Annotated in this window: 108 protein-coding genes (2 of these 108 running past the window's edge); 59 read left to right on the top strand and 49 right to left on the bottom strand. The window is 68.0% G+C overall.

The window, feature by feature from the left end:
- The 4 genes in view from cobT to A3ES_RS0107895 are tightly spaced (at most 26 nt apart) and all read left to right on the top strand, a layout consistent with a single transcriptional unit that may run on beyond the window.
- A protein-coding gene (gene cobT / locus A3ES_RS0107910) for a nicotinate-nucleotide--dimethylbenzimidazole phosphoribosyltransferase (RefSeq protein WP_020386254.1) crosses the window boundary here: on the top strand, positions 1 to 465 show its final stretch. The gene continues 576 nt to the left of window position 1, outside the view; only the last 465 of its 1,041 coding nucleotides appear in the window; its start codon lies beyond the left edge, outside the window; it ends in the stop codon at positions 463 to 465.
- Complete coding sequence (gene cobA, locus A3ES_RS0107905) at positions 462 to 1,793, top strand: uroporphyrinogen-III C-methyltransferase (RefSeq protein WP_020386253.1); 1,332 nt, start codon at positions 462 to 464, stop codon at positions 1,791 to 1,793. Before cobT ends, cobA begins: the two co-directional genes overlap by 4 nt.
- Complete coding sequence (locus A3ES_RS0107900; RefSeq protein ID WP_026162656.1) at positions 1,790 to 2,593, top strand: TrmH family RNA methyltransferase; 804 nt, start codon at positions 1,790 to 1,792, stop codon at positions 2,591 to 2,593. The genes cobA and A3ES_RS0107900 overlap by 4 nt, the downstream gene beginning before the upstream one ends.
- Before the next feature lie 26 nt (positions 2,594 to 2,619).
- Positions 2,620 to 3,141: a GNAT family N-acetyltransferase gene (locus tag A3ES_RS0107895; RefSeq protein WP_020386251.1), complete on the top strand. Its 522-nt coding sequence runs from the start codon at positions 2,620 to 2,622 to the stop codon at positions 3,139 to 3,141.
- Between the two features lie 75 nt (positions 3,142 to 3,216).
- On the opposite strand, the gene A3ES_RS0107890 is transcribed toward A3ES_RS0107895, so the two are convergent.
- From A3ES_RS0107890 to A3ES_RS46560, 4 genes are read right to left on the bottom strand one after another with little or no spacing between them, the layout of a single operon-like run.
- Positions 3,217 to 4,263, bottom strand: a complete 1,047-nt coding sequence (locus A3ES_RS0107890; protein WP_020386250.1) for an ABC transporter ATP-binding protein — start codon at positions 4,261 to 4,263, stop codon at positions 3,217 to 3,219.
- Entirely contained in the window at positions 4,260 to 5,855 is a 1,596-nt protein-coding gene (locus tag A3ES_RS0107885) for an ABC transporter permease (RefSeq protein ID WP_020386249.1), read from the bottom strand. Before A3ES_RS0107885 ends, A3ES_RS0107890 begins: the two co-directional genes overlap by 4 nt.
- Entirely contained in the window at positions 5,839 to 6,864 is a 1,026-nt protein-coding gene (locus A3ES_RS0107880) for an iron ABC transporter substrate-binding protein (RefSeq protein WP_020386248.1), read from the bottom strand. The genes A3ES_RS0107885 and A3ES_RS0107880 overlap by 17 nt, the downstream gene beginning before the upstream one ends.
- The gene (locus A3ES_RS46560) at positions 6,843 to 9,488 is read right to left on the bottom strand and encodes an AMP-binding protein (RefSeq protein WP_020386247.1); all 2,646 of its coding nucleotides are present in this window, start codon (positions 9,486 to 9,488) and stop codon (positions 6,843 to 6,845) included. Before A3ES_RS46560 ends, A3ES_RS0107880 begins: the two co-directional genes overlap by 22 nt.
- A 569-nt stretch (positions 9,489 to 10,057) precedes the next feature.
- Between A3ES_RS46560 and A3ES_RS0107870 the strand changes: the two genes are divergently transcribed.
- From A3ES_RS0107870 to A3ES_RS46555, 4 genes are read left to right on the top strand one after another with little or no spacing between them, the layout of a single operon-like run.
- A complete protein-coding gene (locus A3ES_RS0107870) occupies positions 10,058 to 10,612 on the top strand; it encodes a maleylpyruvate isomerase N-terminal domain-containing protein (RefSeq protein WP_020386246.1) in 555 nt (184 codons plus the stop codon).
- Complete coding sequence (locus A3ES_RS0107865) at positions 10,609 to 11,532, top strand: S66 peptidase family protein (protein WP_063745924.1); 924 nt, start codon at positions 10,609 to 10,611, stop codon at positions 11,530 to 11,532. The genes A3ES_RS0107870 and A3ES_RS0107865 overlap by 4 nt, the downstream gene beginning before the upstream one ends.
- The gene (locus tag A3ES_RS57010) at positions 11,532 to 11,861 is read left to right on the top strand and encodes an LD-carboxypeptidase (RefSeq protein ID WP_083933261.1); all 330 of its coding nucleotides are present in this window, start codon (positions 11,532 to 11,534) and stop codon (positions 11,859 to 11,861) included. Before A3ES_RS0107865 ends, A3ES_RS57010 begins: the two co-directional genes overlap by 1 nt.
- Positions 11,821 to 12,288, top strand: coding sequence for a S66 peptidase family protein (locus A3ES_RS46555; RefSeq protein WP_020386244.1), 468 nt, complete (start codon positions 11,821 to 11,823; stop codon positions 12,286 to 12,288). The genes A3ES_RS57010 and A3ES_RS46555 overlap by 41 nt, the downstream gene beginning before the upstream one ends.
- Before the next feature lie 15 nt (positions 12,289 to 12,303).
- On the opposite strand, the gene A3ES_RS0107855 is transcribed toward A3ES_RS46555, so the two are convergent.
- Positions 12,304 to 13,353, bottom strand: a complete 1,050-nt coding sequence (locus A3ES_RS0107855; RefSeq protein ID WP_026162655.1) for a LacI family DNA-binding transcriptional regulator — start codon at positions 13,351 to 13,353, stop codon at positions 12,304 to 12,306.
- Between the two features lie 69 nt (positions 13,354 to 13,422).
- Between A3ES_RS0107855 and A3ES_RS0107850 the strand changes: the two genes are divergently transcribed.
- Positions 13,423 to 13,980: an AAA family ATPase gene (locus tag A3ES_RS0107850; protein ID WP_157630383.1), complete on the top strand. Its 558-nt coding sequence runs from the start codon at positions 13,423 to 13,425 to the stop codon at positions 13,978 to 13,980.
- A gap of 113 nt (positions 13,981 to 14,093) precedes the next feature.
- Here the strand turns inward: A3ES_RS0107850 and A3ES_RS57005 are convergent, their stop codons facing one another.
- The 3 genes from A3ES_RS57005 to A3ES_RS0107835 all read right to left on the bottom strand — a co-directional run bounded on the left by A3ES_RS57005 (position 14,094) and on the right by A3ES_RS0107835 (position 15,928).
- A complete protein-coding gene (locus A3ES_RS57005) occupies positions 14,094 to 14,219 on the bottom strand; it encodes a hypothetical protein (protein ID WP_420323130.1) in 126 nt (41 codons plus the stop codon).
- Between the two features lie 199 nt (positions 14,220 to 14,418).
- Positions 14,419 to 15,024: a peptide deformylase gene (gene def, locus A3ES_RS0107840; protein ID WP_020386241.1), complete on the bottom strand. Its 606-nt coding sequence runs from the start codon at positions 15,022 to 15,024 to the stop codon at positions 14,419 to 14,421.
- 88 nt (positions 15,025 to 15,112) lie between these two features.
- Entirely contained in the window at positions 15,113 to 15,928 is an 816-nt protein-coding gene (locus tag A3ES_RS0107835; RefSeq protein WP_020386240.1) for an LLM class F420-dependent oxidoreductase, read from the bottom strand.
- A gap of 94 nt (positions 15,929 to 16,022) precedes the next feature.
- On the opposite strand from A3ES_RS0107835, the gene A3ES_RS0107830 reads away from it, so the two are divergent.
- Entirely contained in the window at positions 16,023 to 16,526 is a 504-nt protein-coding gene (locus A3ES_RS0107830; protein WP_020386239.1) for a DinB family protein, read from the top strand.
- A gap of 29 nt (positions 16,527 to 16,555) precedes the next feature.
- Positions 16,556 to 17,542, top strand: coding sequence for an SMP-30/gluconolactonase/LRE family protein (locus A3ES_RS0107825; protein ID WP_083933257.1), 987 nt, complete (start codon positions 16,556 to 16,558; stop codon positions 17,540 to 17,542).
- 1 nt (position 17,543) lies between these two features.
- On the opposite strand, the gene A3ES_RS0107820 is transcribed toward A3ES_RS0107825, so the two are convergent.
- Entirely contained in the window at positions 17,544 to 18,323 is a 780-nt protein-coding gene (locus tag A3ES_RS0107820) for a dioxygenase family protein (RefSeq protein WP_026162652.1), read from the bottom strand.
- A gap of 404 nt (positions 18,324 to 18,727) precedes the next feature.
- Positions 18,728 to 20,452, bottom strand: coding sequence for a BCCT family transporter (locus tag A3ES_RS46550; RefSeq protein ID WP_020386236.1), 1,725 nt, complete (start codon positions 20,450 to 20,452; stop codon positions 18,728 to 18,730).
- 272 nt (positions 20,453 to 20,724) lie between these two features.
- Here A3ES_RS46550 and A3ES_RS46545 point away from each other — a divergent pair, with 272 nt between their 5' ends.
- Positions 20,725 to 21,471: an LLM class flavin-dependent oxidoreductase gene (locus A3ES_RS46545; RefSeq protein ID WP_202806460.1), complete on the top strand. Its 747-nt coding sequence runs from the start codon at positions 20,725 to 20,727 to the stop codon at positions 21,469 to 21,471.
- Here the strand turns inward: A3ES_RS46545 and A3ES_RS0107805 are convergent.
- Both A3ES_RS0107805 and A3ES_RS0107800 read right to left on the bottom strand, forming a co-directional pair.
- Positions 21,452 to 21,946, bottom strand: a complete 495-nt coding sequence (locus A3ES_RS0107805) for a DUF6328 family protein (protein WP_020386233.1) — start codon at positions 21,944 to 21,946, stop codon at positions 21,452 to 21,454. The two genes, A3ES_RS46545 and A3ES_RS0107805, sit on opposite strands and share 20 nt — an antisense overlap.
- A 113-nt stretch (positions 21,947 to 22,059) precedes the next feature.
- Positions 22,060 to 22,263 carry a cold-shock protein gene (locus tag A3ES_RS0107800; protein WP_012921273.1) on the bottom strand — a complete coding sequence of 68 codons (204 nt, stop codon included), beginning with the start codon at positions 22,261 to 22,263 and terminating at the stop codon, positions 22,060 to 22,062.
- 447 nt (positions 22,264 to 22,710) lie between these two features.
- Between A3ES_RS0107800 and A3ES_RS0107795 the strand changes: the two genes are divergently transcribed.
- Complete coding sequence (locus A3ES_RS0107795) at positions 22,711 to 22,986, top strand: protealysin inhibitor emfourin (RefSeq protein ID WP_157630382.1); 276 nt, start codon at positions 22,711 to 22,713, stop codon at positions 22,984 to 22,986.
- A gap of 22 nt (positions 22,987 to 23,008) precedes the next feature.
- Here the strand turns inward: A3ES_RS0107795 and A3ES_RS0107790 are convergent, their stop codons facing one another.
- Positions 23,009 to 24,619: a beta-N-acetylhexosaminidase gene (locus A3ES_RS0107790; RefSeq protein ID WP_020386231.1), complete on the bottom strand. Its 1,611-nt coding sequence runs from the start codon at positions 24,617 to 24,619 to the stop codon at positions 23,009 to 23,011.
- A 236-nt stretch (positions 24,620 to 24,855) separates the two neighbouring features.
- On the opposite strand from A3ES_RS0107790, the gene A3ES_RS0107785 reads away from it, so the two are divergent.
- Positions 24,856 to 25,257, top strand: a complete 402-nt coding sequence (locus A3ES_RS0107785) for a VOC family protein (protein ID WP_020386230.1) — start codon at positions 24,856 to 24,858, stop codon at positions 25,255 to 25,257.
- Here the strand turns inward: A3ES_RS0107785 and A3ES_RS0107780 are convergent, their stop codons facing one another.
- The gene (locus A3ES_RS0107780; RefSeq protein WP_040454196.1) at positions 25,258 to 26,049 is read right to left on the bottom strand and encodes a phytanoyl-CoA dioxygenase family protein; all 792 of its coding nucleotides are present in this window, start codon (positions 26,047 to 26,049) and stop codon (positions 25,258 to 25,260) included.
- 70 nt (positions 26,050 to 26,119) lie between these two features.
- On the opposite strand from A3ES_RS0107780, the gene A3ES_RS0107775 reads away from it, so the two are divergent.
- From A3ES_RS0107775 to A3ES_RS0107750, 6 genes are all read left to right on the top strand, one after another.
- Positions 26,120 to 26,971, top strand: coding sequence for an AraC family transcriptional regulator (locus tag A3ES_RS0107775; RefSeq protein WP_020386228.1), 852 nt, complete (start codon positions 26,120 to 26,122; stop codon positions 26,969 to 26,971).
- Positions 26,972 to 27,013: 42 nt separating this feature from the next.
- A complete protein-coding gene (locus A3ES_RS0107770; RefSeq protein ID WP_020386227.1) occupies positions 27,014 to 27,637 on the top strand; it encodes a DJ-1/PfpI family protein in 624 nt (207 codons plus the stop codon).
- A gap of 14 nt (positions 27,638 to 27,651) precedes the next feature.
- The gene (locus tag A3ES_RS0107765) at positions 27,652 to 28,128 is read left to right on the top strand and encodes a MarR family winged helix-turn-helix transcriptional regulator (RefSeq protein ID WP_020386226.1); all 477 of its coding nucleotides are present in this window, start codon (positions 27,652 to 27,654) and stop codon (positions 28,126 to 28,128) included.
- A gap of 197 nt (positions 28,129 to 28,325) precedes the next feature.
- The gene (locus tag A3ES_RS55430) at positions 28,326 to 28,613 is read left to right on the top strand and encodes a hypothetical protein (RefSeq protein WP_026162650.1); all 288 of its coding nucleotides are present in this window, start codon (positions 28,326 to 28,328) and stop codon (positions 28,611 to 28,613) included.
- Between the two features lie 34 nt (positions 28,614 to 28,647).
- Positions 28,648 to 28,827: a hypothetical protein gene (locus A3ES_RS55425; protein ID WP_026162649.1), complete on the top strand. Its 180-nt coding sequence runs from the start codon at positions 28,648 to 28,650 to the stop codon at positions 28,825 to 28,827.
- Positions 28,828 to 28,887: 60 nt separating this feature from the next.
- A complete protein-coding gene (locus A3ES_RS0107750; RefSeq protein WP_020386225.1) occupies positions 28,888 to 29,694 on the top strand; it encodes an alpha/beta fold hydrolase in 807 nt (268 codons plus the stop codon).
- Here A3ES_RS0107750 and hrpA read toward each other — a convergent pair.
- From hrpA to A3ES_RS0107725, 5 genes are read right to left on the bottom strand one after another with little or no spacing between them, the layout of a single operon-like run.
- Positions 29,691 to 33,791 (bottom strand): ATP-dependent RNA helicase HrpA, encoded by a 4,101-nt coding sequence (hrpA, locus tag A3ES_RS0107745; protein WP_237744881.1) that lies wholly within the window; start codon positions 33,789 to 33,791, stop codon positions 29,691 to 29,693. The genes A3ES_RS0107750 and hrpA overlap by 4 nt on opposite strands.
- A 52-nt stretch (positions 33,792 to 33,843) precedes the next feature.
- A complete protein-coding gene (locus tag A3ES_RS0107740) occupies positions 33,844 to 34,248 on the bottom strand; it encodes a universal stress protein (RefSeq protein WP_337587764.1) in 405 nt (134 codons plus the stop codon).
- Positions 34,249 to 34,267: 19 nt separating this feature from the next.
- Positions 34,268 to 35,839, bottom strand: coding sequence for a tripartite tricarboxylate transporter permease (locus A3ES_RS0107735; protein WP_020386222.1), 1,572 nt, complete (start codon positions 35,837 to 35,839; stop codon positions 34,268 to 34,270).
- Positions 35,836 to 36,333 carry a tripartite tricarboxylate transporter TctB family protein gene (locus A3ES_RS0107730; RefSeq protein WP_020386221.1) on the bottom strand — a complete coding sequence of 166 codons (498 nt, stop codon included), beginning with the start codon at positions 36,331 to 36,333 and terminating at the stop codon, positions 35,836 to 35,838. Before A3ES_RS0107730 ends, A3ES_RS0107735 begins: the two co-directional genes overlap by 4 nt.
- On the bottom strand, positions 36,330 to 37,325 hold the full coding sequence (locus A3ES_RS0107725; protein ID WP_020386220.1) for a Bug family tripartite tricarboxylate transporter substrate binding protein: 996 nt from the start codon (positions 37,323 to 37,325) through the stop codon (positions 36,330 to 36,332). Before A3ES_RS0107725 ends, A3ES_RS0107730 begins: the two co-directional genes overlap by 4 nt.
- Before the next feature lie 127 nt (positions 37,326 to 37,452).
- Between A3ES_RS0107725 and A3ES_RS0107720 the strand changes: the two genes are divergently transcribed.
- The 3 genes from A3ES_RS0107720 to A3ES_RS0107710 are packed head-to-tail and all read left to right on the top strand — an operon-like array spanning position 37,453 to position 40,455.
- On the top strand, positions 37,453 to 38,232 hold the full coding sequence (locus A3ES_RS0107720; protein WP_020386219.1) for an IclR family transcriptional regulator: 780 nt from the start codon (positions 37,453 to 37,455) through the stop codon (positions 38,230 to 38,232).
- Entirely contained in the window at positions 38,222 to 39,616 is a 1,395-nt protein-coding gene (locus tag A3ES_RS0107715) for a CaiB/BaiF CoA transferase family protein (RefSeq protein ID WP_020386218.1), read from the top strand. Before A3ES_RS0107720 ends, A3ES_RS0107715 begins: the two co-directional genes overlap by 11 nt.
- A complete protein-coding gene (locus tag A3ES_RS0107710; protein ID WP_020386217.1) occupies positions 39,613 to 40,455 on the top strand; it encodes a citryl-CoA lyase in 843 nt (280 codons plus the stop codon). The genes A3ES_RS0107715 and A3ES_RS0107710 overlap by 4 nt, the downstream gene beginning before the upstream one ends.
- A gap of 314 nt (positions 40,456 to 40,769) precedes the next feature.
- On the opposite strand, the gene A3ES_RS0107705 is transcribed toward A3ES_RS0107710, so the two are convergent.
- The 3 genes from A3ES_RS0107705 to A3ES_RS0107695 all read right to left on the bottom strand — a co-directional run bounded on the left by A3ES_RS0107705 (position 40,770) and on the right by A3ES_RS0107695 (position 44,184).
- Complete coding sequence (locus tag A3ES_RS0107705) at positions 40,770 to 42,389, bottom strand: AMP-binding protein (protein ID WP_020386216.1); 1,620 nt, start codon at positions 42,387 to 42,389, stop codon at positions 40,770 to 40,772.
- Between the two features lie 61 nt (positions 42,390 to 42,450).
- On the bottom strand, positions 42,451 to 43,335 hold the full coding sequence (locus A3ES_RS0107700) for an SDR family NAD(P)-dependent oxidoreductase (protein ID WP_020386215.1): 885 nt from the start codon (positions 43,333 to 43,335) through the stop codon (positions 42,451 to 42,453).
- A 9-nt stretch (positions 43,336 to 43,344) separates the two neighbouring features.
- Entirely contained in the window at positions 43,345 to 44,184 is an 840-nt protein-coding gene (locus A3ES_RS0107695) for an alpha/beta fold hydrolase (RefSeq protein WP_020386214.1), read from the bottom strand.
- 121 nt (positions 44,185 to 44,305) lie between these two features.
- On the opposite strand from A3ES_RS0107695, the gene A3ES_RS0107690 reads away from it, so the two are divergent.
- The gene (locus A3ES_RS0107690; protein WP_026162647.1) at positions 44,306 to 45,433 is read left to right on the top strand and encodes a M24 family metallopeptidase; all 1,128 of its coding nucleotides are present in this window, start codon (positions 44,306 to 44,308) and stop codon (positions 45,431 to 45,433) included.
- Positions 45,434 to 45,452: 19 nt separating this feature from the next.
- Here A3ES_RS0107690 and A3ES_RS0107685 read toward each other — a convergent pair whose 3' ends face one another.
- Positions 45,453 to 46,427 carry a GlxA family transcriptional regulator gene (locus A3ES_RS0107685; protein ID WP_020386212.1) on the bottom strand — a complete coding sequence of 325 codons (975 nt, stop codon included), beginning with the start codon at positions 46,425 to 46,427 and terminating at the stop codon, positions 45,453 to 45,455.
- A 70-nt stretch (positions 46,428 to 46,497) separates the two neighbouring features.
- Between A3ES_RS0107685 and A3ES_RS0107680 the strand changes: the two genes are divergently transcribed.
- From A3ES_RS0107680 to A3ES_RS0107670, 3 genes are all read left to right on the top strand, one after another.
- On the top strand, positions 46,498 to 47,769 hold the full coding sequence (locus A3ES_RS0107680) for an MFS transporter (protein ID WP_237744880.1): 1,272 nt from the start codon (positions 46,498 to 46,500) through the stop codon (positions 47,767 to 47,769).
- A gap of 51 nt (positions 47,770 to 47,820) precedes the next feature.
- The gene (soxR, locus tag A3ES_RS0107675; RefSeq protein WP_020386210.1) at positions 47,821 to 48,300 is read left to right on the top strand and encodes a redox-sensitive transcriptional activator SoxR; all 480 of its coding nucleotides are present in this window, start codon (positions 47,821 to 47,823) and stop codon (positions 48,298 to 48,300) included.
- A 783-nt stretch (positions 48,301 to 49,083) separates the two neighbouring features.
- Entirely contained in the window at positions 49,084 to 51,198 is a 2,115-nt protein-coding gene (locus A3ES_RS0107670) for a RecQ family ATP-dependent DNA helicase (RefSeq protein ID WP_020386209.1), read from the top strand.
- 7 nt (positions 51,199 to 51,205) lie between these two features.
- Here the strand turns inward: A3ES_RS0107670 and A3ES_RS0107665 are convergent, their stop codons facing one another.
- From A3ES_RS0107665 to A3ES_RS0107635, 7 genes are all read right to left on the bottom strand, one after another.
- Complete coding sequence (locus A3ES_RS0107665; protein ID WP_020386208.1) at positions 51,206 to 52,009, bottom strand: ArsR/SmtB family transcription factor; 804 nt, start codon at positions 52,007 to 52,009, stop codon at positions 51,206 to 51,208.
- 123 nt (positions 52,010 to 52,132) lie between these two features.
- On the bottom strand, positions 52,133 to 52,807 hold the full coding sequence (locus A3ES_RS0107660) for a response regulator (RefSeq protein ID WP_040454194.1): 675 nt from the start codon (positions 52,805 to 52,807) through the stop codon (positions 52,133 to 52,135).
- Complete coding sequence (locus tag A3ES_RS51075) at positions 52,800 to 53,999, bottom strand: sensor histidine kinase (protein WP_157630380.1); 1,200 nt, start codon at positions 53,997 to 53,999, stop codon at positions 52,800 to 52,802. The genes A3ES_RS0107660 and A3ES_RS51075 overlap by 8 nt, the downstream gene beginning before the upstream one ends.
- Positions 53,951 to 54,523 carry a hypothetical protein gene (locus A3ES_RS0107650; RefSeq protein WP_020386205.1) on the bottom strand — a complete coding sequence of 191 codons (573 nt, stop codon included), beginning with the start codon at positions 54,521 to 54,523 and terminating at the stop codon, positions 53,951 to 53,953. Before A3ES_RS0107650 ends, A3ES_RS51075 begins: the two co-directional genes overlap by 49 nt.
- Before the next feature lie 3 nt (positions 54,524 to 54,526).
- Entirely contained in the window at positions 54,527 to 55,648 is a 1,122-nt protein-coding gene (locus A3ES_RS46535) for a hypothetical protein (protein ID WP_020386204.1), read from the bottom strand.
- Positions 55,649 to 55,659: 11 nt separating this feature from the next.
- Positions 55,660 to 56,100: a FixH family protein gene (locus A3ES_RS51070; protein WP_020386203.1), complete on the bottom strand. Its 441-nt coding sequence runs from the start codon at positions 56,098 to 56,100 to the stop codon at positions 55,660 to 55,662.
- On the bottom strand, positions 56,097 to 57,533 hold the full coding sequence (locus A3ES_RS0107635) for a hypothetical protein (RefSeq protein WP_020386202.1): 1,437 nt from the start codon (positions 57,531 to 57,533) through the stop codon (positions 56,097 to 56,099). The genes A3ES_RS51070 and A3ES_RS0107635 overlap by 4 nt, the downstream gene beginning before the upstream one ends.
- A gap of 127 nt (positions 57,534 to 57,660) precedes the next feature.
- On the opposite strand from A3ES_RS0107635, the gene A3ES_RS0107630 reads away from it, so the two are divergent.
- From A3ES_RS0107630 to A3ES_RS0107620, 3 genes are read left to right on the top strand one after another with little or no spacing between them, the layout of a single operon-like run.
- Positions 57,661 to 58,464, top strand: a complete 804-nt coding sequence (locus A3ES_RS0107630; RefSeq protein WP_020386201.1) for a GNAT family N-acetyltransferase — start codon at positions 57,661 to 57,663, stop codon at positions 58,462 to 58,464.
- A 12-nt stretch (positions 58,465 to 58,476) separates the two neighbouring features.
- Positions 58,477 to 59,229, top strand: coding sequence for an SDR family oxidoreductase (locus A3ES_RS0107625; protein ID WP_020386200.1), 753 nt, complete (start codon positions 58,477 to 58,479; stop codon positions 59,227 to 59,229).
- 11 nt (positions 59,230 to 59,240) lie between these two features.
- Positions 59,241 to 59,945: a MerR family transcriptional regulator gene (locus A3ES_RS0107620; protein WP_020386199.1), complete on the top strand. Its 705-nt coding sequence runs from the start codon at positions 59,241 to 59,243 to the stop codon at positions 59,943 to 59,945.
- Here A3ES_RS0107620 and A3ES_RS0107615 read toward each other — a convergent pair.
- Positions 59,928 to 61,505 (bottom strand): adenylate/guanylate cyclase domain-containing protein, encoded by a 1,578-nt coding sequence (locus A3ES_RS0107615; RefSeq protein WP_237744879.1) that lies wholly within the window; start codon positions 61,503 to 61,505, stop codon positions 59,928 to 59,930. The two genes, A3ES_RS0107620 and A3ES_RS0107615, sit on opposite strands and share 18 nt — an antisense overlap.
- A 121-nt stretch (positions 61,506 to 61,626) precedes the next feature.
- On the opposite strand from A3ES_RS0107615, the gene A3ES_RS46525 reads away from it, so the two are divergent.
- Both A3ES_RS46525 and A3ES_RS46520 read left to right on the top strand, forming a co-directional pair.
- Positions 61,627 to 63,402 (top strand): M1 family metallopeptidase, encoded by a 1,776-nt coding sequence (locus A3ES_RS46525; protein ID WP_020386197.1) that lies wholly within the window; start codon positions 61,627 to 61,629, stop codon positions 63,400 to 63,402.
- A 254-nt stretch (positions 63,403 to 63,656) separates the two neighbouring features.
- Positions 63,657 to 63,869, top strand: a complete 213-nt coding sequence (locus A3ES_RS46520) for a TrmH family RNA methyltransferase (protein WP_272944599.1) — start codon at positions 63,657 to 63,659, stop codon at positions 63,867 to 63,869.
- Positions 63,870 to 63,984: 115 nt separating this feature from the next.
- Here A3ES_RS46520 and A3ES_RS0107600 read toward each other — a convergent pair whose 3' ends face one another.
- The gene (locus tag A3ES_RS0107600) at positions 63,985 to 64,866 is read right to left on the bottom strand and encodes a GNAT family N-acetyltransferase (protein ID WP_020386195.1); all 882 of its coding nucleotides are present in this window, start codon (positions 64,864 to 64,866) and stop codon (positions 63,985 to 63,987) included.
- 126 nt (positions 64,867 to 64,992) lie between these two features.
- Here A3ES_RS0107600 and A3ES_RS0107595 point away from each other — a divergent pair, with 126 nt between their 5' ends.
- Positions 64,993 to 65,664 carry a GntR family transcriptional regulator gene (locus tag A3ES_RS0107595; RefSeq protein WP_020386194.1) on the top strand — a complete coding sequence of 224 codons (672 nt, stop codon included), beginning with the start codon at positions 64,993 to 64,995 and terminating at the stop codon, positions 65,662 to 65,664.
- A 25-nt stretch (positions 65,665 to 65,689) separates the two neighbouring features.
- Here A3ES_RS0107595 and A3ES_RS0107590 read toward each other — a convergent pair whose 3' ends face one another.
- The 10 genes from A3ES_RS0107590 to A3ES_RS0107545 form a co-directional block, all read right to left on the bottom strand.
- Entirely contained in the window at positions 65,690 to 67,465 is a 1,776-nt protein-coding gene (locus A3ES_RS0107590) for a gamma-glutamyltransferase family protein (RefSeq protein WP_020386193.1), read from the bottom strand.
- On the bottom strand, positions 67,462 to 68,481 hold the full coding sequence (locus tag A3ES_RS46515) for an ABC transporter ATP-binding protein (protein ID WP_020386192.1): 1,020 nt from the start codon (positions 68,479 to 68,481) through the stop codon (positions 67,462 to 67,464). Before A3ES_RS46515 ends, A3ES_RS0107590 begins: the two co-directional genes overlap by 4 nt.
- Complete coding sequence (locus tag A3ES_RS0107580; RefSeq protein WP_020386191.1) at positions 68,478 to 69,437, bottom strand: ABC transporter ATP-binding protein; 960 nt, start codon at positions 69,435 to 69,437, stop codon at positions 68,478 to 68,480. The genes A3ES_RS46515 and A3ES_RS0107580 overlap by 4 nt, the downstream gene beginning before the upstream one ends.
- The gene (locus A3ES_RS0107575) at positions 69,434 to 70,318 is read right to left on the bottom strand and encodes an ABC transporter permease (RefSeq protein WP_020386190.1); all 885 of its coding nucleotides are present in this window, start codon (positions 70,316 to 70,318) and stop codon (positions 69,434 to 69,436) included. The genes A3ES_RS0107580 and A3ES_RS0107575 overlap by 4 nt, the downstream gene beginning before the upstream one ends.
- The gene (locus A3ES_RS0107570) at positions 70,318 to 71,271 is read right to left on the bottom strand and encodes an ABC transporter permease (RefSeq protein ID WP_020386189.1); all 954 of its coding nucleotides are present in this window, start codon (positions 71,269 to 71,271) and stop codon (positions 70,318 to 70,320) included. Before A3ES_RS0107570 ends, A3ES_RS0107575 begins: the two co-directional genes overlap by 1 nt.
- Before the next feature lie 19 nt (positions 71,272 to 71,290).
- Positions 71,291 to 73,021, bottom strand: a complete 1,731-nt coding sequence (locus tag A3ES_RS0107565; RefSeq protein ID WP_157630378.1) for an ABC transporter substrate-binding protein — start codon at positions 73,019 to 73,021, stop codon at positions 71,291 to 71,293.
- A 98-nt stretch (positions 73,022 to 73,119) separates the two neighbouring features.
- On the bottom strand, positions 73,120 to 73,623 hold the full coding sequence (locus A3ES_RS0107560) for a GNAT family N-acetyltransferase (RefSeq protein WP_026162643.1): 504 nt from the start codon (positions 73,621 to 73,623) through the stop codon (positions 73,120 to 73,122).
- A 145-nt stretch (positions 73,624 to 73,768) separates the two neighbouring features.
- Entirely contained in the window at positions 73,769 to 74,983 is a 1,215-nt protein-coding gene (locus A3ES_RS0107555; protein WP_020386185.1) for an SWIM zinc finger family protein, read from the bottom strand.
- Positions 74,980 to 77,892 (bottom strand): DEAD/DEAH box helicase, encoded by a 2,913-nt coding sequence (locus A3ES_RS46510; RefSeq protein ID WP_051084648.1) that lies wholly within the window; start codon positions 77,890 to 77,892, stop codon positions 74,980 to 74,982. The genes A3ES_RS0107555 and A3ES_RS46510 overlap by 4 nt, the downstream gene beginning before the upstream one ends.
- Positions 77,893 to 78,086: 194 nt before the next feature.
- On the bottom strand, positions 78,087 to 79,970 hold the full coding sequence (locus A3ES_RS0107545; RefSeq protein WP_020386182.1) for an ABC transporter ATP-binding protein: 1,884 nt from the start codon (positions 79,968 to 79,970) through the stop codon (positions 78,087 to 78,089).
- Positions 79,971 to 80,148: 178 nt separating this feature from the next.
- On the opposite strand from A3ES_RS0107545, the gene A3ES_RS0107540 reads away from it, so the two are divergent.
- From A3ES_RS0107540 to A3ES_RS0107525, 4 genes are read left to right on the top strand one after another with little or no spacing between them, the layout of a single operon-like run.
- On the top strand, positions 80,149 to 80,904 hold the full coding sequence (locus A3ES_RS0107540; protein WP_020386181.1) for a TetR/AcrR family transcriptional regulator: 756 nt from the start codon (positions 80,149 to 80,151) through the stop codon (positions 80,902 to 80,904).
- Between the two features lie 42 nt (positions 80,905 to 80,946).
- Entirely contained in the window at positions 80,947 to 81,549 is a 603-nt protein-coding gene (locus A3ES_RS0107535) for a TetR/AcrR family transcriptional regulator (protein ID WP_237744878.1), read from the top strand.
- The gene (locus tag A3ES_RS0107530) at positions 81,549 to 83,282 is read left to right on the top strand and encodes an ABC transporter ATP-binding protein (protein WP_020386179.1); all 1,734 of its coding nucleotides are present in this window, start codon (positions 81,549 to 81,551) and stop codon (positions 83,280 to 83,282) included. The genes A3ES_RS0107535 and A3ES_RS0107530 overlap by 1 nt, the downstream gene beginning before the upstream one ends.
- Positions 83,279 to 85,324 (top strand): ABC transporter ATP-binding protein, encoded by a 2,046-nt coding sequence (locus tag A3ES_RS0107525; RefSeq protein WP_020386178.1) that lies wholly within the window; start codon positions 83,279 to 83,281, stop codon positions 85,322 to 85,324. The genes A3ES_RS0107530 and A3ES_RS0107525 overlap by 4 nt, the downstream gene beginning before the upstream one ends.
- A gap of 70 nt (positions 85,325 to 85,394) precedes the next feature.
- Here the strand turns inward: A3ES_RS0107525 and A3ES_RS0107520 are convergent, their stop codons facing one another.
- Together A3ES_RS0107520 and A3ES_RS0107515 are read right to left on the bottom strand one after the other, a co-directional pair.
- Positions 85,395 to 86,594, bottom strand: a complete 1,200-nt coding sequence (locus A3ES_RS0107520) for a M20 metallopeptidase family protein (protein ID WP_020386177.1) — start codon at positions 86,592 to 86,594, stop codon at positions 85,395 to 85,397.
- On the bottom strand, positions 86,591 to 87,517 hold the full coding sequence (locus tag A3ES_RS0107515) for a 5'-3' exonuclease (RefSeq protein ID WP_020386176.1): 927 nt from the start codon (positions 87,515 to 87,517) through the stop codon (positions 86,591 to 86,593). The genes A3ES_RS0107520 and A3ES_RS0107515 overlap by 4 nt, the downstream gene beginning before the upstream one ends.
- A gap of 489 nt (positions 87,518 to 88,006) precedes the next feature.
- On the opposite strand from A3ES_RS0107515, the gene A3ES_RS0107510 reads away from it, so the two are divergent.
- On the top strand, positions 88,007 to 88,447 hold the full coding sequence (locus A3ES_RS0107510) for an Lrp/AsnC family transcriptional regulator (RefSeq protein ID WP_020386175.1): 441 nt from the start codon (positions 88,007 to 88,009) through the stop codon (positions 88,445 to 88,447).
- A 158-nt stretch (positions 88,448 to 88,605) separates the two neighbouring features.
- Here the strand turns inward: A3ES_RS0107510 and A3ES_RS0107505 are convergent, their stop codons facing one another.
- Entirely contained in the window at positions 88,606 to 89,235 is a 630-nt protein-coding gene (locus tag A3ES_RS0107505) for a class I SAM-dependent DNA methyltransferase (RefSeq protein WP_020386174.1), read from the bottom strand.
- Between the two features lie 10 nt (positions 89,236 to 89,245).
- The gene (locus A3ES_RS0107500; RefSeq protein ID WP_026162641.1) at positions 89,246 to 89,596 is read right to left on the bottom strand and encodes a DUF4288 domain-containing protein; all 351 of its coding nucleotides are present in this window, start codon (positions 89,594 to 89,596) and stop codon (positions 89,246 to 89,248) included.
- Between the two features lie 134 nt (positions 89,597 to 89,730).
- Between A3ES_RS0107500 and A3ES_RS0107495 the strand changes: the two genes are divergently transcribed.
- The gene (locus A3ES_RS0107495; RefSeq protein ID WP_020386172.1) at positions 89,731 to 90,756 is read left to right on the top strand and encodes a zinc-dependent alcohol dehydrogenase family protein; all 1,026 of its coding nucleotides are present in this window, start codon (positions 89,731 to 89,733) and stop codon (positions 90,754 to 90,756) included.
- A gap of 66 nt (positions 90,757 to 90,822) precedes the next feature.
- Here A3ES_RS0107495 and A3ES_RS0107490 read toward each other — a convergent pair whose 3' ends face one another.
- Positions 90,823 to 92,283, bottom strand: a complete 1,461-nt coding sequence (locus tag A3ES_RS0107490; protein ID WP_020386171.1) for a KamA family radical SAM protein — start codon at positions 92,281 to 92,283, stop codon at positions 90,823 to 90,825.
- Positions 92,284 to 92,427: 144 nt separating this feature from the next.
- On the opposite strand from A3ES_RS0107490, the gene kdd reads away from it, so the two are divergent.
- The 7 genes from kdd (at position 92,428) to A3ES_RS0107455 (ending at position 100,552) form a co-directional block, all read left to right on the top strand.
- A complete protein-coding gene (kdd, locus tag A3ES_RS0107485) occupies positions 92,428 to 93,546 on the top strand; it encodes an L-erythro-3,5-diaminohexanoate dehydrogenase (protein ID WP_020386170.1) in 1,119 nt (372 codons plus the stop codon).
- A 4-nt stretch (positions 93,547 to 93,550) separates the two neighbouring features.
- On the top strand, positions 93,551 to 95,152 hold the full coding sequence (locus A3ES_RS0107480; RefSeq protein WP_020386169.1) for an amidohydrolase: 1,602 nt from the start codon (positions 93,551 to 93,553) through the stop codon (positions 95,150 to 95,152).
- Complete coding sequence (gene kamD, locus A3ES_RS0107475) at positions 95,149 to 96,717, top strand: lysine 5,6-aminomutase subunit alpha (protein WP_020386168.1); 1,569 nt, start codon at positions 95,149 to 95,151, stop codon at positions 96,715 to 96,717. Before A3ES_RS0107480 ends, kamD begins: the two co-directional genes overlap by 4 nt.
- Complete coding sequence (gene kamE, locus A3ES_RS0107470) at positions 96,714 to 97,472, top strand: lysine 5,6-aminomutase subunit beta (protein WP_020386167.1); 759 nt, start codon at positions 96,714 to 96,716, stop codon at positions 97,470 to 97,472. Before kamD ends, kamE begins: the two co-directional genes overlap by 4 nt.
- Entirely contained in the window at positions 97,469 to 97,870 is a 402-nt protein-coding gene (kal, locus tag A3ES_RS0107465; RefSeq protein ID WP_237744875.1) for a 3-aminobutyryl-CoA ammonia lyase, read from the top strand. Before kamE ends, kal begins: the two co-directional genes overlap by 4 nt.
- 563 nt (positions 97,871 to 98,433) lie before the next feature.
- Positions 98,434 to 99,993 carry an apolipoprotein N-acyltransferase gene (lnt, locus tag A3ES_RS0107460; RefSeq protein ID WP_020386165.1) on the top strand — a complete coding sequence of 520 codons (1,560 nt, stop codon included), beginning with the start codon at positions 98,434 to 98,436 and terminating at the stop codon, positions 99,991 to 99,993.
- Positions 99,994 to 100,024: 31 nt separating this feature from the next.
- Positions 100,025 to 100,552: an FxsA family protein gene (locus A3ES_RS0107455; protein ID WP_020386164.1), complete on the top strand. Its 528-nt coding sequence runs from the start codon at positions 100,025 to 100,027 to the stop codon at positions 100,550 to 100,552.
- Here A3ES_RS0107455 and A3ES_RS0107450 read toward each other — a convergent pair.
- A complete protein-coding gene (locus A3ES_RS0107450) occupies positions 100,549 to 101,811 on the bottom strand; it encodes an MFS transporter (RefSeq protein WP_020386163.1) in 1,263 nt (420 codons plus the stop codon). The two genes, A3ES_RS0107455 and A3ES_RS0107450, sit on opposite strands and share 4 nt — an antisense overlap.
- Before the next feature lie 183 nt (positions 101,812 to 101,994).
- Here A3ES_RS0107450 and A3ES_RS0107445 point away from each other — a divergent pair, with 183 nt between their 5' ends.
- On the top strand, positions 101,995 to 103,257 hold the full coding sequence (locus A3ES_RS0107445) for a cytochrome P450 family protein (protein WP_020386162.1): 1,263 nt from the start codon (positions 101,995 to 101,997) through the stop codon (positions 103,255 to 103,257).
- An 82-nt stretch (positions 103,258 to 103,339) separates the two neighbouring features.
- Here the strand turns inward: A3ES_RS0107445 and A3ES_RS0107440 are convergent, their stop codons facing one another.
- Positions 103,340 to 103,723 carry an RNA polymerase-binding protein RbpA gene (locus A3ES_RS0107440; RefSeq protein WP_026162638.1) on the bottom strand — a complete coding sequence of 128 codons (384 nt, stop codon included), beginning with the start codon at positions 103,721 to 103,723 and terminating at the stop codon, positions 103,340 to 103,342.
- Between the two features lie 283 nt (positions 103,724 to 104,006).
- Between A3ES_RS0107440 and A3ES_RS0107435 the strand changes: the two genes are divergently transcribed.
- From A3ES_RS0107435 to A3ES_RS0107385, 12 genes are all read left to right on the top strand, one after another.
- A complete protein-coding gene (locus tag A3ES_RS0107435) occupies positions 104,007 to 104,384 on the top strand; it encodes a YciI family protein (RefSeq protein ID WP_202806452.1) in 378 nt (125 codons plus the stop codon).
- On the top strand, positions 104,381 to 105,637 hold the full coding sequence (locus tag A3ES_RS0107430) for an RNA polymerase sigma factor (protein WP_020386159.1): 1,257 nt from the start codon (positions 104,381 to 104,383) through the stop codon (positions 105,635 to 105,637). Before A3ES_RS0107435 ends, A3ES_RS0107430 begins: the two co-directional genes overlap by 4 nt.
- Before the next feature lie 74 nt (positions 105,638 to 105,711).
- Positions 105,712 to 107,043 carry an efflux RND transporter periplasmic adaptor subunit gene (locus A3ES_RS0107425; protein ID WP_020386158.1) on the top strand — a complete coding sequence of 444 codons (1,332 nt, stop codon included), beginning with the start codon at positions 105,712 to 105,714 and terminating at the stop codon, positions 107,041 to 107,043.
- Complete coding sequence (locus A3ES_RS0107420) at positions 107,033 to 107,725, top strand: ABC transporter ATP-binding protein (protein ID WP_020386157.1); 693 nt, start codon at positions 107,033 to 107,035, stop codon at positions 107,723 to 107,725. Before A3ES_RS0107425 ends, A3ES_RS0107420 begins: the two co-directional genes overlap by 11 nt.
- Positions 107,725 to 108,954 carry an ABC transporter permease gene (locus tag A3ES_RS0107415; protein ID WP_020386156.1) on the top strand — a complete coding sequence of 410 codons (1,230 nt, stop codon included), beginning with the start codon at positions 107,725 to 107,727 and terminating at the stop codon, positions 108,952 to 108,954. The genes A3ES_RS0107420 and A3ES_RS0107415 overlap by 1 nt, the downstream gene beginning before the upstream one ends.
- An 11-nt stretch (positions 108,955 to 108,965) precedes the next feature.
- Complete coding sequence (locus A3ES_RS46505) at positions 108,966 to 109,508, top strand: hypothetical protein (protein ID WP_020386155.1); 543 nt, start codon at positions 108,966 to 108,968, stop codon at positions 109,506 to 109,508.
- A gap of 37 nt (positions 109,509 to 109,545) precedes the next feature.
- On the top strand, positions 109,546 to 109,674 hold the full coding sequence (locus A3ES_RS56680) for a MerR family transcriptional regulator (protein WP_020386154.1): 129 nt from the start codon (positions 109,546 to 109,548) through the stop codon (positions 109,672 to 109,674).
- Positions 109,675 to 110,048: 374 nt separating this feature from the next.
- Entirely contained in the window at positions 110,049 to 111,374 is a 1,326-nt protein-coding gene (locus A3ES_RS0107400; RefSeq protein ID WP_040454191.1) for a sugar ABC transporter substrate-binding protein, read from the top strand.
- Positions 111,371 to 112,318, top strand: coding sequence for a carbohydrate ABC transporter permease (locus tag A3ES_RS0107395; RefSeq protein WP_020386152.1), 948 nt, complete (start codon positions 111,371 to 111,373; stop codon positions 112,316 to 112,318). Before A3ES_RS0107400 ends, A3ES_RS0107395 begins: the two co-directional genes overlap by 4 nt.
- Positions 112,315 to 113,181 (top strand): carbohydrate ABC transporter permease, encoded by an 867-nt coding sequence (locus A3ES_RS0107390; protein ID WP_020386151.1) that lies wholly within the window; start codon positions 112,315 to 112,317, stop codon positions 113,179 to 113,181. Before A3ES_RS0107395 ends, A3ES_RS0107390 begins: the two co-directional genes overlap by 4 nt.
- A 4-nt stretch (positions 113,182 to 113,185) precedes the next feature.
- Complete coding sequence (locus A3ES_RS55420) at positions 113,186 to 113,323, top strand: alpha-L-fucosidase (protein ID WP_202806451.1); 138 nt, start codon at positions 113,186 to 113,188, stop codon at positions 113,321 to 113,323.
- Positions 113,320 to 114,311: the 5' portion of a polysaccharide lyase 6 family protein gene (locus tag A3ES_RS0107385; RefSeq protein WP_026162634.1), read on the top strand. It continues 445 nt past the right edge of the window; only the first 992 of its 1,437 coding nucleotides appear in the window; its start codon is at positions 113,320 to 113,322; its stop codon lies off the right edge, out of view. The genes A3ES_RS55420 and A3ES_RS0107385 overlap by 4 nt, the downstream gene beginning before the upstream one ends.

The following is a 114,311-nucleotide window of genomic DNA, read 5'->3' as shown; positions in this document are numbered from 1 at the left end:
GCCGAAGAGGTGACGGGTCGGGGGACAGGGATCGACGATGCCACCCTTGCGCACAAGACCGACGTCATCCGGGCGGCGCTGGCGCTCCACGACGTACCGGCTTCTGAGCCGCTGGCGGCACTGGCGGCGTACGGCGGGCTGGAGCACGCGGCGCTGGCCGGATACATCCTCGGAGCGGCCGCCAACAAGGTGCCCGTGATCCTCGACGGCGTGATCGCGGGTGCCGCGGCGCTCGTCGCGCAGGCACTCCACCCGGCGGTGATCGACTACTGCGTCGCCGGGCATCGCTCGGCCGAGGCTGGTCACGCGGTCGCGCTCAAGACGCTCGGCCTGCAGCCGTTGGTGGATCTGGACCTGCGGCTGGGGGAGGGGACAGGCGCAGTACTGGCCTATCCGATCCTCACCTGCGCCGTCCGGGCACTCGCCGAGATGGCGACCTTCGAGTCTGCGGGGATCGAGGCGTGACCGCGCCGTACCTGTCGGGCCTGGTGCTCACCGGCCGCCGTGTCGTGGTCGTGGGCGGCGGGGGAGTCGCGCAACGCCGGTTGCCGCGGTTGCTCGAGACGGGTGCCCAGATCGACGTCATCTCGCCGGCGATCACACCGACGATCGAGGGACTGCTGACCAACCCCGACCTGCGCTGGGTCGAGCGCGGGTACGCCGCCGGTGACCTCGACGGCGCCTGGTACGTCGTGGTCGCGACGGATGATGCCGCGGTCAACGATCAGGTCTCGGCCGAGGCGGAGGAGCGGCGGATCTTCTGCGTGCGCTCCGACGATCGCTCCCGGGCGACGGCCTGGACGCCGGCCTCGGGGCAACACGACCAGGTGACCATCGGCGTACTGGGTGGCGGCGATCATCGGCGGTCGGCCGCCGTGCGGGACGCGATCCTGGAGGAGTTGCGCGAGGGCGCGCTCGGGGCGCGGGACTCGCTGGCCAAGCAGCCTGGCGTGTACCTCGTCGGTGGGGGTCCAGGAGACCCTGATCTGATCACCGTGCGCGGGCGGCGGTTGCTGGCCGAGGCGGACGTCGTGGTCGCGGACAGGCTCGCGCCGCAGCCGTTGCTGGAGGAGCTGCATCCTGATGTGGAGCTGATCGACGCGGCGAAGTTGCCCCGCGGGCGGTCGGCGCAGCAGGAGGAGATCAACCGGATCCTGGTGGACCGGGCGTTGCAGGGCAAGGTCGTGGTCCGGCTCAAGGGCGGCGATCCGTACGTCTTCGGGCGCGGCTTCGAGGAGGCCATCGCGTGCGCGGAGGCGGGGGTCACATGGACCGTCGTACCGGGGATCACCAGCTCGATCGCGGTGCCTGCGGTGGCGGGGATTCCGGTGACGCATCGCGGGGTGACGCATGAGTTCACTGTCGTGTCGGGGCACATCCCGCCGGGGCATCCGGATTCGCTGATCAATTGGGAGGCGCTCGCGCAACTGCGCGGCACGCTGGTGTTGCTGATGGCGGTGGAGAACCTGCCGGTGATCGCTTCGACGCTGATCTCCCATGGCCGTGACGCGTCGACTCCGGCGGCCGCGATTGCCGATGGCACGCTTCCGGGCCAGCACCAGATCACGTCTGACCTGGGCGGCATCGCCGAGGCGATGTCGGCGGCCGGCGTCGGCGCGCCCGCGATCGTTGTCATCGGCAACGTTGTGGACGTGGCCGCCGGCCTGCCTGGCGGGGCGCCTTCCGGTGCGGCTTCCGGCGCGGGCTCCGCGTCGGGCTCCGGCGAGAGGCCTGCCGTGGCCTCTGACCAGGTCGCGGGTGCAGGCGTCGCCGATGCGGCTGAGGGGTCATGAGTCCGCTTGTTCCTGTGGACGATGCCGCGGATGAGCGGCTGGCGGACTACGTCCAGCTGAGGGAGGTGAATCTGCGCCGGCTGCTCGAGGAGGAGCACGGGCTTTTCATTGCCGAGGGCGACAAAGTGATCCGCCGCGCGTCCGACGCGGGGTACGAGCCACGCTCGTTCCTGCTGGCTCCGCGCTGGCTCGAGTCGCTGGCCGACGTACTGGAGAGGTGGCCGGCGGCACCTGTTTACCTGGTGACCGAGGATGTGGCTGAGCAGGTCACTGGATTCCACGTCCACCGGGGCGCGCTGGCGTCGTACCGGCGCCGGCCCTCGGTCGGGCTGGACGGATTGCTCGGCGGGCGACGGATCGCGATCTTCGACGACATCGTCGACCACACGAACGTCGGGGCAGGCTTCCGTGCCGCGGCGGCGATGGGCGTGGACGCAGTACTGGTGACGCCGACGTGTGCGGACCCGCTGTACCGGCGATCGATCAAGGTCTCGATGGGCACGGTCTTCCAGGTGCCGTGGACCCGCTTGTCTTCCTGGCCGGACTCGCTGGACCTGCTGAAGGAGCACGGCTTCGTCACCGCCGCGCTGGCACTGTCCGACGACTCGATCTCCCTGGACGACCTGACCGCACGGCGAGACGACAAACTGGCCTTGATCTTCGGCACCGAAGGGCACGGCCTAAAACCCCACGTACTCGAAAAGGCAGACCTGACGGTCCGAATCCCCATGTCCGGCGGAGTCGACTCCCTCAACGTCGCCTCCTCAGCCGCCGTAGCCTTCTACGCCACCCGCCCCTAACCGCTGGAGACCCGTCGGAGGTTGCCTTGCGTACAACAGAGCGACTGCTGCTGCGACCGTTCCAGGACGAGGATCTGCCGGCGTGGGCTGAGCTGAACACTGATCCCGAGGTGATGCGCTACCTCGGCGGCAAGCCGCTGAGCCGGGCCGAGTCGGATGCGATCGCGGCGGGGGTGAACGCGCAGTACGTTGCTGAAGGCACCGGCTTTCTGGCCATTGAGCGGCGGTCCGACGGCGCGTTCCTCGGTGCGGGCGGGTTGACCCACGAGTCCTGGCACCCGGATGACTTCGAGATCGGCTGGCGCTTGGCCCGCGCCCACTGGGGCCACGGCTACGCCACCGAAGCAGCCGCCTCCTGGCTGGCCTACGCCTTCACCGATCTCGACCTACCCCGCGTCCTGGCATCCACCGACGCCCCGAACACCAACAGCATCGCCGTGATGAAGCGCATCGGCATGACCTTCGACCACGAGGCCGTGCTGGAAGCCGACGGTGAACCCTTCGACGCCGTCATCTACTCCATCACCCGCGACAACTGGCACGCCTGACAACGCGTACGCCGGCCCCTCCGGCGCCCCACTCCAAACGGGTCTCGCCGTCGGCCGCTGCCCGGGATGCCTGGTTCAGCCCGACCCAGCTGGTTTCGGGTATGCGCGGACTGCGCCTGGGACCACGACGCCGACCAGGTCGCCGTTCTCAGGTGCGTCGTGACCCGGGACCCGCGCCACCAGGCGCGTCGTGGTGTCGGTGAGGTCGAGTCGGACCATGGCGTCCGGGCCGTGGTACGCGACGGAGACTACCCGTGCCGTCAGACCCGACGGAGCACCCAGCACGAGCTGCTCTGGCCGGATCATGGCGAGCACGTCGCCGGTGGCCGGTTCGGTGAGGTCGAGTTTGCCCAGTACACAGTCGACGACGCGGCCGTCGGCCAGGCCGGGTAGCAGCATCGTGTCGCCGAGGAATGCGCCTACCTCGGGTGTTGCGGGGGCGTCGTACACCTCAGCAGGGGTGCCGATCTGAGCGAACCGGCCGTCGAACATCACCGCCACCTGGTCGGCGAACGAGAGTGCCTCGGCCTGGTCGTGAGTGACCAGGACGGTCGTAGCGCCGCGTTCTCTGAGCGCGGTCAAGGTGGCCTCGCGGGTGGCGGCGCGCAACGCGGTGTCCAGGGACGAGAACGGCTCGTCGAGCAGTACGACGGCAGGCTCGCGGGCCAGCGCCCGGGCCAGCGCGACCCGCTGTTGCTGACCGCCGGACAACTGGTCTGGCCGGCGCCGGGCCAGGTCGGGGGACAGTCCGACGAGTTCGAGCAGCGGGCCGACCTGGGCCGCTCGGCGGCGTTCGGCCCGGGGGAGTCCGAAGAGGATGTTGCCGGTGACATCGAGATGCGGGAACAGCGCGCCGTCCTGGCGGACGTAGCCGATCCCGCGGCGTTCGGGCGCGACCATCCCCTTCTCGTCGGTGAGGACCTTCGCACCGATCTCGATCTGGCCGTGCGCCGGCCGGACGAAGCCGGCCAGTGCCCGCAGGAGCGTGGTCTTGCCGCTGCCGGACGGACCGAGTACGGCCGTGGTGCCGCCTGGACGCACCTGCAGACTGACCTGGTCGAGCACTGCTGGACCGCCGTATCCAACGGTCAGACCAGTGATCGTGATGCCGGCGCTCGTCATCGCTGGTCCAGGATCTGCCGGCGCAGCAGCACGGTGAGTGGGGCCGACAGGGCGATCATCGCCGCGGCGTACGGCGCGCTCGCCACGTAGTCCAGCTCGTCGCTCGCCGACCAGAACGCGGTCGCCAGCGTCTCGGTGCCGGTCGGGGCGAGCAGCAGGGTCGCGGTCAGCTCGGTCGCCGTCGCGAGGAAGACCAGCACGAATCCGGTCAGCGCGGAGGGGAGTACGAGCGGGAGCACCACGCGGGCAAAGGTACCCGGCCCGGATACCCCGAGCGACCGCGATGCCTCGACCAGCTCGGTCGGTGCCGCGGCCAGACCGGACCGCCAGGCCACCATCGCCCGGGGCAGGAAGAGGACTGTGTACGCCGCCACCGCCAGCGCTGCGGTCTGGTACACCGGCCGGGCCCACTGCACGGCCAGAGTCACCAGCGCCAGTCCGATCACCACGCCAGGCAGGGCGCTCGCGACGTAGGTCATTCGCTCCAAACCGGCGGCCAGCCGGGACGGGTACCTGTGCAGTAGCCAGGCTCCGGGCAGTGCGGCGACGGTCGCGGCCAATCCCGCGAGTACTGCCAGGCCAATCGTCGAGCCAGTTGCTGAGAGCAACGGTACGGCGTCTACCGCGCCGGCGCTGATCGCCCGCAACAGCCAGCGCAGCACGATTCCCGCGGGTACCACGACCGACAGTCCGACCAGGATGGCCAGCGCGCCGATGGCCGGCACCGTCCACACACCGAGGCGGTGGGCGACTGGCTGCTGCCGGGTTCCGGGGCCGAGTCTGGAGATGCGGGCCCGGCCGCGCAGGAGTACCTCGACGGCCAGCAGGCCGAGGCATAGCACCACGAGCGTCGCGGCCAGCAGGCTGCCGGCGCTGTTGCTGAACCCGACCGCGAACTGCTGCAGGATCGCCGTCGTGAACGTCGGGAATCGCATCATCTGCAGCACACCGAACTCGGCGAGGAGGTGCAGCGCCACCAGCAACGCACCGCCGGCGACGGCAGGGCGCAGCTGCGGCGCGACCACCCGGAGTACCGCGCCGAGGCCGGACGCACCGAGTGAGCGGGCGGCGTCGAGGTGACCCTGGTCGAGCGCTCGCAGCAGGGCGGCCGCCGGGAGGAAGACAAACGGGTAGTAGGCCAAAGCAGTAACGAACACCGCACCACCGAGCCCCTGCACCGACGGCAGTACCGAGGTCCAGGCATAGCTGCTCACGAACGCGGGAATGGCGAGCGGGGTCAGCAGCAGAGTGCGCCAGACACCGGCGGCGGCCAGCGTCGTCCGCTCCACAAGCCAGGCCGCGGCACACCCGAGTACCACGGTGATGGGGACAGTGAGCACCACCAGTACCAAGGTGTTGCGGAGTAGTTCGGCAGTCCTCGGCCGCAACAGCAGCCTGGACGCCTCAGCGGCACCGGCCGCAGTCGCCTGACCGAAAACGACCAGCACCGGGGCCAGCATCAGTACTGCGACCAGCAACGCGGCCACCACGACGAGCCACGGAGTCGGCGTGGACCGGCGGGCCCGGACCGATGGCGCCCCCGGGCCGTCGTACGGGAGGACGGCGCCGGAGGGGTCAGAGAATGCCGGCATCAGTCATCAGCGTGCTGACCTTGTCGGAGTTCAGCGCGAACGGGTCGACCGGCGGCGCCTGCAAGGTGCTCAACGGCGGCAGCGCCGGCGCGGAGGCGACTCCGGTGCCGACGGCGTACTCCATGGACTTGGAGTCGACGAGCACCTTCTGGCCGGCAGGGCTGGTGACGAAGGCGAGGAACTTGCGCGCCTCCTCAGGCTTCTTCGACCCGGCCAGCACCGCGCCACCCGACAGCGACACGAACGCGCCCGGGTCCTGGTTGCGGAAGTAGTGCAGCGCGGTGTTGCCACTACCTTCCTTGGTGCCGGCCTGGTCGCGGTACCAGTAGTAGTGGTAGATCACGCCGCACGGGATCTCGCCGGCATTCACCGATTTCATCGTGGCGATGTTGTTCTGCAGCGCCCGGGCGTTGGTCTTCAGGCCTTTCAGCCACTCGGTCGTCTTCTGCTCACCCTGGCCGGCGAGCATTCCGGCGACGATGGCCTGGAAGTCCGCACCGCCGGGCGCACAACCCCAGCGGTCCTTCCAGTCCGGTCCGGCGAGTTCCATCATGGACTTCGGCAGCTCTGCCTTGGGGAGCTTGGCCGGGTTGTAGACCAGCACGGTGGACCGGGCGGCGATCGAGGTCCAGGTCTTCGACGACGGGGTCAGGTTGGCCGGCACCTGGCGCCGGGTCGCCTCCTCGAGCGGTGCGAGCAGCTTGCCCCGCTCGACCAAGGTCATCGCGGGACTGTTCTCGGTGAGGAACACGTCCGCGGGCGACGAGGCTCCCTCCGCCACGATCTGGTGACCCATCGAGGAGTCGGAGCCCTTGCGGATCTGCACCTTGATACCGGTCGCCACGGTGAACGCCTCAGCCCAGGCCTTGGTGACGTTCTCGTGCTGCGAGGAGTAGACCTGGAGCGAGCCGGGGTCGGCCTTGTACTCGTCCTTGTCCTTCGACCCGCACCCCACCAGGCTCATCGTGCCGATGGCTCCCAGGCCGGTCAGGAACGTGCGTCGACGCATCGTCGATCCTCTCTCACAGAATTCAGTGCCGTCACGAGACGACGGATCAGGGTCTCACCAGTCGGATCCGGCAACGGCAGCCGGCGCAGCGCGTAGGTGCTGGCCGCGCAGAACGCGAGGCCGGCGACGATTGCGACTAGGAACTGGACGATCGGGAGATCGAAGAACGCGAACACCTGGAACTGCACCAGGTACACGTGCAACGAGGCAGCGGCCAGTACTCCGAGCGGCCGTACGAGCAAGCCAGGAACCGGCACCGTGGGCAGCAACGTCAACAGCACCAGTCCGACCAGGATGGTCAAGTTGCGTTCCCACTCGGGGAAGAATCCGATGGTCGCGGCGGCCGCGACGATGGCCGTGACGACACGGCGTCGCCGGGTGTCCGCGACCGCCATCGCGATCCCGGCGACGAACAGCCAGGCCACCGTACCCGGCAGACCCCGCACCGGTCCTTCGACCAGTGCGAGCACCAGATAACGCGGTACCAGCAGAACGGCCAGCGCGGCCATCGCGGTACGCCACGGGTCTGCGGCGTACGCCGACCGCACCCGCGGCAAGGCGAGCACCGTGGTCGTTGCCACCGACAACATCAGCAGCGCTTCCACGAACCAGAAGATGTTGATGTCCCGCGGCCGTACGAGCCAATGCACCAGGGCCAGATTCGACCAGTGGATCGATCGGGAACCGAACACCATCACGGCGGCCACGATCATCGCCGGGACGGCGATGCCGATCGCGGCTCGCGTGGTCCGCCGGGCCCGATCGGACGTCTTCTGGGCGGTGAGGACATACCTGGCGAACAGGAATCCGGCGACCGCGAGCAGGATGTGCGCACCACCCGCCAGCCGGAACAGTCCGACATGGCTGCCGCAGATCGTGACAACTGCCACCCCACGCAGGACCACGGTGGTCTCGACTCGCTGCGTCACGGTACGGCGTACCGGCCGGCTCTGCTGACGCCGGTCGGCCAGTGCGGCGAGATCGCGGACCGGCCGATGGTGCCAGTCGGGCGGCAGGTCGCCGATCAGCCGGGTCAACCCGAGAGATGCCATGACGTGGTTGAACGAGTCGCCGCCGAGCTCCGCAAACGATCGGTCGGGGTCGATCGCGCCGCCGCCGACCAGCGGTGCGAGGACGCCGGTGACCGCCGCGAGCGAGTCGTCCGCGGTCTCCGCGGGCGTGGCCTCCGTCGTGTGCAACGTGGGCATGCTATCCGTCGTGTGCAATGCGGCGCAGGCGCGGCGATCCGGTTTGCCGTTGGGCAGGATCGGGAGGTCGGCGACCTCGTGGATCGAGACCACGGACGCACCGAGACCGGCGGCCGACGCCGCTTGATCGCGGATGGTCGCCGGCTCTTGTCCGCACGGCCGATAGGTGACCTGAAGCTGCCCGTCGGTACCGGTGACACAGCACGGGACGCCGCTGGCGCGGAGCACACGCTCGACCTGGCCGAGGTCGATCCGGATGCCCATGATCTTCACGTGGTCGGAGCGCCGGCCGACGATCCGGACCAGACCGTCGGCGCTGATCCTGGCCAGATCCCCGGTGCGCAATTCGGTCTGCACCCGGCCGAGCGCGAGGTCGTCGGGGTGTTCGGCGTACCCGAGCATCACGCCGGGACCGGTGAACACGAGTTCGCCGACCGGGCCGTCCGCTGCATTGACTGGTTGCTCGATGCCCGCTGGGTCGAGCCGGAACGCCGAGCCAGCGATCGGCCAGCCCACGGCGTCCGGGTACTGACCGGCCAGCTCCGGTGGCAGTACCGCCATCCGGGCGGTCGCCTCGGTCTGCCCATACATGACCGCCAGTCCCCAGCCGCCCACCCTGCCGCGCGCGTCCAGTTCCCGGACCCGTGCGGCGGGTAGCGCGCCACCGGCCTGGGCGAGCAGCCGCAGCGAGGGCAAGTCGTCCAGGAGTCCCTGTACGTCGAGCAGGTCGACCACATGTGGTGTTGCAGGCAGCAAAGTGACCCGGTTCCCGCGCAACTCATCGGCGAAGGCGGGGTCGGTCACCGACCCATGCCACAGCACCGCAGTCGCGCCGGCCCTGAGTTGGGCGTGTAGGACCGACAAGCCGAAGCAGTAGTGCAGCGGCAGCGAAGTGATTGCCCGGTCGTCTGGGCTGATCGACAACGCCGCTCCGATCGCGTCCGCGTTGCTGACGAGATTCGTGCCGCTGAGTCGCACCAGCTTCGGCGAGCCGGTGCTCCCGGAGGTGCTCAACAGGACTGCGAGATCCGGGTGAAGTTCGTGCCGCGGATCGGTGTCGCGATCCAGCGAGCCTCCGGTCGCACCAGCGAAGGAGCCGTCGTCGCGGAGCCACACATCCGGCGGGTAGGCGGTGGTGATGGACGCATGCTCGGGCGGAGTAATCAGAGCGACATGCCCAGCCTTGAGAACGGCCAGGTAGCCAACCACCCGCTCGCGCTTCGCGGTCAGCGAAACGTGCACCAGCCGCCGCCCAGTGTGAACGGCCGGCAGGCTGGCCGCGAGCGCGTCGACCTGCTCGGTCAGCGCTCCATAGCTCAGCGGCCCTGCCGCATCGACGAGGACGGCACGGTGGATATCGGCAGTGCCGGACAACAGGTCAGCGCCGGCCGTCACCCGGGCTTGGGGCAGGAACACACAGGTGAGGCTAACCTAAGACTTCCCGACTGCTCAATAACTCACGCTGGTGACGGTTTTCACCGCCGCTCACCCAGGAGACCCGGCCGCTAACACCCCGTACGACGTCCGCCCCCGCGCCGCTTGCGTCGGCTGCTCCCAACCCCCAGCTACGCGCTCCTCCGCCGCCCCACAGCATTTCGGCGGTTGCCCCGGACCGCCACCACTATCGAACCTCGCGAGCAAGCGCTTCCCCTCGGCGTGTCGAGGAGTTGGAGCCGGGTTCAGTAGTGGTGGCGGTCCGCGCGACCGGTCGTCCCTGCGCGATCGGGCCCCGCATGTTCAGTTCCTGCACCTGAACGGGGTTACCCGTGCCCTGGAGGGGTTCGCCCCTCGGCGTGGGGTTAGCCCCTTGCTCTACCAGGGGGTGAAGCCCCACAAGAGGAGCGGAGCACACCGATTGGCTGCTGGAACCCGGGTGGCGCCGTGACAGGTTCAGCGCCGGTACGACGTGGCGGTGCGGCCGGCTCGGCGGGTGATCGGCTGTCAACTGCTCTGGAACTCGACCGCTAGCGGTAGCCTCCGGGATCGTGGACCTTCTCGCGGCGGCCGGTGCTCAACTCGTCCGGATGGTGGGCTCGGCGTCTTCGAGTTCGTGGGACAACCTGACACCCAGCGACATCACGGTCCGCGAGGTCGTCGACCATGTGGTCGCGGGCAACAAGTTCGCAGTACGGCTGCTGTCGGGTGCCTCAGCGGCAGCGGCTACAGCTCACCTGGATACGGACCAACTCGGTGACGATCCACTTGCAGCACTCACGAACTCCTGCGCGGCTCAGCGGGCAGCATTCGCCAGCGCGGAGCCGACCCTGGCACTTCATCACCCCAGCGGCGATATCTCGGTCGACACCTTCCTGCGTTTCCGCCTCGGTGAGCTGGTCGTCCACGCCTGGGACATCGCGATCGGTGCCGGTCTGGACTCAACCCTCGACGCCCGGGTGGCCAACGGCTTGTGGGCGTTGGTCGAGCCCCACCTCGAAGAAATGCGCGCCATGGGCACCTACGGCACCGGAGCGAGCGACACCCTCCCACCCGACGCGTCACCCCAGACCCACCTCCTCGACGCCTTCGGCCGCCGCCCATGACGAGGCAAGACACCGCGCTACTACCGCCCCGGCTCAAGCCCGGAAACCGCGTACGCCTGGTATCGCCCGCCAGCTTCCCGACTCCCGAAGGGATCGAAGCAGCGGTGGCGACGTTGACGAGCTGGGGTCTTCGGGTAGAGGTCGGCGAGCACGCCTTGGACCAGTTCGGGCTCATGGCTGGAACCGACGCTGATCGGCTCGCGGACCTGAATGACGCCTTGCGAGATCCCGGGGTCCGCGCGATCATCACGACCCGCGGTGGTGCCGGCGCGTACCGGATCATCGACGATCTCGACTTCGAGGCGGCACGACGCGATCCCAAGCCGGTCGTCGGCTTCAGCGACATCACCAATCTGCATCTGGCCCTGTGGGACCACAGCCGGGTCGTCGGCCTGCACGGCATGGTGTTCGGCGTCAGCGCGGAAGCGGCCCGCCAAGCGTTGATGACCACGGAACCGATCATCTTGCATCGCGATCCGGGCGCCAGCTCCTCGGACGTGTCGGTGGACGGCGTGGCTTCCGGCTTCCTGATCGGCGGCAACCTCGGCACGATCGCGGGCATGGTCGGCGCCGGGATGCCAAGCCTGGATGGCGGCATCCTGTTATTCGAAGCTCTGGTCGGCAGCTTGGACTCACTCGACCAAGTGCTCTTCCAGCTGGTCGCTTCGGGCGCCCTCGACGGCGTCCGCGGTATTGCCATCGGCCACCTCACCCCCAACGGCGACGCGGTGGGGGACACTCTGACCTCTGAGTGGACGGCTGCCAAGTTGCTGCAAGACAGGCTCGGCCAACTCGGCGTACCGATCCTGGGCGGTCTGCCACTGGGCCACGATCCTGACCCGTTGGCCGTTCCACTCGGTACGACGGCAGCGATCGATACCGCCGCAGGAACTCTCACGGTCGCTCCGGGGGTGTGTTGATGCTCCGCGCACCAAAGCTCGAGCCCGGCGACGTCGTGCGGTCGATCTCATCGACGGCTGACGAGAATGAGCTGAACGACGCCTTCCGAGATCCAGCGGTCAGAGCCATCGTCGTCAGCGCCAGTGGCAACGGTGCTCACCGCATCGCGCACCGGCTCGACTTCGAAGCCGTCAGGCGCGACCCCAAACCGGTGATCGGGCGGGCGCAGGCGACGTACCCTGCATCTGGCGTTGTGGAGAGAGTGCGGACTCGCCGGCATCCACGGCTCATCCAGGCAACATGCCCTGATGACCACCGACCCGATCACCCTGCACAGCAACCCGGATGACCTTTCCGCACAGGCGGTTGTCCACGGTCAAGCCAGCGGCGTCCTGATCGGCGGCACCCTCAGCGCACTCACGCGCTCCATCGGCGTCGGCCTGCCGAGCCTCGACGGCGCCATCTTGTTCATCGAAGACACCCGTACCGTCGGCCTCGGCGTGGTCGACCGCTCCCTGACCCACCTCCTCCGATCGGGCGTACTGCGCGGCCTCCGCGGCGTCGCGCTCGGTCAGTTCACCGGCTTCGCCGGCTACACCGACCGTGGGTGGACACTCGTGGAGGTCCTGAAGGACCGCCTCGGCAAGTTCGACGTCCCAGTCCTCGGTGGGCTCCCGGTCGGACATGGCCCGGAGGCACTGGCCGTACCGATTGGACCTGAGGCAGTTCTCGATACCGAGGCGGGCACTCTCACCGTCCGACCAGCAGTTAGCTGACTCCGCGCCAGCGTCTCAGCTCGGAGGCGAAACGGGTGGGGTGCTGGCTCGGATGACGGGGTAGGCGGGGACGGTACGGCGGGTTAGGTCTGTGTCTGTAGTGGTGGCGCGGTAGATGGCTTCTTGGGCGACGGCGTTCAGGGCCACGTGAACCGTGGTCAGCTTCGGTACTACGTCGCGCAGCGTGCTGATGTCGTCGAAGCCGGCTACTCCGATGTCCTCGGGGATTCGGAGGCCGCGTTCTCTCAACGCGGCCAGGGCTCCGAGGGCCATGTCATCGGTGACAGCGAACACCAGCTGAAGATCGCGTACTTCGGCGTCGGTCAGGCCGAGCACGAATTCCCGCGCACCCGCCCAGCTGAAGTCCGGATGGTGCACCCGAGTCGCCGCGTCAGCCACACCCGACTCGACCAGCCCAGCGACGAAACCTTCGACGCGTTGACTCATGGACAACAGGGGAGTGCCGCTCCCGAGCACCAGGCAACGCTGATAGCCAAGACCCGCCAGCTCCAACGCCAACTGCCGGGACCCTTCTTGGTTGTCGAAATCCACCGTCTCGAAAGGCAGGTCCGACCGACTGATGAGCACCACCCGCCCGCCAGTCTCCTCATACCGCTGCAGCTCGTCGACGAGCTGCTGCGACGACGGCGGATCGACGTACCCGGTGCCGGCCAGGATGATCGCTCGGGGCTGCTGACCGCGGAGCTCGCGGATCAGGTCGAGTTCGCGGTCGGCCTGTCGTTCGGTGACCGCGATCGAGACGTGCAGCTCGATCGCCTCGGCCTGCTTCATGATCTCGGCGGCCATCGCGGAGAAGTACGGGTCGGAGATCAGGCTGATCACCAGCGCGATCGTGCGTGAGGTCCCGCGGGCCATCGCTTGGGCGGGCAGGTTCGGGGTGTACCCGAGCTCGCGCGCCGCGAGCAGAACCCGCTCGCGATAGCTCTCGGCGACCTTGCGTGAACTCCCGTTCAGCACTCGCGAGGCAGTCGGCTGGGAGACTCCCGCAGCACGCGCGACATCGTCGAGCGTGACGGGCCGCCTAGGCCCCGAGTCACCCGGCATCCCTTTCACTGCCGCAGTTTATCGGCGATCGCCGGAAATCCGCTGGACTCGCGTGATGGGATGGCAGGCATGCGGAAAGTCGTGCTGATCACCGGAATGCAGGCGGCAGGCAAGTCCACCATCGCGCCGCTGCTCGCCAGCCGCCTCGGTCCACCGGCGGCGACGGTCGACGGAGACGTCTACTTCCGCGCGGTTGTGGCCGGCGCGGTCGGCATGACGCCGGAGCCAGAGCCCGAAGCGGTGCGTCAGCTCCAGCTCCGGTACGACGCCAGTGCACTGGTCGCCCGTCACTACCTCGAAGCCGGATTCGACTTCGTCTGCTCCGACATCATGATGGGCGACGACGTCACTCGCTGGCTCGACTCGTTCGACGGCATCGCCGAGCCGCACCTCGTCGTACTGGTCCCGTCGGTCGCCTCGATCGTCGAACGCGAACAAGGCCGGGGCTCCAACTCGTACCGCGATTGGCAAGGCCCGGGCATGACGCTGGCCGAGGCCGTGGAGGCTCTCCAGGAAGGCCTGCAGGACACCCCGAAGCGCGGCCTGTGGCTCGACACGACCGGCCAGACCGCCGAGGAATCGGTCGAAGCCATCCTCCAGGACGACCTCAAATCATCAGCCTGGTAGGGAAAGCGGCGTCATGATCCGCGTGGCCACCGACAGCGCGACATCGTCCCGCCCATGCGGCGCGACAACCTGTGCACCCACTGGCCGGCCGTCCACCAACCCGACCGGCACGCTCACCGCAGGATGCCCGGTGACGTTGAATCCCCAGCAAAGGTCACCCACGATGATGTTCTCCTCGTGCTGGTCATACCCGTTCCCTTGAAGCCAACGACGCCACAGAACGACGCCGGAATCCGCAGCGACCCAGCGCTGTCCCCACCAGTAGCGATCGGTACTACGCCCGCCGCGACGGGTCGACGCGTGCCCGGGCGCCGTCGGCATCCAGCGAATCGATGAAGTGCAGCACCGGATCCCAGCGAGCGGCCGCAGCGAGAGCTTCCTCGACGACCTCGAGCGCAGTACGGCGACCCGCTCGGAGGTCGGCGGTGAGCTGAGCGATCAGGTGTTCAGGTGTTCGTCGGAGTGCTCTTCCTGGTTGAGCATCGGCGACACGGGCCAGTCGGCCGGGTAGTCGGGAGCGAACTCCTCCGCCTCGGCGAACAGGCGCTTCTTGTACTTGCGGGAGAGCCGGTCGCCGAAGACCACGCCCTGGGTGTGGTCGGTCTCGTGCTGCAGGCAGCGGGCGAGCAGACCGTCGCCCTCGTAGCTGACCGGCTCGCCGTTCTCGTCGACGCCGGTGACGCGGGCCCAGTCGGGGCGCGCGCACTTGGTGAAGGCGCCGGGCAGCGAAAGACAGCCCTCGTCGCCCTCGTCGAGCTGACGGTCCTTGCCCTCGGGCAGCTCGAGCACCGGGTTGCAGACGACGCCGTGCTGGAAAACGCCCTTCTTGTCCGGGCAGTTGAAGACGAACAGCTGCAGGTCGACGCCGACCTGGTTCGCGGCCAGCCCGACACCTTCGGCGGCGTTCATCGTCGCGACCATGTCCGCGACGAGCTTGTGCAGTTCGTCGCCGAACTCGGTGACCGGCTGGTTCAGATGGTGCATGACGTCCTCACCCCACCGGGTGATGGGCAGCACCGAACCGTCAGTAGGCAGCGTAGACATGCCCGAAATCCTAGCGAATCCAGGCATCACGCCAACGCGCGCGTCCCGGAGTTCCAGCCCCAGCCGGTACTCCGGTACGCAGTGCGGGTCAGCCCTGGTTGACGTCGTCGCGCCACGCGACCCAGTCGCGCAGCAGACCGAGGTCGTAGTCCGGGCCGGAGGTGTGGACGGTGAAGAGCCGCGTGCCGACGTCGAGCATCGCCTTGCCGAGCTGGTCCGGGCGCTTGTCGCCGACGGCTGTCGAGCGCTCGATCTCGCCCGGGTCGCGGCCGATCGTCGCGCAGTGCGCGTCGAGGACGGCGTGCTTGTGCGCGATCGTCTCGGCGTCGCCGAAGCCGTGCCAGATGGTCGCGTGCTGGGCGACCAGCTTCAGCGTCTTCTTCTCGCCGCCGCCACCGATCAGGACCGGGATGTCGCGGGTCGGCTTCGGGTTCAGCTTGGCCCAGCGCTGCTCGATCCGCGGCAGCGCCTCGCCGAGCGCGTCGAGCCGGCCGCCCGCAGTACCGAACTGATAGCCGTACTCGTCGTAGTCGCGCTCGAACCAGCCCGAGCCGATGCCGAAGATGAGCCGGCCGCCGCTGATGTGGTCGACCGTGCGGGCCATATCGGCGAGCAGGTTGGCGTTGCGGTAGGAGTTGCAGGTGACCAGGCAGCCGATCTCGATCCGCTCGGTCGCCTCGGCCCAGGCCGCGAGCATCGTCCAGGCCTCGAAGTGCAGGCCGTCGGGCTCACCGGACAGGGGGTAGAAATGGTCCCAGTTGAACGCCACGTCGACGCCGATCTCCTCGGCGGCGGCGACGGTCCGCCGGATGTCGGCGTACTCCGCGTGCTGGGGCTGAACCTGGACGCCGATCCGGACCGGATACTTGCCGTACGGACGTGCGGGGGACTCAGTCGATGTCATGGCCGCCAGCCTACGCGGTATCGGAGGAGCCTCCGGATGGGCCCGGGATCCGAACAGAAGCCCACTGTCGGTGCGGCGCGGTAGGTTCCCGGACATGGACCTCAACGGCAGACCTGACCCGCCGACCGAAGCCGGCGAGAAGGAGACCCTGGTCGGTTTCCTGGACTTCCAGCGCGCCACGCTCCGCTGGAAGTGCGAGGGCCTGACCCCCGAGCAGCTCGGTACCGCGGTCGTCGCGCCCTCCTCGATGACGCTGCACGGCCTGATCCGGCACCTCACCGAGAACGAGCTGGGCTGGTTCGTCGGCACCTTCACCGACGAGCCCGTCGTCTACGCCTACACCTCACCCGAGCACCCCGAGGGCGACTGGACCGGCCTCGACCCTCGGCACTTCTACGCCGACCTCAACCGGTACGACGAAGCCGTCGAGCGAGCCCGGGCCACCATCGCGGACCTCGACCCCGGCCACGTCGGCGAGGACGAGGGCCGCCGCTTCACCCTGCGCTGGGTGCTGGCCCACATGATCGAGGAATACGCCCGCCACAACGGCCACGCCGACTTCCTCCGCGAACGCCTGGACGGCTCCACGGGCGAGTAGCTATCGGTGATTGCCGATATCGTCTGGGCATGAGTCCGAGATCGAGCATTGCCCCCGTTCGGTGGACCCCGCCGCCCGCTCCGCCGGCCAGGGAGCCGCGGTCGATCGAAGTACAGACCGTCGCGGTGCCCGGGCACGGTCCCGAAGACGCCTTGATCGACGAGGACGGCAGCGTGCTGACCGGTCTGGTGGACGGGCGGATCCTGCGCGTCAGTGCCGACGGTACGGCGATCGGCGTCCTCGCCGATACCGGTGGCCGGCCGCTCGGCCTCGAGTGGCTGCCAGACGGCAAGGTGCTGGTTTGCGATGCCCATCGCGGCTTGCTCACGCTCGACAAGGACGGCCGGATCACGACCCTGCTGGGGGAGATCGACGGCCGCCCGATGAGGTTCTGCAACAACGCGGACATCCTGGCCGACGGCACGATCTACTTCACCGACTCGTCCACCCGCTTCGGCGTCGAGGAGTGGATGGCCGACCTGCTCGAGCACTCCAGCACCGGCAGCCTGTACCGGCTCACGCCCGACGGCGAGCTCACCCGGCTGACGGCCAATCGCCCGTTCCCGAACGGGGTGGCGCTCAGCGGTGACCAGAAGACGCTGTTCTTCGCGGAGACCGCGAGCTACAGCCTCTTCAAGCTCGACCTCACCGATGCCGACGCCGAACCGGAACTGGTCGCGATGATCCCGGGCCTGCCCGACAACATCGCGCGCGGCTCGGACGGGTTGATCTGGGTCGCGATCGGCTCACCACGCAACGCCCTGCTGGATCTCCTGCTGCCAAAGCAGCCAGTACTGCGGAAGGTCGTCTGGGCGCTACCGGACGCCGTCAAGCCCAAGCCGGCCGACATCATCGAGATCCAGGCGTACGACGATGGCGGCAACCTCGTGCACGATCTGCGTGGGAAGAACCCGGACTTCCGGATGCCCACTGGCGTGCGCGAGCGTGACGGGAAGGTCTGGCTGAGCAGCATCGGGACAAGCCACTTGGCTAGCTTCCCCACGCCGGCCAGCTAGTTCAGCCGATCTGCCAGGAACGCTTGGACAGTCCGTACCAGAACCCGTCGACCACGGCTTCCGCAGTACCGAGTGAGTCCTCTGATGCGCCGAGGGAAACGAACAGCGGCGCGAAGTGCTCGGTCCGCGGATGCGCGATGCTCGCGGCCGGCGCCTTGTGCAGGAAGTCGATCAGTGAGTCGACGTCCTGCTTCCTCAGCGCGCGCTGGGCCCAGTCGTCGAACTCGACCGACCAGCCCGGCGCCGCGGCGTCGGCGGGACCGCCGAGGTTGACCGCACGCAGGTTGTGGGTGGTGAAGCCGCTGCCGATGATCAGGACGCCCTGGTCGCGCAACGGCGCCAGCTTCCGGCCGATCCCGAAGAGTTCCTTCGGATCGAGCGTCGGCATCGACACCTGCAGCACGGGGATGTCCGCGTCGGGGTACATCTCCTTCAGCGGGACATAGGCGCCGTGATCCAGCCCACGGTCCGGGTCGTCGTACACGGGCGTCGCGGGGGAGTGCAGGAGCTTGCGGACCTGGTCGGCGAGTTCCGGCGCGCCCGGCGCGGCGTACTGGACCTGGTAGTAGCGCTCCGGGAAACCCCAGAAGTCGTAAAGCAACGGCACGGTCCGGGTCGCGGCGAGCGTGAGCGGCGCGGCCTCCCAGTGCGCGGACACGATCAGAATCGCGGTCGGCTTGGTAAGCCGAGCAGAAACCGCAGCAAGCTCCGCAGTCCACAGCCGATCATCCGCAAGCGGCGGAGCACCGTGACTGAGATACAAGACGGGCATGTCACTCATCGAAGGTCCTTTCGGGTGGTTACCTCCTTCAACGTAGTTGAATCCTCAACATATTCCCAGGCACTGCGACCCGCCCCACGCCTCCTCCGTCAGCGCTCCACCCTCCCAAGCCCCACCTTGAGCACCGGCCAGGCGTCCCAACCCGCCAAGCCTGCCCAGCCGATGCCCAAAGTCGAGCCCCCACTCACCCAACTCGCCACCTTGAGCACCGGCCAGGCGTCCCAACCCGCCAAGCCTGCCCAGCCGGTGCCCAAGGTCGAACCAGCACTCACCAGGTCGAGAGCCGCGGGGTCGGCCTCGCTCTGCGTGCCTCAGCCACGGACCAACCAAGTCGCGACGGAGGAGCGACGTACCGGGGTGGGTGGGTCGAGCGCCGACGGAGGAGGGGCAGGGCGGCCGTCGTTCTAGCTCTTCTTCGGTGGTGGCTCGTCGCCGTTGCCTGTGACGACGAGGGAGAAGTCGTCGCCGTGGGTGGTGACGCCTTCGATCACGGCTGCCTCTACCGCCTCGGTGCCGATCGCCTTGCGCAGCATCAGGGGGTCGGTACGGAGGTCCTTGGCCAAGGCCACGGCCAGCCCGACCATCACCACTGCGAAGGGGAGTGCCGCCACGATCGTCAGGTTCTGCAGTCCTTGCAATGCTTTCGAACCACCGCCGCCGACCAGCAGCATCACCGCCGCGACCGCGCCGGTCAGCACGCCCCAGAAGATGACCACCGGCTTGCGGGGATTGATCGCGCCGCGCTGGGACAGCGTGCCCATCACGATCGACGCCGCGTCCGCGCCGGAGACGAAGAAGATCGCGACCAGCACAACCACCAGGACCGTGGTCACCGCCGCCAGCGGGTAGTGATCCAGCAACCCGAACAGTTGCCCCTCGGGAGTCGACTGCCCCGCGATATCGACGCCATCTCGCTGGGTGTCGATCGCGGCACCGCCGAAGATGCAGAACCACACCAGACTGACCATCGACGGAACCAGCAGGACGCCGGTGACGAACTGCCGGATCGTCCGGCCGCGGCTGATCCGGGCGATGAACATTCCGACGAACGGCGTCCAGGAGATCCACCAGGCCCAGTAGAAGACGGTCCAGCCCGCCAGCCAGGTGGCCATCGCGTCGCCACCGCTGGCTTCGGTCCTGGCTGCCATCTCGGCCAGGTCGCGCAGGTAGTCACCGATCGCGGTCGGTACCAGGTTGAGGATCAGCACGGTCGGGCCGACGACGAAAACGAAGCCGGCCAGCACGATGGCCAGCACCATGTTGATGTTCGACAGCCATTGGATGCCCTTGGCAACACCCGACACCGCCGACGCGACGAAGGCGGCGGTCAGGACGGCGATCACGCCGACCAGTACCGCGTTGCCGGTCTGGTCGAGCCAGCCGAGGATGCGGACTCCCGACCCGATCTGCAGCGCGCCGAGCCCGAGGGACGCGGCCGAACCGAAGAGCGTCGCGAAGATCGCCAGGCTGTCGATCGTCTTGCCGATCGGTCCCTCGGTGCGCTTGCCGATCAGCGGCGCGAAGGCCGAGCTGATCAGCTGCGAGCGGCCGCGCCGAAAGGTGCCATAGGCAATCGCCAGGCCGACGACGGCGTAGATCGCCCAAGGATGCAAGGTCCAGTGGAACAAGGTGGTCGCCATCGCCGTCTGCAGCGCGGCGTCCGTGCCGGGTTCGACCGTGCCCGGCGGCGGTTTCATGAAGTGCGACAGTGGCTCGCTCACGCCGTAGAACATCAGCCCGATGCCCATCCCCGCGCTGAACATCATCGCGACCCAGGAGACGGTCCTGAACTCGGGCTCCTCGTCGTCCGCGCCGAGCGGGATCCGGCCGTACCGTCCGGCCGCGAGCCACAACACGTAGACGACGAAGCCGGAGGCGAGCAGCACGAACAGCCAACCGGTGTTGGTCTCCACCCAGGTCAGCGCGGACGTCGACGCCGTACCGAGACTGCTCGCACTCGCGAAACCCCAGGCCACGAAGGCCAAGGCGATGACGGCGGTGACGCCGAACACGACTCGGTCGAGTCCGGAGCCGGTACTTCGGCTGCCGGGTGGTGGTGGCGCCGCGAGAGCAGGGTGCTCGCTTGCGTGGTCGGGATTGGCTTGCTGGCTGTCGAAATCGATCGCCACAGCTGATACACGCCTCGCTTCGGCGCGCCTCCATTTCTGATTTGTTGGGGGACTGCCTGACGACCGTGCCGAAGATCGTGGCAAAATGCAACTATCGTGGTCCCGGCCACACTGGCGAGTCCCTCCGGACGTCCGCCGCCGGAGCACGGGTTACTGTGCGGATCATGCGATTCGGAATCACCATCCTGCCGGAGTACCGCTGGCCCGAGGCGGAGCCGAAGTGGCGGCGCGCGGAGGAACTCGGCTTCGATCACGCCTGAACCTATGACCACCTGACCTGGAGCGGTCTGCAGGACTCACCCTGGTACGGCACGACGCCGACGCTGACCGCAGCGGCAGTCGCAACCGAGACGATCAAGCTCGGCACCTTCGTCACCTCGCCGAACTTCCGGCATCCGCTGACGCTGACCCGCGAGGTGCTTGCCCTCGACGACATCTCGAACGGCCGCTTCCTCTGCGGCATCGGCTCGGGCGGCGGGATCGACTCGACCATTCTCGGCGGCGAGGAGCTGACGCCCCGGCAGAAGGTCGACCGGCTGGCGGAGTTCGTCGAACTGCTCGACAAGCTGCTGACCACAGACCGGGTCGACTTCAAGGGCGAGTACTTCGAAACGCGCAACGGCCGGACCTTGCCTGGTTGCGTGCAGCAACCGCGGGTCCCGTTCATCATGGCCGCGAACGGCCCACGCTCATTGCGCTTGGCGACGCGGTACGGCGCCGGCTGGGTGACCACGGGCCTCAAGTCGGACGACTTCGAGACCTGGTTCGGCTCGGTCCGCGACCTCAGCCACCGGCTGGACGATGTCCTGGAGAGCCGGCCCTTCGACCGGTACCTCGCTCTGGACTCCGCGCGCTACTCGCTGAGCAGTGTCGGCGCCTTCGAGGACGTCGTCGGCCGCGCCGCCGACCTCGGCTTCACCGACGTCATCACCCACTGGCCTCGCGCCGAGGGCGTCTATGCCGGCTCCGAAGACGTCCTCGAGCAGATCGCCGCCGAGGTCATTCCTCGCCTTCGCTAGTACGGCGTACGTAGGCCGGCAGGATGTACCAGAAGGCGACGAACCAGGCGACGACGACCGCCACGGTCACGATCGCGATCGTCCTTGACAGCACCACGTCGATCGCGAGCAGGACGCCGCCGGCGATGGCCACCAGGAGGAACGCCAGACCGCCGGTGGCCAGGTGGTGGGCGATCGGGATCATCCGGTCCCGGAGCCGGCGCTGGAACACGATCCGGTGGAAGGACACCGGCGCCAGGAACAAGCCCATCGCCAGAGCTGAGGCGATCAGGGTCCCGGCGAAGACGTCGTGGGTGAACCTGTCCGCATCCTGGAAGCGGGTGGTGAAGGCGATGCTGAGCAGGAAGGCGAACAGGATCTGTGTGCCGGTCTGAGCCAGCCGCAGCTCCTGCAGCAGTTCGTTCCAGTGCCGGTCGAGGCGCTCGCCCTCTTCTTCGCCGTTGCGGGTGTAACCGGTCGGCTGCTGGTCCGTCATGACCGTCCAGGTACCCCGGTGATAACGCCCGGAAGCGGAGAACTGAAGAGGGCCGCACACCGATGGTGTGCGGCCCTCTCGTTATTCAGTTCTTAGAAGGACTGATCCGAGGATCAGATCGGGCGGATGTTCTCCGCCTGCAGGCCCTTCTGGCCCTGGGTGATCTCGAACTCGACGCGCTGGTTCTCGTCCAGCGAGCGGAAGCCCGAGGTCTGGATGGCCGAGTAGTGCGCGAACACGTCCGCGCCACCGTCATCCGGGGTGATGAAGCCGAAGCCCTTGTCAGCGTTGAACCACTTGACAGTACCGACAGCCATTGTTGTCTATCTCCTTGATGGCTTGTAACAAGACGCGATCCACACCTCATGAACCGCGTGTCGCCGAAAGGCCCCAGACGACGAAACCGGCCGTACAGCACAGCAAAAGTCAGTGGGAGTCCAAAACTGCAACGCGATAACTGTAGCCGATCCAGGGCCCCGTGTGGGGGGTGACCGGGAACACGTGTCGCGGAAAGTTGCCGGTCGCCACGCAGCGTGAATCGGGGGCGGGAACGGCTGGGACCCGTCGGGACAGGGTGAGAAGACAACGAAACCCCCGCCGACCTGCTGATTCGTGCCCGGGCGCGGCCGATCAGCGGGCCCGGCGGGAGACAAGGTTGGACAAGAGTTTCTGTACGCCCGGTGATCGCTGCTCGCGGGTGCTGAAATCTTCCGGCGTGTCGTGCGGCTCTGGACATCGGAGCCTGTGCAGGAAAAGGTGTGCTGGTGATCCTCAAAGTCGTACGCAGCGGTGGTTTCGCCGGCCTGACGGCGAGCGGCGAGCTGGATACCTCGGCCGAGCCGGACAGCGAGCGCCTGGAGCAGGTCGCTCGCGGCCTTGACCGGGCATGGCCGAGCTCTGGCCGCCCACAGCCCGACCGGTACGTCTACCGCCTGCAGGTGAGCGACACAGCGGACGCCGAGCCGGCAGAGCTGACCCTGGCCGAGCAGGACCTGGACGTAGACACCGCCTGGCTCCTGGACCGAGTACTGCAGTCCTAAAGCCAGGCGGTGCAGGTACTGCTTAGCGCCAGTTGATCTCAGGCGCGCGGAAGAAGTTGACGCTCAGTACGTCCCACCGCGACCCCTGGGCGCCCAGACGGTCCTTGTACGCCGTCCAGTCGAGCGCTGAGGCCTGGGACCAGCCCAGCTCGGCGACACCCGCCAGGCGCGGGAACGCCATGTACTCGAGCTTGTCCAGGTCGTCCAGCGTCTCGGTCCAGATCGGCGCCTCGACACCGGCGATTGCGCTTTCGGGCAGGTTCGGGATCAGCGTGGACGGGTTCCAGCTGTAGGACTTCTCCACGTTGACCAGCCCGGCCCAGTCGAGCCCGTACGGCGTACTGGCGTCGTACTTCATGTCCAGGTAGGCCCGGTTGGCCGGCGAGAGCACGACCTTGGCGCCCTGAGCCGCGGCCTTGCGTGCCAGCTCCTGCGAGCGCGCGTCGTCAGTACCCCAGTACTGCGCGATGCTGCCGGCCGGCAGAGGTGTCTCGGCGATCTCCTGCCAACCCATCACCCGCTTCTTCTGCTTGGTGACGAGAGCCGCCGCCTTCGGTACGAACGTCAGGTAGTCCGAGTGCTGCGTGGAGTGCGCCTCGTCGCCGCCGAGGTGGAGCACGTCACCAGGCGCCTGCTCGGCCACCTCACGGAACACGTCGTCCAGGAACTCGTATGTGATGTCCTTCGCCACGCAGAGCGAGCTGAAGCCGACGTTGGTGCCGGTGTAGAGCGGCGGAGCCACCCCGTTGCAGTTCAGCTCGGCATACGACGCCAGGGCCGCGTTGGTGTGGCCGGGAGTGTCGATCTCGGGGATGACCGTCAGGTAGTGGTCAGCGGCGTACCGGATGATCTCGGCGAAGTCCGCCTTGCTGTACGAGCCGCCGGGCGTGCCGCCGACCTCCAGGCTGCCCCCGTACGTCGTGAGCCGGGGCCAGGAGTCCACCTGGATCCGCCAGCCCTGGTCGTCCGCCAGGTGCAGATGGAGCTTGTTGATCTTGTAGAGCGAGATGAGGTCGATGTAGCGCTTCACCTCGGCCACGGAGAAGAAATGCCGAGACACGTCGAGCATGGCGCCGCGGTACCCGAACCGCGGTGAGTCGGCGACCGCAGTACCGGCCAATCGCCACGGGCCTGCCTGGCGGGTCTTGGCGTCGGCCTTGGCGGGCAGTAGCTGCCGCAGCGTGGTCACTCCGCGGTACAGGCCTTCAGGGGTCGCAGCAGTGACGCCGACGCCCTTGCGGTCGACGCGTAGCTGGTACCCCTCGGCTCCCAGCGAGGCCGGGCCGTTGGTGGACAGCTTGATGTCGGCCACACCCGGCGCCAGCAGTACTACGGGCAGCGGGTAGCCCGTTGAGCGGCGTAGCTGGGAGCTGAGCTGCTCAGCGATCCTCAGCGCCGCGCGGCGCTCCTTGGAGTTGGAGGAGACGCCGACGACGCTCCAGGGCTTCAGCGAGTAGTCCTCGCCGGCCAGTGCCTGCTGCGAGGCCGGCTTCGGGATCAGGGCGGGCGCCGGGGCATCCGCTGGTTGAGCGGCGGCGGGCGTGGTCAGGGCGATCAGGGGAGTCGCTAGCAGGGCGGCTGTGAGGAGGCCGGCCAGCGAGACCCGACGGCGGGGGCGGGCAAGTCGTGTCATGACCGGAAGTGTTCGTCTGCTCACTGCCTGAGTCAAGATCTTTCGGCAAACTCCCTGCGTTACTTGCCCGTACTTCGTTCCGCCCCGGCTCAGGCGTGGATTTCTGTGACTGCTCAACAAGGCGTGTCGAAAGATGCGAACTGTCGGTCGGACCTGCCATTGTTTGCGGCCGGGCCTTTCTGACCAGGACGGGCCTGGCCGCGGTACGGAACATGTGACAGGAAGCTGGAGGACAGATGACGCAGGTGGCAGAGCAGCCGGGCACCAGTGCCGGGCGGCTCGGCTCGGTGGTGCTGGACTGCCCGGACCCACTCGAGCTCGCCCGGTTCTACTCGACGCTGTTCGGCCTGGAGGTCGACGAGCATGGTGACGACGACTGGCGGAGCCTGACCGGCCCCGGTTCGACGCTCGGCTTCCGGCGTTCGGAGGACTACGTACCGGCCACCTGGCCGGGGACGGACGCGCAACAACTTCACCTGGACCTGATCGTCGAGGACCTGGCCAGCGGCCATGCCACGGTCGTAGCCCTCGGCGCCGAACCCCTCGACCCGGTCGACGCACCACCGGCCGAGAACGCCCGCGGCTGGCGCGTCTACGCCGACCCGGCCGGCCACCCCTTCAGGATCTGCCTGGAGTAGCTAGATCCACTCGGACCGACCCGTGAACGGGTAGTCGCGGCCTTCGACGTACCGGGGGCGCGGCTGGTAGCTGTTCACCCCCGGGGAACCCTGCAGATGGAACGCACTGGGGTAGGGGACCTCGGGGTCGGTGATCCGGGTAGAGGTCGGGATGTAGCGGATGGTGAGTCCGCAGCGGCGGTCCGGCGAGGTGTTGGCCGTGCTGCCGTGGACGATGTTGGGATGGTGCACCTCGACGTCGCCGGGCGCGAGCACGATCTCGATGGCCTGCGACTCGTCGACCTCGACCGCGATCTCCTTGCCCAGCACGCTTTCCACCGTCTCGTTGGCGCGCATCTCGGCGACCGGGCCGAGATGGCTGCCGGGGATCACCCGGACGCAGCCGTTGGCCGGCGTCGAGTGGTCGACCGCCAGCCACAACGTCACCACGCTCATCGGGTCGAGCGGCCAGAACGCCGCGTCCTGGTGCCAGAGCACCGGCTGTCCGGAGTACGGCGGCTTGGAGATGTAGTGCGAGGCGAACAGCGCGAGGTCGGGCCCGACGAAAAGCGACGCGATCTCGAGCAACCGCGGGTCGCTCACCAGTCGCACCCAGAACGGGTCGTCGCGCAGGAACACATGGCCGAGCTGCTCTGGCCGGACGTCTGGGTGCTTGGCCTGCAACCAGTTGACGTGGTTGTTCACTTCCTTGATCAACTGCTGATCGATCACGTTGCGGAAGATGACGTAGCCGTCACGCTGGTACTGCGCCATCGCGTCGGTGCTGACCTGGTTGTCTGCCACAGAAGTCATGGTTGAAGCCTGACTGCGACGGGTGCCGGTGGACTAGCAATCCACAGACGCAAACTTGTAGCTTGTTGATGTGAATCAGATACTGCGGTTCGAGTGGTCCGCGCTGGGCCGGCCCTACCACGCGGCGCGGATCCGGTTCGCCCCGCGAGCCCGCGATTCCGAGTTGCACACCCACGCCGACTTCCATGAGTTCATGGGCGTGATCGCGGGGAAGGGTGAACATCTACTGGAGACCGGGACGCTGCCGCTGGGCGCGGGCGATGTCGTGCTGGTCCGGCCGCGCGACCGGCATGCGATCCGGGGAGCGGCGCCGGACGGGCTGGAGTTCATCAATGTCGCCTTCCCGAGTTCCGCCTGGCAGGGTTTTCTCAACCTGACCAGGACGAACCCGACCGGCAGCTGGGATGCGGCGAAGCATCCCGTCGCCTTCCAGACCCGCGACGCCGCGGCGGTGGCCGAGGTCTTCGAGAGCGCTCTCCAGCGGTTCTCCGACGAGCCGGAACACTTCGACCTGATGCGGTTCTGGATCGATCTGCTGCCGCAGGTCTCGCCCGAGGAACTCCCTGCGCGCGCATCCGGCAGTCAGGCTCCCGACTGGCTGGNGCGAGCCTGTACTGCGATGCGAGCCGAGGAGAACCTGCGTGGGGGAGTGCCCCGGCTGCTCGACCTCGCCGGAGTGAGCCCTGCGCACCTGTCCCGCACCCTGCGAGCGGCGTACGGGATGACGCCGACCGACTTCGTCGCCGACCTGCGCCTCGAACAGGCCGCATCGTTGCTAGCGGCAACTTCCGCCCCGATCGCCGAGATCGCCGCCCGCTGCGGCTTCTCCAGCCAGTCCTACTTCACCCGCTGCTTCACCACCGCCCATGCCGTCTCCCCGCGAACCTTCCGCCACCAGTCCCAGCGCGCCTTCGTCCCCTGAGGAGCTGTTGACAAGGCCTTGTCAATATGACAAGATCTTGTCATGAACACGAACGAGAACGCCACCGTCCACCTCGCCGTCTACGACACCCTGGCCGACTGGGAGGTCGGGTTCGTCACCGCGCACGTCAACAACGGGGCCTGGCATAAGACGCCTGGTCGGTTCAAGACGCAGACGGTCAGCGCGGGGCTCGGGCCGGTCACGACGATGGGCGGTCTGCGAGTGCTGCCGGATTCGCTGCTGGCGGATCTCAAGCCGGCCGACAGCGCGATGCTGATCCTGCCCGGCAACGACAACTTCGCGACCGAGGGCTACCAGCCGTACGTCGAGAAGGCTCGCGAGTTCCTCGACGCCGGCGTACCGGTGGCGGCGATCTGCGGGGCGACCGGGGCGCTGGCGATGGCAGGGCTGCTGGACGATCGGGAGCACACGAGCAACGCGGCCGCGTTCCTGGACAGCCTTGGCTATGCGGGCAGTCAGCTCTATCGCGAGGAGGACGTGGTGGAGGATCGCGATCTCATCACCGCGGGCGCCGCCTCGCCGATCGAGTTCGCTCGCGCGATCTTCGCCCGGCTGGGGATCTACGAGCCGTCGGTGCTCGACTCCTTGTACAAGCTGTACGGCCACAAGGACGCGGCCGGTTTCTACGAGCTGATGTCGGCCTGACAGGATTCGTCACCGTGACCCGCGATCAGGAACTGCTCGGTGCCGCCGCGCTGATGTCGTTCAAACTCAACGGGCAGTTCCTCGAACTGGCCGAGCACCTCGCTCGGCCGGTCGGGGTGACCGCGGCGTGGTGGCAGGTGCTCGGCGCCATCCTGCACACGCCGCTCGCGGTCTCCGCGATCGCCCGCGAGATGGGCATCACCCGCCAGGCCGTCCAGCGCACCGCCGACGTACTCGAAGGCAAAGGCCTGATCGAGTACCACGACAACCCCGCTCACCGCCGCGCCAAACTCGTAGCCATCACCCCCGAGGGCCTCGACGCGGTCTCCGCGATCACCCCCCACCACGCCCACCACGCAACCCAACTGGCAGACCTCCTGGGCCAGGACGCCTTCGCCGAAGCGGTCTCCGCGCTAACCAAACTCTCCAAGGCCCTGGATGCCCTGGACCTAGCCCCCTGCGCAGACACCCCGCACCCCATCGCCGGCTAGCTCGCACCTCCGGTGCCGCTTAGCCCCCGCTCTCAGCCGATCGGCGCTGCCCCCGCGGGGCTCGCGACCGGCACGAGACCGAATAGTGAGCGGTATCCCCGGACCGCCACCACTCACCAACCAGCCGTTGCGTCCGGGAAGGACGCCCATGCACGCCTACGCACGCCTGGCCGGGTGCCACCAGTCGAGGTTGGTGAGTGCTGGCGGTCCGGCCTCCAGCCAACCCACCCCGGTCCCCTCCTCTGCCCGGTCCTGCCCAGGCGAATCCGACGTCTCTGCACGATCTCTTCGTCCGGATCGGTGGCGGCGCGCACCTGGGCAAGGCCACGGTCAGCGTCCAGGTCAACAGCAACAACGTGATCGGCGACCACCTGTGGTTGTGGCGTGCCGACCACGGCGACCAGGTCGGCTGGACCGTCAACACCGCGGCCAACGGTCTGGTGGTCAACGGCGTACAAGGTCGCGAACGACGTCACGAGCCATGAGGCCTGGGGCGTCGGCAGCTACTCGTTCTTCACCGTGAACCCGGCGATGGTGGTCGATCGCTCCTTCGAGGTGCCCGACACTCCAGGCGTCCGGTTCCACGGCCTGGTGTCGGTTTCTCTCGGCGGCGTGGGCACGATCGCCAACGTGATCAACAACACCGGCGGCACCGCCAACGCCGCCAACCAGCAACGCTATGTGGTGAACTACCCCTGACGGCTGGTCGGATGCCCCCTGCAACTGACAGCCAGGGGGCATCCGACCAAGGGAGAAGCTGTGACCAACGCACCGCAGACTGGGTACGCCTCGGTCAACGGGCTGGAGATGTACTACGAGATTCATGGCACCGGCGGTACGCCGTTGCTGCTGTTGCACGGGGGGCTGTTCGACATCGAGCAACAGTTCGGCGAGGTGCTGCCGGCGCTCGCCGAGAACCGCCAGGTGATCGCCGCGGACTTCCAGGGGCACGGGCGGACGAACGACATCGACCGGCCGCTCGGCACGGTCGACCTGGCCTCGGATGCTCGCGGGCTGCTGGCCCACCTCGGTGTGGAGAAGGTCGATGTCTTCGGCTTCAGTGTCGGTGCTGCCGTCGCCCTGTACCTCACCATCCGCAACCCGGAGTTGATCCGCAAGGCGATCATCTCCTCCGTCTCGTTCCACCCCGACGGTGATCGGGCCGAGAGCTCCGAGGCGGTCGGCGAGATGAAGGTCGAGATGATCGCGGGCACCCCGATGGAGGCCGCCTACCTGGCGAAGTCGCCGCACCCGGACCTGGAGCACCTGCAGGCTCTGCTGACCAAGCTCGGCGGCTACGACATCGGCGGAGACGGCTGGTCGGACGACGACATCCGTGGGATCGAGGCGCCGACTCTGATCACCGTGGGCGACTGTGATGCGGTGAAACTCGAGCACGCCGTGCGCTTCCTGCAGTTGCGCGGCGGCGACGTCAACGGAGACTTCGTCGGGGTCCCGTCGTCACAGCTCGCGGTGTTCCCGGGCTCGACGCACTTCACCGGCATGGCCCGCACCAACCTGGTCAGCGACGTCGTCGTGACCTTCCTCGACGCCCCGATGCCCTAGGCGCTGGTCAACGCCTTCCGGATTCGCTTGTCGGAGACCGGGTATGGCGTACCGAGCGTTTGTGCGAACAGGCTGATCCGGAGTTCCTCGAGCATCCAGCGGACCTCGAGGAGTTCCGGACTCGGGTACTTGCCGGTGGGGACGGCCTTCAAGCGCTTCTGGCACTCGTCGGTGAGCAACTGGACGACGGCCATCCCGGAGCGGTCGCGCATCGCGTTGGCGCCGATCTTGTCGAGCCGCTGCTCAATGCCGCGGAGGTAACGGACGAGATCCGGCAACCGCTTGGCCCCGGCCTCAGTGATGAAACCGCGGTGGACCAGCGCTTCCAGCTGACCCCGTACGTCGGACAGCGCCGCCAGCAGGGCAGGACTCGACAGTCGCGAGATCTGCTTGTCCACGGTCCGCGCGTGTGCCAGCACCTGCTCCACCTGCTGCAGGATCGTCAGGACGGTGTCGGCAAGATCGGACCGTACTGCGTCACGCAGCCCGGCGAACGCGGTGAGGTTCCACGCCGGTCCGTGAGCCTTTGCCATCAACTCGTCCACAGCCGCTGAGATCGCGTCGTCCAGCAGGTCGCCGACATTGCGATGTGGCCCGGCCATCAGCGTCATCTTCTGCTGGTTGGTCAGATTGCGCTGTACTACGTCGATCACCGACGGCATCGTCAGCAGCAACAGTTTGCGGGTGCCGGTCCACATCGCCGCGGCCTGGTCCCGTTCGGTCTCCTGCAGCCGGATGGCGACGCTCTTGCCTTCGTCAACCAACGCGGGATAGCCGGCCACGGTCAGCCCGTTGCGGTGCTCGGAGAAGCTGCGCGGCAGATCGCCGAAGGTCCAGTCGGTCAGGCCGGATCGCTCCAGCCCGCTGACCGCCTTCGACGCGACCTGTGAGATCGCCGCCTTCGTCTTCGGCTTCAGGCGTTCCTTCAGGGCCGCGAGATCCTTGCCCTCGGCCACCGTCTTGCCGTGGTCGTCGACGACCCGGAACGTCATCCGCAGATGCTCGGGCACCCGGGTCCAGTCCCAGTCCTCCGCCTCGATGCTGACGTCTCGCAGCGAGCGGAGTTCTCGCGCCATGGCGTCGATCAGTGGACCCGACGAGGGATCCAAGTGGGGGAGAATCTGTCGGGCGTGGTCGGGCGCCGGCACGATGTTGCGCCTGATTGCCTTCGGCAACGACTTGATCAGGGTGGTGACGAGCTCTTCGCGGAAGCCCGGCACGCTCCATTCGAAACCGTCGGCGGTGACCTGGTTGAGCACGAGCAGGGGGAGATGCACGGTGACGCCGTCAGCGTCCGTGCCCGGCTCGAAGGCATAGGTCAGGTCGAAGGTCATCCCGTTCTGCGACCAGGTGAGCGGGAACTCCTCCTCCTTGACCTCCGCGCCTTCCCGGACGACCAGCGACCGCTCGAAGTCGAGCAGGTCGGCGTCGCGTTGCCGGGCCTTCTTCCACCAGGTGTCGAAATGCCGCCCGGTGACCACGTCGGCGGCCAGTCGCTCGTCGTAGAAGGCGAACAGCGTCTCGTCGTCGACCAGCAGGTCGCGGCGCCGGGTGCGCTCCTCGAGCTCCTCGACTTCCTCGATCAGCTTGCGGTTCTCGTGGAAGAACTTGTGGTGGGTGTCCCAGTCGCCCTCGACCAGCGCGTGCCGGATGAACAGCTCGCGCGACACCTCCGCGTCGACCGAGCCGTAGTTGATCTTGCGGCGGGCAACGATCGGTACGCCGTACAGGGTGACCTTCTCGTAGGCCATCACCGCGCCGGCTTTGCGTTCCCAGTGCGGTTCGGAGTACGTGCGTTTGATCAGGTGCTGGGCGAGATCCTCGGCCCACTCCGGTTCGATCTTGGCGTTGACGCGGGCCCACAACCTGGACGTCTCGACGAGCTCGGCGGCCATCACGAACTGCGGTGGCTTCTTGAACAGCCCGGAGCCGGGGAAGATGGCGAACTTGGTGCCGCGGGCACCGATGTACTGATGCTGGTTGGCGGGGTCCTTGAGGCCGAGATGGGAGAGCAGGCCCGACATCAGGGAGATGTGGACGGCCTGCGGGTCGGCGGCCTCGCCGGTGTTGAGCGTGACGCCGATCTGCGAGGCGACCTGACGGAGCTGGGCGAAGATGTCCTGCCACTCGCGGACGCGCAGATAGTTGAGGTACTCGCTGCGGCACATCCGGCGGAACTGGTTGCCGGACAGCTCCTTCTGCTGCTTCTTGAGGTAGTTCCACAGATTCAGGAAGCCGAGGAAGTCGGAGCCCGGGTCGCGGAAGCGCGCGTGCGCCTGGGTCGCCTGGGCTTCGGCGTCAGTGGGGCGCTCGCGCGGGTCCTGGATCGAGAGCGCGGAGGCGATCACCATCACCTCGCGGACGCAGCCGTGCTTGTCGGCCTCGACGATCATCCTGGCCAGCCGCGGGTCGAGCGGGATCTGCGCCAACTGCCGGCCGACCGGGGTCAGCCGGCGCGAACGGTCCGTCGCCTTGGCCGAGTCGATCGCGCCCAGCTCGGTCAGCAACTGGAGGCCGTCGGTGATGCTGCGCTTGTCCGGCTCGTCGATGAACGGGAACGCGGCGATGTCGCCGAGGCCGATCGAGGTCATCTGCAGGATGACGGAGGCTAGGTTGGTGCGCAGGATCTCGGGGTCGGTGAACTCCGGGCGGCCTTCGAAATGCTCCTCGGAGTACAGGCGGATGCAGATACCGTCGCTGGTCCGGCCGCAGCGGCCCTTGCGCTGGTTGGCGCTGGCCTGCGAGACGGCTTCGATCGGGAGGTGCTGCACCTTCGTGCGGTGCGAGTAGCGGCTGATCCGGGCGGTGCCGGGATCGATCACGTACTTGATGCCGGGAACGGTGAGAGACGTCTCGGCGACGTTGGTGGCGAGCACGATCCTTCGGCTGGAGCCGTGCGACTGGAAGACGCGATGCTGCTCGGCGTTCGAGAGCCTGGCGTAGAGCGGCAGGATCTCGGTGTTGCGCAGGTTGGAGTCGCTGAGCGCGTCGGCGGTGTCGCGGATCTCCCGCTCACCGCTCAGGAACACCAGGACGTCGCCTGGCGCCTCGCCGGCGAGCTCGTCGACGGCGTCGAGGATCGCCTGGGTCTGGTCGCGGTCGATCGTGCTCGGGTCATCCGGGTCGTTGATCGGGCGGTAGCGCGTCTCGACCGGGTAGGTGCGGCCGGAGACCTCAACGATCGGCGCGGGGTCGCCCTTCGCGTCGGCGAAGTGCTCGGCGAACCGCTCGGGGTCGATCGTCGCTGAGGTGATGATCACCTTGAGGTCGGGGCGGCGGGGGAGGAGCTGTTTGAGGTAGCCGAGGATGAAGTCGATGTTCAGGCTGCGCTCGTGCGCCTCGTCGATGATGAGCGTGTCGTACCGGCTCAGCTCGCGATCGCGCTGCAGTTCGGCGAGCAGGATGCCGTCCGTCATCAGCTTGACCAGAGAGCGCTCACTGACCTTGTCGGTGAACCGGACGGCGTACCCGATCGTGTCGCCGAGCTCGGTATCCAGCTCCTCGGCGATCCGCTCGGCCACCGTCCGCGCCGCCAGCCGGCGAGGCTGGGTGTGGCCGATCATGCCGCGCACGCCCCGCCCGAGTTCGAGACAGATCTTCGGGATCTGCGTCGTCTTGCCGGAGCCGGTCTCACCTGCGATCACCACCACCTGGTGATCGCGAATAGCCGCTCCGATCTCATCCTTGAGCTGACTGACCGGCAGTTCCTCGGGATAGGTGATCTCCGGTACTGCGAGCCGCCGCTGCTCGACACGTTGCTCGGCCTGCTCGATTCGCGCGGTGATGTCAGAGAGCGCGTTCTCGCGCTTGGCTTCCTCGCGTAGACCGCGCAACCGCTCCAAACGCCGCCCGAGCTGCTCACGATCGGAGTTGGTCAGCGCTTCAAGTCGTGCAGCCAGCTCCACGAGGCCACCGGCCGCCTCACTGGTCGGGCGGGATCCGGCGGGACCGGCCGCGGCTCCCGCGGTACCGGCCGCGACCTCCGCAGCGCCGCCGGGCTTCTTGCGGCGGCGGCGTGGGCGTCGAGGGCGACCGGGATCCTGGGGAGGACCGGTAGCTGGGGTAGGACTCTGCGATTCGGTCCGGGCATCAGGCATGTCACCCACCAGTTTAGGTGGCTGAAGCCAACCGCTCACGCGGTTTATCGGGTCAGTCGTCGCGGGAGCTGGGGACTTTGACGGCCAGGACGGGGACAGGGGACTCGAGGAGGACGCGTTGGGCGGTGCTGCCGAGGATTAGTTTGCCGACTGGGCTGCGGCGGCGCAGACCGAGGACGATGAGCTTGACCTCGTTCTGCTCGGCCGCGCGGAGCAGTTCGGCGGCGACGTCGCCGCTGCCGACCGCCTGCTGGATCGTCACCTCGACGCCGCGCTCGCGCAGCCGGGCCTCGGCTGCGTCGAGCTCGGCCTGGTTCGCGTAGCGGGAGTCGATGTAGGCGTCGCCGCGGCTCGTGTTGAGCAGCAGGACGGAGGCTCCGCGCAGCTCGGCTTCGGCGGCAGCGGCCTCGAGTGCGGCCTCGCCTTCGGGCGTCGGAACGTAGCCCACCAGAATCATCACGAGGCCCACTCTCTCATCAGTCGTCCTCACCGAAAGTCAGCCGGTCGCGACTCGCCTGGGTGCCGCGGATTCGTGCGACGATCCGGGGCAGGTAGGGAACGAACAGCGCGAGCACGGTCAAGATGATGATGATCAGGCTGAGCGGCCGGGTGAAGAACACGCTGGCGTCGCCGTTGGAGATCACCAGCGACCGGCGGAACTGCTCTTCCATCGTCGGCCCGAGGATGACGCCGAGGATCACCGGGGCGATCGGGAAGTCGAGCTTGCGCATGAAGAACCCGACCACGCCGATCAGCAACGCCATCAGGACCTCGTACCCCGAACCCGACAGCGAGTAGACGCCGAGGCACGCGAACACCAGGATCCCGGCGTACAGGAGTGGGCGGGGCACCTTCAGTACCTGGACCCAGATCTGGATCAGCGGCAGGTTCATGATCAGCAAGATCAGGTTCCCGATGTAGAGAGACGCGATCAGCGTCCAGACGAGAGTGCCCTGGTCCTCGAAGAGTTGCGGACCGGGCTGCACGTTGAAGATCTGGAACGCCGCGAGCATCACCGCTGCCGTTGCTGACGTGGGCAGGCCCAGTGTCAGCAGCGGCACGAGCACGCCGGAGAAGGACGCGTTGTTCGCCGCCTCCGGACCTGCGACGCCTTCGATCGCGCCGTCACCGAACTCGTCCGGGTGCTTCCGCCCGGCCTTGCGAGCCCGCCGCCGCTCGATCGTGTACGAGAGGAACGTCGGTACTTCGGCCCCGCCCGACGGGATCGCCCCGAACGGGAAGCCGAGCGCGGTACCCCGCAACCAGGGCGCCCACGAGCGCTTCCAGTCGTTCTTGCTGAGGTACCCGGTCCGCAGCCGCCCCTTCTCCAGTACTGCGGGCCGATCCGGCGTACTGCGCAACTTCGATGCCACGTGCAACGTTTCGCCGATCGCGAAGAGACCCACGATCACGATCACCACGTCGACGCCATCGAGCAGCCGCAACGTGCCGAACGTGTAGCGCTGGGCGCCGGACAAACTGTCCAGGCCGATCAACCCGATGAACAGGCCGACCGTCAACGAGAGCAGCCCTCGGACGAGTGAGTGGCCGACGAGCGCGGTCACGGCGACCATCGCGAGCAACGTGATCGCGAAGTAGTCGGTGGACTGGAACTGGCTGGCCAGGTTGCCGATCGGCTTGGCGACGAAGGTCAGCAGCACGGTCGAGATGGTGCCCGCGACGAACGAACCGATCGCGGCCGTCGCGAGGGCGGCCCGCGCCCGCCCCTTGAGCGCCATCTTGTGGCCCTCGATCGCGGTCGCCACCGAAGCGGACTCGCCAGGCGTGTTGATCAGGATCGAGGTGGTCGACCCGCCGTACATGGCGCCGTAGTAGATCCCGGCGAACATGATGAAGGCACCAATCGGGTCCGAGAAGTTGAAGGTGATCGGCAGCAGCAGCGCGATCGTCAGCGCCGGGCCGATGCCGGGAAGGATGCCGACGAGCATGCCGAGCGTCACGCCGAGAACCGCCCAGAGCAGGTTCATCGGGTCGAGCACGGTGCCGAACCCGTGCATGAGATCGCCGAAGACGGCTTGGGTGATCACAGGCCCAGCACCCCCTCAGGCAAGGAGATGTCGAGGAACTGCGTGAACGCGATGTAGACGATGGCCGTGATGACGACGGCGACGATGAGATCGCGCGCGACCTGCCGGCTCCCGAGCACTCGCGCCGCGACGAAGAACAGCAACGCCGTCGCGATCAGATAGCCGAGCGGCACGACGAGGAACGCGTACAACACCAGCAGAGCCGAGATGGCGACCGGCTCGAACCAGCTCCGGTCGCCCTTGTCCGCAGTACGGGGAGAGCGCAATCCCTCAACCAGGTAACCGATCGACAACAGCAACCACGCTGACGTGACCAGCAGCGGAAAGAACCGCGGCCCCGCCGGATCAAACCCCTTCGGACTACGAATATCAAACACGCCCACCAGGAACGTGCCGCTCAACACCACCAGAACAACGGCCGCAATAACCCGCACCAGCCGGGACGCCTCAACCTCAACCTCAGATGCCTTCACTGGTTCGTCGGTTGTGCTCATACGATTCCGAGCTCCTTCAGCAGGGCCTCGACTCTGGTGGTCTCGTCGGCGATGAACTTCTTGGCGTCGTCGCCGGTTGTGAAGAATTCGGTCCAGCCTTGTTTCTTGCGGATCTCCGCCCACTCGGGGGAGCTGTTCGCCTTGCTGATGAAGTCGATCAGGCGTTGGCGATCCGCTTCCGGGATGTCGGGTGGTGCCACGATGGCGCGCCAGTTCAGTACTTCGGCGTCGTAGCCCTCGGACTTCAGCGTCGGTAGCTGTTTGCCGCCGACCGTCATCGGTTCGCTGCCGGTGGTCGCGAGTACGCGCATCTTGCCGGCCGTGATCTGCTCCTCGAACTCGCTCAGCCCGGAGATGCCGACCGTGACATCGCCGGACAGGATCGCGGCTGTCGCTTCGCCGCCGCCGGAGTACGAGATGTACTTGACCTTCGACGGGTCGGCACCCGCGGCCTTCACCAGGGTGCCCGCGGTGATGTGGTCGGTGCCGCCGATGGTGCCGCCGCCCCAGCTGACCGACGTCGGCTCGGCCTGGTACTTGTCGACCAAGTCCTTGAGGGACTTGATCGGTGAGTCGGCCTTGACGACGAGGACTTCCTGCTCGGCCGTGAGGGTGGCGATCGGGGTGGTGTCGGAGATCGTGATCTTCGACTGGTTCAGGGTCAACGCGCCGACCATCACCAGGCCGGTGATCATCAGCGTGTGCGGGTCCTTGCGGTTCTTGGTGACCAGCTTGGAGATGCCAACGGCGCCACCGGCGCCGGTCACGTTGACGACCGACAACGAGCGGCCGGGGAGGAAGTCGTCCTCCTGGATGACGTGCTGCAGTTGGCGTGCGGTCAGATCCCAGCCACCGCCGGGGGCGGCCGGGACCATGATCTCGACGTTGCGGGACGGGAAGTCGCCGGCGACGCTGCCGCCTTCCAGGGCCGAGCAGCCGCTGAGCAGCAGGCTGACGGTCACCCCGGCGGCGATGATCACGGAGCGTGGCACTTGGGTACCTCCTTGGAAAGGCCTGGGGAGACCGTAGCAATATTCCACTAGGAGGTACAGAGATTCCATTCTGCGGACCCGCGGGTTATCGTCGGGAGGTCGGGCTGGCAGCGGAAGGGGTGCGGGGATGGATGTGGACGGGGAGTTGCCCGGGGTGCGCAGCGTGCATCGGGCGCTGGATCTGCTCGAGCGCTTCGACGACGAACACCCGCACTGGACACTGGCCGAACTGACCGTCGCGAGCGGGCTGCCGAAGACGACCGTACTGCGGCTGGTGACGACTCTGGAGCAGCGCGGGCTGGTCGCTTCGACCGGTCCGGGGCGCTATGCGATCGGGCCGGGATTCCTGCGCTGGTCGCGGTTGAGCAGCGCGGGGATGGAGGTTCCGCCGGTGGTCCGGTCGGCGTTGAACAAGCTCGCCACGGACACCGGCGAGACGGCCAACCTCTACATCCGGGTCGGGCGGACGCGCGTGTGTCTCGCTCAGGCCCAAGGCACGCTGAGCATTCGGCACACCATCGCGCTGGGCTCTGCGCTGCCGTTGTGGGGTGGCGCCGCGTCGCGGGTGTTGCTGAGTGATCCACCGGTTCTCGAGTCGGAGCCATCGGTGATCGACGCCGTGGCGGGTGAGTCGCCGCATGGTGCTGACTTCGCCAAGCAGTTGCGCCTTGCCGCAGTACGGGCGGGGGAGCGGGGTTATGCCGTGACCCACGGAGAGCGCGAACTCGGCGCCTCTGGGGTCTCCGCGCCGGTACTCCGATCCGATGGGCGGGTGGTCGCTGCTGTCGGGGTCGGTGGGCCGACGACGCGCTTCAACGATGAGCGTCTGCCCGGATACGTCGCCGCCGTACGCCGATGTGCCGCGACCATCACGTCGAGCGGGTGGAGCGGTTTCAGTGCATCCTGATCTGCTGGCCGGCGTGCGGGTGCTCGATCTGACGAACGTGCTCGCCGGTCCGTTCGCCGGGTATCAACTGGCGCTGATGGGCGCTGACGTGATCAAGGTCGAAGTACCGGGGTCGGGTGATCTGGCGCGCAATCTCGGCGCCGATCCTGTGCTGAGCAAGGCCGGGTTGGGGATCTCGTTCCTGGCGCAGAACGCGGGGAAGCGCTCTCTGACGCTGGATCTGAAATCGGCCGCCAGTAAGGAGGTTTTCGAGCGGCTGGTTCGGGATGCCGATGTCCTGCTGGAGAACTTCCGCCCGGGTGTGCTCGAGCGACTCGGCTTCTCCTGGGAGGTGCTGCAGGCGCTCAACCCGGGGCTGGTGTATTGCGCGGTCTCTGGCTTCGGGCAGACCGGACCGATGCGCGGGCGACCGGCGTACGACCAGATCATTCAGGGGCTGTCCGGCATCATGAGCGTGACCGGGATGCCGGAGACCGCGCCGACGCGGACGGGCTTCCCGATCGCCGACACCCTCGGTGGCTACGCGGCTGCCTTCGCGATCTCGGCGGCGCTGGTGAAGCGCTCTCGCACCGGCGCCGGAAGCTTTCTCGATGTCTCGATGCTGGAGACTGCGATCGCGGCGATGGGCTGGGTTGTGTCCGACTTCGTCATCGGCGGCCGCGAACCGCTTGCCATGGGCAACGAGAATGTCACCTCGGCTCCGTCGGGCACGTTCGAGACGGCGTCGGGTGCGCTGAACATCGCGGCCAACAAGCAGGAACAGTACGTCGAGCTCTGTGTCGTGCTCGGTCGGCCCGAGTTGATCGACGATGCGCGGTTCGCCACGCGGGAAGCGCGCAAGCAGCATCGGTCTGAACTCAAGCAGGAGTTGGAGAAGACGCTCAGAGAGCGCTCTGCCGCCGAGTGGGACGAACTGCTCGCGGACAGCGGAGTCCCGGTCGCACCGGTGCTGACCGTCGAGCAGGCGCTGTCCCTGGAGCAGGTGGCGGAACGCGGCCTGCTCCACGAAGTCACCATGCCGCCGCCAGCGCCTACGGCGCCGGCGGCGGTGGAGAGGGAGGGCGTGCGCGGCCGGGCCTGTGCGGAGGGTGCTGCTGGTGGTGGGAGTGCAGGGGATGGGGATGGCCTGTGCGGCGCGGGGGATGGGGATGGCGTGCGCGGCGGGGGTAGCGCCGGGGACAAAGACGGCGGGGGCAGTGCGGAGGGTGGAGTCGGTGGGGAGCGTTCTCTGCGGGTGGTGGGGAGCAGTGTTCATGTTGATGGCGCGTCGGTTGGGCCCAAGGTGCGGCCGCCGGGGTTGAGTGAGCACACTGACGAGATTCTCGCGGAGCTCGGCTACAGCGCCGGCGAGATCGCCGCCCTTCACGACCAGGGAGCCGTATGACCGACAAGGCCCAAGAAGCGGCGGACTGGTGGTCGACCTCGATCACCGACATCCAGCCCGGCTCGATCCGTCTGCGCGGCTACGCGATCGAGGACCTCATCGGCGGCGTCAACTTCCCGCAGATGGTGTGGTTGATGGTCTCCGGTGACCTACCCACCGAGGACGAAGCCAAGCTTCTCGAACTCACCCTCGTCGCAGCCGTCGACCACGGCCCGCATGCGCCTTCGATCGCCGCCGCCCGGATGGCAGCCTCCTGCGGCCTCGCCCTCAACAACGCGATGGCGACCGGCGTGAATCTCCTCGGTGACGTCCACGGCGGCGCCGGCCAGCAATGCATGGAGGTCCTCCACGAGCTGAAGACTGCGGTCGATGCGGGCGAGTCGCCAACCGCGGCAGCCCGCGCGCTCGTCACGGACTACAAGGCGCGGAAGGCGTTCATCCCCGGCTTCGGCCACCGGTTCCACCCGGTCGACCCGCGGCGCGATCCGCTGATGCACGCGATCGAGCGTGCCGCGCGCGACGGCATCGTCGAGGGCTATTACCTGGAGGTCGCCCTGGCGCTGGAGTCGGTACTGGCCGAGGGGTCGAAGCCGATCCCGATGAACGTCGACGGCGCCACCGCGACCATCTACGCCGAACTCGGCCTGGCTCCCGAGCTGGCCCGCGGTCTCTTCGTCCTGTCGCGATCGGTCGGCCTGCTCGCCCACGCCCGCGAACAGCAACTGGATCCCACCCGGATCAAAGGCCCGCTGCCGAGGAGCATCCCCGCGACGTACACCGGCGTGCCGCCCCGCGCCGTACCGCCGCGCCCAGAGCCGCCGCGCCCGGGGCCGTGCTGAAGATTCACCGGTTCCGGGCGGGCACCGATGGAGAATGACCAGATGCCGGCCGACAAGACCACCATCGACTAGCCGGTTCCCAACCGCCCGCGCGAGCCCGACCGGCCGACCGGCCGACCGGCCGACCGTCCGGTCGGCCGACCGTCCGGTCGGCCGACCGTCCGGTCGGCCGACCGGACCAAAGCACCTGATCATTCGCCCCCTTTTGACCCTCGCCGCCGACCCCGCGACACCGGACTTTGTCCACAGAGGGTCAAGAGGGGGCGAATGATCAGAGGAGTTCGGTTGCCGAGGTAGGCGTCGTGGTGGGGGAGTCAGGGGTTGGTGAGTTTGGAGCGGAGGACTTTTCCGGTGGCGTTGCGGGGGAGGTCCTGCACCAGGACTATCTTGCGTGGGGTCTTGTAGCGGGCGAGGTTGGTGCGGACGTGCTCGATCAGCTCGTCCTCGGTGACTGTGCCTGGAGCAGGGCCGGCCGGTACTACGTATGCGACCAGCCGCTGACCGAATTCCTCGTCCGGTACGCCGACCACCACTGCCTCGACGACGCCCGGGTGGCTCATCAAGCAGTCCTCGACCTCGACCGGGTACACGTTTTCGCCACCCGACACGATCATGTCGTCCTCGCGGCCGTCGACGAACAGGCGGCCGGCCGCGTCGAGGTGCCCGAGGTCGCCGGTGCTCATCCGGCCATCGACCGTGGTCTTGCTGCTGCCGTCCGAGTAGCCGCCGAAGACGAGGCCGCCGCCCGCGAAGATTCGGCCGGTGACACCGGTCGCGACGGGTTGGTCGTCATCACCAAGGATCCGAACCGAGGATCCGAGACAAGGCCGCCCGACGGTGCCAGGTGCCGCGATCAGGTCAGCGGAGGTGGCGATGGTCGCGATGCCGATCTCGCTGGACCCGTAGGCATCGCAAAGCACCGGACCGAACTGGGCGATGAACCGCTCCGCCAACGCAGGCCCCAACGCGGAGGCACCGGAGATCACCGCCCGGAGCGAGCGCAGCTCGTGGTCGGCAATCGCGGCCGGACCGACATCGAGCAACCGCTGCAACATGACCGGTACTGCGACGATCGAGCCGGCGCGATGGGTGTCGACCGAGGCGAGCACTGCCGCCGCGTCGTACCAGCGGGCCAGCACCAGTGGCGAGCCGAGGAACAGCGCGAGCATCGAGTTGAGCAACCCCAGGCCGTGGAACAGCGGCGGGCAGATCACCATTGGCTCGCCGGCCCGCAAGCCGATCCGGTTGAGCGTGCTCGCGGTCAGCCCGGCCAGTCCCCACGCGGTCGGCGCGCGCGGCGCCGCCTTCGGAGCGCCCGTGGTCCCCGACGTGAGAATCGTGATGTGCCCGGGTTTGTCAGGCAGCGGCGCCTCCGGATCCTCACTCTCGGCCAGCTGATCAAGCGTCACCGCACCACCGTCCGCGTCCGGCCAAGCAATCACAGCGGGGATCTCTCCGGCTGCCTCAGCGAACTCGGAGTCATGGATCAGCAAGTCTGGTCGATGTCGCTCCAGCACGGCCTTGAGCTGGGGCAGAGCGAACTCGGTGTTGACGAACAGCACATCAGCTCCGAGCCGTGAAGCCGCCAGCGTCGCCTCCAGGAACCCTCGGTGGTTCCGGCACAGCACCGCGACCTTGCTCCCGGCAACAATCCCGTACTGCGCATGCAACCCGGCCGCTTCACGCGAACACCGCCGATCCAGGTCTTGGTACGTGATCGTGCCGCGCTCGTCGATCACCGCCGGCTGGTCGGGGAACCGAATCGCGGCGATCGCACCGAGCGCTGCCATCGACTGACCCCACTGCCGCAGCGCACGCTCGATCGGAACCAGGTGGGTCGGCCGCGCGGAGCGCCAGACGCCCGACTTGATCAATGCGACGGAAACTCCGCTGACCTCACCGGCGGCATGCACCAGCCACTCGGGCGGTCGCATCGGCCCGATCGGTCGTGGTCTCAGCCGCCGTGGCCTCATCGGCCGGCTTCCGCCGCGGTCATCACTGGTCATCCTTGCGCGGCCGGTTCGTCATCCGGTAGTACTGCTCGAACAGCCGGTCGGTCGGCACCCGGAAAAGGTTGCCCAAGGCATCGGCCGGCCGGACCAGTGGTGGCGTGATGTTGTGCGGTTTGCCGGCCACTGCCGCACAGACCTGATCGGCGGCCTGCTCCGGGCTCAACCCGGGCATCCGGGTCAGCTCTGGCGTCGGCGAACTCATCCGGGTGTGGACCAGCCCCATGTAGACCGTCGAGGTCGTCACCCCGTCGTCGCGTACCTCTTGCGAGACACACCTCAACCACATGTCGAAGGCGGTCTTCGATGCCAGGTACGCCGACCAGCGCGCCAGCGGCGGAGTCCGCACTCCGGCCGTCGACACGTTCACGATGTGCCCGGAGCCGCGCTCGCGCATCGACGGCAGCAGCTCGAGAACGAGCTTGGCCGGGCCGAGGTAGTTCACCGAGTTCGTCCGCTCGATGTCGTGGAACCGCTGGTAGGAGTCCGCGATGGACCGCCGGATCGACTTGCCCGCGTTGCTGACCAGCACGTCGACGTGCCCGTGCTCGGCCAGCACCTTCGCGACGACAGCTTCGATCGAGTCCGGCTCGGCCAGGTTCGCCGGGTAGGTGAACGCCTTCCCGCCGTCGGCCCGGATCTCCTCGGCGACGATCTCCAGCTGATCGGCGGTCCGCGCCAGCAACAGCACCGTCGCACCGGCCCGCGCCAGCCGCTTGGCCGTCGCCTCGCCGATCCCGTACGACGAACCCGTCACCAGTACGACCTTGCCGCGCACCAAAGCGGCCAGCCGGTCGTCAGGAATCCTGGTCCGCCCGTTGGTCAACGCGACGAGTAGTGGCCAGCCGATCGGGCGCTTCCCAGTCTCCATACCTCGACATTACCGGCTGGTAGCCGCACTGGGCAGAGTTTCTGGGGAGTCTCGTCCGGTCTCCCGGGCGATCCGCGTGAGCCAGTCGCCGATCAGCGCCGCGAGCAGCGCGGGTTGCTCGAGCTGGAGGTTGTGCCCGGCACGGTCCAGTACGACGTACGAGGCGCGCGGGTAATGCGGGAGCAGCGGGTACTGATCCTCGAAGCCGGTGCTCGAATCCTGCCGGCCGCAGAGGATCAGGGAGGGTCTGGTGTAGGTCGGACCACTCTCCGGCGCGATCGTGAGCGCCCAGTTCTTGCGGATCCTGGCCATCGCCTCGACATCTGCCGCGTTCAGGCCCGGCTCGATGTCCTCCTGGTACTGCCGGAGGATCTCCGCCGTCTGCAGCACGGCGATCCCGGTGAAGTCTTCGACCTGCTCTGGCGTCAGGGTCGCGATCACGGCTGGATCGGACTCCAGCACGACGTGGTCGGGCACGGTCCGGTCGGCATGATCCAGGGCCTGCCCGATCGGGCAGATCAGTCCGAGGCCGAGGATCTGGTCCGGCCGCTCGGCGACCAGGCCGCGGGCCAGATAGCCGCCGTACGATTCACCGATCAGGACGAAGGGCTCCGCACCGATCTCGGCATCGATGTACTCCCGGAGGGCGGCCATGATGCCGTCCGAGCTGTCGATCGTTCCGGCTGGGCTCTGGCCCATCCCTGGCAGGTCCGGGTAGAGCCGTCGGTACCCGGGGCGGGCCGCGAAGATCGGCTCGAGGCAGCCGGTCATCAGGCGGTGATCGGGAGTCCAGCCGTGCAACGCGAGCACCGGAGTGCCCTCGCCGTGAGTGACGTGGTGGAGCGTCATCGTGGTGCCCTTTCGCAGTGCCGATCCAGCAGGGCACAGTTCTAACAAGTGCCTCGGACAGTTTCTGATTCCTTCCCCACCCCACCACCCCGGTCTCTGAAACTGACCTAGAGTCGGACCCATGTCACGTCGATCCTCGCACCAGCCAGCGCCCGATTCCGCCGTACTGCGTGCCCGGTTGGCGCGCGCCAAGGAAGCCGCCGCCGGTACCGGCCTGCTGATCGCGCCGGGCTCCGACCTGCGCTTTCTGCTCGGCCGCGAAGGCGGTTCGTTCGAGCGCCTGACCACCCTCGTCATCCCCGCCGACGGCCCGCCTGCGCTGGTGGTGCCCAAGCTCGAAGCGCCCGGATTCGCCGACGTACCGACCAGCGAGCTCGGCATCGAGGTGCTCACCTGGGCCGACGGCGACGACCCGTACGCCGTGGCCGCCGAGCGGCTCGGCAAACCCGATCGCGTCGCGGTCAGCGACTTCACCCCGGCGCTGCACGTGCTCGCGCTGCGGGCGGCCTTGCCTGCGGCCGAGCAGGTACTCGCCGGACCGATCCTGCGGGAGCTGCGGATGCGCAAGGACGCGGCAGAGGTCGATGCCCTGCGCAAGGCGGGGGCCGCGATCGACCGGGTGCACGCGCGCGTCGGAGAGTGGCTGCGGGCCGGGCGGACTGAGGCGGAGGTCGGCGCGGATATCGCCGCGGCCATCGTCGAGGAGGGACATACGGAAGCGGCCTTCGTGATCGTCGCCAGTGGCCCGAACGGTGCCAGTCCGCATCACTCGTTGTCGGACCGCGTGATCGAGTCAGGCGACGTGGTGGTGGTCGACATCGGCGGCCCGATCGCCGAGGGCTACAACTCGGACTCCACCAGGACGTACGCCGTCGGGGAACCGCGCGACGCCGACGTGGCGGTGACGTACGAGGTACTGCGATTGGCCCAGCAGGCAGCGGTCGACGCCGTGCGGCCAGGCGTCAGCGCGGAGTCGATCGACGCGGCGGCGCGCGAGGTGATCGCGGCTGCAGGCTTCGGTGAGTTCTTTATCCACAGGACCGGACACGGGATCGGCCTCGACGTGCACGAAGAGCCGTACATTGTTGGCGGGAACGAGCTGATTCTCGAGCCAGGCATGGCGTTCAGCATCGAACCGGGCATCTACCAGCCGGGCCGCTGGGGTGCCCGGATCGAGGACATCGTCGTCGTCACCGAGGACGGAGTGGAGTCGCTCAACCAGCGTCCGCACGAGCTGGCCATTGTTTGATGATTCAGTGTCTGATGCTTCAGGCGCTGCGGAAGGTTTTGCGATAGGCAAGGGGAGGGATGCCGACCTCGCTGCGGAGATGGTGGCGCAGCGAGGCGGCCGTGCCGAGGCCGGACGCTTCGGCGACGCGATCGATCGAGAGGCCGGTCGTCTCCAGCAGGTGACAAGCGTGCCGGACGCGTTGCTGCAGGAGCCAGTTGCCGGGTGACTGGCCGGTCTCTGCTTTGAAGCGGCGGCTGAAGGTCCGGACGCTCATTCTGGACCGCGCGGCCATCGCGCCGAGGGTGATCTCCTGCTCCAGGCGTTCGAGCGCCCAGGCCCGCGTTGGTGCGGTGCCCTCGGTGCCTTCGTCCGGCACGACCCGTTCGATGAACTGTGACTGCCCACCGTCGCGCCACGGCGGTACTACGCAGTGCCGGGCCGCGCGGTTGGCGACCTCGCTGCCGAAGTCGCGGCGGATCAGGTGCAGGCAGAGGTCCACGCCGGCCGCGAGCCCGGCCGAGGTGATGATGTCACCATCGTCGATGAAGAGCAGGTCTTCGTCGAGCTGGACCTTCGGGTAGAGCGCGCGGAACATGTCGGCACGCTTCCAGTGTGTCGTCGCCGGCCGGCCGTCGAGCAGTCCGGCCGCGGCGAGCACGAAGGCGCCGGTGCAGATCGACGCGATCCTGGTGCCCGGCCGGATCGTGGCGAGTGCCGCGGCCAGGTCGTCCGGCAGCTTACCTTCGTACCGCGGCTGCTTGATGTACGTCCCCGGGATGATCACCGTGTCGGCCTCCGCGAGTGCCTCCACGCCGTGGTCGGGGATCAAGCTGAACCCCAGGCCGGCCCGGATCGGGGCTGTCTGCAGTCCACAGATCCGTACGTCGTACAGACGTGTGCCGTCCGCTGTGGTCGCTTCGCCGAGCACGGTCGGCGGGATGGTGAGGTCGAAGCCGACGACGGGCTCCAGGGCCAGCACCGCGACCCGGTGTGGGGTGATTTGGTGAGCCATGGCCACATCTTGACACATGGTGGCGGTCTGGCCACTGTTTCGTCGGCAGGAGCTCCGGCAAACTCGCCTGGTGACACAGATTCTGGAGAAGAAGACGGTCCGCTGGCATCGCGCCTGGCCCGTCGCTGCCGTCGGTTTCATCACCTTGATCGGCGCGGCGGGCTTCCGGTCCGTACCGAGCGTGCTGATCGATCCGCTGCACGAGGAGTTCGGCTGGTCGCACGCGACGATCTCGTCGGCGGTGTCGATCAACCTGCTGCTGTACGGCCTGATCTCGCCGTTCGCGGCGGCGCTGATGGACCGTCTCGGACTGCGCAAAGTCGTCGGCGGCGCGCTGGTCCTGATCGCGCTCGGCAGCGGTCTCACCGTCTTCATGGACTCGGCCTGGGAGCTGCTGCTCTGCTGGGGGCTGCTCGTCGGCGTCGGCACCGGGTCGATGTCGATGACGTTCGTCGCAACGATCACTGGACGCTGGTTCGTGGAGCGCCGTGGACTGGTCACCGGCATCCTGACCGCCGCCGGCGCGACTGGGCAGCTGATCTTCTTGCCGTTGATCGCTCGGCTGGCGACGTCGTACGGGTGGCGGGTGCCGGCGCTGGTTGCGGCTGGCGCCGCGCTGGCCGTAGTACCGCTGGTGCTGCTGTTCCTGCGCGACTACCCCAGTGATGTCGGGCTCAGGGCTTATGGCGCTCCCGAGGGGAGTACTGCGGGACAGCGGGTCGAGGCGACCGGCAACAGCGCAGTACGGGCTCTGACTGCGTTGTGGTCGGCAATGCATCAGCCTGTGTTCTGGTTGCTGGCCGGGGGATTCGCGATCTGTGGTGCGTCCACGAACGGGTTGATTGGCACGCACTTCGTGACGGCCGCGCACGACCACGGGATGCCGCCGACGACTGCGGCGTCGCTGCTTGCTCTGGTAGGGATCTTCGACGTGGCGGGCACGATCCTGTCGGGATGGCTGACGGATCGCTGGGATCCGCGGTACCTGCTGATCGCGTACTACTCGCTGCGGGGGCTGTCACTGCTTGTACTGCCCTCGCTGCTCGGCCCGACCGCGGAGCCGAGCGTCTGGGTGTTCATCATCTTCTACGGGCTCGACTGGGTGGCGACGGTGCCGCCGACGGTGGCGCTGTGCCGGGAGTGGTTCGGAGTGGATGGGCCGATCGTGTTCGGTTGGGTCTTCGCTTCCCACCAAATCGGCGCTGCGATTGCGGCCACCGGCGCCGGAGTGATCCGGGATGCCCAGGGGAGTTACAACCTGGCCTGGTACCTCGCGGGTGGACTGTGCGCGGGCGCTGCGTTGATGTCGGCGAGTATCGGGCGCCGGGTCCCTGTGGCGTGAATCCTTCGGCTAGCCTCGACATTAGTTGAGGTTCGAGCGGGAGGACGACGAGTGGACATCGAACCGGGCGAACTGACGGTCGGGCAACTGGCCGAGCGCAGCGGGGTGGCGATCTCGGCGCTGCACTTCTACGAGCGGCAGAACCTGATCATCAGCCGCCGTACGTCGGGCAACCAGCGCCGGTACAAGCGCGACACCCTGCGCCGGGTAGCGATGATCCGGATCGCGCAGCGGGTCGGCATCCCGCTCGGCGAGGTGGCCGCGATCCTCGCCCTGCTGCCGGACAACCGGACGCCGACCAGACAGGACTGGGAACACATCTCGCAGTGCTGGCAGACCGAGCTCGACCGGCGGATCGTGCAACTGGAGCAGCTCCGCGACGACTTCAAGGACTGCGTCGGCTGCGGCTGCCTCTCCCTCGACCGCTGCGGCCTAGCCAACCCGTACGACGTCCTCGCAACCAAAGGCCCCGGCCCCCAACGCCTGGTAGACCCCGCCGGCAACCCCTGCCACCCGGGCAACTGCCGCTAACCCGGCACCCACCCTGCGCCACCCACACACACACCCACCCACTTCCGCACCGCCCGCGCTCGCAATGTGCGTACTCCGCATCTCCTCCGTGGGGTTCGCCCCTCCTGCAGGGGTTAGCCCCCTGTTCTGACAATGGGCGAAGCCCCACAAGAGGGGCGAAGTACACGCTCTGGGGTGCCTCGACCACGAGTTCGGCTGGCGTCGCGGCTGTGCGTGCTTCGCGTCTCGGCCGTGGGGTTAGCTCCTCCTTGTGGGGTTCGCCCCCTGTTTTGACAAAGGGCGAAGCCCCGTAGGAGGGGCGAAGTACACGCTGGGGTGCCTCGGCCACGAGTTTGGCTGGCGTCGCGGCTGTGCGTGCTTCGCGTCTCGGCCGTGGGGTTGGCTCCTCCTTGTGGGGTTCGCCTGTTGGTGGGGCAGGGGGCGAAGCCCCGCACGAAGGGCGAAGCCCCGCACGAAGGGCGAAGCCCCGCACGAAGGGCGAAGCCCCGCACGAAGGGCGAAGCCCCGCACGAAGGGCGAAGCCCGGCACGAAGGGCGAAGCCCGGCACGAAGGGCGAAGCCCGGCACGAAGGGCGAAGCCCGGCACGAAGGGCGAAGCCCGGCACGAAGGGCGAAGCCCCGTACGAAGGGCGAAGCCCGGCATGAGGGGTGAACCCCTACGGCGGCGGAGCGGAGTGCACGGTGGGGGGATTGCTGAACTGCGCGGGGTGGGAGGGGTGAGTTGTCCACAGGTTGTGTGTGGGGGCGAACGGAGTGGGGGTGCTGGCGACTAGGGTCGTTGGTATGGGTGACATCGAGCTTTCGGATGATCGGGCGACGACTGCCGCGGGAGTGATTCGCGCGATCGCCGGCGATGGCGCGCGGCTGCGGGGCGACCAGGAGACTGCGGTCGCGGCGCTGTGCGAGCCGAATGCGCGAGTGCTGGTTGTCCAGGCGACCGGCTGGGGCAAGTCGGCTGTCTACTGGGCGGCGACTGCGATTCGTAGATCCGAAGGCGCCGGGCCGACGTTGGTGGTCTCACCCTTGCTGTCGTTGATGCGCGACCAGGTGGCCGCCGCCGCCCGGGCCGGTCTGCGGGCGGCGACACTGAACTCGTCGAATGTCGATGCCTGGTCAGGGATCGAGAGCGACTTGCGCTCGGGCGCGATCGACGTACTACTGGTGTCCCCGGAGCGGCTGGCCAACCCGGGCTTCGGCCGGCGAGTGCTGGATGGACTGGCCGGGCAGATCGGTCTGCTGGTGATCGACGAGGCGCATGCCGTCTCGGACTGGGGTCACGACTTCCGGCCGGACTACCGTCGCGTGTCCGACGTACTGCAGAAGCTCAACCCACAGACGCCCGTGCTCGCGACGACCGCGACGGCGAACGCGCGAGTGACCGATGACGTGGCGCACCAGCTGGGCGAGTCCACGCTGGTACTGCGTGGTCCGCTGGCCCGGTCGAGTCTGCAGCTGTCCGTGGTCGACGCGTTGTCGCCGTTGGACCGATTCGCTTGGGTGGTCGACCAGCTGCCGAAGTTGCCGGGCTCGGGCATCGTCTACACGTTGACTGTGTCTGATGCGCAGCGGCTGGCCGCGGCGATTCAAGAGGTTCATGGCGCGGCGGTCCCAGTCGCGGCGTACACGGGTGGTCTAGAGGCGGGGGAGCGCGAGCGGCTCGAGGACGCCCTGCGGGGCAACGAGTTGAAGGCATTGGTCGCGACGTCGGCTCTCGGGATGGGATACGACAAGCCTGACCTCGGATTCGTCGTGCACGTCGGCTCGCCGCCGTCGCCGGTGTCGTACTACCAGCAGGTCGGTCGTGCCGGGCGTGGCATCGACCATGCGGTGGTGGCCCTGCTGCCGTCCGATGCGGATGCCGGCGTGTGGGACTACTTCGCCACCGCCACGATCCCGGTGCCTGACCAGGTGAACCGGTTGCTGCGCGGGCTGGAGGCCTACGGCCCGGACGAGCCGGCGACCGTGCCATCGCTGGAGGCGGAGACCGGTCTGCGTCGGGGCCGCGTCGAGCTGATGCTCAAGCAGCTCGCGGTCGACGGTGCCGTCGAGCGAGTGGAGCGCGGCTGGGTGCGAACCGCCACGGACTGGAGCTTCGACGCGGCCCACTACGACGGCATCGTCGCGGTACGGCGGCGCGAGGCCGACATCATGCGCGCTTACACCCGCGGCGAACGTTGCCTCATGCAACTTCTCCAGGAGTCTCTGGACGACCCGTCCGCCGAGCGGTGCGGCCGGTGCTCGGTCTGCCTGGGCCTGTTGCCCGATCCGTTGACCGCGAGGCCCGATCCGGAAACCGTGCAGGCGATCACGCGGTTGCTGCGTGGAGAGACCCATGTCCTGGAGCCCCGCAAGATGTGGCCGGGCGGCGCCTTCGGTGCGAAGGGCCGCATCCCACCGGGCCTGATGGCCGAGCCGGGCCGCAGCATCGTCTATGCGGACGCACCTGAGTGGCGCGAGGTCATCCGGTCGGTGTTCAGCTCCGATCCGGACCCAGCCGCCCTCGACACCTTGAAGGTGGGGTGCGTCGCCGCGCTCTCCCGCTGGCGCGACGCGTGGTCTCGCCGCCCCGAGGTCGTGGTGACCCTCCCGGCCGCCGGTCACCGCCAACTGGTGGCCGAGGTGGCCAACCACCTGGCCGAGATCGGCCGGCTGGAGCGAGCCGAGCTGACGGTCGACGGCTCCGCCTTCACCGACGACCTCTCCTCGGCAGAGGAAGCCAAAGTCTGGCGAGAGGGCGTCTCCGTCGACCCGGCGACCGCCCAGGCGATCACCGAACGGTCAGTATTGCTGGTAGTCGACGCGTCGTCTTCCCAGTGGCCGATCACCGTGGCCAGCGCCAAGCTCCGGGAGTCCGGCGCGGCCGCGGTACTGCCACTACTTATCCACCGACGACCCTGACCGCAAGCTAGCTGACCTTCTCGGCTGGGTTCAGCTCTGGGGCGGACTCCGCGAAGGACTTGAGGTCGGAGATCAGGCTGATCCAGCCTTCGCCGACCATTGCGCGGAGCTCGCTGCCGGGCTCGAACCCGGTGTGGATCACGGTCAGCTTCACCTGGTCGCCGGCCGGCTCGAGGTCGAAGCTCGCCCGCGAGAGCGGTTCGGCAGCGGTCTTGGCCTGGATTTCGGGAGTCATCTCGACCGCCTTGGCGAACTCCGGGGTGATGTGGTGCCAGGTGAACGCGAGCCGGCGGTACGGGTCGTACTCGAGCACCTCCTGGCCGGGCCCGGACATGGTGACGTCGCCCATCACCCAGTCGATCGGTGAGCCGACCTTCCAGTCGGTTTCGAACTGCACACCCCAGTACTGCTTGGTGAAAGTGGGGTCGGTGAGTGCCTGCCACAGCCGCTCGGGCGTGGTCTTGATGTAGGTCGTGTAGACGAAGTCGTTGTCGCTCACGGGTTCGGTCTCCAATGCTGTCTTCAGGTCGGCGAACAACTGCACCCGCCGGCGGTCGTATTGGTTGATCCAGCGATCGGCGATGGCGTTGATCGGCTCGGCGTTCAGGTGGTGCAACTTCTCCCTGCCGCGCCGGACCGTGGTGACGAGGTTGGCGCCCTCGAGGACGGCCAGGTGCTTGCTGACCGACTGCCGGGCCATGTCGAGCCCCTCGCACAGCTCACTCAGCGTCTGACCGTTGCGCCGGTTCAAGCTGTCCAGCAGCTGCCGGCGACTCGGGTCGGCCAGCGCCCGGAACACCTCGTCATCCATCACCGCTCCGTTCATGCAGCCATTTGGCTACCTAATGACCATAGGCAGCCGATTAGCTGCATGTCAATCCACGTGCCGACGAAGGCGGGGAAAGCTACAGGTGTGGACGAAGGCGGGGGAGAGCTACAGGTGTGGACGAAGGCGGGAGAGCGCGAGAACAGCCTGGATCCGGTCCGGCAGGCCGAGCTTGGCCAGCATGCTGGAGACGTGGACCTTGACGGTGTAGCGGCTGATGGTGAGCCGTTCGGCAATCTGCTGGTTGGACAGGCCGGTGGCGACCAGATCGAAGACCTCGCGCTCGCGGCCGGTCAGGTTGGTGATCGCGGTGAGCAGGACCCGGTCGGCCTCGTCGGGCAGGTCGGGGCGGAGCGCCTCGATCATCCGGGCCGTTGCCTCGGGCGCCAGTACAGAGTTGCCGGCAGCAACGATGCGGATGCCGTCACGGAGCCGCTCGCTCGGTGCGTCCTTCAGCAGGAAACCGCTGGCGCCGGCCTGCAGCGCGGCGTACACGTAGCTGTCGAGGTCGTAGGTGGTCAGGATCAGGATGCGCGTCCGGGGGTGGCCGCGGACGATCCGCCTGGTCGCCTCGATGCCGTCGAGGACCGGCATCCGGATATCCATCAGGACGACGTCCGGCGAATGTCGCGCGACAGCCTCCAGGGCCTCTGCGCCGTTTCCCGCCAGCCCGACGACGGTCAGGTCCGGCGCCACGTCGACCAGCCGGCTCAGTGCCTCGCGCAAGAGCTGCTCGTCGTCGCAGACGACGACGCGCACCGTCCGGCCAAAACCCTCAGTCATCCAAGGACCTCGGACGCAGCGGCAGCATGGCGTACACGGTGAATCCGCCGGCTTCCGACGTACCGGCGTGCAGGCTGCCGCCGAGCAGTTCGACCCGTTCCCGCAGCCCGACCAGACCGGTACCATGCACGACCGCACTTCGACGGTTCGACCGTGGCAACTCGTTGGTCACAACGATCTCCAGACTGTCAGCGAGGTAGGTCAACCGGACGGTCGCCGGTACTGCGCCCGCGTGCTTCGCGACGTTGGTCAGTGACTCCTGCACGACCCGGTACGCCGCAAGCTCGATGCTCGTGTCGCCCGGCCGGACCACCCCGTGCCGGTCAACGGTCACGGTCGGCCCGCCGGAGGGAATCTGGGCCACCAGCTCATCCACCTGCTCCAGGCTCGGGGGTGGGCGGAGCTCGTCGGGAGCACTGGTTCGCAGTACGCCGAGAAGCCGGCGGAGCTCGGCCAGGGAGTCGCGGCCGGTGTCGGCGACCCGGTGCAGCGTCTCCCGGGCGTCGGCCTCAGTCCCAGTCTCCGCGCCCGCTTCGGCATCAAGCACCATCCCGGTGACGGAGTGGTTGAGGATGTCGTGCAGCTCGCGAGCCAGGAGAGCGCGCTCCCGGTCCGCGGCGCGTTGCTCTGCGGCGGCACGTTCCTCGGCGAGCCGGTCGGTCTGCTCGCTGAGCTCGCTGATCCGCCCGCGCTGAGTGGCCTCGAAGCGGCCGCTGACCCAGAAGGCGAGGAACCCGGCGCCTAGGATCGCCCCGATCGAGAGAGCGTGCCCAGGTGCGAAAAGGCCGACATACAAGGCGAAGGCCAGTCCGAGAGAGAGCGCTGTCTTGCGTTCCCACCGGTTGCCCCAGGCGGCCGCGTAGTACCCGGAGATGATCACGCCGAAGCCGAGCAGCTCCGCACCCAGGGCGAGTCCCGCCAGGTCGATCAGGATGACGGCCAGCACGGTCGGTACGGGCTGACGCCGGCCCCAGCTGAGCGCCAGGCTCTGGGCGATCCCCGAGCCGAGGCCGACCCAGCCATTGCCGTCCGTGCTCTGGAACAGCGTCACCGCGATCAGCAGCGGGAGGGAGGCGGTCACCAGGTGGTTGCCCTGGTCCACCGGCAGGATGCCCGCCCGGATTCGCGCGGCGAGGCGTTGGATCAGGCCCATGTCCAGGTCTCGCGCCGGCGCCCTGGCCTGGTCCTCCACCACAGATAACCCCCGATCGGTACGACGGCCGCCAGTGGCAGCAGGGCTACCGACCAGGCTAGTGCGCCAGGCGGTCCAGGCCGTTCGCCCACAGGGATCTCGAGTACGCCGGTACCGCGCCCGTCGGGCCCGTCGAGGGTGAACTCGAACCGCCAGGTCCCGGGGGCAGTCAAGGCCACGATGTCGAAGCCCCAGCTGGCCAGGTCGCGCGGGTGGCGAGCGAGGTCCGTGCCCTCCGAGGTCGACTGAGCCTGCGGCTGGAACACCTTGCCGGCCGGTGAGAGCGGGCGGACCGTGCCCGTCATCGAGGTGATGCCGTTGGCCGGCTCGAACAGGAAGTCGAGTGAACGGTCGGCTCGCAGAGGCCATTCGCTGAAGGAGGTCCGCAGCGTGTAGGGACCGACCTGGATCACCTCGGAGTGCACCACGGCAACAGGCTTCGGTGCCGCGGCCGCGGCCGGAGCGGTGGAAACGCCGAAGAGCAGAGCGAGCGCCGCGACGGCCAGAATGGTTGCTTTGGGCATCGGTCAGACCTCCGTGCCGAGTAGGTGGGGAGTGGGCTGGGGCGCCGAGGTACCGGATGGCAGGGTGACGTCTGCGCTGATCTCTCGTCCGAGAGATCCGAGCTGCCAGCCGATCCAGGCCGCCAGCGCTCCGACCAGAGCCGCCGGCGCCAGCGTTGCCGGAGGAGTGTCCAGAACGGGGATCAGTACGTAGCCAAGGGCAACCAAGACACCGGCTGCCGCACCGAGCGCGGGGAGCACCACCTGTGGCCGGTAGTTGCGGGCGGCGGCGTACCGGAAGCCGACCGCGAGGACGAGGGCTGCAACGGGCAGTGCGAAGGGCATGGTGATCGCCATCGCCGGATAGCCCGCCGCGTAGTCGCGCATTCCCAGACCGAGCGCGTCAGCGTAGACGTTGGTCGCCACCGGCCCGAAGTACCACATCACCGCCGTGACGGCCGAGGTGCTGAGCGCGATCCAGGCCACCGCGGACGGGCGCCGCAGCGCACCGGCCACAGCCGTGACGAGCAGGACGCCGAAGGCGACGAGCGCGAGGACGAACATGTTGATGCCTCGGATCGGCGGCGTCGAGTAGGACAGGAAGAGCAGGTTGGGGAGGGCGACAGCGGCCGAGCAGATCAGGCCGATCCGCCCGGCCTGGCTCGAACGCAGCATGACGAACGCCATCACCAGGCCGAAGGTGTCGAACAGCGACATCAGCGCCATCGCGACGTGCGGTGGCGAGGTCGGCGTGACGTCGAAGCCGAAGACCTCGTGCCACCACAGGTCGGTGAGGCCGTAGAGCAGTCCGATGGCGCCCGCGGTCCCGCAGACGAGAAACGGCAGCGGCGCCCGGAACGTCCCGAGCACGGTGAGCGCCGGAGCGCCGTCCACGTACTGCGGACGCTGCGCGGCTCGCGTCCCGAGCAGCACGACGATGAGCGAGGTGATGCCGGAGAGCGCTCCACCGAGGTACATCACCAGATGGGGAGCGGTGAAGAACGTGTCCGGGCCGACGTCGGAATGCCATTGCACGTCCCAGACCAGGCCGAGGCCGCTAAGGGCTGTGCCGGTCAGGAGGAACCAGGCGCCGAGCTGTTCGCGCCTGGGCAGTACACGCGACGAGCTGGCTGAGGTCCGGGTCATGGAAGGTCCTTTCATCGCGTCACGGTGACGGGGAGGGTGATCTGGTCGGGACCGCCGACTGAGGCGACGTGCACGGTCAGGTCCCACTGGCCGGTCATCGGGAACAGCTCGCCGTGGAACCGGTAGCGGCCGGAACCGACGGCCGTCCCGGGGAGCTCCGAGGTCGCATGGCCCATGCTGGGCATCGCTGCCTCGACACTCACGCCGGTGATTCCGGCCGTGTCACCACCGGTCGCGGCGACGGTGAGCTCGAGATCGAGCTGGCCGGTCCGCGGCTCGGCCAGATGCACCTCGACCTGGTGCGCGGCCGAGCCGGCCCTGAGAACGGCTGGTTCGGCGGCCCTGTCCCGGTTGACGAAGAAGATGCCGGCAGCAACCACCGCCGCCAGGGCGAGGCCCGGCACCAGCAGCGTCGTACGGCGGCGTGGCGGTGCTGTGGTTTTGCTGGTCATGGTTGTCCTTTCGACACGGTGACGGTGGTCGGCACGGTGTAGATCCGGAAGCCGCGGGCGTACTGGATCCACACCAGGTAGCGGCCGGCGGCCGGGAAGGTGAAGGTGAAGCGGAGCTCCGGGCCTTCGGCGGCGACGGTCTCGTCAGGCGGTGGCTGGTCCGGCGACCTCGACTGTGCGGCCATCGAGGTCAGTTCGTGGACGTGGCCGAAGAAAGCGCTCTCTGGATCGCGGACGATCAGGTGGCCGGCCATTCCGAGCCACGGCTGGAGATCGGTGGCCGGCCGCCCGTCCGCGGTGACGTGGGCGGCGATCGTGACTGGGCGGCCTGCGACCGGCTTGCCCGGTGAGAGCTGGATAGACCCAGTGCCGTACTCGGGAGCCGACAGCGCCGGGCCGGTGCCGCGCCGAGCCGCTGCGGCACGCCTCGGCTGGCCAGTTGGCGCGCGATCGACGACGAAGGAGCCGGTGACGAGTTGGGCGCCGCTGTCGGCGCGCTCGAACTCGGCGTACAGGAGATGACGACCTGGCGAGCGCATTGTGAGTTGCAGCCGGTACAGGCCAGGGCCGGTCCGAACCGGGTGCACGTGATGGAAGTCCTTGCCTGCCTCGCCGGTGATGACGGTGTGCAGCAGTGCCGCGTGATGGGCGACGAGATCGTCGACCGGTCGCCCGGTGTTGCCGTCGGTCAGCAGCAGGGTGATGGTCACGGGCTTGCCGGTGACTGGCTTCGCAGGCTCGGTCCGCAGCGTGAGGTTGGCATAGGGCCGGCCGCCGGGCGCTGATCCGTCCGTCGGGTCGCCCCGAGCGCTGCCTACCTCAGGCGCACCCTCGGGTGTGGAGGGCGGAAGATCCTTGGAAAGCATCGCGGTCGTCGAGGCGGCCACCAACGCGACCAGGACGAGCAGTGCCTGCGGCACGGCGAACGGCCGCAGTACGCCGATCGTTGTAGAGGCGATTCCCGTCAGGATCAGCAGGCCCGCGACGCCGAAGGCGCCATAGATGAAGAACTCCCAACCCGCGGGCTTCGGCACGAGCACGCGGAAGGGAATCAGTGCCTGCTCTGAGCCGGTCCGAAGTGTCAGCTCGTGTATCCCGGCGGCAGTCACCCGGAGTTGCGCGGACTGAATCCCAGCGTCGGAGAGCGCGATCTCACCCGCCGACAACGCACCCAGCTCGACACTGCGGACGCCGAGCTCCAGAGAGCGCGCTCTCACCGGGGCGTGCGCGATCACGTCCACCAGCAGCGGGCCTGGTACCTCGGGAGTCCGGCGGATGACGACCGTGAGCTCGTTGCCAGCAAACGTCTGCGCGAGCTGCAGGTCCGCAGTCGCGCTGACGCCATGCGCCTGCGCCTGCGCGGCCGGCACCAGCGCGAGAACGAGCATGGCGAGGAGGGCCGACGACCAGCGGACAACCTTCGGAAGGGGCACACCATCGACGCTAGGGATCCGCGAAGACCGCCACCTAGAGCCAGCGGCCTGACCTGCCTAGTGCCCGGGCACTAGTGCGCCGTGTCGGACCAGCAAATCGTCTTGACGGCCCGGCGAGGATGGTGAGGTGGACATCGCCATCACCAGCCTCGGTTACCGGACGGATCTGATGTTGCTCGAGATGAGCGGCAGCGAGCTGACCGACCAGGGGGAGTACGTCGTCGTTCGTACTCCGTCCAACCCGACCTTCTGGTGGGGCAACTACCTGCTGTTCCGTACGCCATTCGCGCCGGGTGACGCCGTGGCGCGAGAGGAGATCTTCCGTCGCGAGTTCCCCGACGCGGCTCATCGCTCAATGGGCCTCGACACGACAGACGGCCTGGCCGGCAGTGAGGACGAGCTCAAGGCGGCCAGTCTCGAGGTCGAGCGCAGCACGGTGATGACGGCGACCGAGGTCCATGAACCGGCCCGGCCGAACGACACCTCGCAGTACCGGTTCCTGACCAGTGACGGCGATTGGGAGCAGCTGGTCGACCTGACGTTGACGTCGGCAACGATGGAGGTCGACGACGGGTATCGCGAGTTCAACCGGCGCCGCGTCGAAGCGGAGCGGGCGCTCTGCGAAGCCGGCGACGCGAAGTGGTTCGGTGCCTTCGACGGGGATCGGCTGCAGGCGTCGCTCGGGCTCGCCTCGGATGGCTCGGGGGTCGCGCGCTTCCAGACCGTGCAGACGCATCCGGACGACCGCGGCCGGGGAATCGCGAGCACGCTCGTGCACCGCGCTTCGCGGTACGGGTTCGATGAGCTCGGGGCGCACACGCTGGTGATGGTCGCCGATCCTGACTATCTCGCGATCCGGATCTATCGCTCGCTGGGGTTCGGCGACAACGAGGTCCAGCTGTTCGTCTCGAGGCCTCCCGCCAAAGCGTGAAAGGCTGGCCTCATGACGAAGCACGAAGATCGGCGGGGAACCGCCTTGGTCACTGGTGGAAGCCGCGGGATCGGCGCGGCGGCAGCGGTTGCGCTGGCGACGGACGGCTGGGATGTCGGAGTCAGCTACCGCACCCGATCGGACGAGGCTGACCAGGTGGTCGCCACGTGCGAGAAGCTCGGCCGGCGGGCGTACGCCGTCCAGGCCGATGTCGCTGAGCCCGACCAGATCGAGCGGCTCTTCGACGCGGTGACCGCCGAGCTCGGGACGATCGGTGCCGTGGTCAACAATGCCGGCATCGTCACGCCATCGGGCCGCGTCGCCGACTACGACCTGGCGCGGCTGGAGCGGGTGTTCCGGATCAACACGATCGGCGCGTTCCTGGTCGCGGGTGCCGCGGTCCGGCGGATGTCGACCGCGTCCGGCGGCAGCGGGGGAGTCATCATCAACGTGTCCTCGCGGGGCGCTGTGCTCGGTTCGGCCAACGAGTACGTCGACTACGCGAGCAGCAAGGCGGCCGTCGACACGATGACGATCGGCCTGGCGAACGAGGTCGCCAAGGAAGGCATCCGGGTGCTCGGCATCAGGCCCGGCCTGATCGAGACCGACATCCACGAGGAGGGCCGGCTCGAGCGGATCGGCGGTACGCCGCCACTGGGTCGCCCGGGCAAGGCGGACGAGGTCGCCGAGCTGATCGTCTTCCTCGCCTCGGAGCGTTCGTCCTACATGACCGGCTCGATGGTCGACGTCGCCGGCGGCCGCTGAAAGCGCCGACCGTGGGATTGCGACCGGTCGACCTGGCCAGGCGGGCGGGCATCTCGACCCAGTTGGTCCGCAACTACGAGGATGTCGGCATCCTGCCCGAAGTACCGCGGTCCGAGTCGGGCTATCGGCAGTACGCCGAGGTGCACCTGCAGGCGTTGCTCACATATCGCACGCTGGCGCCCGGATTTGGCCGGGAGACCGCGACCTCGATCATGTGTGCTGTGCACGACGGCGACGACGCGCTGGCGTTCCGGCTGATCGATGCCAGCCACGCGGAGTTGCACGAGCAGCGGCTGGCCACGGATGCCGCGAGCGAGGCGCTGGGTGCGGCGGCTGAGGAGTTCCTCGATGGTGTGCCGGCGTTGAGTGGCCCGCCTTTGCTGGTGGGGGAGTTGGCGGCCCAGCTCGGCGTACGGACGTCGACGCTGCGGGTTTGGGAGTCGGCGGAATTGCTCATGCCGTTGCGCGAGCAAGGGACGAAGTACCGGCGGTATGGGCCTGTGCAGGTGCGGGATGCGCGGATCATCGCCATGCTGCGGCGCGGGCGGTACGGGTTCGACCAGATCCGGCCGGTGCTGGACGGACTGCGCCAGACCGGCAGTGCTGAGGCGTTGAAGGCTGCTGTCGCAGAAAGACGTGCGGCGCATGACCGCCGAACCCGGGCCATGATCGACGGCTCGGCGAAACTGCACGACTATCTAGGCGGGAATCGCTAGCTGGGTGGGGCGGTTGCGTCCCCGGACGGTGACCTCTTCGCCCGCCTTCCAGTGCGAGGCTTCGGCGGGGGCGGACTCGCCGACGGCGGTCATCGAGGCGAGAAGCCTGCCCGGGACGGCTTTGGCGAGCTCGGTCAGCCGGGCCGCCTCGTTCACCGGGTCGCCGATCACGGTGTACTCGTGCCGGCGGATGTCTCCGACCGTGCCCGCAACGACCGTACCGGCGGTGACTCCGATGCCAGCCGTTGCCTCGGGCAACTCATCGGCCAGCCGGCGGGCCAGCGCCCGGCCTGCCTGGAGAGCGCTCCCTGCTGGATCGGGCAGTTCGGCTGGTGCGCCGAAGACGGCCAGTACGGCGTCGCCGGCGAACTTGTTCACGAAGCCGCCATGGCGATCCACCTCGTCGACGACGAGTTCGAAGAACCTGTTCAGCAACTGAACGACCTCGGTCGGCGGCCGAACCGCGGCCAGCTCGGTGGACCCGACGAGATCGACGAAGAGCACCGCGACGAACCGTTCCTCGCCGCCGAGAGAGTCGCTGGCCAAGGCCTCCCGGACGACGTCAGGACCGACGTACCGGCCGAACAGGTCGCGGATCCGCTCCCGCTCGCGCAATCCGGCGGCCATCCGGTTGAAGCCGGACTGGAGCGAGCCCAGCTCGGTGCCGTCGAAGACCGGGATCCTGACGTTCAGCTCCCCGTCGCCGATCACCGCGAGCGCGTTGCGCACCGAGCGAACCGGCGCCACCACCGACTTCGCCGACAACACCGTCAGAATCCAGCCGCACACGAGCACAACGGTGCCTAGGGCAAGGATGATCACCGACAGCCGGGTCGCTGAGACGTCCTTCTCGATCAGGGCGAGGGTGGCGGTCAGCATCAGACCGACGACAGGCACGGCCGAACCCACCGCCCAGAAGAACACCGTCCGCGCCTTCAACCCGGCCGCCAGCAACCGCTTGGGTGGTGCCTGGTCAGCAAGCGCTCTGGCGGCGATCGGCCGGAGCGCGAACTCGGTCAACAGGTACGACGCCGTACAGGTGACGACGCCGCCGTCGAAGGTGGTGATCAGGATCCGGAGCAGGTTGTCCGGCTGGAAGATCAAGGCGAGCACGCCGAACAGCACGGTCGCCAGCAGCCAGAGGAACATCTCGATCATTGTCAACCGCAACGGAAGTCGCAGCGTGACGATCTGCTCCTTGCGCGTGGTCGGCCGGTCCTCGAGCATCCAGGCCAACTTGCGGACGGCGTACCGGGTGCTCCAGACCGCGCCGACCAGCACCGCCAGCAGGAAGTAGCCTGGGAAGACGATCGTCCGGACCAACTGGAGCTCGTGGTTGGACGGCGGGCCAGGCAGCACGAACACGGTGAGCACGAAGACGACCGACGCGCCGATGATGTTCGTGCCGACCGAGAAGAAGGTGAGCAGTAGCTGAGTGCGGATCCGCAGCTGCCGCGGGCCCTGGTCGGCCGGGCCGAGCAGCCACGATCCGAACGGCCTGCGCTGCAGTGCCAGCTCCGGTCGTCCCTGCTGCATCACGCCCCCAGTCTGCTGGTTCATAGGGCAGCCTTACTGCCTGTGCCGGTTTTGGCACGGTGCTGCCCGTGGCCCTAATTGGCCGCGTCATCGTGCCATTGCATGGGTACTGTCCTGCGAACGACATTCTGCCTCGGGAGCCTCTGTGAGCCACGACCGCCACTCCTACGCCGAACCGGCGTTGGTCCGCACCACCCATCTCGAGCTGGCGCTCGACCTGGATTTCGACGCCAAAGTGCTGGCCGGGACGGCCACCCACACGCTCGCCTGGAGTGGCCCCGGCGACCGGTTGGTGCTCGATACGCGGGATCTGACGATCCTGGCCGTGGAGGGCGCGGCCGACGGCGACGAGTGGGTGCCGCTGGAGTACAGCCTTGCGGTGTCCGACAACGAGCTGGGCTCGGCGCTGACCGTGCGGACCAGGGGGCACGAGCGGGTGCGGGTGAGCTACCGGACCGCTCCGACGGCGACCGGGCTGCAGTGGCTCGAGCCGTCGATGACCGCCGGCGGCATGATGCCGTTCATGTTCAGCCAGTCCCAGGCGATCCACGCCCGGAGCTGGGTCCCCGTGCAGGACACCCCTGGCGTGCGGTTCAGCTACGCCGCGCACGTGACGGCTCCGCCCGAGCTGATGGTGCTGATGAGCGCCGACAACGGCACCGCGTCCCGCCGTACGGGTTCATTCGACGTGGTGATGCCGGAGCCGATTCCGTCCTACCTGCTGGCCATCGCGGCCGGCGACCTGGTGTTCGAGCCGATCGGGGAGCACTCGGGTGTCTGGGCCGAGCCGGAGATGGCCAAGCGCGCCGCGACCGAGTTCTGCGACACCGAGGAGATGATGCGGGTCACCGAGGCGCTCTTCGGTCCGTACCGGTGGGGGCGCTACGACATCCTCGTGCTGCCGCCGTCCTTCCCGTACGGCGGGATGGAGAACCCGCGGATGACGTTCGCCACCCCGACCGTGGTGATCGGCGACAAGTCGCTGGTCAGCGTCGTGGCGCACGAGTTGGCGCACAGCTGGTCCGGAAACCTTGTCACGCAGGACAGCTGGGACGACATCTGGCTCAACGAGGGCTTCACGTCGTACGTCGAGAACCGGATCGTGGAAGCTGTCTACGGCAACGAACTGGCCGTGATGGAGACCGCGATCAAGCAGCACGCGACTGTGATCAAACTGGACCCGCTCTCGCCGGCTGAGCAGGCGGTCGAGTTGCCTGGACTCAACCACCGGTCGCAGTACCACGGCACGAGTGGGCTGGGGCCGCTCAAGGGCGCTTGGTTTCTGTCGTGGCTGGAGGAGCGGTTCACGCGCGAGACCTTCGATCCCTTCCTGCGCGGGTACTTCGACCGGTTCGCGTTCCGGAGCATCAACTCGGAAGACTTCGTCCGGCACCTGCAGGAGCAGTTGCTGGACAAGCACCCGGGCACGGTCACGGAGGCGGAGGTCGCTGCCTGGCTGGCCGAACCAGGCATCCCCGCCTTCGCCGAGAGAGCGGTCTCTGCTCGCTTCGAGGTCGTCGACGAGTTGCGCGAGCGCTGGCTGACCACCGGCGAGCTGCCCGACGGCGCCAAGCACTGGACGACGCAGGAGTGGCTCCGCTTCCTGGACGCCGCGCCCGACGTATTGACCGCTGCCCAGCTGCAGCAACTGGATCGCGAGTACGCCCTCACCGGTACCGCGAACGGCGAGATCGCCCGTCGCTGGTACTCGATAGTTGCCGCCAGCGCCTACACCCCGGCGTACGAGGAACTGGCTGACTTCCTGACCCGAGTGGGCCGCATGAAATTGATCCTCCCCGTCTACAAGGCCCTGGCGACCACCCAACCCGGCCATGACTTCGCCACCCACCTCTTCAGCAAAGCCCGCCCCGGCTACCACCCCATCACCACCGCCGCAGTACTCAAGATCCTCGGGAGCTGAGGGCTGTCAACCCCATCGCGTGAAGGAAATTTGCCGCTCCATGACCAATTTCCTTCACGCGTCAGGCGACCGGCCCACGCCTCTCACCAACCCGAGCCGCAGGCGCCCGCGTACGGCGTACTCGCACCCGCCGACCTTGAGCACCGCCCAGCCACCCAACCCGCTGGACCGCGCCCAGACCGTGCCCAAGGTCGCCCGCCTCAGCCACCTTGTGCACCGGCCAGGCACCCAACCCGCCTTGAGATGCCTGGCCCGTGCCCAAGGTCGAGCGACCGGCCCACGCCTCTCACCAACCCGAGCGGAACCGGACGATCGCAGTAATGGGTCACGAGCGCACCGGCATCCCGCCGGAGGCGATCGACCAGCTCGACGTCGTGGTGGAGATCCCGATGCTGGGCAGCGGGGCAAGCCTCAACGTCGCGGTCGCGGGCTCACTGGTGCTCTACCGCCTGGCCGGTCTGATCTGAGGCTGGCCGGACCGCCACCACTATCAAACCCCGCGCCAGGACCCCGACACGCCGGCGGCAATCGGTTCCCGGCGAGGTTTGATAGTGGTGGCGGTCCGCAACATCGCGGGATGGCTCAGAGGGTGAGCTTGTAGCGGCGGGTTTCGTGGGTGGGGTGGTAGCCGATGCTGGTGTTCACGTGGCGCATGGCGGTGTTGGTGTCGACCATGTCGGTGAGGAGGCCGCCTAGGTCCGGGAAGCGGTCGTGGGCCTGGCGGATCGACTCGGCCTTCAGCCAGCGGGCCAGGCCGTGGCCGCGGTGGTCCTTGAGGACGGCCGTGCCGAAGTGCTGGGCGTCGCCTTTGCCGTCGGCCGGTACGACGAGTTCGGTGAACCCGACGATGCGTCCATTGGCGTCATCGACCGCGGCGATCGTCATGAGGTGCTCGCCGCGCTGCTCGATCCGCAGGGCAGCGGCCTTCGTGCGGTCGAGATCCCACACATCGGGCCCGTAGTCGATCTCGCCGACCGGCGCGTCATCCATCGCGGACCGTGCATCGGTAAACGTCTGCCCGAACTCATCCGGCACCACGCCTCGCCACGACACCAGCCGGTAGCCAGGATGCTCGGCCTCCACCACTGCAGCCAGTACTGCGCTGTCGACCTCCGCGAGCGGCAACCTGGTGAAGACCAACGTGAGGCCTACGGTGAAACCGCGCTGCGCCAGGAAGTGATCGCCAGGGGAGCCGACTCGTGCATCGGCCAGCAGGACCCGGGCCTCGTTGGCGCGAGCCGCGTCCGCGACCTCAGCGAGAAGCCGCGAGCCGATGCCCTGGCGCCGCTCGGCCGGGTGAACCGCGAGCTCGAGCTCGGCCAGATCCGCCTGACTCGGCTTGTTGTGCAGCGTCAGGTACGCCGATCCGGAGGGGTTGCCGTCCGCGTCGGACGCCAGCCAGGCGAGCCTGCGGCTGAACGGGCGGTAGTCGGGATCGGCCAGGGCCGTGATTGTTGTAGACAAGGCAGCAAGGTAACCAACCCCGATCCATCCGGGCAACTGACTTCCCAGCGGTCTGGTTGCGGCCCTGGAGCCCACGTGGCGGGTAGGGTGCTGCGGAACCATGGCAGGCCATGAGGGGAGCTCGGGGTGGATCAGCGGTACGGGGATCACGCGCGGACAATCGGCGGTGACCATCTCGCGCTCAGGGACCAGGTGCTGGCCGAGCTGCGCCGGCGGATCGTCGACGGTGACTACGCGCAGGGCGAGCGGCTGACCGAGAACAGGCTGGCCGACGACTTCGGAGTGTCGCGCAACCCGGTCCGGGAGGCGTTGCGGGTGGTCGAGGCCGAAGGGTTCGTGCAGATCCTGCCCCGCCGTGGTGCGGTCGTGGCGACGCTTGACGAGACGGCGATCCGGGATCTGTTCGCAGTACGGGAGAGGCTTGAGACGCTCGCTGCTGGGCTGGCTGCCGAGCGGGCGACCGAGGAGGATGTTGCGCGGTTGCGGCAGCTGCTTGAGGACGCGAGTGCCGCCACTGAGGCTCAGGACTTCGATCAAGTCGCCGAACTGAACAGTGCGTTGCACCTCGCAGTCACCGAGATCAGCGGCAACCGCTGGCTGGCGTCGCTGTCGGCGGCCATGTACCACCACGTCCATTGGGTCTTCCGCCTCGGCGCGGCGCAGCGCGCTCCGCACTCCTGGAAAGAACACATCCGCGTGGTGGACGCTATCGCCGCCGGTGACCGTGCCGCAGCGACTGCGGCGGCACGGGAGCACGTAGAAGCCGCAGCCGACGCCGCACTCAAGCCGCCCGCCTAACGCCCGAGGCTGCGCTCAAGCCGCCCTAGCGTCCGACGGCGTAGCCCTGCATTCCCCGCGGGTTGGCCGCCGCGGCGAGTACCCCGTCGGCCTCCCGCGACACCGCGCACAGCCGACCCAAGCTCCACGCGTCAGACTCCGTCACGGCGTGGCCGCGTCGGGCCAACTCATCGCGCACCGCAGCACCCAGCCGACTCTCGATGACCAGCCCGCCCGGCTCCGAAGCGCGCGGGTAGAACGACGACGGGAAGCCCGTGGTGTGCCATGCCGGCGCATCGACCGCCTCCTGCAGATCCTGTCCGCCCGCCAAGTGCCTGAGCAGGAACAAGAGCTGCCACTGGTCCTGCTGATCACCACCGGGCGAACCGCACGCCAGTACCGGTACGCCGTCGCGCAGTACGAGCGTCGGCGTGAGCGTGGTCCTCGGTCGCCGACCCGGAGCGAGCGAAGACGCCAGCCCTTCCTCCAGCCAGAACATCTGCAGACGGCTGCCAAGGCAGAACCCGAGTGAAGGAATCGTCGGCGACGACTGCAGCCAGCCACCACTAGGCGTCGCGGAGATGACGTTGCCCCACTGGTCCATCACGTCGACGTGACAGGTGTCGCCGCGAGTGACCCCATCGGAGGAGACGGTCGGCTCACCAACCGTCGCGTCCGTCACGAGATCATTGCCAGCAGCAATGGACGGCAGCACCGGAGTACGCCCGTCTGGACTGCCCGGCCGCAACTCAAGCGACGCCTCCGCGCCGACCAAGGCAGCGCGCGACGCGGCGTATGCGGGGGAGAGCAGCGTCTTGAGCGGCGTATCCGCGCCATCGCCGTAGTAGGCCTCGCGGTCGGCATACGAGAGCTTCTGTACTTCGACAGTGGTGTGCACCGCGTCAGCACTCGCCAGATCCAGATCCGCCGGATCGCCGAGCTCGGCCAGTACCGCAAGCGACTGCAGCAACGCCGGCCCTTGCCCCCAAGCGCCGGTCTTGGCGACGGTGTGACCGTGCCAGTCGAGCGTGGCCGGCTCCTCCCAACTGGCCTCGAACCCCGCGACATCGTCAGCGGTGATCAGGCCGGCGTGATCCTCACCGCTCGAATCCCGATGCGGCCGCCGGGAGAAGTCGCCGATCGCCTCAGCGATGAAGCCCTCACGCCAGGTCAGTCGGGCCCGCTCCACCTGCGCCACGCGATCCGACCCGGCTCCCTCGGCCGTGGTGAGCAGCCGCTCGAGCGTGTCGGCGTACGCGGAATTCTTGAAGAGCGAGTTGGCGCGCGGCGGTCGTCCATCCGCGAGCCAGACGGAGGCAGAGGTCGGCCAGTGGTCGCTGAACAGGTCCTGCACGGTCGCAACCGTTTCGCCGACTCGCGCGACGAGCGGATGACCGTTGCGCGCATAGCCGATCGCCGGTTCCAGTACTGCGCGCAGAGGCAGGCTGCCGTGATCGCGGAGCAGCAGCAACCACGCATCAACTGCCCCCGGTACTGCGGCCGCCAGCGGGCCGGAACCCGGGATCAACTCCAGCCCCAGCGCCCGGAAGTGCTCGATGGTCGCACCGGCGGGCGCAACCCCTTGCCCGCACAGCACTCGTGGCGTTGGATCGGCAGCCGTCGCGATGATCGCCGGCACCTCGCCACCCGGCCCGTTCAGATGCGGCTCCACCACATGCAGCACGAAACCCGCGCAGGCGCCCGCGTCGAACGCGTTGCCGCCGAGTTCGAGGATGCGCATCGCCGACTGGGAGGCGAGCCAGTGCGTGGACGAGACCATCCCGAACGTGCCGCGCAGAGTGGGCCGGGTGGTGAAGGTCATCGAGCAACTCCTCCTGTGGTGTCTGCCTGATCGCGTACGTCGGGTCCAGTGCCGTCGTCGTTGACCAGGTGGCAGGCGACCTGGTGTCCACCCTCGCCGATCACCCTGGACTCCGGTACGACGGTCCGGCACTTGTCGATGGCCACCGGGCATCGGGTGTGGAACCTGCACCCGGGCGGCGGGTCTATGGCCGACGGTAGGTCATCCCCAAGCAGTACCGGCCGCCGCGCCCGCTGCGTGGACGGATCCGGCACCGGCGCCGCCGACAGTAACGCCTGCGTGTAGGGATGAGCCGGTACTCCGAAGATGCGCTCCCGCGGCCCCTGCTCGACGAGTTGGCCGAGATACATCACCGCTACCTCATCGGCCAGGTACTCGACTGCCGACAGGTCGTGGGTGATGAACAGGCAGGCGAACCCGAGATCCCGCTGCAGGTCGGCCAGTAGGTTCAGTACTGACGCCTGGACGGACACGTCGAGCGCGCTGGTCGGCTCGTCGGCGACCAGCAGCCGGGGCGATGAGATCAGCGCCCGGGCGATGCTGACTCGTTGCCGCTGGCCACCAGACAGCTCATGCGGAGACCGTTGGGCTACCTCTGGGCGCAACCCGACCCGACGAAGCGCATCAGCCACTGCGGAAGGGATGTTCCGCTGCTCGGCCGGTAGGGCTCCACGACGTCGCATCAGCCGCAGTGGTTCGCCGACGATGTCGCCGACCGACAGGCGCGGGTCCAGTGAGCCAGCGGGGTCCTGGAAGACGATCGACACGTCACGCCGATGCGGCCTGAGCTTCCGGCGGTTGAGATGCGTGATGTCGGCATCGGCGAGCCGGACCGTGCCCTCGGTCGGCTCCAGCAACCGCACGATGCAGCGACCGACTGTGGACTTGCCCGAGCCGCTCTCGCCGACCAATGCGACAACTGAGCCCTTGGGGATGCGTAACGAGACACCGTCGACGGCACGGACGGGTCCGAAGTGCATGACGAGGTTCTCGAGCTCCAGCGCGTACTCGGTCATCGGCCCTCCGGGTTCCAGCACGCGACACCGGCGGCGAGGACGGGCTGTTTCGTCGTACAGATGTCGATTGCTCGAGGGCAGCGGTCGGCGAAGGTGCAGGCGTCTGGCTGCTGGGCCAGGACCGGCACGAGACCGGGGATCTCGTTGAGCCGGTGAGTCCCGGCATGACGGCCTGCTGATGGCGAGGCACCCAGGAGTCCTGCTGTGTAGGGGTGTTGAGGCCTGGCGAACAGCTCGTGGACTTCGGCTGTCTCGACCACGCGTCCGGCGTACATGACTGCTACTCGGTCCGCGAGGTCGGCGACCACACCGAGGTCGTGGGTGATCAGTACGACGCTGGTGCCGAGCCGCTCGCGCAGCGCTCGCAGTACGTCGAGGATGCCGGCCTGGATCGTCACGTCGAGCGCAGTGGTCGGCTCGTCGGCGATGAGCACCTTGGGGTCGCAGGCCACGGCCATCGCGATCATCACGCGCTGTCGCATCCCGCCGGAGAGTTGATGCGGGTAGTCGCCGACCCGGCGCTCTGCCGACGGGATGCCGACCAGCTTGAGCAGTTCGACGGCGCGCTTGCGGGCAGCTTGCCGGGACAGGCCGTTGTGGACGCGCAGTACTTCGCTGATCTGGTAGCCGACGGTGAAGACGGGGTTCAGCGAGGTCATCGGCTCCTGGAAGATGTAGGCCACCTCGCGGCCGCGGATCGAGCGGAGCGTCCGCTTGTCCGCGCCGATCAGTTCGACGCCGTCCAGCATCACCGAGCCTTCGACGGTCGCGGTGCGGGGGAGCAGACCGGCCAGGCTCATCGCGGTCACGCTCTTGCCGCAGCCGGACTCGCCGACGATGGCCAGTACTTCGCCATCGGTGACCTGCAGGCTGACCCGATCGACGGCCGACAGTGGGCCGTCCTCGGTCCGGAAGGTGACGGACAGGTCTTTGACTTCGAGTACTGAGCCAGTCATCGGCGGCTCGCCTTCGGGTCGAGTGCGTCGCGGAGGCTGTCGCCGACGATGTTGAACGCCAGCGTCAGCAGCATGATCGCGACACCGGGCATCACTGCGGCCCATGGTGCGCGCGATGCGAACTGCTGCGCATCCGACAACATCGTGCCCAGGCTCGGTGCCGGCGGCTGGATGCCGAGACCGAGGAACGACAGCACGGCCTCACCCAGGATCGCCGCGGGGATCGCCACCGTGGCCTGCACGATGATGACCGAGGCGGCGTTCGGCAGGATATGCCGGCCGAGCACCCAGGCGTCGCCCGCGCCGTCGACGATCGCGGCGGCGACGAAGTCGAGTGACTTCAGCCGCAGCGTCTCCGACCGGACGATCCGGATCACGCCGGGGATCTGCGCGATGCCGATCGCGATCGCCGCGTTGCCCAGGCTCGCGCCGCGGATGGCGGCCAGGCCGACCGCAAGGATCAGGAACGGGAACGCGAGCACGAGATCGGTGAAGCGCGAGATCAGCGCGTCGATGGCGCGGAAGTAGCCCGCCATCAGCCCGAGCGGTACGCCGACCACGAGCGACGTCGCGACCGCGAGCAGCCCGACGTGGAGGGATGCGCGCAAGCCGAACATTATCCGGGACAGCACGTCCCGGCCAAGGTCATCGCTGCCGAGCACATGGCCCGCAGTACCGGGCGGTGCGAAGGCCCGATCCAGGTGGGTCAGGGTCGGTTCGTGTGGCGACAACCACGGCGCGAAGACGGCCGCCGCGGTGGCGATGGCGAGGACGACGATTCCCGCGATCGCCAGCGGATTGCGGAGCATCCGGCGGACCACCTTGCGGCCGCGGGACGTCACCGGGGCAGACGGGATGGTGCTGAGATCGGCGACAGCCATCACGCCTCACCTCGTACGCGGATGCGCGGATCGATCACGGAGTACAGCAGGTCGACGAGCAGGTTGATCACGATGTACGCCGTCGCGGTGACCAGCACGACGGCCTGGATCACGGGGTAGTCGCGCTGGAAAACGGCGTCGACGGTAAGTTTGCCGAAGCCGGGCAAGGCGAAGATCCGCTCGGTCACGACGGCACCGGAGATCAGCGCGCCGAGTTGCAGGCCGACGATCGTGATGACGACGATCAGGCTGTTGCGCAGCGCGTGCCGGCCGATCACCGCGCGCGGCGGCAGGCCTTTCGCCTCGGCGGTGCGGATGTAGTCGGCAGAGAGCGCGTCCAGCATCGAGGAGCGGGTCTGGCGCATGATCACCGCGGCCAGGCCGGTACCGAGGATGAGTGCCGGGAGCACCAAGTGGTGGAGATTGCCGATCGGGTCGCTGAAGAACGGCACGAACCCTGAGGCCGGGAACAGGCCGAGGGCGACCGAGAGATAGAGGATCGCCATCAGGCCGAGCCAGAAGTTGGGCACCGACAACCCCAACAGGGCAAGGGCATTGGCGGCCCACTCGGCCGGGCGCCCTCGCCGTACGGCGGCGATCACGCCGGCGCCGACACCGAGGACGGCGGCGACGAGGATCGCCAGCGCGGACAGCTCGATCGTGACCGGGAGCGCGCTCGAGAGCATGGAGACAACGCTCTCTCCGGTCCGGATCGAGCTGCCCAGATCACCCCGGGCGGCGTGGCTGACGAACTGCCAGAACTGCACGAGCAGCGAGTCGTCGAGCCCGTACTGCTCGCGGATCGCGCGCAAGGACTCCGGATCGCGGTCCTCCCCGGCGAGCGCGAGCGCCGGATCGCCGGGCAGCGCGCGGACGCCGAGGAACACGACGATCGTTGCCAACAGCAAGGTGACGAGCGACTGCCAGAGCCGGCCGAGCAGATAGCGCTTCATGCCGGCAGTCCTTGGCTACTCACTTCGCGTAGCCCGCGAACGCGGTCCGGATGACTCCGTCCGGGTAGGTCTGGACGCCGAGCACCTTCTTCGTCACGCCGGTCAGGTTGCGCTGCCGGTACAGGTAGATCAGCGGGTCGTCCTGCTGCAGCTTGGCCACCACCTGGCCGTAGAGCTGCACGCGCTGCGCCTTGTCCTTCGACTGCCGCGCGTCGGTCAGCAGCTTGTCGACCTCCGGACTGTTGTACCCGGCAACGTTCTGGCTGCCCTCGGAGCCGACGAAGTTGAAGATGTTCGCGTCCGGGTCGACCCGGCCCGACCAGCCCAGCTGGAGCAGCTCGAAATCCCCACGGTCCTGCTGGTCCAGCAGCGACGCGTACTCGACCGGCTTGATGATCAGCTCGAACCCGCCCTCCTTCACCATCGCCTGCAACGCCTGAGCCAGCCGCAGGCTATCGGGATTGTTCGAGGTGATCATCGTGACCTTGTACGGCGTACTGACACCCGCCTGGCCGAGCAGCTCCTTCGCCTTCGCCGGATCGTGCGCCGGACAGGCCTGCGCGGCGTCCGAGCTGAACTCGCTCTTCGGTGAGATCGGCGAGCAGGCGACCGTGTTCAGTCCGTTGAAGATCGACTTGACCAGCGCCTCGCGGTCGATCGACGCCTCCAGCGCCTGCCGGATCCGGGCGTCCTTGGCGATCGGGGTGTCGAGCTGCTTGGTCGGGTTGCCGATCCCGCTCGCGTTGCCGATGTTGATCGTCAGCCCCTGATACCCGAGCGACTGGGACTGCAGCACGGTCAGGCTGCTGTCCTTCTGGAGCGTCGGCGCGTCCTGGGAGGACAGCGAGTCGGCGACCTGGGCGTCACCCGAGCGGAGGTTGGCCGAACGGATGCTGGAGTCGGTGATGATCCGGTACTCGATCGCGTCCAGGTGCACCTTCGCGGCGTCGTAGTACAGGGGATCCTTGACCACCTTGATGGAGTTCTGCGCGACCCGGTTGGCGAACTTGAACGGTCCGGCGCAGACCGGCGCGGTGGAGAAGTTGGCGCCGAGCTTCTCGACGGCGGCGGGGCTGAGGATCATGCCGGCCCGGTCGGCGAGGGCCGCGGTGAGCGGGGCGAACGGCTTGGACAGCTTGATCACGACGGTCTTCGGGTCGGGCGTCTCGATCGAGCTGATCGGACCGAGTTCGCTCTTGCGACCGGAACCGGCCAGCGTCAGGCCGCGGTTGATGGACACCTTCACCGCGGCCGAGTCGAGCGTGCCGCCGTCGGCGAACTTCACCCCTTCGCGCAGCGGGATGGTGAGGCTGAGACCGTCGGGGGAGATGTCCGGCAGCGCGGTCGCCAGTTGCGGCTTGATCTTGGCGTCCGGTCCGAGGTCGTAGAGCTTCTCGCACATGGTGTGGAACACGTAGCGCGAGTACAGGCTGCGCGACAGGGTCGGGTCGAGCTTGTCCGGGTCGGCCGACAGCGCGACGGTCAGGGTGCCGCCGTTCTTCACCGCCGCCGGATCGGCGGCGTCGCCGAAGACATCCTGCCCCGAGGAGGGCTGCTCACCCGACTGTTCGCCGGCCGGCTCGACCGGCGAACAGGCCGCGCCGATGATCGCGAGCGCCACCACCCCGACCACGGCTCCGGTACTGCGTACTGAGCGTGAGGCGTGGCGGAGTGGCGTTCGCAGCGCGTCATCGAGGCGGCGGGGCAGCCAGCTGGAGCGGTTTAGCAACGGCGGAGTTCGACGGGGCATTTCGTCCTCCTGGTAGGAGTGGTCCCGTCGACTGTTTCATGTATACAAGGCCCTCGCGCAAGTGATTCGGCGAGTTTGCTGAAACCTTTTACCGCCAGTCACAGATCCCAGGTGACCGGATAACTGATGGTGCCCGCCGGCACGGGCTGGTCGTCGAGCGGGAGGACCATCAGGTGCGGACCGCTGATCGGTCCGTCGATGCCGAAGTCCGCCGCCGGCCGGAATCCGAAGCGCGGGTAGTAGTCGAGATGCCCCAGCAGGATGACCAGCTGCTCACCCTGCGTACGGGCCTCCGCCAACCCGGCCCGGATGACGGCGCTGCCGACACCCCGTCCTTGGTACGCCGGCAAGACAGCGACCGGCCCGAGCGACAAGACCGGAGTCTCGCCGATGTGGCATCGGCTGAGGAGCACGTGACCGACCACCTCGCCGTCACCGGTGGTGGCCACGATCGAGAGCCCAGGCAGCCAGGCACTCGGATCGGCGCGCAATGCCTCGACGAGATTCGGTTCGTACGTCTTGCCGAACGCCTGCAGATTGACCTCGCGGATGGCCGCCACGTCGGCAGCGGTCTCCGCACGAGTGATCCAGGAAGAAGACAACGGGAAGTACCTTTCAGAGATGGGAGTGACCGAATCGGTGCAGGGCGCTGCCCACGGCAGCAGCCGCGATCGCGGTCATCAACTCATCTCCCTTCCCTGATCTGCTGGGCACTCTAGCCAGGCGAGCCCACCGGCCGCAGCTGATTTACCAGTTGTCCGGTGTTGCGAGGGCGGCTGTGGGGTCGCGGTCGGGTGGGCCTGCTGGGTGCCACTCGTCGTCGACCAGGCGGTACGGGTGCCAGCGGCCGGTGCGGTCGAGGCGGGTTTGGCAGCGGACGCTTCCGGTGGTGGTGATGCGGTTGTTGTCGACCGAGAGATCGAGGTCGCCGTCAGCCGCTGCGAGCAACTCGGTGCGGGCGCGAGCAAGCTCTCCTGGATCGGGAGTCCACTGGCTTTCCAGCACGTCGAGGCCCGGCGCACCGCCGTACGACCAAGCCTGCACTCCGAGGGCGAGTGCGGCGGGTCGGTCCCAAGCCGCGGCCACCCGGTCGCGCAGTACGGGGTAGTCGGCAGCTAGCCGGACGCTGTCCTGCCATTCGTCGAGCACCCATGGGTCCGCGTCGCCCGATAGCAACGCGTTGAGCTGTGCGCGCGCTCGCCTGGCGGCATCGAGCACCAGCAACGGCAGAGTCGTCGGCTCTAGCTCCGGTAGAGGTTGCGTGCCGCTGACGACCAGGTCGTCGATGGCGATCTTGGGTGGGAGAGTGGGCAGCTCCGGGAGATCGCCGGCAGCTCCAGTCGCGGCGGATGCCGGAACGCCTTCCAGTACTTCGGCTACGTCCTCGGTGGTTGACGATCGGCGCTGCAGATCCTCCAGGAGGGTTTCCCGCGAGCGCCCGCGGAGCAGCAGCAGAACGAAGGGGTCTTCGTCGAGGAGCCAGCCGACTTGGTAGGTGAGACCGGCGGCGTGCTGGCAGGGCAGTTCCCAGCCGTCGCACGTACAGGACGGGTCGAGGTCGCCGATTCCTGGCAGCAGCGGGACGCCCGCATCGGCGGCAGCCTCGACCAGGTCGTGGGGCATCTCGCCGTCGAGCAAGGCCGCGATGTGACCCGCGCGGGCAGCTACCTGGTCGAGGAAGCGACCCCACTCGTCATCGTCGAGCCGGTCGATCTGCACGGCCGCTTCGTAGACGTCGTCGGGCGCATACACGGTGGCGGCGAGCCGCCCAGGGCTGATGGTGATCGTGCCGACCTGCCTGGAGTTCGCAGTACGGCGGCCTTTGCGCAGCTGGTCGTTGTCGAGCGAGGTGTCCTCCAACGCCTGCACCCAGGCGCGTGCCCACCACGACTTCCCGCTCGTACTGCGGCGTCCACCCTGCGCCGGGAAGGCCGGGAATCCACGAGCCTGTTCGCCGCTCATCGGGCACCTCGCAGTTCCACCAGGTCGGCCAGTTCGGTGTCGGTCAATTCAGTCAGGGCGGCCTCTCCAGCTGTCAGTACTGCGTCCGCGAGCGCGCGCTTGCTCTGCAGCATCGCGGCGATCCGGGCCTCGATGGTTCCCTCGGCAATCAATCGGTGCACCTGCACCGGCCTCGTCTGACCGATCCGGTACGCCCGGTCGGTCGCCTGGTCCTCGACGGCGGGGTTCCACCAGCGGTCGTAGTGCACGACGTGATCGGCCCGGGTGAGGTTGAGCCCGGTGCCGGCTGCCTTGAGCGACAGCAGGAACACGGGCACCTCGCCTGCCTGGAATCGCTCGACCAGTTCCTCGCGTTTGCGTACCGGCGTACCGCCGTGGAGGAGTTGGCTGGCGATGCCGCGGTCGGCGAGATGGCGCTCCAGTAGGCGGGCCATCGCGACGTACTGGGTGAAGACGAGCACCGCGCCGTCCTCGGCGATGATCGTCGCGAGTAGTTCGTCGAGCAGTTCGAGCTTGCCGGAGCGGCCCGCGAGGCGGGCGTCGTCTGCCTCCTTCAGGTACTGCACTGGGTGGTTGCAGATCTGCTTCAGCCCGGTCAGCAGCTTCACGATCAACCCGCGTCGGGCCATCTGATCGCTCGCGGCCACCGCGCCGAGCAGCTCCCGCACGGTCGCCTCGTAGAGCACGACCTGCTCGCGGGTCAGCGAGACGGCCTGGTCGGTCTCCGTCTTCGGTGGGAGCTCGGGTGCGATTCCAGGGTCGGACTTGCGGCGGCGGAGCAGGAACGGTTTGACCAGCTTCGCGAGCCGCTCGGCGACCTCCTCGTCCTTGTCCGCCTCGATCGGCGTCGCCCATTGGTTGCGGAAGGTGCTCAACCGGCCGAGCAGCCCGGGCGTCGTCCAGTCGAGAATCGCCCAGAGCTCGGAGAGGTTGTTCTCCACCGGAGTACCGGTGAGGGCGACGCGGGCAAGAGCGGGCACTGTGCGCAGCGCCTTCGCCGTACCGGAGGTTGGGTTCTTGACGTGCTGGGCCTCGTCGGCGACGAGCAGCGCCCAGCGGTGCCCTGCCAGTTTGGCGGCGTCGCGACGCAGAGTCCCGTACGTCGTGAGCACGAACCCGCTCTCGGCGCCTTCGAGCGAGCGGCCGGAACCATGGAAGCGCAGTACCGGGGTGCCTGGTGCGAATCGCTGGACTTCGCGCTCCCAGTTGCCGAGCAGCGAGGCGGGGCAGACCACGAGCGTCGGGCCGGCGGTGTCGTCGGCGAGCTGGCGGTGCAGGTGCAGTGAGATGAGAGTGATGGTCTTGCCGAGACCCATGTCGTCGGCGAGACAGCCGCCGAGGCCGAGCGAGGTCATCCGGACGAGCCAGCGGAGTCCGCGCAGCTGGTAGTCGCGGAGGGTCGCTTGGAGCTGCGCCGGTGGCTCGATCGGCTCTTGTGAGTGCTCGGGATCGGCGATCTTCGCGCGCAACTCGTCGAGCCAGCGGGTCGGGGTGACGGCGATCTGCCGACCGTCGACCTCAGTGGTGCCGGTGAGGGCGGCGCTCAGGGCGTCGATCGCGGTGACCGGTTTGAGGATGCGTTCGCGGGCCTTGCGAGCCAGTTCGGGGTCGACGAGCATCCATTGGTCGCGGAGCCGGACGACCGGGCGGGTCGCCTCGGCGAGCTGGTCCAGCTCGGCCTCGGTCAGCGGGTCGTTGCCGAGGGCAACCTGCCAGCTGAAGTCGAGGGTGTTGTCGCCGCCGAAGAAGCTCGGCATGTCCGATGGTGGGCCGTCGGCGGAGGTGATCGCCGCGCGGGCAGTCAGCTCGCGGCCGAGACTCCGCGGCCAGTGCAGCTCGACGCCGGCGGCGGACAACCGCTGCGCCCCACCGGCCAGCAGGCCGGCGACCTCTTCGTCTGTCAGCTCCAGCCGATCCGGTACTGCGGAGTCGAGCAAGCGGGCCAAGGGCAACCAAACGCGTGCCGCGCGGCGGATCGCGAGCGTGGCGTCGATGCGAGCGCGCGGGCCGAAGCCGCTCACGTCCTCGGACCAGACGTCGGAGGCGTCGCGCACGAGTGTGGGGTCCTTCAGGCTGTGCAACTGCACCACGGCGCGGAACCCGAGAGATTCAGGCAAGTCGATCCGGAGCGAGATCCGGACGCCGGTGTCGAGACCGGCGGAGACTTCGTCGGCCCACGACCGCAGACGCGAAGCCTGCTGAGGCGCCTTCGCCGCGAACAGAGCAGTCCCATGAGCCTTCACCGCACCAGGCGACCGAGGCATCCCATCCGCCACCGCATCAAGGAACTGGCGCACCAGCTCCTCCCCAACCGGCACCCGCAACTCCACCTGCCCCTCCGGCGAACCCGCAGCAAAGGCGCCAGCCGGGTGAGTGGAGGGGTGGGGTGTCGCCAGGGCCCCCGGTGGGCCAGAGGCGGCCGGCGGGGGAGGCGAGGCGCCTGCCGGGTGAGTGGAGGGGAGGGGGCGGCATCTTGCTTCGAATGGGATGGCTTCGGCTAGTAGTAGGACGCGGTCGACGTCGCCTGCGTCCAGGGGGCCTACCCGCCAGGAGTCGTGGCCTGCGGGGGAGACGCCGGGGAGCAGACGACCGCGGGCGGCCAGTTGGAGACCGATCAGGGCGACGGCTCCCCAGAAGGCTGCCGCGGGGTGTGCCTGGGGATGCGTTCTGGCACGGCCGAGGACAGGCACCGCCTGGTCGATCGGTAGCTCGATCACGCGAACCGCGCGGGTGACCAAGCCGTCGCCGTCCTTCACTGCCAGCTCCAGCGACGCCTGCTCACCTACTCCGAGCGGCAGGTCGCCTCCTGAGGGATCCCAGAAGGCGACGCGCCCGTCGCGTGGTGGATCGGAGGGAACAAACACCGCCGCCAACCCGGCCAGCGCCCCCGCTTGCACATTCCCAGCCAACCCGAACTCCCAGCCTTGAACGAAACCCTGCCTTGCACGGCGTCCCGTCTTGAACGGAACCCCGCCTTGCATGGTGTCCCGTCTTGAACGGAACCCGCCTTGCACGGGGTCCTGTCTTGAACGGAACCCCGCCTTGCGTGGCGCCCTGTCTTCAGTGGCGCCCAGTCTTGAACGGAACTTTGTCTCGAACGAGCTCAGACCGCGGCGACCGGAACGTCTCCGGTTGCGCCCGCCTGTTCGAACTGCGTGCGGTGAAGCTCCTCGTACCGACCGGCGGCGGCGAGCAACTCCGTGTGCGTGCCCTGCTCGACGATCCGCCCGTCTTCGATCACCAGGATCTGGTCGGCGGCCCGGATGGTGGAGAGCCGGTGCGCGATCACCACGGCCGTCCGGCCGTCCAGCGCCTCGGCCAACGCGGCCTGCACAGCCGCCTCCGATGTCGAGTCGAGAGCCGCCGTGGCCTCGTCCAGGAGCACGACCCGCGGCTGAGAGAGCAGCAAGCGCGCGATCGTCAACCGCTGCCGCTCACCACCGGACAGCCGGTACCCGCGCTCACCGACGACCGTCTCCAGCTGATCGGGCAGCGAACGGATCAAGTCGCCGAGTCGCGCCCGCGTCAGGGCTTCCCACAGATCGGCCTCGGTCGCCTCGGGCCGCGCGAGCAGCAGATTCTCCCGGATCGAGTCGTGGAACAGGTGCCCGTCCTGGGTCACCATGCCCAGCGTGTCCCGCAGCGACTCCGCCGACACGTCCCGCACGTCGACCCCGGCCAGCTGCACCGACCCCGAGTCCACGTCGTACAGGCGGGGGATCAGTTGCGCGATCGTCGACTTGCCGGCTCCGGAGGATCCGACCAGCGCGACCATCTGTCCGGCCTCGGCCTTGAAAGAGATCTCATGCAGTACTTCGACGCCGCCGCGCGTGTCGAGCTTGGCCACCTCTTCCAGCGAGGCCAGCGACACCTTGTCCGCCGACGGATAGGCGAACTGCACGTTCTTGAACTCGACCGACACCGGCCCGGGCGGCACCACCCCGGCATCCGGCTTGTCCTTGATCAGCGGCTTGAGATCGAGGATCTCGAAGACCCGCTCGAAGCTGACCAGCGCGGTCATCACCTCGAGCCGAGCGCTCGCCAGTGCGGTCAGCGGGGAGTAGAGCCGCGTCAGCAGCAGAGCCATCGCCACGACCGTTCCCGCGTCGAGCTGATCGCGCAGTGCATAGAAGCCGCCCAGCCCATAGACGACCGCCAGCGCCAAGGCCGAGACGAGTGTCAGCGAGGTGACGAACACCCACTGCACCATCGCGGTCCGGACGCCGATGTCGCGCACCCGCCGGGCCCGGACGGCGAACTCGTGCGACTCGCGCACCGGCCGCCCGAAGAGCTTGACCAGCGTCGCGCCCGGTGCCGAGAACCGCTCGGTCATCTGGGTGCTCATGGTCGCGTTGTAGTTGGCCGCTTCTCGCTCCAGCGAGGCCAGCCGGTTGCCGATCCGGCGGGCCGGGATCACGAAGACCGGCAGGATCACCAGCGCGAGCAGGGTGATCTGCCAGGACATCCGCAGCATCACGAACAGGGTGAGCACCAGCATCACCAGGTTGCTCACCACGCCGGACAGTGTGTCGCTGAACGCCCGCTGGGCGCCGATCACGTCGTTGTTCAGCCGGGAGACGAGCGCACCCGTCCGGGTCCGGGTGAAGAACGCGATCGGCATCTTCTGGATGTGGTCGAACACGGCGGTCCGCAGATCGAGGATCAGGCCCTCACCGATCCCCGCGCTCAGCCAGCGGGTGAGCAGCCCGAGCCCGGCCTCCACGACGGCGATCAGGGCGATCACGCCGGCCAGCCAGAGCAGGGTGCTGAGAGGCTTCTCCTTGACGATCGCGTCCACCACGCGGCCGGCCAGCACCGGCGTGGCGACGGCGAGGATGGCGCCGCCGACGCTCAGTACCAGGAAGAGGATCAGTTGACGCCGGTGCGGCCGTGCGAATGCCAGGATCCGCAGCAGCGTCTCCTTCGAGAACGGACGCTTCTCGTCCTGCCTGTGCATCGCGTGGTACATCGAAGTCCACGCGGTCATTTCCATACTCACGACGTCGCTCCGGTGTCGAGGACAAGGGAAGGCCGATGATCCTCTTGACCACCGACAGTTTCCGACCGTAGAACCTCAACAAAACTAGAGGTCAAGCTCCCACCCTTACTGAGTACGCTGTACGAGGTAACTGCGAGAGTGTAGCCAATCGGAGAAGATCGCGCACATGAATCAGGAGTACAGCGGTAGCGGCGACCCCGCCAAGAGCCTAGAACTGCTGTGGGGTCTTCAATCGAAGCCGACCCGCGGGCCCAAGCCTGCGCTCAGCGTCGACAAGATCGTGACCGCGGCGATCAAGATCGCGGACGCCGAGGGGCTCGCGGCGATGTCGATCCGCCGGGTCGCGGACGAGTTGGGCGTCGGCGCGATGACGCTGTACCGCTACGTGCCGGGCAAGGGGGAGTTGCTCGACCTGATGGTCGACACCGTGTACGGCGAACTGCCGCGGCGCGAGGTGCCCGGCGACTGGCGGGCCCGGCTCGACGAGGTCGCCCGCGAGAACCGCGAGATGTACCTGGCGCACCCGTGGCTGCTGCACGTCGCGGTGAGCCGGCCGCCGCTGGGTCCCGGGGTGATGGTGAAGTACGAGTACGAACTGAGTGCGGTCGAGGGGATCGGTCTGACCGACGTAGAGATGGATGCGGCGGTCGCCCTGGTCAACGGGTACGTGCACGGCGCAGTACGGAGTGCGGTGGAGGCCGCGTCGGTGATTCAGCGTTCTGGGATCACGGACAAGGAGTGGTGGTTCGCCCACGAGCCGTTGCTGCAGAAGATCGGCGATGCGACGAAGTTCCCGCTGGCGTCCCGGGTCGGGACCACGGTCGGGCAGGAGTTCGACGCGCCGTACAACTCGGACCACGGCTTCGAGTTCGGCCTCGCGCGGGTCGTGGACGGAATCGCGACACTTCTGGGAAATCGATAAATGCTGTTGTGAGTGAGTGCTCACTCAGTTAGCCTCGATCGGGTGAGCCCACGAGCGACACCCATGCCACCTGACGAGCGCCGCGCCGCGCTGGTCCAGGCGACCCTGCCGTTGCTGGAGAAGTACGGCGTCGAGGTGAGCAGCCGGCAGATCGCCGAGGCGGCCGGCGTCGCCGAGGGCACGATCTTCCGCGCCTTCGGCAGCAAGGATGCCTTGATCAAAGCCACCTTCAAGACCGCGTTCGACGTAGAGCCGCTGATCGAGGCGCTGAGCAAGGTCGACCCGCTGCTGCCGTTGCGGGAGCGGCTGATCGCCGCGGTCGACATCTCCCAGACCCGGCTGAGCAAGGTCTTCAAGCTCTTCTTCGCGCTGCGGATGAACCGGCGGCCGGACTTCGAGGGCACGCCCGAGGAGCAGGCCCGGGTCAAAGCCGACAACGCCCGCGCCGACGAGGTCTTCACCGACCTCATCCGGCCGGACGCCGATCAGTTGCGGCTGACGCCGGAAGAGGTCTGTCACCGGATGCGGCTGATCATCTTCTCCGCCTCCCACCCAATGATTTCGGCCGGTCGGATTCTGACCGCCGAGGAGATCGTCGACTTCGCGCTCGACGGTGTCCGAATCCACGACTCCGGGGATCGCTGATGCTACTTCGCCTGCTGCGTACGCACCTACGCCCGTACGCCGGCAACCTGTCCATGGTGGTCGTCCTGCAACTGATCGGGACGATCGCCTCCCTCTACCTGCCCAGCCTGAACGGCGCCATCATCGACAACGGCGTCGCCAAGGGCGATACCGGCTACATCCTCGAGAACGGCGGCTGGATGCTGGGCATCAGCGTGGTGCAGATCGTCTGCACCGTGGCGGCCGTGTACTTCGGTGCGAAGACCGCCGCACTGTTCGGCCGCGACGTGCGTGCCGCGGTGTTCCACCGGGTCGGGGAGTTCTCGGCCCGCGAGGTCAACCAGTTCGGCGCGCCGACGCTGATCTCCCGCAGTACGAACGACGTCACCCAGGTGCAGATGCTGGTCGTGACGACCTGCACGATGCTCGTCGCCGCGCCGATCACGATGGTCGGTGGCATCTTCATGGCGGTCCGCGAGGATGTCGGGCTGTCCTGGCTGGTGGCCGTCGCCGTCCCGTTGCTGGCGGCATCGATCGGGCTGATCGCCAGCCGGATGGTGCCGCAGTTCCGCAAGATGCAGGTCAACATCGACGGGGTCAACCGGGTACTGCGCGAGCAGATCACCGGCATCCGGGTGGTCCGGGCCTTCGTCCGCGAGCCGCACGAGACGGAGCGCTTCGGCGAGGCGAACACGAACGTCACCAACACCGCGATCTCGGCCGGCCGGCTGATGGCGCTGGTCTTCCCGGTGGTGATGCTGATCCTGAACCTGTCCACCGTCGCGGTGCTGTGGTTCGGCGCCTCCCGGGTGGACAGCGGCGCGATGCAGGTCGGTGCGCTGACCGCGTTCATCAGCTACCTGATCCAGATCCTGTTCTCGGTGATGATGGCGACCTTCGTGATGATCATGGTGCCGCGCGCCGCGGTCTGCGCGGACCGGATCAGCGAGGTACTGAGCACCGAGTCCTCGGTCCGCCCGCCGGTCACCCCGATCAGGCAGTTCGCCGGTACCGGAGAACTGGTCTTCGAGCACGCCACCTTCCAGTACCCCGGCGCGGCCGAGCCCGTACTGCGGGACGTCAGCTTCACCGCGTCGCGTGGTCAGACGACAGCCATCATCGGTAGTACCGGTGCGGGCAAGACGACTCTGCTGTCGCTCGTGCCACGACTGTTCGACGCCACCGGAGGACGGGTCCTCGTGGACGGCGTCGACGTACGGGAGATCGAGCCCGACATGTTGTGGGAGCGGATCGGTCTGGTCCCACAGCGCCCGTACCTGTTCTCCGGAACGGTGGCGAGCAACCTGCGCTACGGCAATCCCGACGCCACCGACGAGGAGCTGTGGGAGGCACTGGAGATTGCGCAGGGCAAGGACTTTGTCGAGGGAATGGCCCTCGGGCTGGAGGCGCCGATCTCGCAGGGCGGCACCAACGTGTCGGGTGGTCAGCGGCAGCGGCTGGCGATCGCCCGGGCGCTGGTCCGCAAGCCGGAGATCTACTTGTTCGACGACTCGTTCTCCGCGCTTGACCTGTCCACTGACGCAAGGCTGCGCGCCGCGCTGGCGCCGGTGACCGTCGAGGCCTGCGTCGTGATCGTCGCCCAGCGGGTGTCCACGATCATCGACGCCGACCAGATCGTCGTTGTCGAGGACGGCGAGGTCGTTGGCAAGGGCAACCATGGCGAACTACTCGAGACCTGTCCGACGTACGTCGAGATCGTGGCGTCCCAGCGGTCCGCGGAGGAAGCAGCATGACGGATCAGAAGCTGGAAGAAGTAGCCGGCGAAGACCAGCCGGCCGAGACGGTCAAGGCGACCGACCGCCCGACCACGGGGCGCGCCTTCGGGCCGCCCGGCGGCATCCCGGGGGACAAGTCGATGAACTTCGTCCCGTCCGCCAAGCGGCTGCTCCGGCGGCTGCGCCCGCACCGGATGCACGTGTTCGGGGTGATCCTGCTCGCGATCGCCAGCGTCGGGCTGTCGGTGCTCGGGCCGAAGATCCTCGGCCGGGCGACCGACATCATCTTCGAAGGTGCCATCGGCAAGGACCTGCCGAAGGACCTGACCAAGCAGCAGGTGATCGAACAGGCCCGGGCCTCCGGCAACGGACGGTTCGCCGACCTGCTCGGCGGGATCGACCTGATCCCGGGCGTCGGTATCGACTTCGATGCCCTGCGCAACGTGTTGCTGCTGGTCCTGGCCCTGTACGTCGGGTCGTTCCTGCTCTCCTGGATGCAGGGCTACATCCTGAACGGGGTGGTCCAGCGGACGATGTTCGAGCTGCGGTCCGAGGTGGAGGACAAGCTCAACCGGCTGCCGCTGAGCTACTTCGACGGCGCGCCACGCGGTGAGCTGCTGAGCCGGGTCACCAACGACATCGACAACATCTCGACCAGCCTGCAGCAGACGCTGAGCCAGCTGCTCACCTCGCTGCTGACGGTGATCGGTGTGGTCACGTTGATGTTCGTGATCTCGCCGGTGCTGGCGCTGATCGCGCTGGTCACGATCCCGATCTCGATGGTGCTGACGGCGATGATCGCGAAGCGTTCGCAGACTCGCTTCGTCGACCAGTGGCGGCACACCGGCGCGCTGAACGGCCAGATCGAGGAGGCCTTCACCGGCCACGAGCTGGTCAAGGTGTTCGGCCGGCAGAAGGAGATCGAGGCGAGTTTCGCGAAGAAGAACGAGGAGCTCTATCAGGCCTCCTTCGGCGCGCAGTTCATCTCCGGGCTGATCATGCCGTCGATGATGTTCATCGGGAACCTGAACTATGTGGTGATCGCGGTGATCGGCGGTCTGCGGGTCGCCTCCGGCACGATGTCGCTGGGTGACGTGCAGGCGTTCATCCAGTACTCCCGCCAGTTCACCCAGCCGCTCACCCAGGTGGCGTCGATGGCGAACCTGTTGCAGTCCGGAGTGGCCTCGGCCGAGCGGGTGTTCGAAGTACTGGATGCCACTGAGCAGGTCCCGGACGAGGCGGCACCGACCAAGCTGGCCGAGTCGCATGGGCGGGTCGAGTTCGAGCACGTGTCGTTCTCGTACAGCCCGGACAAGCCGCTGATCACCGACCTGAGCCTGGTCGCCGAACCAGGGCACACGGTCGCGATCGTCGGTCCGACGGGAGCCGGCAAGACGACACTGGTCAACCTGGTCATGCGGTTCTACGAGCTGAACGGCGGCCGGATCACGCTGGACGGCGTGGACATCACCGAGCTGACCCGGCACGACCTGCGCCGGCGGATCGGGATGGTGCTGCAGGACACCTGGCTGTTCGGCGGGACGATCCGCGACAACATCCTGTACGGCAACCTGAAGGCGACCGAGGAGGACATGCTCGCCGCCGCCAAGGCGACGTACGTGGATCGCTTCGTGCACAGCCTGCCGGACGGGTACGACACGGTGATCGACGAAGAGGGCAGCAACGTCAGCGCCGGCGAGAAGCAGTTGCTCACCATCGCGCGCGCCTTCCTGTCCGACCCGCAACTGCTGATCCTCGACGAGGCCACCAGCTCGGTCGACACCCGAACCGAAGTACTGGTCCAACGAGCAATGGCAGCCCTGCGTTCAGACCGGACAAGCTTCGTGATCGCGCACCGCTTGTCCACGATCCGCGACGCGGACCTGATCCTGGTCATGGAAGACGGCTCCATCGTCGAACAAGGCAGCCACCAGCAACTACTAGCAGCAGACGGCGCCTACGCCCGCCTCTACAACGCCCAGTTCAGCGGCGCAATCGTCGACATCGACGAGGAACTTGCCGCAGCCCCCGCAGTACCGGCAGGTCCGCCAGCGCGCTGACCCCGGCAACCTCAACACCACGCGGCGACCTCGGACAAGGCATGACCTGTTCGAGGTCGCCGGCCGGCTGTCAGTGGCCGCGGGCGAGGCGGCGTACTGCTAGTTCGGAGAGGAGGGCGGCGGCGTCGGGGAGGACCGAGTCGTCGAAGTCGGCGAGGGGGGAGTGGTTGTCGGCGGCGCGGTCGGGGTCGGGGGCTCCGCAGGCGCTGAGGTTGACGTAGGCGCCGGGGACCTCGTTGAGGACGAACGACATGTCTTCGGCGCCGCACTCGGCGTGAGCGCGTTCGCGGAAACGGGCAGGACCGAACAGGTCGACGATCGTCTGCCGCGCGAACTGGTACTCCTGCTCGTCGTTGACCGTGACCGGATACCCGACCCGGTAGTCGGCCTCGACGGTCAGCCCGTGGGCGGCGGCCAGGTGCTCGACCAGGCGGACGCTCGCCTCCTGGACCTTGAGCTGGCTCTCGGCCGAGAAGGTGCGGATGGTCGCGTCGAAGTAGGCATCGTCGGGGATGATGTTCTCCTTGGTCCCGCCGGCGATCCGCCCGACCGTGAGCACCACCGGGTCGAACACGTCGAACTGCCGCGTCACCATCGTCTGCAGCGCGACCACCATCTCGCAGAGCACGGGAATCGGGTCCTTGCCGCGGTACGGCTCGGAGCCGTGCGCGCCCTCGCCGACCACGCGGACGCTCAGCTGGTCCGCGGCCGCCATGAACGGCCCCGCCTTGCTGTTCCACACCCCGAGCGGATCTCCCGCCGACTGGACGTGCAGACAGTACGCCGAATCGACGCGCCGCCCGGCGATCTTCAGGAGTCCCTCGCGGATCATGATCGGCGCCCCGCCGGTGGTCTCTTCACCCGGCTGGAACATGAACACCACATCGCCCGCCAGCTGGTCACGCAGGTCGTGCAGGATCTTCACCGCGCCGACCAGACCGGCGACGTGCAGATCGTGGCCGCAGGCATGCATCAGCCCGGGATGCGTCGACTTGTACGGCAGGTCCACTCGCTCAGTGACCGGCAGCGCGTCCATGTCGCCACGCAGCAACACGACAGGACCGGGGCCGGCGCCACCACGCAGTACGGCGGTGACTGAGGAGAGCTCCTTGCCCAGGGTGATCTCCAGGTCGAGGCCTTCGAGTGCCTCCAGGATCAGGGCTTGGGTCTTCGGCAGATCGAGGTCGTACTCCGGTACTTGGTGCAGGGCCCGGCGCAGGGTGACGATGCTTTCGGCGTACCGGCCGGCGAGCTCGAGCGTGGTGGTCATGCAGTTCCCTTCGGGCCGAGTTTGAGAGCGGACATCACGCGCTGGGCGCTGCCACCGAGTTCGAGCAGTTCGACCAGGTCGAGCCAGCGCTCGGGGTCGTGCACCTCGGTCGGCATCGCCGGATCGAAGCTGCCGACGGGTGCGTCCTTGGCCACCGCGACCACCTTGGGCGCGACGTCGAGGTAGTCGCTCGAGTCGAGGATCTTCCGCTTGACCGAGGGCGACATCGGCGTACCCGGGTCGGCGGCGGCCGCGCGGATCTCGTCGAGGCCGCCGTACGCCGTGATGAGCGACGAGGCCGTCTTGTCGCCGACTCCCTTGACGCCAGGCAGCCCGTCCGACGCGTCGCCGCGCAGCGTGGCGTAGTCGGCGTACCGGCTGGCGGGGATCTCGTACTTCGCGAGCAGCGCCTTCTCGTCGTACACGTCGGCGCGGCCCACGCCCTTGGCGGCGGTGTAGATGATCCGGATGCCGCGCGCGTCGTCGATCAACTGGAATAGGTCCCGGTCGCCGGTGACCACGTCGACCGGCATCGTCGCCCGGTGGGACAGGGTGCCGATCACGTCATCGGCCTCGTGGTCGGGGGCGCCGACGATGGCGATCCCGAGCGCCTCCAGGCAGGCGCGGATGTAGGGCACCTGCAGCTCGAGACGGTCGGGCACGTCCTCGACCTGGTCGCCGCCGGCGGTGACGAACTCGACCCGCTGAGCCTTGTACGACGGAATCAGCGCAACCCGCCACGACGGCCGCCAGTTGTCGTCCCAGCAGGCGACGAGGTGAGTCGGCTGATGGTTCTCGACCAGCCGCGCGATGAAGTCGAGCAGCCCACGGATCGCGTTGGTCGGCGTACCGTCGGCAGCCTTCATCGTGTCAGGCACCCCGAAGAACGCACGGAAGTAGAGCGACGCGGTATCCAGCAACATGAGCCTCTGAGCCATGCGGGTGATGCTTTCACATCCCTTGGGTCTGCCCACGCCGGTCTGCCTCGACCTTGTGCTCGGCGTGAGTCTTCTGGCGGGCTTGGCCAATGCTCACGTCGTGCACAAAGTCGGGGAGGGGTGGCGCAGGCCGCCGGCCATCCCACCTGCGACGCAGTCGGGCGGGTCGTGGGTGTGGCCACTCCGAGCGGTAGGCAGGTGAGGCCCCGGACCGCCAGCACTCATAAACCTCCGGCGAAGCCCGCGACGCAGCCTTGGCTGAGCCTGGCGGGTGACGGGAGCAGGAGGTTCATGAGTGGTGGCGGTCCGCGCACGCAGGAGCTACCTCGCCGGAGCATGCGACGCAGGAGTGAGCACAACGCCCGTCACATCGCTGGAGCATGCGACGCAGGAGCAAGCGCAGGCAGCTAGCCACTCCGTCCACCCCCGCGCGCACAGATGCTCGGGAACGGTTCCCCAGAGTAAGGTCTGCGCATGGAGGACCTGGATCGCAAGATTGTGGCGTTGCTCGCGTCTGATGGGCGGATGAGCTTCACCGACCTGGGGAAGGCGACCGGGCTGTCGACGTCGGCGGTGCATCAGCGGGTGAAGCGGCTGGAGCAGCGGGGGATCATCCTGGGCTACGCGGCGACGATCGACCACACCGCGCTCGATCTGCCGTTGACGGCGCTGATCTCGATCCGGCCGATCGATCCGTCCCAGCCGGACGATTCGCCGGAGCGGTTGCGGGACGTACGCGAGATCGAGTCCTGCTACTCGGTGGCTGGCGACTCAAGCTACGTCCTGATCGTCCGGGTCGCCACGCCGGCCGCGCTGGAGAACCTGCTCGCCGTGATCCGCGCCCGCGCCAACGTCTCCACCACAACCACGATCGTCCTCAGTACGCCGTACGAGCGCCGCCCACCCGCGCTCTAACCCCGACCTTGAGCACCGGCCAGTCGCCGGATCGCCAAGCGGATGCCTGGCGGGTGCTCAAAGTCGAGCCCTTGCCGCGGGTGCCCCCAACCTTGAGCACCGGTCAGTCGCTGGAGCGCCGGATGGGTGCCTGGCAGGTAAGTCGCCCGGGCCGCGCTCTAGTCCTTCTGGGCGAAGAGCGATAGGTACGACCGGCCCGGCTTGTTGCCGGGCTCAACGAGTTGCGCGGTGATCGTGAAACCCGCAGCCCGGACCAACTCCACGATCCGGTCCACCGGCACGAAGTACGCCTCGTAGGACACCTTCACGCCGCCATACGCCTCCGACGGCCGCACATGCTCATCACCACCGACATGTGTCCCGATGAGCAGCCGCCCACCCGCCGACAGCACCCGATGAAAGCCCGCGAACACGCCCGGCAGCTCATCCGGCGGCAGATGGAAAATCGAGTACCACGCAATCACCCCGCCCAACGAACCATCAGGCAGCCCGAGGTCGGTCATCGAGCCGACCTCGAACCGCAGCCCCGGGTACGCCGCCCGCGCGATCTCCACCATCCGCGGCGCCAGATCGACACCATGCACCGACACCCCGAGCGAAGCCAGGTGACTGGTGATGTTCCCAGGCCCGCATCCCACCTCGACAACTGGCCCTTCCACCAGCTCGGCAAACGCCCCCAGCACCGCCCGCATCATCGGGTTGCCCTCCAGCAGCCCAGCCACGAACTCGGTGTAGTTGTCGGCGACGGCGTCGTACGACGCCCTGGTTGCGGCAAGGTGGTCGGTCACGCCCAGGAGGTTAGCGAGTCGAGGGACCAGGAAGATCGTCCGTACTGCGCTGGTGCTCCGTACCCGTGTCGAAGAACGTGTCGAGGTACTGGTCGGGCGCGAGCGGGCTGCTGCGGATCAGCGAGTAGACCTCGGTGCCCTGGAGGATCTGGTTGACGTCGTCGCCGAGGTAGAAGCACTGAGCCAGGCCCAGGTACGCCCAGTCGGTGTCCTCGATGTAGTCGAGCGCATCGTTTTCCGCCAGCTCGATCGCCGAGTCGAAGTCCTCGGCCCGCCACAGCGTGATGCGTTCCTCGTACGGCGAATCGTCCGCACGGATCCCGTTCAGCTGGAAGATGCACCGCACGCTGTACCAGCCCATCGAACCCACCCCCATGCTTCCCCTGTCTGATGACAGTAGCGCGCCGGGGGCGATTCCTCGCCGGGAATTGCCGCACTATCCGGCAGACCGAACGATTGCTCTCACCGAACCGCCAACCAGACTTGGACGAAACGATGAAGAGCTATCACGTGACCGCGGGCCAGGGCCTCGGCGAACTCGAGACCAGGCAGCGGCCCGTGCCCGAACCAGGCGCAGGCCAGGTGCTGGTCCGGATCCGTGCGAACGCGCTCAGCCTCCGCGAGCTGCTGGTCCTCGAGGGCGACTATCCGCTGCAGATCACGCCCGGCGTGGTGGCCGGGTGCGAAGGAGTCGGTGAGGTCGTCGCGATCGGAGCTGCGGTCCACCAGGTGAAGGTAGGCGAACGCGTAGCCGCCACCGTCTTCCCGCACTGGATCGACGGCTCGTTCTGCTTCGACTACGCCGCCCAGCTCGGTAGTTCGCTCGACGGCCTCCTCACCGAGTACGCCGTACTGCCCGAGTCCGGCGTCGTACCGATCCCCGAGCACCTCTCGTACGACGAAGCCGCCGCCTTCCCGTTGATCGGCCTGACCGCCTGGAACGCACTCACTGGCGGCCACGGACTCCAACCGGGGGAGACCGTTCTGACGCTGGGCTCGGGCGGGGTCAGCCTGTTCGCCCTGCAGTTCGAGAAGCTGGCCGGCGCCGAGGTGATCGCGACCTCGTCGAGCCCGGCGAAGGCCGATCGCCTGAAGGACCTCGGCGCGAGTGCGGTCGTCGACTACAGCAAGAATCCGCACTGGTACGAGGAAGTACGCGCTCTGACCGGCCAGCGCGGTGCCGACCACGTGATCGACGTCGCCGGCGTACTCGACCAGTCGGTCCGGGCGGCCGCGCTCGGCGGCGAGGTGACCCTGGTCGGTGTCAGCCAGGGCGGCGCTGCAAAGGCCGAACCGTTGTCAGCAGCAACGATCTTCCGCACGGGCGCGACCATTCGCCCGCTGGCCGTCGGCAGCCGCAGGCAGTTCCTGGAAATGAATCGGTCCGTCGGCGTGAGTGGCCTGAAGCCGGTGATCGACCGCACGTTCGGGTTCGACGAGGTTCCCGAGGCGCTGGCCTACTACCGTCGCGGCCAGTTCTTCGGGCGGGTGATCATCAGCCACGCTTCGTCGAACGACTGAACGCCGGAAGGAGGCCCGCTGGTGCCGTCATCCTCTGTTCGACGGCACCAGCGCACTCACCAGTGGTCAGCTGATCTGGAGGAGCTTCTGCGCCTCGGCGGCATCACGGGACGCGGCGGCGCGCTTCTCGGCCTCGGCGAGCGAGTCGCCGGCGTGCTGCTTCCACCAGTTCTGGCCCTCGACGGGCAGCGTGTCGATCGGGTCGTAGTACTCGTACGTGCGGTTCAGTGCTTCCGGGTCCTGGTGCTCGATGCCGGTCCGGTAGTTCTTCTTCCAGTACGAGATGCCACGGACCTCGTCGTACTCCGAAAGCTGGTGCACCCACCGCTTGCCGACGTACGGGACGTCGCAGACGATGCGCGGGGTCGCGAAGCCCGGCAGGTAGCCCAAGATCCCGTGCTGCAGGTGCTGGGCGTCCTTCACCGACACCCGCCAGTGCTCGGAGAACGGGATCATGTCGCACATGTAGAAGTAGTACGGCGTGATGGTGGCGCCGTCGAGCAGCGCGAAGCACAGGTCGAGCAGCTCCGGCACCGAGTCGTTGACCCCGCGCATCAGCACACCCTGGTTGCGGACGTCACGCAGACCGGCCTCGAACATCGCCTTGGTCGCCTCGGCCACCAGCGGAGTCACCGACTGCGCCGCGTTCACGTGCGTGTGCATGGCAACCATCACGCCCCGGCTACGGGCAATCGAGGCGACCCGCTCCACGCCAAAACGGACGTCGTCGGACAGCCAGTGTTGCGGCATCCCCATCAGCGCCTTGGTGGCCAGCCGGATGTCGCGGATGTTCTCGATCTCCAGCAGGCTGGTCAGGAACGCCTCCAGCCGGGGCCAGGGCATGTTCGCCACGTCGCCACCGGACACCACGACGTCGCGGACGCCGGGGGAGCGGCGTAGGTAGTCGAGCATGTCGTCGAGTCGCTGCTGCGGCTTGATCGTGAACTTCAGCTTGTCGATCACCGGGGTCGAGTTCCCGACCAGGTCCATCCGCGTGCAGTGTCCGCAGTACTGCGGACACGTCGGCAGGATCTCCGCCAGGACCTTGGTCGGGTAGCGGTGGGTCAACCCCTCCGTGGCCCACATCTCGTGCTCGTGCAGGGAGTCCCGCGTCGCGTGCGGGTGGGACGGCCAGTCCGAGCGGCGGTCGGAGAACATCGGCAGCATGTAGCGGCGGACCGGGTCCGCGTAGAACGCCTCGGTGTAGTCGTCCGAGCCGTTCGGGACGATCGTGTTGAGCATCTGGGGCGGCAGCAGCATCGACATCGTCGCGCGCTCGGCCTGGTCCCGCGTCAGGTCCTCGTAGACCCGCTCCTCGAGCAGGTCGCCCATCATGTCACGCAACTGCTTGACGTTCTTCACGCAGTGCGACCGCTGCCACTGCACCGAGCGCCATTCCTCGGCGGTGACGTCCTTGAAACCGGGCATCCGGGTCCAGTCAGGCTCGACGAGGTCGGCCCGGCGGTACGCGTACGGCTGCTCGTTCAGGTCGGCAGCTGCAAGCTCCGGGCTGATCAGATCGGTCACGAGTCCTCCTGGGGGCTCCACGATGGTGTCGGTCGCATGTGAGGATAGCGATAGAACTTATGGTAGATCCATTAGATCACCGCAAGATTTCCTCTGTACTACCGCCACACTAGTATTTTGCCCGTCTTGACCCAAGGAGGCCTCGTGCCGGACACCCCAGGTTCGCCCGTCGGACTGCATCGCGTGATCGCACCTGCCGGCGTGTTGCCGCAGGCTGCCCAGCAGCTCGACGCCAGGCCGGAACTGTGGCCCGACGAGGTCCGGATCTCGGTCGAGCGGCTCAACCTGGACGCCGCGTCGTACCGGCAGTTGGCCGAGGCGCACGCCGGCGACGGCGAGGCGGTCAAGCAGGCGGTACTGCGAATCGTCGGCGAGCGCGGCAAGATGCAGAACCCGGTCACCGGCTCGGGCGGCATGCTCGTCGGCACGGTCGACGAGGTCGGCCCGGAGTCGCCGCTCGGAGTACGGAAGGGCGATCGGGTCGCGACGCTGGTGTCGCTGACGCTGACGCCACTCCAGATCACCGACGGGCTCGCCCGCTGGGACGGCCGCAGTGAGCAGGTGCCGGCCGAGGGGCACGCGATTCTGTTCGCCCGGTCGATCGTCGCGAAGCTCCCGGACGACCTCGTTCCCGAGCTCTCGCTGGCCGTGATGGACGTCTGCGGAGCACCCGCCCTGACCGCTCGCGTGGTGCGCGAGTATGTCGACAAAGGCACAAAGCCTGTCGTGTCAGTAATTGGCGGCGCAGGTAAGTCGGGGTCGCTCTCCCTGGCCGCGGCGCGTGATGCCGGCGCCGCTCGGACGATCGGCATCGTGCCTTTCCAGGCCGAGGCCGACAAGCTCGACAAGGCCGGTCTCGCCGACGTTGTCGCTCTCGCCGACGCCCGCGACCCGGTCGCGCTCGCGAATGCAGTGGCGGGCGCAATGGAGGAAGCCGGGGCAGGCGCGCTGGAGCAAACCGGTGACAGCCAGGTCGGGAGAGGCGGTGCCGGCGAGGCTGCCGACATCACGGTCGTCTGTGTCGATGTTCCGGGCTGTGAGCACGGTGCGGTGCTGTCCACGAAGGCCGGTGGCACCGTCATCTTCTTCTCGATGGCGACCTCGTTCTCCGCCGCCGCGCTCGGCGCCGAGGGGCTTGCGGCGGACGTGACGATGCTGGTCGGCAACGGCTACGTGCCGGGCCATGCGGAGTACGCGCTGAAGCTGTTGCGGGACGAGCCGGGTGTCCGTGGTTTGTTCGAGGGCAGGCTGGCGGAGGATTAGGTCCGTGCGCACACTTCTGACCAACGGTTCCGTCTACTCACCCGCCGACCCCCACGCGACAGCGATCGCCATCGACGACGGCGTCGTCACCTGGCTCGGCGACGACAGCAGCGCGGCCTCGTACGCGAACGGTGCGGACGAGGTGATCGATCTGCAGGGCAAGCTCGTCGCGCCCGCGTTCGTCGACGCACACATCCACACCGCACAGACCGGCGCCCTGCTGACCGGCCTCGACCTCGCCGGTACTGCGAACCTCACCGAGGCACTCGACCGGCTCAAGGCCTTCGCCGCCAACCTGCCAGCCGACGCCGTGATCGACGGCGCCGGCTGGGACGAGACCAAGTGGCCCGAGGGCCGGCCGCCGACGTCCGAGGAGCTGGATCGCGCTGCTGACGGCCGCCGCGTCTACCTCTCCCGCGTCGACGGCCACTCCGGCGTCATCTCGTCCGCCCTCAAGGCAGCTGTCGCCGACCTCACCATTCAGGTCGGGTACAGCGTCAGTGGCCGCGTTGAGCGCGATGCAAACCACTCTGTCCGTGATGCGTTGAGCGAGTTGGTCGGCCCCGAGCAGCGCCTTGCCGATGCTCGTGCGGCCGTCCGGGCCATGGCCGAGCGTGGCATCGGCGCCTTCCACGAGATGGCCGCACCGCACATCGGGCCGCTATGGGAGTTGCCACTGGTCCGCCAGGCCGCCGAGGAATTGGGGCTGTCGGCAACCTTGTACTGGGGCGAGCCCGGCGTCTTCGACAACGTGACGAAGTACGGCCTCGCGGGACTGGCCGGCGATCTCAATGCTGACGGTGCTCTCGGCTCACGGACGGCCGCACTGCGAGCGCCGTACGAGGACAAGGGTGATCACTGCGGTCATGCGTACCTCACGGCTGAGCAGATCGCGGAGCACGTGATCGCCTGCACGGAGAAGAACGTCCAGGCCGGCTTCCACTGCATCGGTGACGCCGCCCTCGACAACATCGCGCGCGGCTTCGAAATCGCCGCCGGGATCGTCGGCGTCGAGGCTCTCGTGGCCGCGCGGCATCGGCTGGAGCACGTCGAAATGGTCGACGACGACGCGATCGCCACCCTCGCGCAATGCGGCGTCGTCGCCAGCGTGCAGCCCATGTTCGACCGGCTCTGGGGTGGACCGAGCGACATGTACGCCGAACGCGTCGGCGACCGTTGGGAGGGGATGAACCCCTTCGGTTCGCTCGCCCGCGCGGGCGTAGTACTGGCCTTCGGGTCGGACTCGCCCGTGACCGAGGTCGGTCCGTGGGAGGCTGTTCGGGCTGCCGCGTTCCATCACGAAGCCGGGCAGCGGATCACCGTCCGGGCCGCCTTTGCCGCGCATACGCGTGGTGGCTGGCGGGCGGCCGGCATCGACGACTCCGGCGTACTCGCGCCAGGAACCGCGGCGACGTACGCGGTCTGGGAGAGCGACGCGGACCTTGTCGTACAGACCCCGGACGAGCGGGTCGCGGCCTGGTCGACCGATCCGCGGGCGGGCGTGCCGGTGTTGCCCGACCTGAGTGATGACGCACCTGTTCCTGTCTGTCGCCGGACCGTGGTCGGCGGCCGCATCGTGTACGACTCTGAAGGATGGTCCTCGTGACCCGTGCAGTGAAGAAGCTGGACCTCGATCCGGTCACCGTCCGCAAGGTGCGCAGCCTGGCCCGCAAGGCCGGGCGGCCGATCGTCACCATCGCCAAGCAGCACACGACGGTCTCGGTCGAGCGCGCCGTACTGCGCCTGGCGGGGCTGGCCGGCGCCGACACCGAGGGCATTCCCTGGGTGAACCGGCTCGCCGACACCGTGCGGGCCGATGTCGGCCTGGAGCACGGGCTCGCGTTGCCGGTGTGGGACGCGTTGCTGCGCGGCGAGGCGGAAGACTTGTCCGTCCTTGCGCAGAAGGCCGCGTCCGGGTCGGTGACGTTCCGGCTGCCGGAGGGGCGCGACGCAGTACGGGCTCAGGCCGCCGCGCGGAAGGCTGCCGCAGCCGGTATGAAGAAGGTCGACGGGCGGCGGCGTGAGCGCGACCGGATGATCAAGAAGCACGGCGATCCCGAGCAGCGGCCGTGGATCTATCTGATCGTTGCCACCGGCGACATCTACGAGGACATTCCGCAGGCGCAGGCAGCGGCTCGCGCGGGCGCGGACATCATCGCTGTGATCCGGTCGACCGGGCAGTCGTTGCTGGACTATGTGCCGGAAGGCGCGACCCGCGAAGGGTTCGCCGGAACCTATGCGACGCAAGAGAACTTCCGGCTGATGCGGGCGGCGCTCGACGAGTCGTCGCGGGAGCTCGGGCGCTACATCCGGCTGACGAACTACGCGTCCGGGCTGTGCATGCCGGAGATCGCGACGCTGGCCGGGCTGCAGCGGCTGGACATGATGCTGAACGACTCGATGTACGGGATCCTCTTCCGCGACATCAACCCGATCCGGACCTTCGTGGACCAGCGGTTCAGCCGGCAGATCCACGCCCGCGCCGGGATCATCATCAACACCGGCGAGGACAACTACCTGACCACGGCCGACGCGGTCGACGCCGCGCACACGGTGACGGTCTCGCAGTTGCTGAACGAGTACTTCGCCAAGGAGGCCGGGCTCGAGGACTGGCAGCTCGGACTGGGGCACGCGTTCGAGATCACCCCGGAGATCCCGGACTCGTTCCGGATGGAGCTCGCGCACGCGATGCTCGCCCGGCAACTGTTCCCCGACGCGCCGCTGAAGTGGATGCCGCCGACCCGGCACATGACGGGCGATGTCTTCCGTGGCTATCTGCTGGACGGTTTCTTCAACCTGGTCGGCGCGATGACCGGTCAGGGCATTCTGCTGGTCGGCATGATGACCGAGGCCGTGGTGACGCCGTGGATCTCCGACCGCGACCTGGCGCTGCAGAACGTGCGCTACGTGATGGGGGCCGCAGGCAACCTTCATGATGACTTCCATCCGGCACCGGACGGGTTCATCGCCCAGCGCGCCCGGCAGGTGCTGGGGGAGTCGGTGGAACTGCTGGAACGGATCGTCGACGAAGGTCTGCTGAACGCGATCGGCGACGGAACCTTCGGGCTGATGAAGCGACCGCAGGACGCCGGCCGCGGCCTGGACGGCGTGGCCCGCCGCTCCTCGCAGTACTACAACCCGGCGATCGAACTGCTCGAGGAGGCGCAGTGACCATCATCCGGCCCTATGGGGACACCACCGGTGACGGGATGGTGCAGATGTCGTTCACGCTGCCGATCCCGCATGACAAGCGCGCCGAAGGCGCGGCGATCCAGCTCGCGAACAAGATGGGGATGGACCCGGCCCTGGTCGTGCACGCCAAGCCGATGGGTCCGGACTTCACCTTCTTCGTCGTCTACGGACCGGTGAACCACCTGGTCGACACCGACAAGGTCGAGGTGATCGAGCGCGACTACCCGCTGCTTTCGCCGAAGGACGCGAACCTCGCCATCCGCAAGGGACTGCGGCGCAGGCTGACCATCGTCGGCGCTTGCATCGGCACCGACGCGCACACCGTCGGCATCGACGCGATCATGAACATCAAGGGGTTCGCGGGGGAGAAGGGCCTGGAGTACTACCGGGAGCTGAAGGTGGTCAACCTCGGTGCCCAGGTCGCCGTACCGGAGCTGGTTCGCCGGGCCAAGGCCGAGAAGGCGGACGCGATCCTGGTGTCGCAGGTGGTCACCCAGCGGGAGGCGCACGTGCTGAACACCAAGGAGATGTCGGCCGCCTTCCGGGAGGCGTATGCCGAGGACGCGCGTCCCGTGTTGGTTGCCGGAGGCCCCCGTTTCACCGAGCAGATGGCCGGCGAGCTCGGAGTGGACCGGGTGTTCGGCCGCGGCACCACGCCTGGCGAAGTGGCCAGCTACCTGGTCGATGCTCTTGTCACCCGTCGCAAGCACGCACCCGTTCGGAGAACTGCATGACTATGTTGGTGTCACGGGCAACAATCGGCCTGACTGTCACCCACCGCCGCTATGTGCCCTACAGCCACGCGCACTACGCCGGCAACCTGGTCGACGGCGCTTACGTGCTCGGCCTGTTCGGCGACGTCGCGACCGAGGTGTGCATCCAGGCCGACGGAGATGAAGGACTTTTCGCTTCTTACTCCGACGTGCAGTTCCTGCAGCCGTTGCGGGCCGGCGATGTCGTGGAGGCGACGGCAACGATCTCCCGGGTCGGCAACCGGAGCAGGGAGATCGAGTTCGTCGCCACGGTGGTCTGTCGCGGGCGCACGGATCGGTCGGAGTCAGCGGCCGAAGTACTGGCCGAGCCGCTTGTGATCACGCGCGCAACCGGGACCGTCGTCGTACCGGTCGCGTGACGATTGGTTGCCCTGGGTAACGATCACGTGGAGTGCTGAGACGGCTCTGTAACGTGACGCCGTTGACCGTTGGTCGTTTGTCCTGTGAGGGCAGTCAAAAGTGTTACAACGGCTTGAAGGAGCCGCCGGAAAGGTTGACACCACGGCTGCGAACGAGCATCGTTTTGGGAGTCGTCATTACCCGTTTATCCAACGGTTCAAAGAAGTTCGGCCACCGGATGATCCCGCGACGCTGACCAGGCCAGTGCCAGGCCTGAGTCGACGGGGGCTGAGATCGCCGGTGGTTAGCCCCCCGCGGGGCAGAGGTGGAAGAGGCTCGGCGCCCAGTAGACAACAGCCGACGGGCTCGCAACCAGCGGGTCTGCGGTTGGTCCGAAGGAGCGCCGAGCCTCTTTCCTTTTCCGGCCCCCCCCCATTTTTTTTCGGCACTCTTTCCGGCCCCCGGCGGTCTCGCATCCGGACCCGTTCGTCTTCCGGTTACTGACCGGATATATCCGCGCCCACCGGACGTTGTACCGTCGTGCGACCGGCAGCAGCCGGTAGTGAGGCGAAGGGGTGTCCGAGTGGAGCGGCTGAAGGCGTTGGGGCGCATCTTGCCGAGGGTGGTCGTGGCGGTGGGCGCCGGTGCCCTGCTCGGGCTGATCTACGAGCCTCATGCTCATCCATGGCTGGTGCTGGTTGCAGTGCCGCTCTTGCTGGCCGCGCTGAACGGCGTCTCGATGAAGGCCGGCTTCCTGATCGGATCGGGCTTCGGCATCACGTTCTACTCCGTACTGGTGCCCTGGCTGACTGTGATCGGTGGCGACGCCGCGATCGCGCTCGCCATTCTCGAGGGCCTCTTCTACGGGGTCTTCGGCGCACTGGCCAGCCAGACGCTCAAGCACAAACTGTGGATGCTCTGGGTGCCCTGCCTATGGGTCGCGACGGAGTATGCGACCGGCTCTGTTCCGTTCGGTGGATTCCCCTGGGGCAGGCTGGCCTGGGCCTTCGCGGACTCCTCGCTCGGCAGGCTGGCCTCGCTGGTCGGGATCGCGGGTCTCAGCTTCATCGTGGCGCTGCTGGGTGTCCTCGTGTACGCCGTACTGCGCCGCCGGAGCGCCCTGAGCCTGCGGGCGGTGGCGCTGGTCGCAGGGATCGCGATCGTCGGCGGCAGCTCGCTGATCACGCTGTCGACCGATGGGAACGGCAAGACCGTCACCGCGGCGATCGTGCAGGGCAACGTGCCGGGCAAGGGGCTGGAGTTCCTCGGCCGGGCCCGGACGGTGACCAAGAATCACCTGAACGCCACGCTGGACCTGCAGAAGGAGGTCGAGGCCGGTTCGCAGGTCAAGCCCGACCTGGTGATCTGGCCGGAGAACTCGACCGACATCGACCCGTACAGGGATCCCGAGACCAAGCGGGACATCGAGACCGCGGTCCAGTCCGTCAACGTCCCGATCCTGGTCGGCGCGGTGACCGAGGGGCCCGGCCCGAACGAACGCCAGACCACCGGCATCGTCTGGGATCCGGCCACTGGCCCCGGCCAGCGGTACGCCAAGCGTCATCCGGTGCCGTTCGGTGAGTACATCCCGTTCCGCGAACAGCTCCTGCCGTACATCAAGCGGCTGGAGATGGTCGGCCGGCAGACCGCGCCCGGCATCGGTCCGGGCCTCATGCCGATCAACGGCGTCCTGTACGGCGATCTGATCTGCTTCGAGCTCGCCTACGACAACGTGGTGTCCGACGTGGCCAAGGGCGGCGCCCAGATCCTCATCGTGCAGACCAACAACGCGACGTACGGCGGGACCGGGCAGCCGGAGCAGCAGTTCGCCATCACCCGGATGCGGGCGATCGAGACCGGGCGGACGGTCCTGATCGCGTCGACCAGCGGCATCTCGGGCGTGATCAACCCCAACGGCAAGGTCGAGCACAAGACCGGAGAGTTCGTGCGGGACGTGTACATCGCGCAGGTGCCGGTCCGCGACGGCAAGACGCTGGCCACCACTCTCGGCGGCTGGCCGCAGTGGATCTTGACCGGCCTGGGCATCCTGGGAGCAGTGCTGGCGTTGCTGGCCAGGCGCAAGCCACGCGCCGAGGACAACCCGCCGGCCACGACCCCCGACCGTGAAAAGGTGCCTGTCTAGTGAGTCTCTTCAGCAGTAAGAAGGTGTGACCATGCCTTGGTTCGTCGCGGTCGCGCTGCTGGTCGTCCCGATCATCGAGATCTACGTGATCATCCAGATCGGCCAGGTGATCGGTGGCTGGCCCACGGTCGCGCTGCTGATCTTCGAGAGCGCGCTGGGTGCGTGGCTGATCAAGCGCGAAGGCCGGCGCGCCTGGAACGCGCTGCAGGAGGCAACCAGGACGGCCCGGATGCCGGGCAAGGAGCTGGCCGACGCGGCCCTCGTCCTGGTCGGCGGCACGTTGCTGCTGACGCCGGGGTTCATCACCGACATCTTCGGGTTCTTCTTCGTCCTGCCGTTCACCCGGCCGCTGGCCCGCAAGGTGTTGTCCAGCTTCCTCAGCCGCCGGATCGCCGCCCAACTGGGCGGCAACCCCATCACCGGCTTCATGCCCGGCACGTTCCGGCCACCCACCGCGGACGACACCGACCGGGCGCACCGCGAACGCGCGGCCTCCGACGACATCGTCCAGGGCGAGGTCATCGATCCCGATCGCCCCCAGGACAAGCCGCAGGGCTAGGCGACGGCGGGCGCCGTCGGCTGGGCCGGGATGGGGCGGCGGAGGCCGATCGCGCCGATCACCGTGGCGACCACCTCGATCAGCGTCATCCACAGCCAGACCCGCTGGCCGATGTGCTGGAACAACAGCACCCCGAGCACCGGGCCGACCGTCGCCCCGAGGCCGAACATGGTCTGCATCGCCCCGAAGTACCGGCCACGCAGGTGCGGCGGCGCGATCATGCCCGGATAGGCGAACATCGTCGGCACGCCGATGATCTCCGACAGGGTCCAGAACAGTGTGCCCAGGATCAGGAACACCGGCAGCATCTCGATCGCGTACATCGCGTAGCCCATCGCCACCAGGGTGAAGCCGATCAGCTGCACCACCCGGATCGACCAGCCCTGGACGAATTTGGTCGCGATCATCTGGCAGGTCGCACAGATGATCGCGTTCATCGTGATCAGTGCGCCGTACCACCAGATGCTCTGCCCGGCCGCCTTGATCGCCAGCGGCAAAGCGGCGGTGTACTGACAGTAGACGACCGCCTGGAGGAAGAAGGCGAGCATGAACAGCGAGTACCGGCGGTCGCGAAGCACGTCCAGGTAGCGACCGCGGATCGGCGGCTCGGCCGCCTCTGCCTTGGCGGCCGCGCGGGCGCTGCGATCCGGTTTGGGCAGCGCGACCAGCGCGATCAGACCGAAGGCGAGCACGGCGAGCGCCTCGGCCCAGAAGAGCAGGTTGTACGAGATCTGGGCCAGCGCGACCCCGACCAGCGGCGCGACCGTGGTGCCCAGGTTCACGCACAGCATGTACATCGCGGTCACCATCACCAGCTTGTCGGGCGGGGTGAGCTGAGTGATCATCGACTGCGCCGCCGGCCGGTAGAACTGGCCGACCGCGCTGACCAGGAGGACGGCCAGCAGGATCAGCGGGTAGTACTTGATGTAGATCAGCGACGCGATCAGGCCTGCGGACCCCATCATCGAGATCACCGTCGCCGAGCGCGGACTGAGCCGATCGCTGAGCCAGCCACCGAGCGCGGTACCGAGCACCGCGCCCGCGCCGTACACGCCGAGAGCGAAGCCGGCCTGACCGGCCGAGAACCCGCGATGGGTCAGGAACAGGACGAGGAAGATCTGCAGGAATGCGGCCAGTTTGCTGACGAACACTCCGGCCAGCAGCGCCTTGGCCTCGCGCGGGGTCTGCCGCCAGGTCTCGAACACTCCCGGACGGGCGATCGCCTTCGCTGGCCCGTCGTCTGCCGCGTCACCACTCATCGGTGTAGCCCCCTGCTTCTGCGCCCCGCCCCGCCCCAGCCGCCAGGGCAGGCCCCCAACTGGTCCTGTCACTGACTAGAGAACCGCGACGCTGCTGGTGATACAGCTCGGGTGTATCAGTGATCGAGGGCCTGCAACTCCTTCCAGACAAGGGGAAACACGAAAGTGGGGGAGGACAAACGTATGTTGGATGACGCATTGCAGGCGATCGAGGAGCTGGGCGAGGACTTCGTACAGCACCAGGCCGCCTACCTGCGAAGATTCCGCGGCGACGGACGGGTCCACGAGGTGATCTTTCCGCACGGCGCCAAGGTCTGGCTGGTCCCGCGGTACGACGACTGCCGCGCACTGGCCCTGGACCCGAGGGTCGGCAAGGACGGCCGCCGTCTGAACGAGATGTACGCCAGGCACTCGACACTGGCCTCGCCGATGCATACCGGTGGACCGGAGGAGGACGAGGCCGAACCGGGCTTCGACGACGAGTTGGCGGCGCACGTGCTGAACAGCGACCCGCCCGGACACTCCCGATTGCGGGCACTGGCGATGCACGCGATCACCCCGGCCCGGCAAGAGGCGTTGCGGCCCGGAGTCGAGGTAGCAGTCGAAAAGCTGCTGGACAGGCTGGCCGAGGCGCCGGTGGTCGACCTGCTGGCCGCCTTCGCGTGGCCGTTGCCGCTGGGGACGATCTGCGACCTGTTCGGGATGCCGGAGGAGGACCGGGAGAACTTCCGCAGGTGGTCAGGCACGCTGACCGGTGCCGGTCAGGACCCGGACGAGGTCGCCGAGGCCTCGGCGAAGATGATCGCCTACGCCAACGCGCTGGTCGACGAACGCCGGGCCAATCCCGGCGACGACATGATCACCGAGCTGATCCGCGCCGGTGGTGGCCGGGAGCCGCTGACCCAGGCGGAGATCGTCGGGATGATCTTCATCGTGGTGACCGCGGGCCACGTCACCACGGTGCACTCGATCGGCAACGGGGTGTTCAACCTGCTCACCCATCCCGGGGAACTGGCCAAGCTGCGGGCCGATCCGTCCCTGATCCCGATGGCGGTGGACGAGCTGATGCGGTACGACCCGGCTGCTTCGGTGGGCACGTTCCGGTTCACGAAGGCCGAGATCCAGGTCGGCGACGTGCTGATTCCGGCGAACCAGATCCTGGCGCTGTCCTGGGGCTCGGCGAACCGCGACGAGACCCGTTTCCCGGATCCGGACCGGCTCGACGTGACCAGGTGCCCACAGAACACGTTCTCGTTCGGGCACGGGCCGCACTACTGCATCGGGATTCCGATGGCGAAGATGCAGATCGAGATCGCGCTGGACCGGTTGCTGGCGCGGTACCCGGATCTGCGGCTCGCAGTACCGGCCGAAGAGGTGGAGTGGACCAGCAGCGCGCTGCTACACGGGCTCGCCGCCCTGCCGGTGTCCGTTTTCCCTCCCGACTGAGCCGGCGCGTTCATGCCCGGACGCGGCCGGACATGACGAACGGGCCGTCACCACCTGGTGGTGACGGCCCGTTCGGGGTGTGTCAGGCGCTGCGCTTGCCGGTGGAGCGGGTCCGGTGGAGGTGGGCTGGGCCGATCTCACCGGAACGGAGCAACGCGACTCGCTCGGCGAGCAGTTCCTCCAGCTCTGAGATGCTGCGACGCTCGCGCAGCATGTCCCAGTGCGTACGGGCCGGCTTCTCCTGCTTCGGCTCCGGCTTCTCACCGGTCGAACGGGCGGCCTCGCTGCCGCAGTGGGGGCACTCCCAGATCGCCGGTACCTCGGCGTCGTGCGCCATCGTTACCTCGACCACGTGGCCACGTGGGCAGTCGTATGTGATCATCTGGCGCGGCGCGAACTCCACGCCACGGTCATCCTCGAAGCTGACCCCACCCAGCCCCGAACCACGCAGAACGCGATTAGACATGTCAAACCTCCGAGATTCGTCATCCGTGCCAACGGTCGGCCGACCCGGATCATTCCCATTTTGGCATGCCCGAGCCCAAGGTACGCACCTGACAGCACCGTCATCACCCCCTGTCATTGAGTGTTCACAAATCACTGTGTGTCGCAGGCCACAGTCAGCCGGGCGTGTCCGTTCACTGTGAGTTGCCAAGACTTGGGGGCCAGGAGCATCGATGAGCGGCCGGCTCGTTCGTCGTCAAGGTAGACGGGCCGTTACCAGGCCCCCGAGCGATGGGATGTCCGAGATGGCGAAGTACCTGCTCCTCATTTACGGCAACGAGCAGATCTGGGAAGGGATGTCCGAGCAGCAGTTGGCCGACCTCGGTGCGGGGCACGCCGCCTTCGTGGCCGCGGCCGGCGACGCGATCCTGGCCGGACATGAACTGCTGCCGACGACGACCGCGACCACCCTGCGCGGCAACCTCAGCGGCACGCCGACAGCGACCGACGGGCCGTTCCTGGAGACCAAGGAGGCACTCGGCGGGTACTACCTGGTGGAGGCAGCCGACCTCGATGCGGCGCTCGCGCTCGCCCGGCTGCTGCCCGAGGTCTCGGAGGCACACAGCGGCGTAGAGGTCCGGCCGGTCAACGGGCCCGACCAGACCGGGACGGCGTCGGCTTGACGCAGTACGCCGACGTCGCGGAAGCCGTCGCTCACGCGCACCGTCACGAGTGGGCCAGAGTGCTCGCCGCGACGGTGCGCGTGGCGCGCGATCTCGACCTCGCCGAGGAGTGCACGCAGGACGCGTATACCAAGGCGCTGTCGCACTGGGCCGCCAACGGCGTACCGGACCGCCCCGGCGCCTGGCTGACCACCGTCGCGCGCAACCGTGCAAGGGACCTCCTGCGGCGGGAGTCGGTACTGCGCTCGGCCCTGCCTTTACTCGTCATGGACGACGTGGCGGCAGGACCGGAGGATGTTCCCGATCCGCAGGAGGTCGCCGACGACTTGCTGCGACTCATCTTCACTTGCTGCCATCCGGCGCTGTCGCGTGATGCCCAGGTGGCGCTGACCCTGCGGCTGGTGTGCGGCCTGTCCACGACGGAGGTGGCGCGGGCGTTCCTGGTCCAGGACGCGGCCATGGCAGCCCGGATCACGCGAGCGAAGAAGAAGATCAGTGCCGCCCGGATCCCGTACCGGGTGCCGGATCGCGCCGAGTTGCCGGCCCGCGTCGATGCCGTCCTCGAGGTCGTGCATTTGGTCTTCACCACCGGCCACGCCGCGCCGTTCGGCTCCCAGTTGGTCAGGCGAGACCTCGTCGACGGTGCCATCCGCCTCGCCCGGAACCTGCGCCAGTTGCTGCCCGGCAGTAGCGACGTGGCCGGTTTGCTGGCGTTGCTGCTGCTCACCGACTCCCGCCGAGACACCCGGCTCTCCGACAGCGGGGAACTCGTCCTGCTCGCCGAGCAGGATCGGACGCGCTGGGACGCCGGGCTGATCGAGGAAGGCGCGGCGCTGCTGACCGAGGTACTGCGAAGCGCGGGCGCGACGAGGTACTCGGTCCAGGCGGCGATCGTCGCGGTGCACACCGAGGCAGCCACGTGGGAGGACACCGACTGGGTCGAGGTCGCCGGCCTGTACGACGTACTGCGTCGGCTGTGGCCGTCGCCAGTCGTCGAGCTGAACCGCGCGGTCGCGATCGGGTATCGGGACGGACCGGAGGCCGGCCTGGAGGCGCTCTCGCCGCTGCAGGATGAGCCGGCGCTGAGCACCTACGGCTACCTGAGCGCCGCGCGTGCCGACTTCCTCAGCCGGCTCGGTCGGTGGGCGGACGCGGCCACGTCGTACGAGGAGGCGTTGGCGATGACTGGCAACGAGGTGGAACGTGCCTTCCTGGCCCGCCGGCTCGAGGAAGTCTTGGGTCACCTCGACTGATTGGCCGGTTTTCACAGCGAGTTGCCAGGCTGTCGGGATCAGTTCCTCAGCCAGCGCCCCTAGCGTCTGCGTCCGTGACCAAAGCACGCCGCAAACTTCGTGGCCTCAGCCTCCTGAACTTGGCCCTGGTGGCCGTCGTCCTGGCCATCGCTACCACCGCCTACCTGCTCTTCTTCCGGCCCGAGTCCGAAGCGGCCGGTACGACGCGTCCGACGGTGACCGTGGCCCGGGGCGAGGTGACCGCCGGGGTGAGCTCGAGCGGCACTCTGCAAAGCGCTCAGACTGCTTCACCGCAGTTCGCTACTTCGGGCACCGTGACGGCGGTGCTGGTGAAGGTGGGCCAGGTGGTGGCCAAGGGCGCGTCGATCGCGAAGATCGACCCGGCCGCCGCGCAGCGCGAAGTACGGATTGCTGAGCAGAACCAGATCGCGGCGGCGAACTCCGTGACGGCCGCGGAGGACACCCTCGACGACGCGGAGACGGCTGCTGAGGAGGCCGAAGCCGCCGAGGCCGAGCCGACGCCAACACCGACCCCTGGCCAGCCGACTCAAACGCAGACCCAGACGCAGACGCAGAACCAGGGCCAGAGCCCTGAGGTCGTGGTCACGAACGCGAAGGCCAGTCTGGCTCGCTCGAAGGCCGACAAGGAACAGGCCGACCAGAACCTCGAAGCCGCGCAGGCCGCCGTCGCCGCGACAACCCTGACGGCGCCGATCGGGGGCACCATCACCGCGGTGAACGGTTCGGTCGGCTCTGTCGCCGGAGGTTCGAGCGGCACAACAGGCACCGGTCAGGGCTCCGGTAATACGGCCGGCAGCACCACGACGACTACGGCAGCCGGCGATGGCTTCGTCGACATCGCGGACCTCAAGACGCTCCAGGTGGTCGCGGCCTTCCCAGAGGCCGACGCGATCAAGATCAAGGCGAAGCAGGCCGCGACGGTCACCCTGAACGCCGATCCGGGCAGCACGCTCACCGCGACCCTCACCTCGGTGTCGCCGACTCCCACGACGACCAACGGCGTGGTCTCCTACTCGGCCACCTTCACCCTCGCGAAGGTCCCGGCGTCGGCCCGAATCGGGCAGACCGCGAACGTGACCGTCCAGACGGCCAAGGCGACCAACGCCCTGTACGTGCCGACCACGGCGATCGTCACCAGCGGGACGACGCACACGGTGACGATGGCCAACGGCGGCGGCAGCCGCGAAGTACAGGTCGGTGTCCAGGGCGGCAGCTTCACGCAGATCACGTCCGGCCTCGTGGAGGGCGACCAGATCGAGTTGCTTCAGGGTGCGATCGGCGCGGCCACTGGTCAAAGCGGGCGGACCGGACAGTTCCCGGCTCAACCCGGTGGCGGTCAGTTCCCGGGCGCGGGTACTGGCGGGGGAGCGAACCGTGGCCGCTGACTCCCTGATCGACATCCGGGACGTCACCAAGACCTACGGAGCCGGTGAGACCGCTGTGCACGCGCTGCGCGGAGTGTCGCTGCGGGTGGACGCCGGCGAGTACGTCGCGGTGATGGGTTCGTCCGGGTCCGGCAAGTCGACGTTGATGAACATCCTCGGCTGCCTCGACGTACCGAGCCGCGGTGAGTACTGGCTGGACGGTGCCGATGTCGCCCGCCTGTCGGAAGACCAGCAGGCCCTGGTGCGCGGCCGCAAGATCGGCTTCATCTTCCAGTCGTTCAACCTCATCCCGCGCACCAGCGCGCTCGCGAACGTCGAACTGCCGCTGACCTACGCCCACCTGAAGAAGGCCGACCGGCGCCGGCGAGCCCGCCGCGCACTGGAGCTGGTCGGGTTGTCCGATCGCGCCGATCACCGGCCGAACGAGCTCTCGGGCGGCCAGCAGCAGCGGGTCGCGATTGCTCGCGCCCTGGCGACCGGGCCGCGGATCCTGCTCGCCGACGAGCCGACCGGCAACCTGGACGCGCACTCGACGGACGAAGTACTGGCGATGTTCGACGACCTGAATTCCGAAGGGCGGACCGTCGTCGTGATCACCCACGAGACCGAGGTGGCCCGGCGGGCGCGCCGGCTGATCCGGGTCTCCGACGGGCGAATCGTCACCGACGAGGTGACCGGCTGATGTCACCCCGCGACCTGTTCGGGGCCGCCCTGCGCGGTCTCGGCGCGAACAAACTGCGCTCGCTGCTCACCGTGCTCGGAGTCGCCATCGGCGTTGGCGCGGTCATCGTTCTGGTTGCCGTGGGCAATGGTTCCGGGAAGGCGGTGCAGGACCGGCTCGAAGCGATGGGGACGAACCTGCTGACCGTTTCGACGACCGGCGGTGGCGGCGGATTCGTGCGCGGCCAGGCCGGCCCGTCGGCTCAGCAGTACAGCCTGACGATGGCTGACGCCGAGGCGCTGTCCGACCACCGGCTCGCCCCGGATGTGGCCGCGGTCGCGCCGGTGATGACCAGCTCCGGTACTGCGACCAACGGCGACACGAGCTACACCGTCAACCAGGTGATCGGCACGACTCCGGAGTACCTGCCGGCGACGAACACCCCGGTCGCCAACGGCCGGGCATTCACCAAGCAGGACGTGGACTCCACGCAACGCGTCGTGCTGCTCGGCCAGACGGCCGCGACCGAACTGTTCGGGCGGCCCGCGTCGGCGGTCGGTCAGACGATCAAGCTCGGCGCGGTCGACTTCGCAGTACTGGGTGTGCTGGCGTCGAAGGACACATCTGGGTTCAGCGATCCGAACGCCACTGTCATCGTGCCGATCAGCACGTTGCGGGCGACGCAGGCCGGGTACGGCGCGCTGAGCCAGATCGTCGTGCAGGCCGCAGGCAAGGACAAGGTCGACACCGCGCAGGCCGAGGTGACGCAGTTGCTGACGGCCAGGCATCAGGTGCCGGCCACCCAGAGCTCACCGTTCCGGATCACGAACTCCGCGCAGATCCTGCAGACCAGCCAGGACACGGCGGCGACGTTCACCGCGCTGCTGGCCACGGTGGCGGCGATCAGCCTGATCGTCGGCGGGATCGGCGTCACCAACATCATGCTCGTCACCGTCACCGAGCGGACCCGGGAGATCGGCATCCGCAAGGCGCTGGGTGCCCGGCGACGGACGATCCTCGGCCAGTTCCTGATCGAGGCGACGTTGCTGAGCCTGATCGGCGGCGCGGTCGGGATCATCGTCGCCTTGGTGGTCAGCCGGTTCCAGCTGGCCGGAGTACAGCCGGTGCTGGTGCCGTCCTCGATCCTGCTCGCCTTCGGTGTCTCTGCCGCCGTCGGTCTGTTCTTCGGCAGCATGCCCGCCCATCGGGCTGCCGGTCTCCGTCCCATCGATGCACTCCGCCACGAATGAGAGGCTCCCTGATGAGCACGCCCCACCCCGATGACGAGTTCGCCCAGATCGGTACCGACGAAGAGGTCGGCGAGGCGCTGAAACCGAAGAAGACCCTGAACTTGCCTGCGGCAACGGCTGTGCTGGCGGGGATCGTCGTCCTGGCGATCGGGCTGGCCGGCGGCGCTGGACTGCATGCCGCGTTCGCGAAGGACAGCACGGCGACGACGCAGGCTGGGGGTCCAGGTGCGGGAGGGGCTGGGTACGGCGGTTTCCGTGGCCAGGGTCAGGGTCAGGGGCAGGCGCCTGGCGGGGGGAGTGCCGCGATCGGCACGGTTGTGTCCGCGACGAGCTCGCAGCTGGTCGTGAAGACGCAGAACGGTGACGTCACGGTGAAGCTGACCGGCGACACGTCGATCGAGATGACCACCAAGGGCACCGCCGCTGATCTCAAGGCGGGTGAGCAGGTGGTCGTGAGCGGGCAGACGACGGATGGCACGCTGACTGCTCGCACTGTCCGTCAAGGCGAATCGGCCCTCGGACGCAATCCCAACGCGTCGCCATCACCCCGCTGAGTCGACCGCCGCTGCAGTACCGGCTGCCCAACTGCTCGTGCTGAGCAAGCTCGCTGAGCTGCAGGAGAACCTCGAGCTGATCGATCACAAGATCGGTGTGTATCGGGGCCACCTCATCGCCGGCGACGCCGACCACCTCTGGGCCCCAGACCGCCGCACCCCCTGACCCGCGAACCCCACGCCGGCGCCGCCACCCGCTCCTGCACCGCGAGCAGGCTGCTCTGGGGTGGCAAGCCCACATCTGGTGGGCGTGAACACCATCCGGCGACCGTGAACAAGGTAGAGACTGTCCGAGGCCACCGTTTGGTGTTCAAGCCCACCAGATGTGGGCTTGCCACCGGGAAGGCGAACGGCGCCGGACCCGGGGGCGGCTCGGGTTGGGCGACCACCTCAGGATCGTCGGCCGGCTCCAGGGGGATCGTCATCCTGAGCCTGATCATCGGCCGAATCATTGACTCCTGCGCTCGGAAAGCGCTATCTTCCGACGAAATGAGGCGCAAAAAGTACAAATTCGCCTCTTCGTCGACAGGAGAAGAAGGCATGGCTAGGTCGTTGAGATGGGCTGCCCTGGGGCTGGGAGCTGTACTTGTGGTGGCCGGTTGCAACTCCGGTGGGGCCGCGAAGGTCGAACAGGACCCGAAGGCGCCGCTGGAGCTGTGGACCCGGACCAAGCCGGGTGGGGACGGCGAGAAGGGGATGAAGAAGCTGGCCGCGGCCTTCGAGGCCAAGACCGGGCAGAAGGTGGACGTCACCGCGATCTTCGACGACTTCGAGACGAAGCTGTCGCAGCGGGCCGCCCAGAAGGATCTGCCGGACATCGTGATGAACGACTCGGCCCAGCTGGGTTCGATGGTCAGCGAGGGGATCGTCCGCGAGGTCGACCCGGCCGCCGTACCGGGCAGCGACCAGCTGATCGAGACCGCGCTGGCGTCGGCACGGGCCGGTGACGGCAAGCTCTACGGCGTCCCGTACTCCGCGCAGGCCACCGCGCTGCTGATCCGCAAGGACTGGCGGGCGAAGACCGGTCTGCCCGCGCCGAAGAACCTGGATCAGTTCGTAGCGCTGGCAAAGGCGTTCACCACCCAAGACCCCGACGGCAACGGCAAGAACGACACCTTCGGGCTGGCGGTGCCCGGCTCGACCAAGCGCGGGTACGCGTCCTGGTACTTCTCCAACTTCCTCTGGGGCGCCGGCGGTGACTTCATCGCCAAGCAAGCCGACGGGAAGTACAAGCCGGCCATGTCGACACCGGAGTCCGTGGCGGCCACCAAGTGGTTCCGCGACCTGGCCTGCACGAGCAAGGTCATCCAGCCCGGTGCCGCGACGATGGACACCCCGCCGACCAACGAGACCTTCGAAGCAGGCAAGACCGGCATGTACGTCGTCGGCCCGTACCTGATGCCTCGGTTCGACAAGTCGCTCGGCAAGGACAAGTACGAGGTCGTGCCCGTACCCGCCGGTGCGAAGGACGCGACTGTGCTGGCCGAAGGTGGCAGCGTCTACATGATGGCCGGGTCGGCCAACGAGGCCGCTCAGAACGCGTTCGCCTCCTTCGTGGTCTCCGTCGAGGGGCAGAAGGTCGGGATGGAAGGCGAGGCGGCCTTCAACGTGCAACTGCCGGTCAACAAGGCGGTCGACGTCACCTCGGTCCGCAAGGATCCGCGCTGGAAGGTGTACGCCGATGTCTACCGTGACCACGGCCGGTACTCACCGTCGATCCCGAACTGGACGCCGGTCCGGCAGGCGACCGCCGACACGGTCAACGCGCTGATCGCGGACTGTGGGCTGGACGTCACCGCGGAGCTGACCAAGCTCGACGGCAAGCTGGCCGAGACGCTCAAGCAGCAGGGCATCGACGCATCGTGACTGTGAAAGAAGCCGCGCCGCCCTCAGCGGCTGCCCCCGGCGTACAACGCCGGGGGAGTGGCGCCCGGGTCAAGGCGCGCCGGGGTGGCCGGTGGTGGATTCCGTGGCTGTTCCTGGCGCCGGCGCTGATCCTCTTCCTGTACTTCAAGTTCATCCCGATGGCCCAGGCCGTCTCGATGTCCGTGCAGGAAGTCCGGCCCTATCTCGGCAACACCTGGGTCGGCACCGCCAACTACAGTGAGATCCTGTCGTCGGAAAGCTTCCGGTCGGCGACCTGGAACACGATCGTGCTGGCGGTCGGGCAGACGTTCGGCGCGATGGCGCTCGGCTTCACGCTGGCCCTGCTGGTGGAGGGCCAGACCCGCAAGCTCAGCTTCATCCGGTCGGCGGCGTTCCTGCCGGTCGTCGTACCGATGGCCGTGGTCGCCGAGCTGTGGCGGATCATGTACCACCCGACCAGCGACGGCCTGATGAACCAGGTGATCGCCTTGGCCGGCCTCGGTCCGTCGGGGTTCATCAACGACCCCGACACCTCGCTCGCCTCGATCGCGGTCACCGGGATCTGGCGTGGCGCGCCGTACGACATGATGATCTTCCTGGCCGGGCTGGCGGGCATCGACCGTGGCCTGTACGAGGCGGCGACGGTCGACGGCGCGTCGACCAAGCAACGGATTCTGCACGTCACCCTGCCCGGTCTGCGGCCGGTGTTCGCGATCCTCTTCGTCCTCGCGGCGGTGCGTGGATTCCGGAGTTTCACCGAGGTCTTCCTGCTGACCAACGGCGGGCCGAACGGTTCCACCGAAGTCGTGATGACCCTGATCTACAAGCTCGGGCTGGAACAGAACCGGCTCGGCGTGGGCTCGGCGGGAGCCGTCCTGCTGTTCGTCGCCACCCTCGTCCTGACCATCTGCGTCCAGTTGCTCCGGAAGGGGAGATCCGCATGAGTGCCGCCACCGAGACCGCGCTGGGTCTCACCGAGAGCAAGGGCCTCGGCTCCCGGATCCTGAAGTTCGTCGTCTACACCGGCCTGTTCGTGGTGTTCGGCGGGCCGTTGCTGGCGCTCCTGGTGAGCTCCTTCAACCACGTCTCCGACCCGACCCAGCTGAGTGTGTTCCCGAAGAGCCCAACGCTGGACAACTTCAAGATCGCCTTCGACCAGGGCGTCCTGAAGTACCTGATGAACTCGTTCTTCGTCGTCGGCTTCGGCCTGCTGCTGCAGGTCGCGGTGTCGGTGCTGGCCGGCTACGCCCTGGCCCGCAAGGTCTTCCCGATGATGACGCTGGTGATGGTCGCCATCCTCGCCACGATGATGCTGCCCGAGGAGATCCTGGCGCTGCCGTTGACGCTGGTGCTGGCCGACCTGCCGCTGGTGCACCTCAACCTGATGGGCACGCTGGCCGGGATGATCGTGCCGCTGGGCGCCTGGGCGTTCTCCATCCTGGTGATGACCGAGTTCATGAAGGACGTGCCGCGCGAGCTGGAGGAGGCGGCCCGGATCGACGGGGCCGGTGAGTTCCGGATCTTCGCCCAGATCATCCTGCCGCTGTGCAAGCCGGCGCTCGGCGTGATCGGGGTGTTCGGCTTCACGATGATCTGGGACCAGTACCTCCTGCCGTTGCTGGTGGCAACCGACTCGTCGGCGTACACCTTGCCGCTGGCGCTGCGGACGCTGCGGATCGATCCGCTGGTGACACCCGGTGTCGTGATGGCGGCTTCGCTACTCGCGTTGCTTCCGTCGGTGCTGGTGTTCCTGTTCTTCCAGCGTTCGTTCGCCCGTGGCCTGACCGCGGGTGCGTTGAAGGGGTGAGGCAATGAGTGCGAAGGCGTGGTTCCGCCACGACCGGTTCGGCCTGTTCGTCCATTGGGGCATGTACTCGCTGGCCGCCTGCCGTACCTGTCATCGAGCTGTTGCTCGCCCCATCCGTTTGATCCGCCGGGAGACACCATGAACCGCCGCATGTTCCTCACCGCCGCTGCCGCTGGTGGCGTCGTGGCCGGCTCGGCGCTGGCCGGTCCGCTGCCCGCCACCGCCCGTCCACGCGATCGCCGGCGTGTCCGCTCGCTCGACGAGTTGCAGCGTGCCATCGGCACCGCCGGCCCGGGCACCGTGATTACGGTTGCCGACGGCCACTATCCGGTACCGGCCGGCGCGCCGATCGCGCTCACCGGCGTACGGGGTGAACCAGGCCTGCCGATCACCATCCGGGCGGAGTCGCCGGGCGGGGTGGTGCTGACCGGCGAGCAGAGCTTCGTCCTGACCGGCTCGTCGGACGTCACGCTGAGCGGCTTCGCGTTCCGGCAGAGCACCACGCTGGACGTTCCGCCGGACTGCCGGCGGATCCGGCTGACCCGCAACGACTTCCAGCTGGCCGACATCGAAGGCCTGCATTGGCTGATGGTTCGCGCCGACCACTCGACGGTCGATCACAACGCCTTCCACGGCAAGACGACGCTCGGCATCTACCTCGGCATCGAGGGCGCCGGGATCGACGAGATGGCCACCGGCGTCCACGTGTACCGAAACCACTTCAGCGACCACACCTTCCCGGGCGACAACGGCGGCGAGCCGATCCGCCTCGGCGTCAGCCCGCGTGCGCTGTCCACGGCCGGCGCCGTCGTCGAGTTCAACCTCTTCGAGCGCGCCAACGGCGACCCCGAAGCGATCTCGGTGAAGTCGTCGGGCAACGTCATCCGGCACAACACGATCCGCGACAGTCTCGGCGGGATCGTCCTGCGGCACGGCAACGCCAACCGGGTCGAGGGCAACTTCATCCTGTCGGGATCGAACGGGATCCGGATCTATGGCGACGACCACCGGATCGTCAGCAACTACCTCGAGCGCATCGGCGGTTCCGGGATCGTGCTGGGCAGCGGCAACGTCCGCGACCACTACCCCGGCGAGCCGCCCGCGGGCCGGCGGGGCAACGACGCCCCCGA

It is taken from the genome of Kribbella catacumbae DSM 19601 (assembly GCF_000372465.1).
Lineage (GTDB): Bacteria > Actinomycetota > Actinomycetes > Propionibacteriales > Kribbellaceae > Kribbella > Kribbella catacumbae.
Note: the sequence above shows the minus strand (reverse complement) of the source record. Positions and strands in the feature narration are given on the sequence as shown.

Coding starts and splice junctions, on each gene's coding strand:
- A3ES_RS0107805 (WP_020386233.1), bottom strand. CDS start 21,946: ATGACGGACCAGCAGCCGACCGGTTACACCCGCAACGGCGAAGAAGAG.
- A3ES_RS0107850 (WP_157630383.1), top strand. CDS start 13,423: ATGCGGAAAGTCGTGCTGATCACCGGAATGCAGGCGGCAGGCAAGTCC.
- A3ES_RS0107540 (WP_020386181.1), top strand. CDS start 80,149: ATGAATCAGGAGTACAGCGGTAGCGGCGACCCCGCCAAGAGCCTAGAA.
- A3ES_RS0107705 (WP_020386216.1), bottom strand. CDS start 42,389: ATGCGACCGCCCGAGTGGCTGGTGCATGCCGCCGGTGAGGTCAGCGGA.
- A3ES_RS0107720 (WP_020386219.1), top strand. CDS start 37,453: ATGGATGTGGACGGGGAGTTGCCCGGGGTGCGCAGCGTGCATCGGGCG.
- A3ES_RS0107800 (WP_012921273.1), bottom strand. CDS start 22,263: ATGGCTGTCGGTACTGTCAAGTGGTTCAACGCTGACAAGGGCTTCGGC.
- A3ES_RS0107455 (WP_020386164.1), top strand. CDS start 100,025: ATGCCTTGGTTCGTCGCGGTCGCGCTGCTGGTCGTCCCGATCATCGAG.
- A3ES_RS0107695 (WP_020386214.1), bottom strand. CDS start 44,184: ATGACGCTCCACCACGTCACTCACGGCGAGGGCACTCCGGTGCTCGCG.
- A3ES_RS0107690 (WP_026162647.1), top strand. CDS start 44,306: ATGTCACGTCGATCCTCGCACCAGCCAGCGCCCGATTCCGCCGTACTG.
- A3ES_RS0107820 (WP_026162652.1), bottom strand. CDS start 18,323: ATGAGTGACATGCCCGTCTTGTATCTCAGTCACGGTGCTCCGCCGCTT.
- A3ES_RS0107660 (WP_040454194.1), bottom strand. CDS start 52,807: ATGACTGAGGGTTTTGGCCGGACGGTGCGCGTCGTCGTCTGCGACGAC.
- A3ES_RS0107685 (WP_020386212.1), bottom strand. CDS start 46,427: ATGGCTCACCAAATCACCCCACACCGGGTCGCGGTGCTGGCCCTGGAG.
- A3ES_RS0107790 (WP_020386231.1), bottom strand. CDS start 24,619: ATGACACGACTTGCCCGCCCCCGCCGTCGGGTCTCGCTGGCCGGCCTC.
- A3ES_RS0107625 (WP_020386200.1), top strand. CDS start 58,477: ATGACGAAGCACGAAGATCGGCGGGGAACCGCCTTGGTCACTGGTGGA.
- A3ES_RS0107570 (WP_020386189.1), bottom strand. CDS start 71,271: ATGAAGCGCTATCTGCTCGGCCGGCTCTGGCAGTCGCTCGTCACCTTG.
- A3ES_RS0107415 (WP_020386156.1), top strand. CDS start 107,725: ATGTCACCCCGCGACCTGTTCGGGGCCGCCCTGCGCGGTCTCGGCGCG.
- kal (WP_237744875.1), top strand. CDS start 97,469: ATGACTATGTTGGTGTCACGGGCAACAATCGGCCTGACTGTCACCCAC.
- A3ES_RS0107515 (WP_020386176.1), bottom strand. CDS start 87,517: ATGTTGCTGGATACCGCGTCGCTCTACTTCCGTGCGTTCTTCGGGGTG.
- A3ES_RS0107435 (WP_202806452.1), top strand. CDS start 104,007: ATGGCGAAGTACCTGCTCCTCATTTACGGCAACGAGCAGATCTGGGAA.
- A3ES_RS0107835 (WP_020386240.1), bottom strand. CDS start 15,928: ATGACATCGACTGAGTCCCCCGCACGTCCGTACGGCAAGTATCCGGTC.
- A3ES_RS0107770 (WP_020386227.1), top strand. CDS start 27,014: ATGAACACGAACGAGAACGCCACCGTCCACCTCGCCGTCTACGACACC.
- A3ES_RS0107740 (WP_337587764.1), bottom strand. CDS start 34,248: ATGATTCTGGTGGGCTACGTTCCGACGCCCGAAGGCGAGGCCGCACTC.
- A3ES_RS0107880 (WP_020386248.1), bottom strand. CDS start 6,864: ATGCGTCGACGCACGTTCCTGACCGGCCTGGGAGCCATCGGCACGATG.
- A3ES_RS55420 (WP_202806451.1), top strand. CDS start 113,186: ATGAGTGCGAAGGCGTGGTTCCGCCACGACCGGTTCGGCCTGTTCGTC.
- def (WP_020386241.1), bottom strand. CDS start 15,024: ATGTCTACGCTGCCTACTGACGGTTCGGTGCTGCCCATCACCCGGTGG.
- A3ES_RS46555 (WP_020386244.1), top strand. CDS start 11,821: ATGACCACCGACCCGATCACCCTGCACAGCAACCCGGATGACCTTTCC.
- A3ES_RS46535 (WP_020386204.1), bottom strand. CDS start 55,648: ATGACCCGGACCTCAGCCAGCTCGTCGCGTGTACTGCCCAGGCGCGAA.
- A3ES_RS0107545 (WP_020386182.1), bottom strand. CDS start 79,970: ATGACCGCGTGGACTTCGATGTACCACGCGATGCACAGGCAGGACGAG.
- A3ES_RS0107495 (WP_020386172.1), top strand. CDS start 89,731: ATGAAGAGCTATCACGTGACCGCGGGCCAGGGCCTCGGCGAACTCGAG.
- A3ES_RS0107390 (WP_020386151.1), top strand. CDS start 112,315: ATGAGTGCCGCCACCGAGACCGCGCTGGGTCTCACCGAGAGCAAGGGC.
- A3ES_RS51070 (WP_020386203.1), bottom strand. CDS start 56,100: ATGACCAGCAAAACCACAGCACCGCCACGCCGCCGTACGACGCTGCTG.
- A3ES_RS0107580 (WP_020386191.1), bottom strand. CDS start 69,437: ATGACTGGCTCAGTACTCGAAGTCAAAGACCTGTCCGTCACCTTCCGG.
- A3ES_RS0107670 (WP_020386209.1), top strand. CDS start 49,084: ATGGGTGACATCGAGCTTTCGGATGATCGGGCGACGACTGCCGCGGGA.
- A3ES_RS0107855 (WP_026162655.1), bottom strand. CDS start 13,353: ATGCCGGGTGACTCGGGGCCTAGGCGGCCCGTCACGCTCGACGATGTC.
- A3ES_RS0107825 (WP_083933257.1), top strand. CDS start 16,556: ATGAGTCCGAGATCGAGCATTGCCCCCGTTCGGTGGACCCCGCCGCCC.
- A3ES_RS0107450 (WP_020386163.1), bottom strand. CDS start 101,811: ATGAGTGGTGACGCGGCAGACGACGGGCCAGCGAAGGCGATCGCCCGT.
- A3ES_RS0107445 (WP_020386162.1), top strand. CDS start 101,995: ATGTTGGATGACGCATTGCAGGCGATCGAGGAGCTGGGCGAGGACTTC.
- A3ES_RS0107865 (WP_063745924.1), top strand. CDS start 10,609: ATGACGAGGCAAGACACCGCGCTACTACCGCCCCGGCTCAAGCCCGGA.
- A3ES_RS0107665 (WP_020386208.1), bottom strand. CDS start 52,009: ATGGATGACGAGGTGTTCCGGGCGCTGGCCGACCCGAGTCGCCGGCAG.
- A3ES_RS0107400 (WP_040454191.1), top strand. CDS start 110,049: ATGGCTAGGTCGTTGAGATGGGCTGCCCTGGGGCTGGGAGCTGTACTT.
- A3ES_RS0107575 (WP_020386190.1), bottom strand. CDS start 70,318: ATGGCTGTCGCCGATCTCAGCACCATCCCGTCTGCCCCGGTGACGTCC.
- A3ES_RS0107885 (WP_020386249.1), bottom strand. CDS start 5,855: ATGCCGGCATTCTCTGACCCCTCCGGCGCCGTCCTCCCGTACGACGGC.
- A3ES_RS0107890 (WP_020386250.1), bottom strand. CDS start 4,263: ATGACGAGCGCCGGCATCACGATCACTGGTCTGACCGTTGGATACGGC.
- A3ES_RS46515 (WP_020386192.1), bottom strand. CDS start 68,481: ATGACCGAGTACGCGCTGGAGCTCGAGAACCTCGTCATGCACTTCGGA.
- A3ES_RS0107500 (WP_026162641.1), bottom strand. CDS start 89,596: ATGGGCTGGTACAGCGTGCGGTGCATCTTCCAGCTGAACGGGATCCGT.
- A3ES_RS0107830 (WP_020386239.1), top strand. CDS start 16,023: ATGGACCTCAACGGCAGACCTGACCCGCCGACCGAAGCCGGCGAGAAG.
- A3ES_RS0107785 (WP_020386230.1), top strand. CDS start 24,856: ATGACGCAGGTGGCAGAGCAGCCGGGCACCAGTGCCGGGCGGCTCGGC.
- A3ES_RS0107615 (WP_237744879.1), bottom strand. CDS start 61,505: ATGAACCAGCAGACTGGGGGCGTGATGCAGCAGGGACGACCGGAGCTG.
- A3ES_RS0107555 (WP_020386185.1), bottom strand. CDS start 74,983: ATGAGCGGCGAACAGGCTCGTGGATTCCCGGCCTTCCCGGCGCAGGGT.
- A3ES_RS0107730 (WP_020386221.1), bottom strand. CDS start 36,333: ATGAGCACAACCGACGAACCAGTGAAGGCATCTGAGGTTGAGGTTGAG.
- A3ES_RS46505 (WP_020386155.1), top strand. CDS start 108,966: ATGAGCACGCCCCACCCCGATGACGAGTTCGCCCAGATCGGTACCGAC.
- A3ES_RS0107525 (WP_020386178.1), top strand. CDS start 83,279: ATGACGGATCAGAAGCTGGAAGAAGTAGCCGGCGAAGACCAGCCGGCC.
- A3ES_RS0107780 (WP_040454196.1), bottom strand. CDS start 26,049: ATGACTTCTGTGGCAGACAACCAGGTCAGCACCGACGCGATGGCGCAG.
- A3ES_RS57010 (WP_083933261.1), top strand. CDS start 11,532: ATGCTCCGCGCACCAAAGCTCGAGCCCGGCGACGTCGTGCGGTCGATC.
- A3ES_RS0107565 (WP_157630378.1), bottom strand. CDS start 73,021: ATGCCCCGTCGAACTCCGCCGTTGCTAAACCGCTCCAGCTGGCTGCCC.
- A3ES_RS0107520 (WP_020386177.1), bottom strand. CDS start 86,594: ATGACCACCACGCTCGAGCTCGCCGGCCGGTACGCCGAAAGCATCGTC.
- A3ES_RS0107650 (WP_020386205.1), bottom strand. CDS start 54,523: ATGCCCAAAGCAACCATTCTGGCCGTCGCGGCGCTCGCTCTGCTCTTC.
- hrpA (WP_237744881.1), bottom strand. CDS start 33,791: ATGCCTGATGCCCGGACCGAATCGCAGAGTCCTACCCCAGCTACCGGT.
- A3ES_RS0107440 (WP_026162638.1), bottom strand. CDS start 103,723: ATGTCTAATCGCGTTCTGCGTGGTTCGGGGCTGGGTGGGGTCAGCTTC.
- A3ES_RS0107510 (WP_020386175.1), top strand. CDS start 88,007: ATGGAGGACCTGGATCGCAAGATTGTGGCGTTGCTCGCGTCTGATGGG.
- A3ES_RS0107710 (WP_020386217.1), top strand. CDS start 39,613: ATGACCGACAAGGCCCAAGAAGCGGCGGACTGGTGGTCGACCTCGATC.
- A3ES_RS0107530 (WP_020386179.1), top strand. CDS start 81,549: ATGCTACTTCGCCTGCTGCGTACGCACCTACGCCCGTACGCCGGCAAC.
- A3ES_RS0107900 (WP_026162656.1), top strand. CDS start 1,790: ATGAGTCCGCTTGTTCCTGTGGACGATGCCGCGGATGAGCGGCTGGCG.
- A3ES_RS0107700 (WP_020386215.1), bottom strand. CDS start 43,335: ATGGAGACTGGGAAGCGCCCGATCGGCTGGCCACTACTCGTCGCGTTG.
- A3ES_RS0107590 (WP_020386193.1), bottom strand. CDS start 67,465: ATGACCTTCACCACCCGGCCCACTCTGCGCGGCACGTTCGGGATGGTC.